This is a genomic window from Corynebacterium sp. NPDC104732, assembly GCF_055583565.1.
Genome location: NZ_JBVJNS010000011.1, coordinates 1 through 84432 on the forward strand (window position 1 = coordinate 1; position 84432 = coordinate 84432).

At 60.6% G+C, this 84432-nt stretch carries 81 protein-coding genes and 2 pseudogenes; 54 read left to right on the forward strand and 29 right to left on the reverse strand.

Translation table 11 applies throughout. The annotated features are described in order from the left end of the window. Positions 1–498: 498 nt before the first annotated feature. From ACZ6ZO_RS08825 to ACZ6ZO_RS08840, 4 genes are read right to left on the reverse strand one after another with little or no spacing between them, the layout of a single operon-like run. A complete protein-coding gene (locus ACZ6ZO_RS08825) occupies positions 499–789 on the reverse strand; it encodes an FAD-dependent oxidoreductase (protein WP_465291966.1) in 291 nt (96 codons plus the stop codon). Between the two features lie 2 nt (positions 790–791). Continuing rightward, positions 792–1925, reverse strand: coding sequence for an Mrp/NBP35 family ATP-binding protein (locus ACZ6ZO_RS08830; protein ID WP_465291968.1), 1134 nt, complete (start codon positions 1923–1925; stop codon positions 792–794). Positions 1926–1936: 11 nt separating this feature from the next. Beyond that, positions 1937–2533, reverse strand: coding sequence for a DUF1003 domain-containing protein (locus ACZ6ZO_RS08835; RefSeq protein WP_182386467.1), 597 nt, complete (start codon positions 2531–2533; stop codon positions 1937–1939). Next, positions 2526–3830: a magnesium transporter MgtE N-terminal domain-containing protein gene (locus tag ACZ6ZO_RS08840; protein ID WP_465291971.1), complete on the reverse strand. Its 1305-nt coding sequence runs from the start codon at positions 3828–3830 to the stop codon at positions 2526–2528. The genes ACZ6ZO_RS08835 and ACZ6ZO_RS08840 overlap by 8 nt, the downstream gene beginning before the upstream one ends. A 110-nt stretch (positions 3831–3940) precedes the next feature. On the opposite strand from ACZ6ZO_RS08840, the gene ACZ6ZO_RS08845 reads away from it, so the two are divergent. Beyond that, complete coding sequence (locus tag ACZ6ZO_RS08845; RefSeq protein WP_208769070.1) at positions 3941–4450, forward strand: YflT domain-containing protein; 510 nt, start codon at positions 3941–3943, stop codon at positions 4448–4450. On the opposite strand, the gene corA is transcribed toward ACZ6ZO_RS08845, so the two are convergent. Further along, positions 4447–5541, reverse strand: a complete 1095-nt coding sequence (gene corA / locus ACZ6ZO_RS08850; RefSeq protein ID WP_208769071.1) for a magnesium/cobalt transporter CorA — start codon at positions 5539–5541, stop codon at positions 4447–4449. The two genes, ACZ6ZO_RS08845 and corA, sit on opposite strands and share 4 nt — an antisense overlap. 137 nt (positions 5542–5678) lie before the next feature. On the opposite strand from corA, the gene ACZ6ZO_RS08855 reads away from it, so the two are divergent. Both ACZ6ZO_RS08855 and ACZ6ZO_RS08860 read left to right on the forward strand, forming a co-directional pair. Then, the gene (locus tag ACZ6ZO_RS08855; RefSeq protein ID WP_465291974.1) at positions 5679–6356 is read left to right on the forward strand and encodes a hypothetical protein; all 678 of its coding nucleotides are present in this window, start codon (positions 5679–5681) and stop codon (positions 6354–6356) included. Between the two features lie 11 nt (positions 6357–6367). After that, positions 6368–7753, forward strand: coding sequence for a DNA polymerase IV (locus ACZ6ZO_RS08860; RefSeq protein ID WP_465291976.1), 1386 nt, complete (start codon positions 6368–6370; stop codon positions 7751–7753). Here the strand turns inward: ACZ6ZO_RS08860 and ACZ6ZO_RS08865 are convergent. Beyond that, positions 7722–8651 (reverse strand): asparaginase, encoded by a 930-nt coding sequence (locus ACZ6ZO_RS08865; protein WP_182386462.1) that lies wholly within the window; start codon positions 8649–8651, stop codon positions 7722–7724. The two genes, ACZ6ZO_RS08860 and ACZ6ZO_RS08865, sit on opposite strands and share 32 nt — an antisense overlap. 136 nt (positions 8652–8787) lie before the next feature. Here ACZ6ZO_RS08865 and ACZ6ZO_RS08870 point away from each other — a divergent pair, with 136 nt between their 5' ends. Both ACZ6ZO_RS08870 and ACZ6ZO_RS08875 read left to right on the forward strand, forming a co-directional pair. Beyond that, positions 8788–9309, forward strand: coding sequence for a WKL family lipoprotein (locus ACZ6ZO_RS08870; RefSeq protein WP_232843301.1), 522 nt, complete (start codon positions 8788–8790; stop codon positions 9307–9309). Between the two features lie 168 nt (positions 9310–9477). After that, positions 9478–9681, forward strand: coding sequence for a YgaP family membrane protein (locus ACZ6ZO_RS08875; RefSeq protein WP_465291979.1), 204 nt, complete (start codon positions 9478–9480; stop codon positions 9679–9681). 133 nt (positions 9682–9814) lie between these two features. Here the strand turns inward: ACZ6ZO_RS08875 and ACZ6ZO_RS08880 are convergent, their stop codons facing one another. Both ACZ6ZO_RS08880 and ACZ6ZO_RS08885 read right to left on the reverse strand, forming a co-directional pair. After that, the gene (locus tag ACZ6ZO_RS08880) at positions 9815–11407 is read right to left on the reverse strand and encodes an ABC-F family ATP-binding cassette domain-containing protein (protein ID WP_465291981.1); all 1593 of its coding nucleotides are present in this window, start codon (positions 11405–11407) and stop codon (positions 9815–9817) included. A 77-nt stretch (positions 11408–11484) separates the two neighbouring features. Continuing rightward, the gene (locus tag ACZ6ZO_RS08885; RefSeq protein WP_465291983.1) at positions 11485–12390 is read right to left on the reverse strand and encodes a putative periplasmic lipoprotein; all 906 of its coding nucleotides are present in this window, start codon (positions 12388–12390) and stop codon (positions 11485–11487) included. A gap of 124 nt (positions 12391–12514) precedes the next feature. On the opposite strand from ACZ6ZO_RS08885, the gene lspA reads away from it, so the two are divergent. The 3 genes from lspA to ACZ6ZO_RS08900 are packed head-to-tail and all read left to right on the forward strand — an operon-like array spanning position 12515 to position 14368. After that, entirely contained in the window at positions 12515–12964 is a 450-nt protein-coding gene (gene lspA / locus ACZ6ZO_RS08890; RefSeq protein WP_182387274.1) for a signal peptidase II, read from the forward strand. Then, positions 12957–13880 carry an RluA family pseudouridine synthase gene (locus ACZ6ZO_RS08895; protein WP_182386458.1) on the forward strand — a complete coding sequence of 308 codons (924 nt, stop codon included), beginning with the start codon at positions 12957–12959 and terminating at the stop codon, positions 13878–13880. The genes lspA and ACZ6ZO_RS08895 overlap by 8 nt, the downstream gene beginning before the upstream one ends. Further along, positions 13877–14368: a hypothetical protein gene (locus ACZ6ZO_RS08900; RefSeq protein ID WP_182386457.1), complete on the forward strand. Its 492-nt coding sequence runs from the start codon at positions 13877–13879 to the stop codon at positions 14366–14368. Before ACZ6ZO_RS08895 ends, ACZ6ZO_RS08900 begins: the two co-directional genes overlap by 4 nt. 5 nt (positions 14369–14373) lie before the next feature. On the opposite strand, the gene rarD is transcribed toward ACZ6ZO_RS08900, so the two are convergent. Continuing rightward, positions 14374–15231, reverse strand: a complete 858-nt coding sequence (gene rarD / locus ACZ6ZO_RS08905; RefSeq protein ID WP_182386456.1) for an EamA family transporter RarD — start codon at positions 15229–15231, stop codon at positions 14374–14376. A 39-nt stretch (positions 15232–15270) separates the two neighbouring features. Then, positions 15271–15423 carry a hypothetical protein gene (locus ACZ6ZO_RS08910; protein WP_182386455.1) on the reverse strand — a complete coding sequence of 51 codons (153 nt, stop codon included), beginning with the start codon at positions 15421–15423 and terminating at the stop codon, positions 15271–15273. A 230-nt stretch (positions 15424–15653) separates the two neighbouring features. Here ACZ6ZO_RS08910 and dnaE point away from each other — a divergent pair, with 230 nt between their 5' ends. Both dnaE and ilvA read left to right on the forward strand, forming a co-directional pair. Beyond that, a complete protein-coding gene (gene dnaE / locus ACZ6ZO_RS08915; protein WP_465291987.1) occupies positions 15654–19211 on the forward strand; it encodes a DNA polymerase III subunit alpha in 3558 nt (1185 codons plus the stop codon). Between the two features lie 72 nt (positions 19212–19283). Further along, positions 19284–20588, forward strand: a complete 1305-nt coding sequence (ilvA, locus tag ACZ6ZO_RS08920; RefSeq protein WP_182386453.1) for a threonine ammonia-lyase IlvA — start codon at positions 19284–19286, stop codon at positions 20586–20588. On the opposite strand, the gene treZ is transcribed toward ilvA, so the two are convergent. Further along, a complete protein-coding gene (treZ, locus tag ACZ6ZO_RS08925) occupies positions 20581–22290 on the reverse strand; it encodes a malto-oligosyltrehalose trehalohydrolase (protein ID WP_465291989.1) in 1710 nt (569 codons plus the stop codon). The genes ilvA and treZ overlap by 8 nt on opposite strands. A gap of 53 nt (positions 22291–22343) precedes the next feature. On the opposite strand from treZ, the gene ACZ6ZO_RS08930 reads away from it, so the two are divergent. The 4 genes from ACZ6ZO_RS08930 to ACZ6ZO_RS08945 are packed head-to-tail and all read left to right on the forward strand — an operon-like array spanning position 22344 to position 24048. Next, positions 22344–22796: a GyrI-like domain-containing protein gene (locus ACZ6ZO_RS08930; protein WP_465291991.1), complete on the forward strand. Its 453-nt coding sequence runs from the start codon at positions 22344–22346 to the stop codon at positions 22794–22796. Then, positions 22789–23433, forward strand: coding sequence for a YigZ family protein (locus ACZ6ZO_RS08935; protein WP_465291993.1), 645 nt, complete (start codon positions 22789–22791; stop codon positions 23431–23433). The genes ACZ6ZO_RS08930 and ACZ6ZO_RS08935 overlap by 8 nt, the downstream gene beginning before the upstream one ends. A gap of 10 nt (positions 23434–23443) precedes the next feature. Then, entirely contained in the window at positions 23444–23677 is a 234-nt protein-coding gene (locus tag ACZ6ZO_RS08940) for a hypothetical protein (protein ID WP_465291995.1), read from the forward strand. A gap of 5 nt (positions 23678–23682) precedes the next feature. After that, the gene (locus ACZ6ZO_RS08945; RefSeq protein ID WP_343159592.1) at positions 23683–24048 is read left to right on the forward strand and encodes an RNA-binding S4 domain-containing protein; all 366 of its coding nucleotides are present in this window, start codon (positions 23683–23685) and stop codon (positions 24046–24048) included. A gap of 631 nt (positions 24049–24679) precedes the next feature. On the opposite strand, the gene ACZ6ZO_RS08950 is transcribed toward ACZ6ZO_RS08945, so the two are convergent. From ACZ6ZO_RS08950 to ACZ6ZO_RS08980, 7 genes are all read right to left on the reverse strand, one after another. Beyond that, positions 24680–24808 carry a hypothetical protein gene (locus ACZ6ZO_RS08950; RefSeq protein ID WP_256435297.1) on the reverse strand — a complete coding sequence of 43 codons (129 nt, stop codon included), beginning with the start codon at positions 24806–24808 and terminating at the stop codon, positions 24680–24682. 50 nt (positions 24809–24858) lie between these two features. Continuing rightward, positions 24859–25857, reverse strand: coding sequence for a GTP pyrophosphokinase (locus tag ACZ6ZO_RS08955; protein WP_182386448.1), 999 nt, complete (start codon positions 25855–25857; stop codon positions 24859–24861). A gap of 1 nt (position 25858) precedes the next feature. Beyond that, the gene (treY, locus tag ACZ6ZO_RS08960; RefSeq protein WP_465291998.1) at positions 25859–28267 is read right to left on the reverse strand and encodes a malto-oligosyltrehalose synthase; all 2409 of its coding nucleotides are present in this window, start codon (positions 28265–28267) and stop codon (positions 25859–25861) included. A 45-nt stretch (positions 28268–28312) separates the two neighbouring features. Continuing rightward, positions 28313–28951 carry a hypothetical protein gene (locus ACZ6ZO_RS08965; RefSeq protein ID WP_465292000.1) on the reverse strand — a complete coding sequence of 213 codons (639 nt, stop codon included), beginning with the start codon at positions 28949–28951 and terminating at the stop codon, positions 28313–28315. Positions 28952–29038: 87 nt separating this feature from the next. Next, positions 29039–30373, reverse strand: coding sequence for an exonuclease domain-containing protein (locus tag ACZ6ZO_RS08970; protein WP_465292002.1), 1335 nt, complete (start codon positions 30371–30373; stop codon positions 29039–29041). 47 nt (positions 30374–30420) lie between these two features. Next, positions 30421–32625, reverse strand: coding sequence for a glycogen debranching protein GlgX (gene glgX / locus ACZ6ZO_RS08975; protein WP_465292004.1), 2205 nt, complete (start codon positions 32623–32625; stop codon positions 30421–30423). A 14-nt stretch (positions 32626–32639) separates the two neighbouring features. Beyond that, positions 32640–33188 carry a TetR family transcriptional regulator gene (locus ACZ6ZO_RS08980; protein WP_465292006.1) on the reverse strand — a complete coding sequence of 183 codons (549 nt, stop codon included), beginning with the start codon at positions 33186–33188 and terminating at the stop codon, positions 32640–32642. Between the two features lie 146 nt (positions 33189–33334). Here ACZ6ZO_RS08980 and bioB point away from each other — a divergent pair, with 146 nt between their 5' ends. Genes bioB through nadC form a run of 5 tightly spaced genes read left to right on the forward strand, consistent with a single transcriptional unit; the run spans position 33335 to position 37167 of the window. After that, a complete protein-coding gene (gene bioB / locus ACZ6ZO_RS08985) occupies positions 33335–34342 on the forward strand; it encodes a biotin synthase BioB (RefSeq protein ID WP_182386442.1) in 1008 nt (335 codons plus the stop codon). A gap of 6 nt (positions 34343–34348) precedes the next feature. Further along, a complete protein-coding gene (bsaP, locus tag ACZ6ZO_RS08990) occupies positions 34349–34609 on the forward strand; it encodes a biotin synthase auxiliary protein BsaP (protein ID WP_182386441.1) in 261 nt (86 codons plus the stop codon). A 12-nt stretch (positions 34610–34621) separates the two neighbouring features. Further along, the gene (locus ACZ6ZO_RS08995; protein WP_465292009.1) at positions 34622–35209 is read left to right on the forward strand and encodes a hypothetical protein; all 588 of its coding nucleotides are present in this window, start codon (positions 34622–34624) and stop codon (positions 35207–35209) included. 33 nt (positions 35210–35242) lie between these two features. After that, positions 35243–36295 carry a quinolinate synthase NadA gene (gene nadA, locus ACZ6ZO_RS09000; protein ID WP_465292011.1) on the forward strand — a complete coding sequence of 351 codons (1053 nt, stop codon included), beginning with the start codon at positions 35243–35245 and terminating at the stop codon, positions 36293–36295. Further along, on the forward strand, positions 36295–37167 hold the full coding sequence (gene nadC, locus ACZ6ZO_RS09005; protein WP_465292013.1) for a carboxylating nicotinate-nucleotide diphosphorylase: 873 nt from the start codon (positions 36295–36297) through the stop codon (positions 37165–37167). The genes nadA and nadC overlap by 1 nt, the downstream gene beginning before the upstream one ends. A gap of 4 nt (positions 37168–37171) precedes the next feature. On the opposite strand, the gene ACZ6ZO_RS09010 is transcribed toward nadC, so the two are convergent. Continuing rightward, entirely contained in the window at positions 37172–38215 is a 1044-nt protein-coding gene (locus ACZ6ZO_RS09010) for a YbjN domain-containing protein (RefSeq protein ID WP_465292015.1), read from the reverse strand. 175 nt (positions 38216–38390) lie between these two features. Here ACZ6ZO_RS09010 and hisD point away from each other — a divergent pair, with 175 nt between their 5' ends. From hisD to ACZ6ZO_RS09090, 16 genes are all read left to right on the forward strand, one after another. Beyond that, the gene (gene hisD, locus ACZ6ZO_RS09015) at positions 38391–39695 is read left to right on the forward strand and encodes a histidinol dehydrogenase (RefSeq protein ID WP_465292017.1); all 1305 of its coding nucleotides are present in this window, start codon (positions 38391–38393) and stop codon (positions 39693–39695) included. Beyond that, positions 39695–40774 (forward strand): histidinol-phosphate transaminase, encoded by a 1080-nt coding sequence (locus ACZ6ZO_RS09020; RefSeq protein WP_465292019.1) that lies wholly within the window; start codon positions 39695–39697, stop codon positions 40772–40774. Before hisD ends, ACZ6ZO_RS09020 begins: the two co-directional genes overlap by 1 nt. Then, positions 40774–41370, forward strand: a complete 597-nt coding sequence (gene hisB, locus ACZ6ZO_RS09025) for an imidazoleglycerol-phosphate dehydratase HisB (protein WP_465292021.1) — start codon at positions 40774–40776, stop codon at positions 41368–41370. The genes ACZ6ZO_RS09020 and hisB overlap by 1 nt, the downstream gene beginning before the upstream one ends. A 3-nt stretch (positions 41371–41373) precedes the next feature. Next, a complete protein-coding gene (locus tag ACZ6ZO_RS09030) occupies positions 41374–41580 on the forward strand; it encodes a hypothetical protein (protein WP_208767245.1) in 207 nt (68 codons plus the stop codon). A gap of 60 nt (positions 41581–41640) precedes the next feature. Further along, entirely contained in the window at positions 41641–42945 is a 1305-nt protein-coding gene (locus ACZ6ZO_RS09035; RefSeq protein WP_465292079.1) for an MFS transporter, read from the forward strand. A gap of 23 nt (positions 42946–42968) precedes the next feature. Beyond that, on the forward strand, positions 42969–43601 hold the full coding sequence (gene hisH / locus ACZ6ZO_RS09040; RefSeq protein WP_208767246.1) for an imidazole glycerol phosphate synthase subunit HisH: 633 nt from the start codon (positions 42969–42971) through the stop codon (positions 43599–43601). A gap of 23 nt (positions 43602–43624) precedes the next feature. Beyond that, complete coding sequence (priA, locus tag ACZ6ZO_RS09045) at positions 43625–44362, forward strand: bifunctional 1-(5-phosphoribosyl)-5-((5-phosphoribosylamino)methylideneamino)imidazole-4-carboxamide isomerase/phosphoribosylanthranilate isomerase PriA (RefSeq protein ID WP_208767247.1); 738 nt, start codon at positions 43625–43627, stop codon at positions 44360–44362. Between the two features lie 11 nt (positions 44363–44373). After that, complete coding sequence (locus tag ACZ6ZO_RS09050) at positions 44374–45159, forward strand: inositol monophosphatase family protein (RefSeq protein WP_465292022.1); 786 nt, start codon at positions 44374–44376, stop codon at positions 45157–45159. 18 nt (positions 45160–45177) lie between these two features. After that, a complete protein-coding gene (gene hisF / locus ACZ6ZO_RS09055; protein WP_465292024.1) occupies positions 45178–45942 on the forward strand; it encodes an imidazole glycerol phosphate synthase subunit HisF in 765 nt (254 codons plus the stop codon). After that, the gene (hisI, locus tag ACZ6ZO_RS09060; protein WP_465292026.1) at positions 45939–46301 is read left to right on the forward strand and encodes a phosphoribosyl-AMP cyclohydrolase; all 363 of its coding nucleotides are present in this window, start codon (positions 45939–45941) and stop codon (positions 46299–46301) included. Before hisF ends, hisI begins: the two co-directional genes overlap by 4 nt. After that, a complete protein-coding gene (locus ACZ6ZO_RS09065) occupies positions 46289–46915 on the forward strand; it encodes a TIGR02234 family membrane protein (RefSeq protein WP_465292028.1) in 627 nt (208 codons plus the stop codon). Before hisI ends, ACZ6ZO_RS09065 begins: the two co-directional genes overlap by 13 nt. Positions 46916–46996: 81 nt before the next feature. Next, positions 46997–47806 (forward strand): indole-3-glycerol phosphate synthase TrpC, encoded by an 810-nt coding sequence (gene trpC / locus ACZ6ZO_RS09070; RefSeq protein WP_465292030.1) that lies wholly within the window; start codon positions 46997–46999, stop codon positions 47804–47806. 55 nt (positions 47807–47861) lie between these two features. Next, a complete protein-coding gene (lgt, locus tag ACZ6ZO_RS09075) occupies positions 47862–48722 on the forward strand; it encodes a prolipoprotein diacylglyceryl transferase (RefSeq protein WP_465292081.1) in 861 nt (286 codons plus the stop codon). Between the two features lie 33 nt (positions 48723–48755). Then, entirely contained in the window at positions 48756–50183 is a 1428-nt protein-coding gene (pyk, locus tag ACZ6ZO_RS09080; RefSeq protein ID WP_465292032.1) for a pyruvate kinase, read from the forward strand. A gap of 51 nt (positions 50184–50234) precedes the next feature. Continuing rightward, on the forward strand, positions 50235–52838 hold the full coding sequence (gene glgP, locus ACZ6ZO_RS09085; RefSeq protein WP_465292034.1) for an alpha-glucan family phosphorylase: 2604 nt from the start codon (positions 50235–50237) through the stop codon (positions 52836–52838). A 26-nt stretch (positions 52839–52864) separates the two neighbouring features. After that, a complete protein-coding gene (locus ACZ6ZO_RS09090) occupies positions 52865–53536 on the forward strand; it encodes a GntR family transcriptional regulator (RefSeq protein WP_465292036.1) in 672 nt (223 codons plus the stop codon). Here ACZ6ZO_RS09090 and ACZ6ZO_RS09095 read toward each other — a convergent pair. Both ACZ6ZO_RS09095 and ACZ6ZO_RS09100 read right to left on the reverse strand, forming a co-directional pair. After that, complete coding sequence (locus ACZ6ZO_RS09095; RefSeq protein ID WP_465292083.1) at positions 53517–54779, reverse strand: amidohydrolase; 1263 nt, start codon at positions 54777–54779, stop codon at positions 53517–53519. The two genes, ACZ6ZO_RS09090 and ACZ6ZO_RS09095, sit on opposite strands and share 20 nt — an antisense overlap. Before the next feature lie 13 nt (positions 54780–54792). After that, entirely contained in the window at positions 54793–56157 is a 1365-nt protein-coding gene (locus ACZ6ZO_RS09100) for a DUF4921 family protein (protein ID WP_465292038.1), read from the reverse strand. A 31-nt stretch (positions 56158–56188) separates the two neighbouring features. Between ACZ6ZO_RS09100 and ACZ6ZO_RS09105 the strand changes: the two genes are divergently transcribed. Beyond that, positions 56189–56542: a hypothetical protein gene (locus ACZ6ZO_RS09105; RefSeq protein WP_465292040.1), complete on the forward strand. Its 354-nt coding sequence runs from the start codon at positions 56189–56191 to the stop codon at positions 56540–56542. On the opposite strand, the gene ACZ6ZO_RS09110 is transcribed toward ACZ6ZO_RS09105, so the two are convergent. Next, positions 56529–57608 (reverse strand): glycerate kinase, encoded by a 1080-nt coding sequence (locus ACZ6ZO_RS09110; protein WP_465292042.1) that lies wholly within the window; start codon positions 57606–57608, stop codon positions 56529–56531. The genes ACZ6ZO_RS09105 and ACZ6ZO_RS09110 overlap by 14 nt on opposite strands. 358 nt (positions 57609–57966) lie before the next feature. Between ACZ6ZO_RS09110 and gdhA the strand changes: the two genes are divergently transcribed. Next, on the forward strand, positions 57967–59313 hold the full coding sequence (gene gdhA / locus ACZ6ZO_RS09115) for an NADP-specific glutamate dehydrogenase (protein WP_208767260.1): 1347 nt from the start codon (positions 57967–57969) through the stop codon (positions 59311–59313). Positions 59314–59365: 52 nt separating this feature from the next. Here the strand turns inward: gdhA and rbsD are convergent, their stop codons facing one another. The 6 genes from rbsD to ACZ6ZO_RS09145 are packed head-to-tail and all read right to left on the reverse strand — an operon-like array spanning position 59366 to position 65114. Continuing rightward, entirely contained in the window at positions 59366–59740 is a 375-nt protein-coding gene (gene rbsD, locus ACZ6ZO_RS09120; protein WP_465292045.1) for a D-ribose pyranase, read from the reverse strand. Between the two features lie 15 nt (positions 59741–59755). Further along, positions 59756–60640: a ribokinase gene (locus tag ACZ6ZO_RS09125; RefSeq protein WP_465292047.1), complete on the reverse strand. Its 885-nt coding sequence runs from the start codon at positions 60638–60640 to the stop codon at positions 59756–59758. After that, complete coding sequence (locus ACZ6ZO_RS09130; protein WP_465292049.1) at positions 60640–61563, reverse strand: D-ribose ABC transporter substrate-binding protein; 924 nt, start codon at positions 61561–61563, stop codon at positions 60640–60642. The genes ACZ6ZO_RS09125 and ACZ6ZO_RS09130 overlap by 1 nt, the downstream gene beginning before the upstream one ends. A 27-nt stretch (positions 61564–61590) precedes the next feature. After that, positions 61591–62556 (reverse strand): ABC transporter permease, encoded by a 966-nt coding sequence (locus tag ACZ6ZO_RS09135; RefSeq protein WP_465292051.1) that lies wholly within the window; start codon positions 62554–62556, stop codon positions 61591–61593. Further along, positions 62553–64088: a sugar ABC transporter ATP-binding protein gene (locus tag ACZ6ZO_RS09140; protein WP_465292053.1), complete on the reverse strand. Its 1536-nt coding sequence runs from the start codon at positions 64086–64088 to the stop codon at positions 62553–62555. The genes ACZ6ZO_RS09135 and ACZ6ZO_RS09140 overlap by 4 nt, the downstream gene beginning before the upstream one ends. A gap of 9 nt (positions 64089–64097) precedes the next feature. After that, positions 64098–65114 (reverse strand): LacI family DNA-binding transcriptional regulator, encoded by a 1017-nt coding sequence (locus ACZ6ZO_RS09145; protein WP_465292055.1) that lies wholly within the window; start codon positions 65112–65114, stop codon positions 64098–64100. A 201-nt stretch (positions 65115–65315) separates the two neighbouring features. On the opposite strand from ACZ6ZO_RS09145, the gene ACZ6ZO_RS09150 reads away from it, so the two are divergent. From ACZ6ZO_RS09150 to ACZ6ZO_RS09210, 13 genes and pseudogenes are all read left to right on the forward strand, one after another. Continuing rightward, positions 65316–66032 (forward strand): DivIVA domain-containing protein, encoded by a 717-nt coding sequence (locus ACZ6ZO_RS09150; protein ID WP_465292057.1) that lies wholly within the window; start codon positions 65316–65318, stop codon positions 66030–66032. A 53-nt stretch (positions 66033–66085) separates the two neighbouring features. Beyond that, positions 66086–66556 (forward strand): YceD family protein, encoded by a 471-nt coding sequence (locus ACZ6ZO_RS09155; protein ID WP_465292085.1) that lies wholly within the window; start codon positions 66086–66088, stop codon positions 66554–66556. Continuing rightward, positions 66553–67284, forward strand: a complete 732-nt coding sequence (gene rnc, locus ACZ6ZO_RS09160; protein ID WP_208767267.1) for a ribonuclease III — start codon at positions 66553–66555, stop codon at positions 67282–67284. The genes ACZ6ZO_RS09155 and rnc overlap by 4 nt, the downstream gene beginning before the upstream one ends. Beyond that, a complete protein-coding gene (gene mutM / locus ACZ6ZO_RS09165; RefSeq protein ID WP_465292059.1) occupies positions 67284–68117 on the forward strand; it encodes a bifunctional DNA-formamidopyrimidine glycosylase/DNA-(apurinic or apyrimidinic site) lyase in 834 nt (277 codons plus the stop codon). Before rnc ends, mutM begins: the two co-directional genes overlap by 1 nt. Before the next feature lie 792 nt (positions 68118–68909). After that, positions 68910–69047 (forward strand): annotated as a pseudogene (locus ACZ6ZO_RS09170) (zinc finger domain-containing protein); the annotation flags it as partial. 163 nt (positions 69048–69210) lie between these two features. Continuing rightward, entirely contained in the window at positions 69211–69465 is a 255-nt protein-coding gene (locus ACZ6ZO_RS09175; RefSeq protein WP_465292061.1) for a hypothetical protein, read from the forward strand. 60 nt (positions 69466–69525) lie between these two features. Beyond that, complete coding sequence (locus tag ACZ6ZO_RS09180) at positions 69526–69768, forward strand: type II toxin-antitoxin system Phd/YefM family antitoxin (RefSeq protein ID WP_208767269.1); 243 nt, start codon at positions 69526–69528, stop codon at positions 69766–69768. Positions 69769–69782: 14 nt separating this feature from the next. Further along, a complete protein-coding gene (locus ACZ6ZO_RS09185; protein ID WP_417924937.1) occupies positions 69783–70034 on the forward strand; it encodes a Txe/YoeB family addiction module toxin in 252 nt (83 codons plus the stop codon). 61 nt (positions 70035–70095) lie between these two features. After that, positions 70096–70233 (forward strand): annotated as a pseudogene (locus ACZ6ZO_RS09190) (zinc finger domain-containing protein); the annotation flags it as partial. A 109-nt stretch (positions 70234–70342) separates the two neighbouring features. Beyond that, positions 70343–71782, forward strand: coding sequence for an alanine/glycine:cation symporter family protein (locus tag ACZ6ZO_RS09195; RefSeq protein ID WP_465292064.1), 1440 nt, complete (start codon positions 70343–70345; stop codon positions 71780–71782). Next, entirely contained in the window at positions 71779–72045 is a 267-nt protein-coding gene (locus ACZ6ZO_RS09200) for an acylphosphatase (RefSeq protein WP_465292066.1), read from the forward strand. The genes ACZ6ZO_RS09195 and ACZ6ZO_RS09200 overlap by 4 nt, the downstream gene beginning before the upstream one ends. Before the next feature lie 523 nt (positions 72046–72568). Continuing rightward, positions 72569–76003 carry a chromosome segregation protein SMC gene (gene smc, locus ACZ6ZO_RS09205; RefSeq protein WP_465292068.1) on the forward strand — a complete coding sequence of 1145 codons (3435 nt, stop codon included), beginning with the start codon at positions 72569–72571 and terminating at the stop codon, positions 76001–76003. A gap of 24 nt (positions 76004–76027) precedes the next feature. Next, the gene (locus tag ACZ6ZO_RS09210) at positions 76028–79354 is read left to right on the forward strand and encodes a hypothetical protein (RefSeq protein ID WP_465292070.1); all 3327 of its coding nucleotides are present in this window, start codon (positions 76028–76030) and stop codon (positions 79352–79354) included. 43 nt (positions 79355–79397) lie between these two features. Here ACZ6ZO_RS09210 and ACZ6ZO_RS09215 read toward each other — a convergent pair whose 3' ends face one another. Then, the gene (locus tag ACZ6ZO_RS09215) at positions 79398–79790 is read right to left on the reverse strand and encodes an ArsR/SmtB family transcription factor (protein WP_182386404.1); all 393 of its coding nucleotides are present in this window, start codon (positions 79788–79790) and stop codon (positions 79398–79400) included. Between the two features lie 142 nt (positions 79791–79932). Between ACZ6ZO_RS09215 and ACZ6ZO_RS09220 the strand changes: the two genes are divergently transcribed. The 4 genes from ACZ6ZO_RS09220 (at position 79933) to ACZ6ZO_RS09235 (ending at position 84274) form a co-directional block, all read left to right on the forward strand. Then, positions 79933–80877, forward strand: coding sequence for a cation diffusion facilitator family transporter (locus tag ACZ6ZO_RS09220; protein ID WP_465292073.1), 945 nt, complete (start codon positions 79933–79935; stop codon positions 80875–80877). A gap of 48 nt (positions 80878–80925) precedes the next feature. Further along, a complete protein-coding gene (ftsY, locus tag ACZ6ZO_RS09225; RefSeq protein WP_465292075.1) occupies positions 80926–82524 on the forward strand; it encodes a signal recognition particle-docking protein FtsY in 1599 nt (532 codons plus the stop codon). A gap of 106 nt (positions 82525–82630) precedes the next feature. Continuing rightward, the gene (locus tag ACZ6ZO_RS09230) at positions 82631–83932 is read left to right on the forward strand and encodes an ammonium transporter (protein ID WP_465292077.1); all 1302 of its coding nucleotides are present in this window, start codon (positions 82631–82633) and stop codon (positions 83930–83932) included. 3 nt (positions 83933–83935) lie between these two features. Next, entirely contained in the window at positions 83936–84274 is a 339-nt protein-coding gene (locus ACZ6ZO_RS09235; protein ID WP_465292087.1) for a P-II family nitrogen regulator, read from the forward strand. Positions 84275–84432: the final 158 nt, after the last annotated feature.

Consider the following 84432-nt stretch of genomic DNA (forward strand, 5'->3'; position numbering starts at 1 on the left):
GCAACTCTCATCTTGTACCGGCCAGGACCCCTATATGTTGTGCCACCCCGAACCCCACCCCATGGTCAGCTACGCACTCTGAAACCGGAAGAGCCCGATATCCCCGAGGTCGGAAATCTTCGGTGACTCTTCCTCCGCTGAGGAAATATATCGGGAAGCGATGCTAAATAACTTTGCGCCGTCGTAGTCATCGGGGGGAAATCGAGGTGGCCGCAATGTACACCAGGTGACGTGAGCCTGGCCGAGGAGATCCGTCGCGATTTGGGCGCCGGAATTTCCCCCCACCCACAACCGCAACCCGTTGACCTCGGAATTCTGTTGCTGTGCGGTAATTGCGGGACTGGAGCTGCTTGCCGAGAAATAGTCGCTGACCTGGCACGCTGGGGACAAACGGCCGAGAGGCATTGCCGGTGGCATTGACGACGAATTTAGATTGAATCGATGTTCCAGTAGACAGCTGGGTTGTGAAGGGGCCGGATCCGCTGGTTCGCAGCGCAGTTACTGGTCTGCGAATGTCGAAGCCGTAGCGTAGCTCGTAAGCAGTGAAATAGGCCACGATCTGCTCCGGTGAGGATAAGAATCCGGCGGAAGATCGAGTCGCCAGCCCGGCAGCGAGGAGATCCGAGTAGGGGAGAATAGCCTCAACGACTCCCAGGTGCGGTTCCAGGAGCCACCGGGAAAGTGTGTGGCATCGACGAGGACGGTGTGCAGCCCAGATCGGCGGAGGTAATAGGCCGTGGCAAGTCCAGCCTGCCCAGCGCCAATAATCAGGACATCACACCGTTCCATGTCTACTTCGGAGTGACGCCCAACCCGAGTGTCTTACCTGCAATCGACTCGCGGCGCTTGTGCAGCGCATCTGCGATCTTGTTGATCGCCAGGGCCGTGGGGGACTCAGGGGCGGCGATGACAACGGGGGTGCCTTCATCGCCACCGGTGCGCAGCGCGGGATCCAGGGGAACCTCGCCCAGCAGCGGTACCGTGGTGCCCGTGAGCGTAGATAGCCGCTCAGCCACTCGGGAGCCGCCACCCTCACCGAATACCGACATGGTGGAACCATCTGGCAACACCATCGCGCCCATGTTTTCAATCACACCGGCCACCCGCTGGTGCGTTTGCAATGACGCCGTACCGGCCCGCTCTGCCACTTCCGCGGCGGCCGCCTGTGGCGTGGTGACCACGAGCAGCTCAGCGTTGGGCAGCAGCTGGCCGACGGCAATGGCAACGTCACCAGTTCCGGGAGGTAGATCCAGCAGCAGGATGTCCAGGTCTCCCCAGAACACGTCAGCCAAGAACTGCTGGATGGCGCGCTGCAGCATCGGACCACGCCACATCACTGGGGCGTTGCCCTCGGTGAAATGTGCAATCGAAATCATCTTCACGCCGTGCGCTTGCACCGGCATGATCATGTCATCAACCGCAGTCGGGCGTTCGTCGGTGCCGAACAGTCCGGGGATCGAGTGACCATAAATGTCGGCATCAACAATGCCGACCTTTAGCCCACGCTGGGAAAGCGCCACGGCAAGATTAGCCGTCATGGAGCTTTTGCCTACGCCGCCTTTTCCGGAGGCCACCGCGAATACTCGGGTGGTGGAGGACGGCTGGGCAAAAGGAATCTCCGGGGTATCAGCATGGCCGCGTAGTGATGTGCGCAGCTCACGGCGCTGTTCGTCGCTCATCACGTCAGTGGTGACGGTAACAGCTCCGACGCCCGGAATCTCCTTGATAGCGGCCTCGGCGCCAGCCACGATCGTGTTCTTCATCGGGCAACCAGCGATGGTGAGGTAGATCTCTGTGCGGACATCCGCACCATCGACCTCAACCGACTTCACCATGCCCAATTCTGTAATTGGCTTACCAATTTCAGGATCGTCCACGCGGGCCAGCGCGGTACGAACATCGGATTCAGAAATCTTGTGGTTCACGGTTAGCTATCCTACCGTGATTCGTCATCGTCCTTATCTGCCAGGTCGCCGTGGCGAGGCTCAGAAAACTCCGAACCCGTGTACTCCGAACCCTCGTGTTCCCGGGCGATGCGGGCTGCTGATTCGTCGTCAAGCTTTGCCTCAATACGCTCGAGGAGGGCGTGCACGTCTTCGAGCTCGCGGCGCAGGTAGTCGCGGGTGACATTGTCACCGAGTGCCAAACGCACGCTTGCTAGCTCCCGCGCCAGGAACTCCGTATCCGCCTTCGTTTCCTCCGCGCGTCGGCGATCCTCGGCCAGCACCAAGCGGTCCCGGTCCTCCTGACGGTTCTGTGCCAACAAAATCAGTGGCGCAGCGTAGGCAGCCTGCGTGGAAAACGCGAGGTTGAGCAGGATGAACGGGTACGGATCCCAGCTCCACCACCAGCCACCAACATTCAGGCCAATCCAAATAACAACAAAAACCGTCTGCCAAAACAGGTACTCACCCGTGCCGAAGAACCGGGCGACCTTTTCAGCGAAGGCGCCCACCGCGTCCGCATCGACACGGAACCGACTCTTGCGAGCAGCGATGGATGGAGTATCCAGGTAGGAACGCTTATCAGTCATGGGCACCTCCTACAGGGCTCTTAGGGCTGTCAGGTCGCAGTCCGGTCTCACGCCAATCTTCGGGGAGCATGTGGTCCAGCAGGTCATCCACTGCGACCGCGCCGAGCAGATGCTTGTCATCGTCCAGCACCGGGCCACACACCAGGTTGTACATAGCAAAGAACCGGGCTGCGGTCTCTTGGCTGTCATCTGCGTAGAGCGGCGGTAGATCCGGGTCGAGGATACCGCCGATCAGCGAGCTCGGGGGCTCACGCAGCAACTTCTGCAAGTGCACGCACCCCAAATATTTGCCCGTTGGGGTGGCTGTGGGCGGGCGAACCACAAAAATCAACGAACTCAAACTGGTGGGCAGCTCTGGATTTCGGGCCATCGCCAGCGTCTCCGCCACCGTGGTTTGCGGGGTGAGAATCAGCGGCTCGGGGGTCATGAGCGCGCCGACGGTGTCGGGGGAGAAGGTCATCAACCGTCGAACCGGCGCCGACTCCTCCGGATCCATCAGCTCGAGCAGGACGTCGGCTTTGGCGTCGGGAAGCTCTCCGAGCAGATCGGCGGCGTCGTCGGGGTCCATCTCCTCCAGCACGTCAGCGGCGCGTTCGATGTCTAGCGACTCAATGATTTCTGCCTGGTGATCGTCTGGCATTTCCTGGATGATGTCAGCCAGGCGTTCGTCGTCGAGTTCCTCAGCCACCTGATGGCGCTGCAACATGGACATTTCATGCATGACCGTAGCGATGTCGGCGGGGCGCATGTCATCGAATGAGGCGATGATCTCAGCCGTGGCGTCGGCATCACCAAAACCGCCGGCCGTCACGCCGAGGACGTGCGACCACGGCACCACATGCAGATCCGTGCGACGCCCAAACTTCGGGCGCTCGCCAAACACCGCGAGCCGGGAGATCACCCAGTCGCGGGTGCGGGTACGCTCCAATTCCACGTCAGCGATCTCCACAGGGCGGCCGTGTAGGTGCTCCAGCTCTGGATCGTTGACCTGAATCTTTGCGCCGATCAGGTCGTGCATCACCGTGGACTCGCCAGCGCGCGGTTTGAACTGGCGCATCGACACGGAGCCAGAAACCAGCGTGATGTCACTGGGATCAATATTGGCCACGCGGAGCATCGGCACGAAAATACGGCGCTTGTTGGTCAGCTCCACCACCAACCCAAGCGCGCGGGACAGCAGTGACGTAGGTCTGAGGCTTACCACGACATCGCGGACACGACCAATAGGTTCCGCGTCGGGACCACGGACAATCATGCCGTTGAGGCGACCGGCGTACACGCGAGTTGAGGTGCTCATAGGGTGCCATTGTACTAGTGCAGCAATCCTGCTGTATTCGGAGTGGGCGGGAACTAAACCGATGTGTGAGTCGTTGCGGATACAGAGGCTTTTTTAGAAAGTAGGTTCACATGGAATCGCAGCCGCGCCCGTTGCCCCAGCAAGATCCGCGCCCGTTGCCGTCAGGCTGGCCGGTTGGAAGTTTTCAGACGTATGTCGAAGCACAAGCGGCCGTGGACATGCTCTCGGACACGGGAGATTTTCCTGTCAGTGAACTCACCATTGTCGGTGTGAACTTGATGGAGGTCGAGCGAGTTATCGGCCGGCTGTCCTGGGGGCGCGTCCTGGCCGGTGGCGCCGCATCCGGAGCGTGGATGGGCGTGTTCTTCGGCCTGCTCATTGGCCTGTTTAGTGAAAACTGGATCAGCCCGCTGCTCGTCGGCGTCGTCATGGGGCTGGTTTTCGGGACGGTGTCCTCGGCCGTGTCTTACGCGAGCACGCAGGGGCGCCGTGATTTTTCCTCCAAGACCCAAATTGTGGCCGGGCGTTACGACGTCCTGTGCGACCCACACCACGCCCGCGCGGCCCGCGACATCATCGCCCGCGCGAACTTAGGAGGCAAGGTTTCTGGTGGGGCCTAAAGCCACTTGTTCTTTTTGAACAACAGCCACATCGCGACTACTGACAAGGCCATCACGCCCAGCACCACGTAGTAGCCATACTCCGTGTTGAGCTCTGGCATGTTCTGGAAGTTCATTCCGTAAATACCAGCGATCATGGTGGGCACCGCCGCCATGCCGACCAAGGCGGACAGGCGACGCATGTCGGCGTTTTGCTGCATAGAGATTTTCGCGACACCAGCGTTGATCAGCGAGGTGAGCCGCTCATCGTGGGAGGCGATCTGGTCCATCGCTGAAATCTCGTGGTCCAGGACGTCAATGAAATATTTGCTGATCTGGTCCGAAAGTAGGCCGTGCTGGTTAGCTGTCAGGGTGCGTAGTGCCGGGGCGAGCGGGTCGATCGCGTGGCGCATTTCCAGAATCTCGCGTTTGAGGCGGTAAATCTGTTCAATGTCGAAGCTGGAGTCGGGGGAGAATACCTCGTTTTCCAGGTCGTCGACGTCGATGGAGAGCAGCCGGGCGATCCGGATGTAGTCGTCGACCAGGACGTCGGAAATGAGCCACGCGACAGCGGAGGGACCAAGCGCACATTGCTCCGGGTCGCCTTCCAAGCGCTTTTTCAATCCTGTGATGGTCGATTTTTCGCCGTGGCGAATGGTGATGATGAAGTCACGGCCCACGATCATCTGCACTTCGCCGGTTTCAATGATTTCCCGGGCATCACTTACGATCGCGTCGTCGGTGTATTTAACGTTGCGGATAACGAAGAAGAACTGGTCGCCGTAGCGCTCCACCTTCGGACGCTGACGTGCGGAGACGACGTCCTCCACGATCAACTCGTGCACGTCGTATGCCTGTGAAATGAGCATCATCTGACGCTCGTCGGGCTCATACAGACCCAGCCACACGTACCCCTCACCAGTGCGTCGGACCTCTTCCAACGCTTCCCGGTAGTTGTAGGCGCCGCGCACAGGCCGACCGTCGCGGTAAATGACGCACCGCTCAATGGCCCGCTCGACGGGCACCCGGATCTTCGATCCCAGCGCGACCGTGGGGGAGGGGACAGGCACTTGAGCCTTAGGCCGCTTGGGCAGTGGAAAATTACCAGCCACGAGTTTCCCCTCCTAGATGTGATAACGCACTGAAAATAACAGCACAGACAATACAACCCTAAAGGTAGTTCGTCCAAGTGGGGCGGTCTACACTGATGGTGTTTCATTCATCGCGAGGAGAAGGTGGTTTCTGCAAGGTGCGTCGTATCTCAAACGTCCGCAAGCTGTGCGCGCTGCTGTGCGTTGCTGTCCTTTCGACGTCCTGCGCCCCAGAACCCCGTGGCAAGCTTCGCGAATCCGAAGCCAACGCGATCACCGTCTCCATCAACGACGACTGGTACCAGCAAGAAGTGCTGGGGGAGATGGTCACGGGTGCCTTTGTGCGCAGTGGTCGGGAGGCGTATCTAGAGGCCGAAAGCAACAGTAAAGAAAAACCGCGGATTTCCCGGGTACAGTCCGGCGAGGCTGACGTGGTGATCGGCTGCACCGGAGAGTTCCTGCACTATCTCAACCCGCAGCTTGCTCAGGAAATGTCAGAGAAATATGTAGCGGCAAAGAAGGCAGGCCTCGACCCCAACGATGGCACCTGGCGTGACAAGGTCTACCAGGCGATGGTCGGCTCCCTTCCGAATGCCCTCATGGCCACCGATCCTTCCAACGCCAAGGGCTGCGAAAACTACGATGGGCCGGAACTGCCCCAAAACCTGGTCCCAGTGTTTCGTGAGGTCGCGCTGACCCGCCAGGACCGGATCACCCTCAACACAGTCAGCGGTGGTATCACCACGGACGACCTGGAGCGCCTATATTCCGGTGACCACAGCCCGGCTGCCACCCGGGAACGCGTGGACGAACTGCTCAGCACGCTCACGTTTTAGGTAAGATTCCAATGGCTCAGCGCTGGGTGCTTCATATTGATATGGATGCGTTTTTCGCCTCCGTGGAGCAGCTCACCCGGCCGACGCTGCGGGGCCGTCCCGTGCTGGTCGGCGGGATCGACGGCCGCGGAGTTGTGGCCGGTGCCTCCTACGAAGCCCGCGCTTTCGGGGCAAAAAGCGCGATGCCCATGTATCAGGCCCGGGCGCTGGTGGGAGTTTCTGCGGTGACGGTGCGCCCACGGCATCAGGTCTATTCCGTCGTGTCGCGCCGGGTTTTTGACATCATCGCCCACGAAGCCGGGGTGGTGGAGCAACTGTCCATCGATGAAGGGTTTTTAGAACCTGCAGCACTGGTGGGGGCCGACAGTGAGCAGGTGCACGAGTGGGCGCAGCAGTTGCGCGCCACAATTAAACGTGAGGTCGGGCTGCCGGCGTCGATAGGCGCAGGCTCCGGGAAGCAATTCGCAAAGATTGGCTCCGGCCTGGCAAAACCCGATGGTGTGTTTGTGGTTCCGCGGGACCAGGAGCGCCACCTGTTGGGAGCGCTTCCTGTCCGAAAGCTGTGGGGGGTTGGCCCTGTTGCGGAAGCGAAGCTCGCCGCGGTGGGGGTGGCCACCATCGGCCAGTTCGCGGAGCTGCCGCAACGCGAGGTGGAAATCACGCTGGGAAAGAACGTGGGGGTGGCATTGTGGCAGCTTGCTCGCGGATACGATGACCGGCCCGTCGTCCCGCGCGCTGAGGCGAAACAAGTAAGCGCTGAACACACCTACCCGCGCGATTTGACCAGCACCGCTCAGGTCGATGAGGCGATCGAAAGGTCGGCGCGGGCCGCACACCGCAGGCTGCTTAACGACGGCCGTGCCGCCCGAACCATCACCGTGAAAACGAAACTCGCGAGCTTCGACACCGAGTCACGATCCATGACGCTTCCTTATGCCACCGACGAGTTCGCTACCTTGCACGCCAGCGCCCGTAAGCTCACCCGATACCCCGAAGAGGTCGGGCCGATCCGGCTCATCGGGGTGTCTTACTCCGGCCTCGAAACGGAACGCCAAGATGTGATGTTTCCGGAGCTGGACCAGAACATCGTTATCGACACCACCAGCGACTATGAGGTCGGAGTGCGGGCCACGACCACACCCGTCGTAGCCACTCCGGCGCAGGAAGTGACCTGGTACAGCACCCAGGATGTGTTCCACCCAGAATATGGGCACGGGTGGGTGCAAGGTTCCGGGCATGGGGTGGTGTCAGTGCGATTTGAAACCCGCACCACCGAACGAGGCGTCACCCGCAGCTTCGCCGTCGATGACCCCGATCTCGTGCCCGCCGACGCGCTTGACAGCCTGGACTGGGGAGACTGGCTCACTACATTATCGTCGCAAGATGACGCCCCGTAGCGATGGAGATCGCCAGCAAAATACGCGCCTGTGGGGAGCGGAAATAGGTTGTAGACAGGGCTCCCTTGGCTGCGAGAGATGCGCCACCGCCGACGCCGCCATAGCTCGGGAGGACATCGCCTCGTGGAACACGAGACGATAGGGCAACGGGGATTCCGGCCTCCAGGACGTCGATAAGCCCGTGCGCAAACTCCGTGCTGACATTGCCGGACCCCATCGCCTCGACCACGATGCCATCCACCTTCTTGTCCTTCAGGAAGTCCAAGACATCGCGGCCCGCACCCGGGTATGCCGTCACGATACGCACGTCAATGTCCGCGAGTGGAGCGACCGGCACCGGGTCAGGGCGGGTCGGTTCCTCAGGGCCGTTCGTGGCGAAGGCGAGCTCATCCGTGGTGTTCCACTTCGTCGCGCCGCGGGCGGGGAGAACCGCATGTCCGAAGACAATCAAGCAACCGATATCGCGGGCAGAGGCGTCGCTGGCAATGACGATCGACTCGAAAAGATTATTCGGGCCATCGGCCTCCGGGTGATCAAAAGGCTTCTGAGAACCCGTAAACACCACCGGGCGCGGATCCTTATGAAACGTATCCACTGCGACGGCCGTCTCCTCCATGGAATCTGTGCCGTGAGTCACCACAACGCCATCCACCGTCGGATCCTCTAGCGCAGCATGCACCGCGGCCACCACCTCATCGATATCCGCCAGCGTCATTGACGAGGAATCCAGTCGGGTTAGCTCTCGTACCTCAATCTGCATCGTGCCAGGAGCAAACCGCCCAGCAACCGGACGCACCAACTCCTCACCCGACACCGTAGGGAGCAACACGCCATTCTTATCCGTGGTGCACGCAATGGTTCCGCCAGTAGTAATAACGACAACACGAGATTCAGTCATGTAATAAGAATGACACAGCGAACCGACAGGCGTACACAAGCCCACGAACTTCAAGCACCAATGAGGTACATGTTATTATCGTCGACGCATTAGCAGTGAGACAGATCGTCCTACTGACAATCAACTTGACGAGGAGATGTCGTTGAAGTTTTCCACCACCATCGCCGCCGCGACGATGCTCACCGCAGCACTCGGCCTGACCGCCTGCTCTGGCGACGATCAACCGGCCAACACAAACGCGCCTGCGACCACTAAGGCAGCCCCAGCACAAGGCGCCGCAGCTCAGCAGCCAACTGCAGCCGACCTCAACGCTATCCTGGCCAAGGCCACGGACCCAGGGACACCGCTGGAAGAAAAAACCCAAACCGTGCAAAACGGTGAATCTGCCCCAGAACTTTTCGACACCATGGCAGCCTCCAAGGCAGAATCTGGCGCAGACTTCCAGGTAGTTGACCCAATTCTTCCTGGCTACACCCCAGATTCCGTTCTCGCGACCGTGAACTTCACCATCCCAGAACGCGAGCCACAAACCGCTGATAACGTCGAATTCATCTACGAAGGCGGCACCTGGAAGCTCTCCCAGTCCTGGGCATGCACGCTGATCAAGAACACCGTCCAGCCGGAGCAGGTTCCGGCTATGTGTGCAGCGCAGGGTTAAGGCCCCAGGGCGAAACCCCAAAAAATCGAGCGTACGGTTGGTATTTTTCAGGCGGGAAAAATCCCATCGGTACGCTGGATTTTGCCCAGCTCCTTCTCTCGCGGCACTTGATGTGACATCTAACTCTTTTTAGTTTGATGTCTATCGAAGTGGCCTAGAATTGGTTCCATGATTAAAAACGAAGGAACTGTTGACCGCGCACTTCGCGCCGTCATCGCACTTGTTGCAGCTGTTTGCGCCGCAGTCTTCACCCAGGGCGTCACCCAGATTGTTCTTTGGGTGGTGGCAGCCATCATGGCAATCACCGCAGTTATAGGTTTTTGCCCGCTGTACCGCATCATTGGTATCGATACCTGCAAGGTCAAGAGGTAGCTAGTCGGTAGCTGGGGCGACCAGGTGAAAAACCCGGGAAGTATTTCCCGGGTTTAGGGACATTGGGAAGCCGCAGACGTGATACTTTCCCCGAGATCCGGGAAATGCTTCCCGGGTTCCTCAAGAGGGAATACTATGAACCTTCCGAAAAATGCAGTCGCTTTTCCTGCCAGCGCGACCGCAGCCAGCGGTCATGGGTGGCGATGAGGCACACTCCTGGGTAATCGGAGAGCGCGGCTTCCAGATCCTCCGCGAGGGTCAACGCAATGTGGTTGGTGGGCTCGTCCAGGATGAGGATTTCTGGCGGGTCTGCGAGCACCATGCCGATGGCCACACGTCGCTGTTGCCCCAACGACAATTGGCGAAGTGGAGTGTTCATGTGGTCTTCCCCGAGCAAACCCAGGGCCACGAGATCCGGGCATAGTGATGCGGGGGTCGCTGCCATGGCGGGCCATTCGATGTCTTGGGGGAGATAGCCGATCCGGGCGTCGTCGTGAACGATGCGCTCGCCGTCGAAAGTGGGCAAACATCCGGCGACCAACTGCAGGAAGGTGGATTTTCCAGTTCCGTTTGGACCTTCCACGAGCAGTGACTGTCCGGCGAACAGCTCCACTGTCGTTGAAGCCAGGCGTCCCGGCACGCTCACGTTCCGTACACTCAACAATGGCTCGCTCGTTTCCATAGCGGAAGCAGCCTGCGTGAACTCAAAAGAGAGCCTGGGTGGTGGCGCCGGGATGGCGAAGCGATCCAACTCCTCCAATCGCGACCGCGCTGATTTGATGCGGTTGCCCACGGTTTTCGCAGCGCGGTCGGCGTAGAATTTCGCAGCCATCCGAAACTCGGACTTAGCCTCTGTCGAATGGAAAATGTCCCCTTCTGTCAGGCCAAGTTTGTTCGATAACTCCTCGCGCGTACGCTCTTGGGCGGCGTAATCGTGCTCCCAGCGTCGTCGAGCAGCAGTGCGCCAGGAGAGGTATTCGCTGAACGAACCGGTAAACAGCGCGGCCTGGCGGGTATCCTCCCCATAGCCACCCTCGGCGCCCAACGCGGGGTCGAGGTCAATGATGTCAGTCGCGCAATGATCGAGGAACCACCGGTCGTGGCTGGCGGCGATCACCGGCCCCGAAAAGGCGGTGAGCTCGGAGATCAGGAAATCAACTCCCGCATCGTCCAGGTGGTTGGTGGGCTCATCCAGCAACAAGCCATCCGACGGTCGGATCAGGAGCGCAGCCAGCGCGAAACGACGCCGCTGCCCGCCCGACATCTCGCCGATAGCAGTACCCAGGTCTACCGTCCCGAGCCCCAATCCGTCCAGCACCTGCGCAATGCGCGCATCCAGTGACCATAGTTGCGCTTGCTCGGCGCGGGCTAAGGCAAGGTCAAACTCATCGGCCACATCGCGGGTGGCCATCTCGGCGCTCAAGTCTTCGATATCCCGCTCGAGTTGGCGGACTTCGTCGACGGCGGCGTCGATAAGCAAGCGGGCGGGCGCGTGGTGGGGGAGTGACGTTTCCTGCTCAATAAATCCCACCCGCTCCGGGACCACGATCGTGCCTGCGTCGGGGTGCACGCCGGTGAGCAGCGACAGGAGCGTTGATTTACCGGCGCCGTTCTCGCCGATCAGGCCCGCGACTCGGCCGGGCGTGACGGTAAAGGAGACATCAGTCAGAACGCGGCGCTGCGGGTAAGAAAAGCTGACTCGATCGAAAGAGAAAAGTGAAGGCATGGTTGTTCCTAACAACGTCGAAGCGGGAATAAGGGCGCTGGTTGTATTAGGAAATTGCCATGCCTACAGATTGTAGCCTATGAAAACTTCGCACCGGAATTGAAGTCTTGGAAAACGCGGGTGGTTTTGCCATCTTCGCCGTACATCACGCGGGTATTCAAGGTGACTTCGCCGGCGGTAGGCAGAGGTTTGGAAAGATCAACGCGCAGCTTACCGACGCCACGAGACCGTGAACTTACCACTTTTAGTTCCGCGTTGTCGCCTAGCTCTGACACTGGAAGCGCACCGACCGCTGGGCGTTCAGCAGCAGTAAGGCTGAGCTCTGCTACACCGTCGCGCAGCGAATCCAAGGTGTACGTAGTCGTACGCAGCATTGTTGAATCGCCGGTGACGCGATTATCCACGGTCCACGTCGCGCCCGGAGCAATGGGTTCGGTGGGAAAGACGATCGGCTGTGCCAGGAGCTTCATCAAGTAGAGCTCAGCCAGCGATCTCCCCTGGTCGGTCGCCCCGGAAGGGGCGGCGAGTCGCACCGTATCCACTTGGCCGGAGGGCTTGGCTACCCAGCCGAGCTCAAAACCCTGTAAAGAAGCCACGTCGTTGGCGTAGGAGGGGTTTGAGTGCTCGGATTGTCCGAGCTTGAGCGTGATATCACGCGGGGACTGCTCGGATACCGTGGCGTCGAGCGACGTTGTGAAGGTGTCTGTGGTCAGGGTGTCAGGAGGGTCCTTCGGCAAGGTGTCGTCCTCTCCCGTACCCTGGTCAAAACCATCGGTGAAAGTGACGGTTACCTGCTGGGACGCTCCGGCATCCTGGTAGTTGATCACCGTCTGGGTGCCTTCTCCGGCGCTCACCAAGGTCACCTTGGGGGCGTCGATGTTCAGTGAGACTGCCTGCTCGTTAGTCTCCGGGGTAGGTTCTGCACCGCCGCTGCAAGCAGTGAGCATGATAGCTGCGACAGTGAGTGCGAGGATCCGTTTCATACCTGTTTAAGGTACTAGGTTTGTGCTGGCGAGACGTCACAGTGGTGGGGTGAATAGAAAAACTGTTGCGGAATAAGGAAAGATAGAGCGCGTGAGTGCACAAGGTAGGAGTTATGTTTCTCTGATGATGCAGATCGCCGTCGCCGCGGCGGTGGTGGACCAAGCATCCAAAAAATTAATGGTGACATGGCTGGAACCGGGGGTTCCGCAGCCTGTGATCGGCGACTGGTTCCGCTTCTACCTCCTGTTCAACCCAGGCGCCGCCTTCTCGATGGGCACCAGCTCCACCTGGCTGTTCACCACCATCCAGCTTGCTTTTGTGCTTGGCATTGCGTGGTACTCGCGTAAGGTCGACGAAAAATGGCAGGCGGTAGGCCTGGCTTTGATTGCCGGTGGCGCCTTGGGAAACCTCATCGACCGGTTGTTCCGCGAGCCCGGCTTCTATTTCGGGCACGTGGTGGATTTTATTTCCGTCGGTAGCTTTGCTGTCTTTAATATCGCCGATTCCTGCATCACCATCGGCGTGCTGTGTTTTGTTCTCGGTGTGATGCGTCAGGAGCGGGCTCATGCGTGAAACAAGGCAACTTCCTGTCCCTGAGGGGCTGGCGGGCATGCGTGTCGACGCCGCTCTCGCCAAACTCCTCGGCATTTCCCGCACCGTCGCCGCTGAACTGGCCACGGCCGGCGACGTGCTTGTCGACGGCCATCCCGTCGGAAAATCAGACCGGCTGACCGTGGATGCGTGGCTCGATGTCACTCTCCCCGAGCCAGAGCAGCCATTGGTGCCCAAAGAGGAGCTGGTTCCGGGGATGAATATTCTCTACTCGGATGACGACATTATTGCCGTCGATAAGCCAGTGGGCGTGGCAGCACACCCGACGGTCGGATGGGAGGGCCCCACGGTGGTCGGCGGGCTCGCCGCAGCAGGTTTCCGCATTTCCACCTCTGGCCCGCCGGAACGCAAAGGTATCGTGCAGCGCCTGGACGTGGGAACCTCGGGTGTCATGGTGGTAGCCGCCTCGGAGCGGGCGTACACAGTGCTGAAACGGGCGTTCCGTGACCGCACGGTAGACAAGACCTACCACGCGCTGGTGCAGGGCCATCCCGACCCACTGACAGGCACCATTGAAGCCCCGATCGGTAGGCATCCTTCCGCCGGCTGGCGTTTCGCCGTGACCACTGACGGCAAACCGTCGGTTACGCACTATGAGACGCTGGAGGCGTTCCGGGAAGCTACATTGCTGGACGTTCACTTGGAAACCGGGCGTACCCACCAGATTCGTGTGCATTTTTCTTCGCTGCACCACCCGTGCTGCGGCGACCCGATGTACGGTTCGGACCCGAAGCTCAATAAGCGGTTGGGGCTCACGCGACAGTGGCTGCACGCCGTGTCCCTGGGGTTCCATCACCCGGCTGACGGGCGCTACATGGTGGTGGAGTCTCCGTACCCAGCTGATTTACAACACGCTTTGGATGTGTTGCGGGCATGATTCGTCGCGGAGTCGCGGCGGTCTCCTGCATGATCATCGCCGGGGCATTGGTGTGGGCACAATTCACAGATCATTCCACCCCGCCGCGAAACAATAATGGTGATGTCGTCGGGATGGAGACCGGGGAAACCTTCCCGGAGTACCACTCGCGCGCTCAGGCGACCGTTGACAGCGCCACGGGGGATTGCTTTGCACTGGTCACCCTCGAACGCCCTGGTGACCTGGCTCCCCTCGATGCCATCTCAGTGCAGCGGCTCAGCGCCGCGGTGTACCGCGATAAACCGGCAGTGCCAGTGCCGGAGCCGATTGGTGGCGCGACGCGCAGTTCAGTGCTGCCCGCGCCAGAAAGCGTGGTCGCGGTGGTGGTGTACTCCGCAGCAGAGCAGCTGCGCGACGTAGCGAAGGCGCCAGGTATCGCGGTGGTAGAAGCATTGCCTGACGACGCCGCGTGGGGCCAATTCGGGATCCGGCCGGTGGCGGTGGAGTAAAACCGCTAGATCGTTTTGGCTTTTCGTTGAAGCCAAATATCGGTGAGGAACACCGCCACGGATACCCAAATGATGCAGAAGCCGATCAGGCGCATCATCGCGAGGTCTTCGTGCATCACAAACACCGCCCAGAGCATCTGCATCGTCGGGGTCATGTACTGCATCATGCCGATCGTCGACAGCGGGATCAGCTGCGCAGCCTTGGAAAATAGCAGCAGTGGGGTGGCGGTGATGATGCCGGAGGAAATCAGCAGGAGCATGTGGCTCGTTCCGTGCCCACCGAAAGTGGAAGTTCCCGTGATCACCAAGTATGCCAGGTAGCCAGCGGCGAAAGGGAAGAGGACGATGGTCTCCGCTGTCAGAGACGCCTCGGGGGAGAGCTGGATGCGCTTTTTGATGAGGCCATAGATGCCAAACGAGAACGCCAGCGTAAGTCCCAGTACTGGTGGCTGGCCGGACAAGGTGGCCAGTAGCAGCACTGCCAATGCGGCGATGGCCACGCTGATCTTTTGCAGCGGTCGCAGCCGCTCGCCCAGCACCAGCATGCCCAGCAGCACGTTGACCAGCGGGTTGATGAAATACCCCAGGGCTGCTTCGGCAACATGCCCAGAATTGACGGCGATAACGTAGGCGAGCCAGTTCACCGCGATGAACGCCGAGGCGAGCAGCACCTGGAACCACGTAGCGCGATCCGCGCGACGCAGCTCCCGGATAGTGCCACGGAAGACGATGAGGACGAGCATGAACGCGGCCGTCCACACCACGCGGTGCGCCAGAATCTCAACCGGCTCGGCTGGTTTGAGTAGCGGGAAAAAGGCGGCAAAACCGCCCCACATGAGATAAGCCAGCAACGCGTAGACCATGGGGAAGTATCTTAGCGTGCTGGCTGTGAGCGGGGGCAGTTAGCTGGCGATGCGGTAGCCGTCGTCGAGGAGGGCGTCCTCGATATCGTGACCGAAGCCAATTTCTGCGTGCATGTTCTGGCTGGTGGTAGTGAACTGGTACTCAGTGAAGAGGTTGGCGTTGCTTTCCAGTGGAGTGACGAAGCTGAGCATGAGTGGTCCTTGCAATGTTTCTAACCTAGTTCGGTCGTTGCATGCTGCTCCCGGGGACCGAACTTCAAACCCTACAGCCCATCTTAATAAAACGTTCAACAATTAACTATGCTTGTTTGGCGAGGTGAGACGTGTTTTTCGCTACCCTGAACCGGGATCGTGACCGGGGTAACGGAAGGGTTTTTCCTCCGGCTGTTATCTGCACCCCATTTTCAGTACACTCTCCAGCTATGGGCAATTCTTCGTTTGTACACCTGCATAATCACACCGAATATTCCATGCTCGATGGAATGGCGAAGATTGACATGCTGGCCGACGAAGTGATCCGCCAAGGTATGCCCGCAGTTGGCATCACGGACCACGGCAACATGTATGGCTCCGACGCGTTTTACCGCAAGATGACCGAAGTGGGCATCAAACCAATCATCGGCATTGAGGCCTACTTGGCCCCGGAATCCCGCTTCAACAAGCAACGCGTGCGCTGGGGCGAGCCACACCAAAAGTCCGATGACGTCTCCGCCTCCGGCGCCTACTTGCACCAAACGATGCTGGCGGAAAACGTAGAGGGCTTGCGTAACCTGTTCTATCTGTCCTCCATGGCCTCCTATGAAGGTCAGCTGGGCAAGTGGCCTCGTATGGACGCCGAGATCATTGCGGAGCGGGCCTCCGGCATTATCGCCACCACCGGCTGCCCCTCCGGTGACGTACAGACCCGTCTCCGCCTAGGCCAGTTCAATGAGGCGCTCGAAGCGGCCGCGATGTGGCAGGACATCTACGGCAAGGACAACTACTTCCTAGAACTCATGGACCACGGGCTGGACATTGAACACCGGGTCCGCAACGAGCTCCTGGAAATCGGCCGTAAGCTGGACTTGCCACCACTGGTGACCAACGACTGTCACTACGTCCTCGAATCCCAGGCGCAGGCTCACGAAGCAATGCTCTGCGTGCAAACGGGCAAGACGCTTCACGATGAAGACCGATTCAAGTTCGATGGAACCGGATACTTCATCAAGACCGCGGCGGAAATGCGCGCAACCTGGGATCACATGGTTCCCGGCGCCTGTGACAACACACTACTGATCGCCGAGCGCGTTGAAGATTACAGCGAGGTGTGGGCCGAACATCCACACGATCGCATGCCCATCGCAGACGTGCCAGAGGGGGAAACCCCCACCTCGTGGCTGTACAAAGAAGTGATGCGAGGCCTGCAGGACAGGTTCCCAGGAAAGGATGTCCCGCAGGAATACATCGACCGTGCGAAGTACGAGATCGACGTCATTGACATGAAGGGGTACCCTTCGTACTTCCTCATCGTGGCGGAGCTGATCAAGCACGCACGCTCCATCGGTATTCGCGTGGGGCCGGGCCGTGGATCGGCTGCCGGTGCGCTGGTGGCTTACGCCCTCACCATCACCAACATTGACCCGATCGAACACGACCTGCTGTTCGAGCGCTTCCTCAACCCAGAGCGCCCCTCCGCACCCGATATCGATATTGACTTCGACGATCGTCGGCGTGGCGAAATGATCCGCTATGCGGCGGAACGCTGGGGCGAGGACAAGATTGCCCAGGTGATCACCTTCGGCACCGTGAAAACCAAGCAGGCGTTGAAAGACTCCGCACGCGTCCAGTTTGGTCAAGCCGGCTACCAAATCGCCGACCGCATCACCAAGGCGCTGCCGCCGGCTATCATGGCGAAGGACATCCCGCTGTCCGGCATCATGGATCCGGAGCACCCGCGCTATGGCGAAGCTGGTGAGGTGCGTAACCTCATCGAAACTGATCCTGACGTGCGGAAAATCTATGACACCGCGCGAGGGCTGGAGGGCGTCGTCAGGCAGGCGGGTGTGCATGCCTGTGCCGTCATTATGGCGTCCGTGCCACTGCTCGACTGCATCCCGATGTGGAAACGCCAGCAGGACGGTGCGCTGATCACCGGCTGGCCATACCCCGCCTGTGAGGCCATCGGCCTGCTGAAAATGGACTTCCTGGGGCTGCGTAACCTCACCGTCATTGGCGACGCCCTGGAAAACATCAAACGAAACCGCGGCATTGACCTTGACTTGGAAGGCCTGACCACGGAGGACGAGGAAACCTACAAACTCCTCGCACGCGGCGACACCCTGGGCGTGTTCCAGCTCGATGGTGGTGGCATGCGCGAGCTCCTCAAGCGCATGGAACCCACGGGATTCGACGACATCGTCGCCGCACTGGCGCTTTACCGACCGGGTCCGATGGGTGTAAACGCACACCTGGATTACGCCGACCGAAAAAACGGTCGCCAGGAAATTAAACCGATTCACCCCGAGCTCGAGGAGCCACTCAAGGACATCCTGGGCGATACCTACGGCCTGATTGTGTATCAGGAGCAGATCATGCGTATCTCCCAAAAGGTAGCCAATTACACCGCTGGTCAAGCAGACGGCTTCCGAAAAGCCATGGGTAAGAAGAAACCCGAGGTGCTGGCGAAGGAATTCGTCACCTTTGAATCTGGTATGAAGTCCAACGGGTTCTCCTCCGAGGCGATCAAAGCGCTGTGGGACACCATCGAACCGTTCGCAGCCTACGCGTTTAACAAATCCCACGCGGCAGGTTACGGCCTGGTATCCTTCTGGACCGGCTACCTCAAGGCCAACTACACCGCGGAATACATGGCGGCGCTGCTTACCTCGGTTTCGGACAAGAAAGACAAGTCTGCGATCTACCTCGCTGACTGTCGCCACCTCGGCATCAAGGTGATGCCGCCGGACGTTAACGAATCCGTGCTCGACTTCGTCGCAGTCGGAGAGGACATCCGCTTCGGGCTCGGGGCGGTGCGCAATGTCGGTGAAGACGTCGTGGAGTCCATCGTGGCCTCCCGCGCAGAAAAAGGACACTTCCGAGACTTCTCGGACTACTTGGACAAGATCGATACGCTGCCGTGCAGCAAGCGCGTGACCGAATCTCTGATCAAGGCCGGTGCCTTCGATTCGCTCGGGCATCCGCGCAAAGGTCTCATGCTGGTGCACGAGGACGCGGTCGACTCTGTTATCGCGACTAAGAAGGCAGCCGACAAAGGTCAGTTCGACCTCTTCGCGGGCTTTGGTGGTGAAGAAGCAGAAGCAGAAAAGTTCTTTGCAGTGCAGGTGCCGGATGAGAACTGGGACCGCAAGCACGAACTCGCTCTCGAACGAGAGATGTTGGGGCTGTACGTGTCTGGCCACCCGCTGGACGGGTTTGACGAAGCACTGGCCGCCCAGACCGATACCGCACTGACCACCATTTTGGGTGGCGAGCTCCGCCACGGAACTGAGGTGGTGATTGGTGGAATTATTTCGGCCGTCGATAGGCGCTTTAGCAAGAAAGACGGCTCCCCATGGGCAATCGTCACCGTGGAAGACCACAATGGCGCCTCGGTGGAACTGCTGGTCTTCAATAAGGTCTACAGCCTTGTAGCCACGCAGCTGGTAGAGGACAACATCATCTTGGCTAAGGCGCACATCTCCATCCGCGATGATCGCATGAGCCTGTTTTGTGATGACCTGAAAGCCCCAGAACTTGGGCCTGGCAATGGATCCGGTCTGCCACTGAAACTGGTAATGCGCACTGACCAGTGCACGATGGAAAACATCGCCCGCCTCAAGGAGGTGTTGCTTTCCAACGCTGGCGAGTCCGACGTGTACCTCAAGCTGGTTGATGGAGAAAACTCCACCATGATGGTGCTCGGGGAGCACCTACGGGTGAATCGCACCGGAAGTCTGATGGGGGATCTGAAAGCCACGATGGGGCCGGGGATCCTGGGGTAGCAGACCACCACACCCGCATACTTGAGACACCCGTCTCACTATGCGGGCGAGGTGGCGGGGTAGAATAATGCCATGACCGATCACGCAACGCAGGAAAAACAGCCTTACCCAGCAGAAACAACCGCCATCCGTGCGGCAGACATTCAATTGGCACAGGCACGAATTTCCGCGGTGATCGCTCCCACACCGCTGCAATATTGCCCCCGCTTGTCTGAGGCGACCGGCGCCCAGATCTATCTCAAACGCGAAGACCTGCAAGACGTCCGCTCCTACAAAATCCGCGGTGCTTACAACAGCATCGTGCAGCTTGACGACAACCAACGTGCAGCCGGAATTGTCGCCGCCTCCGCGGGCAACCACGCCCAAGGCGTGGCCTACGCCTGCAACGCCCTCGGCATCAAGGGGCGCATCTATGTCCCAGAATCCACCCCCAAGCAAAAGCTCAGCCGCATCCTGGTCCACGGCAAGGACTCGGTGGAGCTGAAACTGGTGGGCGCGAACTTTGATGAAGCGTCTGCTGCAGCTCGCGAAGATGCAGCCGCGACCGGAGCCACTTTGGTAGAACCCTTTGACGCCCGGGACACCATCATCGGCCAGGGCACCGTCGCGGCCGAAATCCTCTCGCAGCTCACCGCGCTCGGCAAGCATGCCGACGCCGTGGTTGTCCCCGTGGGCGGTGGTGGACTGTTGGCCGGTGTCTTGTCCTACCTGCACGACATGTCCCCCCGCACCGCGGTTATCGGCGCTGAGCCAGCCACCGCAGCATCGATGCAAGCGGCCCTGGACAACAACGGGCCAGTGACACTCAAGGACATTGACCCGTTCGTAGATGGTGCCGCTGTCAAGCGGGTTGGGGATTTGAACTACCAGGTCGTCGATAAGCAGCGGTCCCGCCTGCACATGCTCGCTATCTCCGAGGGGGCGGTGTGCACCGAAATGCTGGACCTGTACCAAAACGAGGGGATCGTGGCGGAACCCGCTGGTGCGCTGTCCGTCGCGGGCCTGAAAGCGATGTCCTTCAGCCCCGGCGACGTTATCGTCTGCATCATCTCCGGTGGTAACAACGACGTGCTGCGCTACAACGAAGTGGTGGAACGCTCCCTGGTCCACCAGGGCCTGAAGCACTACTTCCTGGTGAACTTCCCGCAAGAACCAGGCCAACTGCGCCACTTCCTCAGCGAGGTACTGGGCCCGGAGGACGACATCACCCGCTTCGAATACCTCAAGCGCAACAACCGCGACACCGGCGCCGCGCTGGTCGGCATCCAGCTAGGTAAGGCGAGCGAGCTGCCGGCCCTCCTGGAGCGCATGGACGCCTCCAAGATTTACTGTCAGCAGCTGCGCCCAGGCACCCCCGAATACGATTTCCTTACCTAAGGATCGCAAAACCCCAACCGTCCAAGGTGGTGTCGGTCTCCGATACCACCGGGTCGGTAAAGGAGTAGACCAGCTCGCCTCCGAACGGGACGGTTACTGACTCAGCGGAGAAATTCGCCACGAAGCGCACATCGTCGTAGCCGAACATCACCCACTGATCGCCATATTCCACTTCCATGTGCTCCAAGTAGGGGCGAGCTAGGCGGAGTTCGTGGCGCAGCTGGAGGAGGTGTCGGTAAGCGGCGTGGATTTCTTGTTGCTCCTCGGTGAACTCCCAGTCGAGGCGGGAACGTTCGAAGGTTTCCGCTGCACCTGGATCTGGGACCTCGGACGGGTTCCAACCACTGCGCTTGAACTCGTTCATACGGCCCTGACGCGTAAGCCGCAGCAACTCTGGGTCCGAGTGGGAGACGAAGAAACAAAACGGCGTTGTTGCACCGAATTCTTCGCCCATAAACAGCATCGGAGTGAAGGGGGAGCAGTACACCACGGCTGCCTTGAGTACCTGCTGTGCTGGCGACAGATTCATCGACGGGCGATCACCCTGCGCCCGGTTGCCCACCTGATCGTGCGTGGTGGTGTAGGTAACGAACTTCGACGCCGGCACAATCGTGGTGTCCAGCCGGCGACCGTGGGTGCGGCCACGGAACGTGGAGAACGTCTCTGCGTGGTAAAACACATTTTTCAGCGTTTCAGCGAGCACTTCGGTGCTGCCGAAGTCTGCATAGTAGGCGTGTTGCTCACCAGAAACCAGGGTGTGCAGGGCGTGGTGGACATCGTCGATCCACTGGCCATCGAGCCCATAGCCACCGGCTTGCTGCGCTCCCACCAGGCGCGGATCGTTCTGATCTGACTCCGCGATCAGCACCCGCGGGATACCCGTGGTGGCTTCGACCTCGTTCTTCAAATACGTCATCTGCTCCAGCAGCGGAATGGCGCCCGGATCCCACAGTGCGTGCACCGCATCGAGCCGGATACCGTCCGCGTGGAATTCCTCGAACCACATCCGGACCGCGTCGAGGATGTAGGAACGCACCGCGTCGGAGCCGAAACCGTTAAGGTTAATCAGCTCGCCCCAGCCCGTGTTGCCACCTTGGGTGTATGGGCCAAACATCCCGGTGTAGTTGCCCTCCGGGCCGAAGTGATTGAACACGCAGTCCAAGATCACTGCTAATCCGGCGTTGTGCGCGGCATCAATCAGGCGTTTCAGTCCGCGCCGGCCACCGTAACCTTCGTGGACAGCGTGCCACTGCACTCCGTCATAACCCCAGTTGCGATCACCGGCGAAGGGTTGCACCGGCATCAGTTCGATTGTGGTGATGCCGAGGTCCTTGAGATAGTCCAGCTTGGAGATCACTCCGTCGAAGGTTCCCTCCGGGGTGAATGTTCCCACGTGGAGTTCGTAAATGACTTGGGATGGCAGAATACGGCCGGTCCAGGAGTGATCAGTCCATTCGTAGGACTCGTCACTGACTTGGGAAAGCCCGTGCACGCCGTCGGGTTGTTCGGTGGTGCGTGGGTCAGGGACCACGGGTGACCAGGCTTCGCCGTCGTAAAGCGAAAAGCCATAGCGTTGGCCGGGCACCTTCGTTACGTCGCAGGACCACCAGCCCTGCTGGGTGGCAAACATGTCGGTGGCGGTGCCATCGACGTGGACGCGGACTTTGGTGGCGTTGGGTGCCCAGACTTCAAAAACAGACATATTACCTAGGCTAACGATTTTTCGCGCTGCGAGCAGCCGGTAAGGTGAGCTGCATGTACCTCACCGACCCCCACCCGGATGACTTTTCGGTTTTCGACGTCGCCCCAGTGGCCACCGTCGTCGTCCGGCGGCGGGCGGTCAGTGGGGCACAGGTGCCGCAGCTTTACGACGCCGCATTGGCCCGCATCTCCGCCGCCACCAAATTCGGCGACGTCATTGCGCATGGGCCACCTTTTAGCCTCTTTCGAAGCCTCGGCGACACCATGGACGTAGACATCGGTGTGCCCGGCGTGCTCACCGCTGTCGACCCGAACCTCCTCGTTTCGGAACTTCCCGGAGGCACCCTCGCCCGGCTCAGCTACCGCGGGCCCCAGGAACAGTTGCCACTAGCATGGGCGGAATTCAGCGCCCGGATCGCGGGTCAGGGCCTTGCTACCATCGGCCCCACCTGGGAAAGCTACGTCGACCACCCTCACAGAACGGACCTTTATAGCGTTGTTGCCTAACACATATTCCCGCCCGGTGACCGACGAGGTCTTCACCAGCGAGCTTGAGATCAAACGCTCCAAATTCCTGGGATTCATCACCCGCGCCACCGACGAAGCTCAGGCCCGGGACTTTATCGCCACCCTCAAATCTCGCTACCCAGACGCCCGGCATCACTGCAGCGCTTTCATCTACCATGTTCCCGACGCGAACCCCATCGAACGCTCCAGCGACGATGGCGAACCCTCCGGCACCGCGGGCCTGCCCATGCTTGACGTGCTCCGAGGCAGCGGGCTTCGCGACATAGTGGCCGTGAGCGTCCGCTACTTCGGGGGCATCAAACTCGGGACCGGGGGACTCGTACGCGCCTACTCAGACTCCGTCACCCAGACCCTCGCCTCCGTGAGAACTGTGGAACGAGCGCTGCGGGAGCTCTACCTCTTCTCCGTCGGCCATGATGTTGCCGGACGCCTCGACGCCGAGCTTCGCGGCCGGGGTTTCACCGTGGTAGATACCGCCTATGGCGCGCGCGTCGACTTCACCGTCGGCGTCGAACCAGGGCAGCGCCCGCTTCTCGACGCCTTCCTCGCCGAAGCAACCCACGGCGGAATCGCCTCGAAACTGATCGGCACCGAGTGGATTGAAGCACACTGCTAGAGTTAGTGCCATGACGATGCAACGCTACCCACGAAACCCCATCGAACAACGCAAGATGGCCGTGCGCAAATACAGTCGCAACGGCGTCATCGCTGTCACCTCTGGCCTCGCCGGTGGCACCGCGCTGTGGCTGCTGGCAGGAGCTGAAGCATTCCTCGTTCTCGGGCTCATCGTCGCCGTGGTCGGTGGTTTTGTGAACTACCGGCGCGTGCAGAAGATCGTCAACCACCGCGACGAATACTAAAACCCGTGTCATCCGCGCGCATTGACGCCTGGATTTGGGCAGTACGCATCGTCAAGACCCGCACAGCCGCGGCAGAAGCCTGCAAAGCCGGGCACGTCAAACTCAATGGAGTCGCGGTGAAACCCTCACAAACCGTGAGCCCGGGCGATCGCGTCCGAGTATGGGTGGACCACCGCCAATACGACGTGGAAGTTGTAGAAACCCTGCGTAAACGAGTCGGAGCACCCCTCGCGCGCGCAGCCTACATCGACCACTCACCACCACCGCCACCAAAAGAAATCATCGCATCGATCCCACGCCGAGACCGAGGGGCAGGGCGACCAACAAAACGAGAGCGTCGCGAGATCGACCGGCTCATGGGGCGTAGTTAGTAGTTTAGGGACGCGGAAATTTAGCGTACCGATGGGATTTTTCATGCGTGGATCGTCCCATCCGTACGCTCGATTTCGGGTGTTGCTGGGAGGGATCAAGCCTCTGGCCCACCACCCACATAGCATGACGCCTTCTTAGGGGTGCGGGGTTAAGTAGCACAATGTGTGTCTGGTCGGGGGTGCCGTTGGTCTTGCTTTTGGCCTGGTAGGTGGGCCCGGAGATAGGCACTCTTTTTGTTCCCTAGCTGCTTTTTCGCCGGCAGCGGATTGTTGTTTCTCGATGGTGTGTTGGTAGCGAGTCAGGAAAGTGTTCCCGGTGTGCCATCTCAACGTATGCGGGGCATCGGGGCCGGTTGGTAGAGAACGGTTGGTGGAGAATTCGAGAGGAAGTAGCGCCAAACCTAAACGTAGGTTGTTTTCCACTTGAACTCTCTACCAACTGTTGTAGACCTCTGGTGGTGTCGTTCCACCTGAGAATCGCGGCACCGGTCTTAGTCACCAGGTGCGACATTGAACAAGGGTTGTGCGGTTCTAAAAACTTTAGCGTGGAATCTAGACCGATTTAATCAGGTGTGCGCAGCCCAGGGCGCCGAAAGAAAAGCCGAAAGAAAAAAGGGGCCAGCTGGTATCGCTACATGTTCAGTCCCCAATGAGGTGGCGGGAAGTTAATGCCAAACTCGCGGAAGAAGTTAGCGATGGAAAGTGCCCATACGTGAATGAAGTCCGCGATCTGCGGGAATTGGTGCAGGAACGAGCCCATGCGAAGCACTCCTTGATTGTTGTAGCGGTGTTCGTTTCTTCCAACCTATCTTATTTTCCTACGATGCCGGCTTTAGTCATGGCCGCCAATCGCTTTTTTAGTCGTGCTTCGCGTTGCGCGGGGTGGTGTCCAGACGCATGTGTGCGTTCGATGTGCAGGGGGCCGAAGCGACGCAGCAGCAGGTCGTCGATAATGCGCACCTGCCCGGGGACGAATGGGTAGTTCAGGGCGGACTCCACTGCGTTGATGTCGGAGTCATCGAGGAGGTCGCGCAGCTCGCGGACAGTAGTGATGCCGTTGACCGCCAGGATCTCCTCCAACCAGCTGTAGTAGTCGGAGCGGGATCGTGGGAAGCGGTTGCCCACGAGCATGGCCAGCACCCCCGGCAACGTTTCCGCGGTGAGGTCAACCTCATCGGAAGCCAAGGGGGCCTCTCCCTGGATGCGGGCGATCTGGTCGAATTGTTGGTCGGCGAGTTCGATCAGCCCTGCTGCCAGGGTGAAGGCGCGGTCGATGCGGGGGTCGTGAGCATCAGCGCCCTTGTAGCGGATGTCGTGCTCGAACTCCGCCCACGCGTGCTGGAGCACCGTGCGCACCTGCACCTCAAAAGTGACACCGTGATACGCCGCCAGATAATCCGACGTGTCGGGTACCTGCACAATCAAGTGGTGGGAACCGTAGCCGAACCCGCCGGAGATGCGGGTCTCCGCCGTCTTATCCACACTTTTGAGGACCGTGAACTGTTTGCCCAGCACATCCAGCACCACCGGAATATCCGCGGAAAAATAGGTGGTGATGCGGATACCGACGATGTCTTTGATGTCTGTCCACGGGGAGGGGTAGCGGAAGGAACCGTCGTCCAGACGCTGCATTGCCTTTGATTTGAGTGAGCGCCACGTCTTGACCCGGGCGGCGACGCGGTCGAAGGACACGCCCGCATCAACGAGGATTTCTTCGATGGCGCCCCGAAAATCGCTCGCCAGGGAGGGGTTGGCCCGGAGCCACTCGTGGTAAGTAGCTCCGAGAGTCGCGATCCGCTTGTTGCTCATGTTATGAACGTACCAACAGGGCGGTGGGGGTGATGTCGAGGAGTTCCGCAACCGGCACCTCACCCGAATAGCTCCGCCCCGTGAGCTGCTCCTGCCACTGGCCTTCCGGCAGCGTGAGGGTCGTGTCCGCCCAGCCGCCGCCACGCTCCAACTGGATTGGCTTGCGGGTAGCCACAGCAATCACGCGCAGATCGCGCTGCGACGTACCGCGCGCCATGGCCACCAGGTGCGACTCCATCGACCCCACGGCATACACCGCCTGGTAATCGCCCCCCACGAAGCTTTCTGGATGGTTCTGACGCGTCTGCAGCGCCGCGTGAACCACGGCTAGCTTCGTTAGGTCGTCGTCCCCAGAGTGTTCCGCGGTGAGCGGGCCCGACTCCTGCAACATCGCCAGCTTCTGGCTCCGGGAGGTGTAGTCCACGAACTGGCGGTTATCCGGATCCACCAGCGTATCGAGGAAAAATTCGTTGCCCTGGTAAATGTCAGGCACGCCGGCGCCGATGAGCTGCAGCATCTTTCGTCCCAGCGAGATGGAGACAGAGGCTGGGGCGATAGTCTCCACGAAGGCGCTGAGGTGCGCCGTAGCCGGGCCGTCAAACAGCGCGTCAATCCAGTGCGAGATGGCCTCTTCAAAGGACGCGTCAGGTTCCGTCCACGTGGTGTGTACACCAGCCTCACGAATCGCCTTCAACGCGTACGCCTGGAAGCGCTCCCGCAGCGAATCCGACGGTGTGCCTTCCGCAGGCCACACACCGATCAGGTTCTGAAGCAGGAAATGGCCGGTGGCGCCGTCCGGCGGCGGGGTGATGGCAGTGATCTTGTTGACGCATTCCGCGAACTCGCTCGGCACCTCAGAGATTTCGATGATTCGGCTGCGGACATCTTCGCCACGCTTCGTATCGTGAGTGGACAGCGTCGTCATGGTGCGTGGCCACAGCAGCGAACGTTCGTTTTGCACCATGTGGAACTCCGCTGCCGAGACACCGAAGCGACCCGGAGCGCCACCCACTTCCTGGAGCGCGACCAGGCGGGATGCGCGGTAGAACATTTTGTCTTCCACGCCTTTAGCCATGACGGCGCCACAGACCTGTGCGAAGCGGGTGGCGGCTTCGCCGTCGACAAGCAGTGCAGCGGCGATGATGTCGAGGGCATCGCGGCGGGATGGGAAGCGTTGCACCATCTCGGCGATCACGGTGGCAGTGACGCGGGACAGGGAGATGTAGTCGGCGCGGTACACCGGCATGAAGGCGACGAGCTCGACGATGGTGTCGATGAGCTGCTCGTCGGAGACGTGTGGGCCTGCGGTGGAGAAGTTGTCGCGGCGCATGGCCCGCGCTAATCGACGCACTTCCGCCCCCAACTCGCTCTCGGCCACCTCCCGTTTCAGGGAGTGCTCGTTAGCGACGAGAGAGGCCTGATCCCACGGGGAACCGGTGTGCTGCATAGCCAGCATAGACAGGGTGTCCACGCCCTCGCGGGCGACGAAGACACCGTCGAACTCGCGAAGAGCATCGTAACCTGTGGTGCCGTCGACGCTGAGGCGGGGATCCAGCGGTTCTTCCACGCCGAGGATCTTTTCGATGATCAGCCAACGATCAGGGCCAATGACCTCTCGTAGGCGGGTGATGTACCCGAAGGGGTTGGCTAGACCGTCAGGGTGATCCACGCGGACACCGTCGATCAGATCCAGCGCTACCAGCTCGCGGAGCACCTGGTGGGTGTGTTCGAAAACGAGTGGGTCTTCCTGCCGCAAGCCCGCCAGGCCGTTCACAGAGAAGAAGCGACGGTAGCCGATGACTCCGTCACGCCAATACATCAGACGGTAGGACTGCTGCTCGTAGACCTCGCGTGGGTCGTCGCCCTCCGTACCAGGCCGGACCGGGAAGATGTGGTCAAAGTAACGCAGGACCTGTTGGTCCTCGTACGTATCAAGGGTGAGCTTGTCTTCATCTCCGGCAGAACCCAACACCGGGAGGCCAAGTTTTCCTCCGGCGCCGTTGTCCTCATGCCAATCAATGTCAAAGAAGTGCTCGTATTGGGAATCCTTGCCGTTGCGCAGCACATCCCACCACCACGGGTTGAGTTCTGGCTGAGCGATGCCCACGTGGTTTGGAACGATATCGATGATCACACCCATCCCCAAGGAATGGGCCTTTTCCGCCAGGGCAGTAAAGCCCTCCATGCCACCGAACTCCGGGTTGATGGTGGTTGGATCGGTGACGTCGTATGAGTGGTTAGACTCCGGGAGCGCGGTCAGAATCGGGGACAGGTAGACGTGGGACACCCCGAGCTGATTGAGGTAATCCAGCTGCGCCGTGGCCTCCGCGAAGCTGAACGCCCGCCCTGATTCGTCAGCCTTGGGGCCGCGCAGTTGAAAGCGGTAGGTGGCAGTAATGGGGCGTCGCATAGTGCTAACTCACTTCTCCTGAAATAGTCGTGTACCGCATTAAGTCTAGGGAGAAATACGTGCCCGCGCCGATTGTTCCACCGCCACAGTCACGCGCGGTTCCTTCGCTGGCTCCTCATCCCACAGCCCAAGCGTGACCGGAAAGCCCTGGTGAAATGACAAATCTGTAAAGGAATAGTCGGAGTCCACAGTCACACCCAGGCTGTGCAGTGTCGGGGCTAGTTCCGCACTGAGCACAGGGCCACATGTGGCGACCACACAGTCCTCGGATAGACAGTGAAACACCGCGTCTGTCGTGCCAAAGACTTGGCACGCTGCCGCATGCAGTCGGGTAAACAACAACGGGTGGCCGAGCCACTCCGACGCGGTCCCGGCTTTGGGGCGGATCTGAATGGTACGTGGCAGTCGCGGATCATGGAGATGCCGGACCAAAAAGCTGCAACCGAAATCATCGCTTGCGGCGTCGAGAAGCCGACGTGCGGTGGCATTCCATGCCGTGAGCGTCGTGAGGCCGTGCGCGGATAATTCGCCATGGCCGAGTGGCCGCCCGCCCTGGTGTAGCACTGTGCGGATGTCTTCCGACAGCGCGACCGTCGCGGGAGCTGCGGAAAAACCAGAGCAGCCGAGCGTGGCGAGGTCAAGGTCTGTGGTGCGGCGCAATCCTAACGAAAGTTCGAGTGTCACTTAAACCCCCAATTAAGCGAAAAACTGTCTCACTTATATAGACTGCCACACCCGGCTAAAAGGTTCCATTGGAGGAAGAAAAAATTTTTAAAACGGGGGTTGTTCATTGAGCCCCAGCGCCTCATAAAGCCGGTCCCGATCCCACAACGAGATCTCCTGCCCCTGAGCCATCAGCTCCTCGGCACGCTTTTGCTTGGATGTGACTGTCGCCCACGGTCCGCACACCACGATGGTGGTTTTCTTTGTCACATTCTTGCCTACGGAGCCACCACGCTCGGCGATCCTATCCCACAAATCACCCTTCTCAAACGGGGCAAAATCACCGGTCAACGTGACATTCTGGCCGAAGAGCGGGCCAGCAGGATCGGCATCGGGATTCGGGTCTGGAATCACCTCCGGGGTGGCCACTCGGGCCCACGGCGCCGACCTACCTGTGTCCCGGGGACGAGGCGTGGCATCCGAAACTGGAGACTCCTTGGTCTCCGGAGCCAGCCCCAACTTGGTACGCTGCACGGCAACACCTGCGCCACTACGATCCCGCAGCACCGGGTACACCCGGTGTGGTTCCAGCAGCCCCATGGTGAAGCCACGGCTAAAACACATGTCCACGAAACTTCCAGTGAAGCCATCGCGCCGGGCCAGCGCCACCGCGATACCACCGCACGCAGCAGCGTCCGCGGTTGCGTCATGGTGCTTGGTCAGCTCAACCCCCAGGCCACTGGCAACGGTGGGCAGGCGGTTGTTGTCAAAACCTAACTGCGCAGCTCGCGCCATCAGCAGAGTACAACCGAACACAAATCGAGGTGGGGTGATGCCACAGGCCATGCTCGCGCGGGAGAGCGCAGTGAAATCGAACTGGGCGTTGTGCGCCACCATCGGCAGCTCGCCTACAAAGTCGGTGAGCTCAGTCAGCCGTTGGGGGAAAGCCGGAGCGGACTCCACATCAGTTTGCGTTATGCCGTGGATGGCAACATTGTCGGGATCGAAGTGCTCGAGCCCTGGTGGCGGGGAGACGAACCAAGACACCGAGTCGGTGGGGAGGCCGTCCTGGAAGCGCACCGCGCCGATCTGGCAGATGGAACCCCAGTCCGCATTCGCGGTTTCGACATCGAAGGCGACGAAGTTCAACCCAGGGACGGAACCCGAGGACGGGATCGTCTCGCCGGATAACGCCGCCTCCACGGCTGCACAGAACTCCTGGGCGTTCGAGGCCTGACCAGGGCTGAAGGTGACGTCGATTCCCACCCCGAGCAACGTCACCCGACCCCCGAGCACGCTGGTGGGGGCCACCACTTCAGTGCCAGTGACCTCGGCGAGCGAGATGCTGCGCGACTGAAACTGCAATGCAGTGAGCAGCGGAGAATAGTGCACATCCACACTGGTAGGGGTGACATTGAGGTGGGCACCGTGCGCTGCGATCACTGCTTCATCACTTTCGAGTTGAGCCGGCCAAGAGGACTACAGTGAGTCTACTTGGCTGCGTCAGCTTCCGGAGAAACTGGCTCCTCTGCTTCCACCGGCTCCGGTGGGGTCATTTGCTTCAGCAGCATGACACTGCGGCCGGGAACCACCAGGTGTCCTGAGGCTTGGTAGATCTCTTCATCAGCCGGGATACCGGTCTTATCGGTGGTATCGATCTGCAGTTTCCAGCTTCCGCCCAAGGCAGAATTCGGCAGGGTGAAATCGATGTCCTCGTGGTAGGCGTTGAAGCACAGCAAGTAGGAATCGTCGGTGACACGTTGGCCACGCTCGTCCGGTTCCGCGATGGCGTTTCCGTTGAGGTACACCATGATAGATTTGCCGGAGGTAAAACCCCAGTCGTCCTGCGTCATCAGACGCCCTTCAGGGGTGAGCCATGCGATGTCGCGCTCCGGCATGTTATCGCCAAGCGGGCCACCGGCGAGGAAGCGACGACGGCGGAACACTGGGTGGTCGCGGCGGATTTCCAGCAGACGTTTGGTGAACGCCACCAGGTCTGCATTTTCTTCCACCTGGTCCCAGTTGATCCACGACAGCTCGGAATCCTGACAGTAGACGTTGTTGTTGCCCTGCTGGGTGCGGCCCATTTCGTCGCCGTGGGCGATCATCGGGGTGCCCTGTGAGAGCAGCAACGTGGTGAGGAAGTTGCGGCGCTGCTGGGCGCGCAACTGCTGGATCTCCGGATCGTCGGTGGGGCCCTCCACGCCACAGTTCCAGGATCGGTTGTGGGATTCGCCGTCGCGCCCGTCCTCACCGTTGGCCATGTTGTGCTTCTCGTTGTAGCTGACCAGGTCATTGAGGGTGAAGCCGTCGTGGGCGGTAACAAAGTTAATGGACGCGGTTGGTCGACGACCATTGTTGGCGTAGAGGTCCGACGAGCCGGTCAGTCGGGAAGCAAACTCGCCCAGGGTGGCAGGTTCACCGCGCCAGAAATCGCGCATGGTGTCACGGTACTTACCGTTCCACTCGGTCCACAGCGGTGGGAAGTTACCCACCTGGTAGCCGCCCTCGCCAATGTCCCACGGCTCTGCGATCAGCTTGACCTGGGACACGATCGGATCCTGCTGCACGAGGTCGAAGAACGCCGAGAGGCGGTCAACGTCGTGGAGTTCACGAGCCAGGGTAGAGGCGAGGTCGAAGCGGAAACCGTCGACGTGCATCTCAGAGACCCAGTAGCGCAAGGAGTCCATGATCAGCTGCAAGGAGTGCGGGTGGCGCACGTTCAGCGAGTTACCAGTGCCGGTGTAGTCCATGTAGTGGCGCTTGTCGGAGTCCACCAGGCGGTAGTAGGCAGCGTTATCGATGCCGCGGAACGCGATGGTGGGGCCCATGTGGTTGCCCTCGGCGGTGTGGTTGTACACCACGTCCAGGATCACTTCGATGCCTGCTTCGTGGAAGGCGCGCACCATACCCTTGAATTCGGACACGGCGCCGCCAGGCTTGGTGGCCGCTGCGTAGTCCTGGTGCGGTGCGAAGAACCCGAAGGTGTTGTACCCCCAGTAGTTGCGCAGCCCCAGCTCGCGCAGGCGATCGTCCTGCAGGAACTGGTGCACCGGCATGAGCTCGATGGCGGTCACCCCCAGGTCCTTGAGGTAGTTGATGATGGCCGGGTGCGCCAAACCAGCGTAGGTGCCGCGCAGCTGCTCCGGGACGTCCGGGTGCGTCATGGTCATGCCCTTGACGTGTGCCTCGTAGATCACGGTCTCGTGGTACGGGGTCTTGGGGGAGCGGTCATTGGCCCAGTCGAAGAAGGGGTTAATCACCACAGAGCGCATGGTGTGGTGCAGGCTGTCTTCGGTGTTGCGGGCGTTCGGATCATCAGGGTTGGTGATGTCGTAGCTAAACAGCGAGGGGTGGCCGTCGAACTTGCCGTCGAAGGCCTTAGCGTACGGGTCTACCAGAAGTTTTGTTGGGTCGCAGCGGTGGCCGTTTGCTGGGTCGTACGGGCCATACACGCGGTAGCCGTAGCGTTGGCCTGGCTGGACGCCTGGCAGGTAGCAGTGCCAAATGTGGGCGTCGACTTCTTCGAGTTCGATGCGTTCTTCGTTCTGCTCACGGTCAATGAGGCAGAGTTCGACCTTCTCTGCGATATCGGAAAAGAGGGCGAAGTTGGTGCCGGCGCCGTCGTAGGTAGAGCCAAGCGGGTATGCGTCTCCCGGCCAGATCTGTCGGACATTGCCATTTTGTTGAGTCATGCTCAACACCTTACTTAACGTTGCACCGAAACTCCGGACATGATGAGCGACAGGCCGTCAGTAAAATCACGCGCCGACTGCGCAGCGGGCACCCCTGGGCGGTCCAGCGCGGCATCCATCTGCTGGCGCGACTGCTCATGCAACGTGGCTCCGACGGTAAAGTTCAGGAGCGTGCCCGCCGCCACCCGTGCCCGCTCGGAGGAAGCGTTTTCGGTGGTGAGGGCGTCGATAAGCGCAGCAATGATGCGCTCAGTGATGTCACCGACGGGCAAGGCGGCACCGACCACCTCAGCGCCGTCGCGGTGCCGAATCATGGCTGCGCGGAGCACCTCGCACAGCTCGGAGGCGCTGTGCTTGCCGACGGCGATAGCCTCCCATACGGGTGAAAGAATCTCCTCTGCGATGGCTTCGATCAGCGACTGCTTATTAGGGATATGCCAGTAGAGCGCGCCGGGCACCACCTCGAGGTGTTTTGCGAGTCGGCGCATGGTCATGTCCGCCAGCCCGTAGGAATCGAGGATGTCAATGGCTGCGCTAATGATGCTCTCTCGGGTTAACTGCACGACCTCCACAATAGAACTCGCGCGACAAAAAGTGTTGTTACCCCCTTTCTTTTGAACGGCGTTTAAGGTGCGGTGTAGTGTGAGCCTATACACAACAAGCCCGCACGATGTGCTGACCAACGTGATTGTAAGGAACGTGACCTACCATGACCACCGTCCAGAATGACATCCTTGACCTTGCCCGCGAAAAGGTTCTCGAGCGAGGCGAAGGCCTGAACAAGGAAGAAACCCTCGCGGTACTCCAGCTGGACGACGATCGCATCCCTGAACTGCTGGAACTGGCGCACGAAGTCCGCCTGAAGTGGTGTGGTGAAGAAGTGGAGATGGAAGGCATCATCTCCCTAAAAACCGGTGGCTGCCCAGAAGATTGCCACTTCTGCTCCCAGTCCGGCCTGTTCGACTCTCCAGTGCGCTCCGCATGGCTTGACATCCCTGCCCTCGTGGACGCTGCCAAGCAGACCGCCAAGACCGGCGCCACCGAGTTCTGCATCGTCGCGGCTGTCAAGGGGCCGGACGAGAACCTGATGCAGCAGCTGGAAAACGCCGTCGCAGCGATCAAGTCCGAAGTGGATATTGAGGTCGCAGCCTCCATCGGCATCCTGACCCAGGAGCAGGTCGACCGCCTGGCCAAGGCCGGCGTCCACCGCTACAACCACAACCTGGAAACCGCCCGGTCCTTCTTCCCGAACGTGGTCACCACCCACAGCTGGGAATCACGCCGCGAAACCCTCGACATGGTGGCCAAAGCAGGTATGGAAGTGTGCTCCGGTGGCATCCTCGGCATGGGGGAAACCCTGGAACAGCGAGCCGAGTTTGCGCAGGACCTGGCAGAACTGAACCCTACCGAAGTGCCTATGAACTTCCTTGATCCGCGCCCAGGCACCCCATTCGCTGACCGGGAAGTCATGCCGGCCCAGGACGCCCTCCGCGCGATCGGCGCCTTCCGCCTGGCGCTGCCTAAGACCATCCTGCGCTTTGCCGGTGGCCGTGAGCTCACCCTGGGTGACCTCGGTGTCGAGCAAGGTCTGCTCGGTGGCATCAACGCCATCATCGTTGGCAACTACCTCACCACCTTGGGGCGCCCGCAGGAGCAGGACCTGGACATGATGGGCAAGCTGCGCCTGCCGATCAAGGCTCTGAACGCTACCGTCTAACCGCAGATGAAAACTCCCGAAAGCACTGAGCTGTTGGAAGCGCTGCTCACCGGGGCAGCGCCGATCTACCATCCCAACACTGGCGAGAAAATCCCAGAGGACGGGGAGCTGACAGTCACTCTGTCACCGAGCGCCCGCGCTGGCTTGGAAGCGCCACGCTACTGCCAAATCTGCGGGCGCCGGATCGTCGTGCAGATCCGCCCCGATGGCTGGGACGCCATTTGCTCCCGCCATGGCGCTGTCGATTCGAAATACCTGGAACGCTAAACTCTGTAGTTCATGACTATGACCGCTCCTGGCGCCGATCACCCCAACACACTGCGACCACGGCTTATTCCTGGTGTTGTGGGGGCTTACGCCGAGGTACTGCTCATCAGCTTGCTCGCCTTTGGGCTTAGTGGGCTTGCCTGGGGTGCCTGGCGCCCGGCGGTCTCTGGCGTGATTACTGACAGCGGGGGAGTAGAGGTCACCGATCCCGATCTACTCAATGCGAACATAGAGTTTCATACCTTCGGCGTCATGGTGGTGTGCTTCGTCATCCTGGGGATCATTCTCGGCTGCTACGCGTGGCTGCGACACCAGGACTACGCCGGTATCGGCATGATGCTGTGGGGTGCCGTCACGATGGTCCTCGGCTCCCTCACCTTCTATCTCGCCGGGACAAAACTCGCCTTGCTGAAAGTAGGTACCCCCGCGGAGGACGAGTTACAGGTAGGTGCGCACATCGACTATCTGCCCTCGGTGGGGATCGCTAATGCCGTGCTCGTGGCGCCTTTCGTCTTTGTCTTGATGATGTGGCTTCTTGCGGTATTCAGCAGCTACCCCCACCAAGAACACGACGCTAAGCGTGCTAATCTTTCTAGTTAATTTTAGTTCAAAACAACATAAGGGGCATGCACCTTGTCTGCACTAAGCCAACTTGGTCCGATCGAATCTCCACTTCGCGCATCGGTAGTGAGCACCCCGGAAGGGTATGCCGGGATCGAGGCCTCGGATGAATGGCGTCGGGAAGTTGCCCGCCTCAAGCAGGAACGCCGCGCGGTAATCCTCGCCCACAACTACCAGCTCCCGGAGATCCAAGACATCGCCGACTTCACAGGCGATTCCCTGGCCCTGTCGCGCATTGCAGCGGAAACGAACGCAGACGTGATCGTGTTCTGTGGCGTGCACTTTATGGCGGAAACCGCGAAGATCCTGTCCCCGGACAAAACTGTCCTTATCCCGGACGAGGAAGCAGGGTGTTCGCTCGCGGACTCCATCACCGCGGAGCAGCTGCAGGAATGGAAAGATGAGCACCCGGACGCCGTGGTCGTTTCTTACGTCAACACCACCGCGGCGGTAAAGGCGCTGACTGACGTGTGCTGCACCTCGTCCAACGCGGTCGACGTGGTGGCATCCATCGACCCGGACACCGAAATCCTGTTCTGCCCGGATCAGTTCTTGGGCGCCCACGTGATCCGGGAAACCGGCCGGGACAATGTGCGTACCTGGGCGGGGGAATGCCACGTGCACGCGGGGATTAGCTCCCGGCAGTTGGAGGAGGCGGCGGTGTCGAATCCGGCCGCTGAGCTGTTCATTCACCCTGAGTGCGGGTGTGCGAACTCCGCGATCTACCTGGCGGGCGAGGGCACGATCGAAAAAGAACGAGTGCACATGCTGTCCACTGGCGATATGCTCACCAGCGCCCGTGAGGTGTCCGGCGGTTCCACCGTGTTGGTGGCCACGGAGCTGGGTATGTTGCATCAGCTGCACAAGGCAGCCCCAGAGGTGAACTTCCAGCCGGTCAACGAGCGCGCCGAATGCGGTTACATGAAGCGCATCACCCCCGCAGCGCTGCTCAAGTGCCTGGCCGACGGCACCGACGAGGTGACCGTCCCGGCCGATGCGGCCGACAAGGCCCGCGCCAGCGTCGCGCGCATGATCACGATTGGAAAGCCAGGTGACGGCGAATAATGTCTGATTTTGGCCCTGACCTTGCTTTTGACCTTGCCGACGCCCGCGCCGTCATCCGCGTCGCACTCGACGAGGACCTCGCTTACGGACCGGACATCACCACCCGCGCCACCGTCGGCGAGACGCAGCGCGCCACCGCGAAAATTGTCAGCCGCGCGCACGGCACCGTCGCCGGGCTCGCGCTTATCGACGCCGTCCTCTCCGAAGTCAGCACCACCGAAGATTACCGCGTGGAACTGCACCTTTCCGACGGCGATCGCGTGGAGCCAGGTACCGCAGTGGCCACGATTGAATGCCCGACCCGTACTCTCCTCACCGCTGAGCGCACGATGCTCAACCTGCTGACGCACCTCGGTGGGGTAGCCACGGCCACCGCGGAGTGGGTGGACGCTGTCGCCGGGACTGGCGCGAAAATTCGTGACTCCCGCAAGACGTTGCCGATGATGCGGAAACTACAAAAATACGCAGTCCGGGCCGGCGGTGGCGAAAACCACCGCATGGGGCTGGGGGATCGCGCGATGATCAAAGACAACCACGTGGTGGCTGCCGGGTCCGTGGTGGAAGCGCTGCGTTGCGTTCGTCTGGACTACCCAGACGTGTGGTGCGAGGTAGAAGTAGATAATCTCGCGCAGTTGGATGAAATTTTGACAGAGTCCCCTGATGAGGTGTTGCTGGACAACTTTGATCTGTGGGAGGTGCAGATTGCTGTGCAGCGTCGTAATGCACTATCGCCGTCGACGTTGCTGGAAGCCTCTGGTGGCCTGCGGTTGGAACACGCGGCCGACTACGCCAAGTGCGGAGTGGATTTCCTGGCGGTCGGTTCGCTGACGCACTCGGTTCGCGCCTTGGACCTGGGGCTCGACTTCGAATAACGCCCTACTGGTCCGGCCAGTGCACAGGCGAGTGGCCGCTGATGTCCATACTGAGGGAATCAATTGCCCTGAGGATTTCCTGGGTGTAGGTGGTGATGACCTCGTCTAACTGTTCGCTGGACATACCGTGCGTGATGGGCAGCGCTGCCTCGACGCGGAGCTGGAGCGCCTGCTCCTCGGTCACCCACAGGGCCCGGGTGAGCGAGGGGGCGTTATTCCAGTCGTTGGCGATGAGGAAGGCCTTGAGTAGGTCTGCTTCCGGGACGAAGCAATCCCAGTGTCCTCGCATAAGTAGGGAGGGGCCGTTGTCGATAAAGACCGCCATGAGGATGTTGTTGATTCCGGTGACAATGAAATCCTCATGCTTTTCCATGTTGGTGATGCCCCGGGTGGCCCACGTGTCGGCGATGCGATCGATGGTGATGCGGGAGAGCTCATCGTCAAACATTGCCGGCTGCTCGGAAGAATCGAGGAACAGATTCAGCGCGGTGTGCTCGTCCATTTCTCGGCCGGGATCGCCGTCAAGGTTGCGCGGGCGAAACAGCGGAGCGCGCAGCGCTTTGTCGTCTTCATAGGTGCGTGCGAAGTCATTGAGCCCAGAGACGACGTCCGGACCGAGGTGGTCCGCGAGCGCATTAACGGCCATGTCCGTGACATCGCAGCTACGGTAGATAAAGTCGGTGAGTTGCTCGAAGCTGAGGCCCGCACCGACGGGCATGAAGGCGCTGAAGGCCACCGACAGGTCACCTTCGTCAGTCACCCGAAAAGACGCCGTGGGATTGATACGCTCGCTATTCCAGTTGTCGATGAACTCTGAGACATCGCGGAGCAGGCCCATGCTGATATCGCGTCGTACCTGGGCGAAAGACACCAGCGCAGGTCGTGGGTGCGCAGTGAACGTGAAGAGCTGGCGGTGTAAATCCCAGGGCAACAGCAGACGGTCCGCGCCTTCAATGAAATTCAGTCCAACCTCAGTTGCGGCCTCGGCCAGGGTGGCGATGGTGGGAAACATGAGGATCTTTCCGCGATCCTCCGCTGCGATGCCCACTTGTTTCCTCCTCTCCCCGCACTTTGTATAGTTTTCATCAGAGTGAAAACTATTTCTTGGTGGTGTCTGCTAGCCCTGAAATGGGCAAGAATATCAAGAGTTTAAGGGATGACCCGTCCAAACACCTAGAATAAACACCGATTCCATCCATTTGCCAAGGAGGCTAGAACCAAAGATGCTCAATACCATTGACGTGCGCGGACAACAGGCCAGCATGAGCGTATTGCGCCGGACACTTCCGCGCGGGCAGATGGATGTGGATGCAGTGCTCACCACGGTACAGCCCATCGTCGCCGATGTGAAGGACCGCGGTGCGGCAGCTGCACTGGAATACGGACTCAAGTTCGACGGTATCGCTCCAGAATCGGTAACGGTGCCACGGGACGTCGTTAAGCAGGCTGCGGACAACCTCGACCCCGCCATCAAACAGGCCTTGACAACTGCCATCGAGCGGGTACGCACCGTGCACGCAGCGCAGAAGCCGAGTGGCAGCACCGTCACTCTGGCGGACGGCGCCGTCGTGCGGGAGGAATTCTTGCCGGTGCAGCGCGTGGGCCTGTACGTTCCGGGTGGCAAGGCGGTGTACCCAAGCTCGGTGATCATGAATGTGGTGCCGGCGCAGGAGGCCGGTGTGGAGACCCTCGTGGTGGCCTCCCCGCCGCAGCAGGAGTTCGGGGGCTGGCCGCACCCCACCATCCTGGCGGCCTGCGAGCTGCTTGGAGTGGAGGAAGTATGGGCCGTCGGCGGGGCGCAAGCCGTGGCGTTGCTGGCGTACGGTGATGCGGACCTCGAACCGGTGGACATGATCACCGGGCCGGGCAACATCTTCGTTACGGCAGCCAAGCGCCTGGTGCGCGGCGTCGTCGGGATTGACGCCGAGGCAGGTCCTACGGAAATCGCGGTCGTCGCGGATGAGACAGCCAACCCGGTGTACGTGGCCTATGACCTGATCTCCCAGGCCGAGCACGATGTCATGGCAGCGTCGGTGCTGATCACCCCGTCGGTGGAGTTCGCACAGGCGGTGGATAAGGAAATCGAGGCGCGCTACGGAGTGACCCTCAACGCCGACCGCGTCGCCCAGGCGCTCAAGGGGCAGCAGTCGGGCATCGTGCTTGTCGACGACCTGGACCACGCCATCCACGTTGCCAACGCCTACGGCGCCGAGCACCTGGAAATCCACACCAAGGACGACGCCTACGTTGCTGGAAAGATCAGGAACGCTGGCGCGGTGTTCGTCGGGGAATACGCCCCGGTGCCTCTCGGTGACTATGCGGCCGGCTCCAACCACGTGCTGCCCACCTCCGGCTCCGCTGCGTATGCTTCCGGGCTGTCCACCCATACCTTCCTCAAAGCCATGCACTTTGTGGAATACACCAAGGAAGGACTCGCCGGGATCGGCGATACCGTCATCACCCTCGCCGACGCCGAGCGCCTGCCCGCTCACGGCGAAGCAATCAAGGCACGTCTGGAGAACAACTAATGGCTCTATCTGATCTTCCACTGCGCGAAGAACTGCGCGGTAAGTCTGCCTACGGCGCGCCTCAACTCAGCGTCGACGTCAGGCTCAACACCAACGAAAATCCCTACTCGCCATCGCAGGCGCTCATCGACGACCTGGTCGCCGAAGTAGCCAAGCTCGCCGCTGAGCTCAACCGCTACCCAGAGCGCGACGCAGTGGACTTGCGCGCCGCGCTGGCAGACTACGTCACGGAACAGACCGGCGTCGCAGTGACCAAGGACAATTTGTGGGCTGCCAATGGGTCTAACGAGGTCCTGCAGCAGCTCCTGCAAGCTTTCGCTGGCCCCGGCCGCAGCGCGATGGGCTTTACCCCGAGCTACTCCATGCACCCAATCCTGGCGCAGGGCACCTACACCGAGTTCATCGCGGTGCCCCGAGGCGCCGACTTCCGGATTGACATGGACGTGGCCCTCGCCGCGATCGAGCAGCACCAGCCGGACGTCGTGTTCGTGACCACCCCCAACAATCCGACCGGCGATGTGACGTCCCTGGCGGACATCGAACAAATCCTGCAGGCAGCTCCGGGGATTGTCATCATCGATGAGGCCTACGGCGAATTCTCCCCGTCGCCGTCAGCCACCACATTGCTGGTGAAGTACCCAAACAAACTCGTCGTTTCCCGCACCATGAGCAAGGCCTTCGACTTTGCCGGAGGGCGCCTGGGCTACTTCGTCGCGGACCCGGCGTTCATCGAAGCTGTCATGCTGGTGCGGTTGCCGTACCACCTGTCCACGCTGTCTCAGGCAGCGGCGATTGTTGCGCTGCGGCATCGGAAAGACACCCTCGCGACCGTCGCGAAGCTGGCTGCCGAACGCGACCGCGTCGTCGCAGGCCTTACCGACGCCGGCTACCAGGTGGTGCCGAGCGAATCGAATTTCGTGTTCTTCGGGCCGTTTGAGGATCAGCAGCAATCCTGGCAACAATTCCTGGACCGTGGCGTGCTGATCCGCGACGTCGGCGTTGCCGGGCACTTGCGGGCTACCATCGGATTGCCAGCAGAAAACGACGCCCTGCTCAGTGCCGCGAAGGAGATCATCTAATGCGCATCGGAACCGCTTCCCGAACCACCTCCGAGTCCGACATCCAGGTGGAGATCAACCTAGATGGGTCGGGCCAGGTGGATATCGACACCGGGGTGCCCTTCTTCGATCACATGCTCACCGCCTTCGGCGTGCACGGTTCTTTTGATCTCAAGGTTCACGCCAAGGGGGACACTCACATCGACGCGCACCACACCGTGGAGGACACCGCCATCGTGCTGGGACAGGCGCTGCTGGACGCCATCGGGGACAAGAAAGGCATCCGACGCTTCGGCTCCGCGATGCTCCCGATGGACGAGACCCTGTGCGAGGCGATCGTCGATATCTCCGGTCGCCCTTACTTCGTGATCACCGGCGAGCCGGAGCACATGGTGCACCAGGTCATCGGTGGGCACTATGCCACAGTGATCAACGAGCACTTCTTTGAAACGTTGGCCTTTAATTCCCGGATCACGCTGCACGTTCGCTGCCACTATGGGCGGGACCCGCACCACATCACGGAAGCGGAATACAAGGCCGTGGCTCGTGCCCTGCGCGCGGCTGTGGAACACGACCCACGAATGACCGGGATCCCTTCCACCAAGGGTGCGCTGTAGCAGATGACAGAACTTGTTACAGTAGCTAAGAGTGCTTCCGAACCGCGCTACGCGCTGGTGTACGTGTTATTCATCATCGCTGGCCTCCTCGTTGGCGGGGCGTGGTCTGCTTATAAGGCCGAGAATCGGACAGCGACATTCGGATTGGCGATCTGCGCTGCGATCGCCCTGGCCGCCGCATTATTGTGGCTGATTGGAGAAATGACCTAAGTGGTACTGAAGGCTTCGAACCGTCGGCTCACCCGAGAGGAACTGGAACAGCTTCCCAGCATGTGGCGTAGCCCCGGGTTCTTAGCCACCATCATCGCGGTGGGGGCGGCCTTCGGTAGCTGGTCGCTATTGCTCCCCGTCGTACCACTGGCTGTCATTCAGTCCGGCGGTTCAGATGCCTTCGCTGGTGCCACCACCGGTGTGTTCATGGCGGCGACCGTCCTGACCCAGGTGGTCACGCCGCGACTCTGTCGGCGCTTCGGCTACATTCCCGTGATGAGCGTGTCCGCGTTCCTGTTGGGCGTTCCCGCTGTGGGATACCTGCTGGGAATGCAGATGCTGCCGGTGCTGCTGATCTCCGCTATCCGGGGCGTCGGGTTCGGTGCGCTGACCGTGGCCGAATCGGCGCTGATCGCGGAACTTGTCCCATTGCGCTTCCTGGGGAAAGCCTCCGGAACTCTTGGCTTGGCGGTGGGCACCTCGGAGCTGCTGTTTTTGCCCATGGGCCTGTACCTGGCGGAAAACATTAGCTTTGAACTGGTGTACGTGCTGGGAGCCGCCGTGGCGCTGGTCGCCGCGGTGTGCTGCTTGCTTATTCCGAACATTGCGCCCGATGTGCCGGACGAGGCGGAAGCCGCTGCGGATACCACCACTGCTGAACCTGCGCGCCGGAGCGTGGCGACGTGGAAGCTGGTGACCGTCCCTGCGATCGGTATTTTTGTCGCTGCCATGGGCTTCGGTACGGTGTCCACCTTCTTGCCAGCCGCGGTACGGGAAGCTGACGCGGTGAACGGTGCGTTGTTCGCGGGCGTGGTGCTCTCCATCGTGGGCGGAGCCCAGATGGTGTTCCGATACCTGGCAGGCGTCGTGGCTGACCGACGCGGCGACGCTGGTGCCACGATGGCCCCGGCGCTGCTGATTGGCGCGTTGGGCCTGGCTATCATGGCAATGACGGTGGCCAACCACTGGTCCGTGTGGCTGCTGTTTTTGGCGGCGGTGCTGTACGGCGGCGGGTTCGGTGCCGCCCAGAACGAAGCGTTGCTCACCATGTTTACCCGCCTGCCACGCAGCCGGGTATCCGAGGCCTCCGCGCTGTGGAACATTTCCTTCGACTCCGGCACCGGTGTCGGTTCGTTCGCGCTTGGTTTCGTTGCGGCGTCGTTCGCCTACTCGGGAGCCTTCGCAGCGGCCGCCGGAATTATGGCCTTTGGCCTGCTGGCAACAGTACTGGATACCTACCTGGGTAAGCACCGCGTGACGGACTACGACAATATCAAGACCCGCCTGCGTCGCGTGCCGAGTGTGAAGCGTCTGCCACTTCCTGGCAGGCACACCTCCAGGGGTAAGGCGAAGAAGACGAAGTAACCCTACTGGCTACAATGTTCCGCATGAAGAACATTGCCCTGCTCGATTACGGCTCCGGAAACATTCGCTCTGCACAACGTGCACTGGAACATGTTGGGGCCCGGGTGACCGTCACCTCTGATCCCACGACGGTGTTGGAAGCCGATGGGCTGCTGGTCCCCGGTGTCGGCGCCTTTGATGCGTGCATGCGGGGCTTACGGGCAGTGCACGGGCCACGCCTCATCGGCGAGCGTCTGGCGGGTGGCCGACCGGTCATGGGGATCTGCGTGGGCATGCAGATCCTGTTTGACACGGGCATTGAGCACGGGGTGACCTCGCAGGGCTGTGGTGAGTGGCCTGGGAGCGTCGAAAAGCTGCAGGCTAAGGTGTTGCCGCACATGGGATGGAACACAGTGGAGGCACCGGAAGATTCCGAGATGTTCGCCGGGATTACCCCTGAGGACCGGTTCTACTTCGTCCACTCCTACGGAGTGCGCTCCTGGGAACTGACCGGCGATGGGCTCACCACCGCCCCGAAAGTTGCCTGGTCAACGCACGAGAATGACCGGTTCGTGGCAGCGGTGGACAACGGCGCGCTGTGGGCCACCCAGTTCCATCCAGAAAAATCCGGTGACGTGGGGCTGAAGTTGCTCCGCAACTGGGTGCAAAGCCTGTAAGCAAACGGGATAGAATTTAACGCATGACTTTTACACTTCTCCCAGCAGTAGACGTTGTTAATGGCCAGGCGGTTCGCCTGCACCAAGGTGAAGCCGGTAGCGAAACGGTCTACGGAACTCCGCTTGAGTCCGCATTGATGTGGCAAGAACAGGGCGCCGAGTGGCTGCACTTTGTGGATTTAGATGCGGCCTTTGGACGCGGTTCCAACCATGAAATGATGGCGGAAGTAGTCGGTCGTCTTGATATCAACGTCGAGCTCACGGGTGGTATCCGGGATGATGCGTCGCTCGAGCGTGCGCTGGGAACGGGTGCGCGCCGCGTCAATATTGGTACGGCGGCGTTGGAGAAGCCGGAGTGGTGTGCTGAGGTCATTAAGAAGTACGGCGACCGGGTGGCGATCGGCCTGGACGTACGCGAAGTAGATGGCGAGTGGCGTGCCAAGGGCAACGGTTGGGTCTCCGATGGCGGGGACATGTGGGAGGTCCTCGAACGCCTCACCGCGCAGGGCTGCTCCCGGTTCGTGGTGACGGACGTATCGAAAGACGGCACCCTGACCGGCCCGAACATTGAGCTGCTGCGCGACGTGGCCGCCGCCACCGACGCGCCCGTCGTGGCCTCCGGTGGAATTAGCGTGCTTGACGACGTCATCTCCCTTGCGCAGTACGTGGATGAGGGAATCGATTCGGCCATTATTGGCAAAGCCCTGTACGAAGGCCGATTCACCTTGCCCGAAGCCTTGGCGGCGGTGGCAGCTAAGTAGGGGCTGGGCCAATGGACGCGCGCATGCTGCTGGCGATAGCCGAGGCAGTGGTCGACGACTGCGAACAGGTATTCCTGGCGGGGCTCGGTACGGCGGAACGGGTTTCCAAAGGAGCCCACGATTTCGCCACCACCGCGGACCTGAAGATCGAGTTCATGCTCCGCCAGCAACTCACGGCGCTCACCGGGATCCCGGTGTACGGCGAAGAGGGTGGCGGCAGTTTAGATGACCCTGCCGTGTGGGTGGTGGACCCGATCGACGGGACATCCAACTACGCGGCCGGCAACCCGATGTGCGCGATCCTGGTGAGCCTGTTGTATGAAGGGGAGCCGATCGTGGCGCTGTGCTCCATGCCGACCGTCGGCAAGCGTCTCACCGCGTACGCGGGATCTCCATTGCTGCTCAATGGTCAGCCTCAGCCGCCGATCACGGAGCCAGACAAGGACGTTGCTCAGATTGGCTTTGGGTCATTGATCGCGAGCAAACAACACGGCTTCCACAGCAAGTTGCGTCACGAACTGCTGGGGATCCTCGCAGATGACTACACCCGACTGCGGGTAACCGGATCGGTGGGGATCGACCTGGCCTTCACCGCACTGGGGATTTTCGCTGCCACCGTGACATTTAGCCCGTTTCCCTGGGACAACGCTGCGGGAGTGCTTCTGGTTCGTGCCGCAGGGGGTGAGGTCACAGACCTAGAAGGTGGCCAGTGGTTCATTGGTTCCAGTGGGGTAGTGGCTGGCACCCCGGCCACCCATCAAGAGATTTTGGGTACCATCAACCAGATTATGGATTAGCTGACGAGGGAGTGACTGATGTCCGTGGCAGTGCGCGTTATCGCCTGTTTGGATGTGGATGCCGGCCGAGTGGTCAAGGGAGTTAATTTCGACAACCTGCGTGATGCCGGTGATCCGGTAGAACTGGCAGCTCGTTATGGCCAAGAGGGGATTGACGAACTGACCTTCTTGGACGTGAGCGCCTCGAAGCAGGGCCGTGGCACCATGCTGGATGTGGTACGCAGGACCGCTGACCAGGTGTTTATTCCGCTCACCGTCGGTGGTGGCGTGCGCAGCGAAGACGATGTGGACGAGTTGCTGCGCGCTGGCGCGGACAAGGTCAGCATCAACACCTCCGCGATTAACCGCCCGGATCTCATTTCTGAGTTGTCGCAGCGGTTCGGCGCGCAGTGCATCGTGCTCAGCGTCGATGCGCGACGCGCAGCTGATCAGCCAAGCGGTTTTGAGGTCACCACTCACGGCGGGACTAAGTCCGCTGGCCTCGATGCCATCGAATGGGCGCGCCGGGGAGCCGAACTCGGAGCCGGGGAAATTCTGCTCAACTCCATGGACGGCGACGGCACCCAAGATGGTTTTGACATTGAACTGATCACGAAGGTTCGGGAAGCCGTGGACATTCCGGTGATCGCCTCCGGCGGCGCCGGCCGGGCAGAGCACTTCCCACCAGCAGTGGAAGCAGGCGCCGATGCGGTGCTAGCTGCCTCGGTGTTCCACTTCGGGACCGTCGCGGTGTCTGAGGTTAAGGATGCTCTCGTTGAGGCAGGGCTTGAGGTGCGACGATGAGCGATCCCGCAAGGTTCGACCTGGATCCGAAGCTAGCAGTGAAGCTTAAATTCAACGACGCCGGCCTAATCCCCGTGATCGTGCAGGCCGAGGGAACCAAGGAAGTGCTGATGATGGCGTGGATGGATGATCACGCCTTGGCGCACTCGCTGGCTACCCGGAAGGGCACCTACTTTTCCCGATCCCGGAACGAGTACTGGATCAAGGGCATGACTTCCGGCCACGTCCAGGAAGTAGTGAGCATCGCCGCCGACTGCGATGGGGACACGCTGCTCATGGTGGTACGCCAGACAGGGGCGGCCTGCCACACTGGAACTCGCACCTGCTTCGACGATAGGGAGCTGCCATGCGCGCATTAGCTACAGCGCTGCTCGCACTCTCGGCGGTAGTGATCTGGATCGGTTCCCGCCTCACCTGGCTGCGGGTGGACATTTTCGACGACAAATCCGGCGCCGCCCAGCACGATTTAGTGGGAGCGGTGTGGTCTACGGAAATGACGGCTATCGCGCTGGTGCTACTCGCCGCTGTCGTCGCGATTTTGGTACTACGGCGCCTCGCACGCCGAATCGTCGCCGGGATCGCCGCGCTAGCAGCGGCTGCTGCCAGCTGGAAACCGCTCGACCTTGTCCTCTACGGCGCAGACCCCATGCGAGTGAAAGACCTGCTCACCAGTGGCGCTGCATCGCAACGGCAATCAGATCCTGTCACGGTCACGCAATGGGCCACGGTGGAAAACATCCAGGTGATGAACACTGGACCGTTGCTCGCCCTCGCCGGCTGCGCAGTGGGTTTGCTCGCTGGAATTTTGCTTGTGATGTGCCCGGGCGTCGATAAGGCGCGGCGTAACGCCTATGAAACCCGTCAGGCGCGAGAGGCGAAACTTGCCGACGACCTAGCCGCCGATCCGGACTCGCCACGGCTGATGTGGGATGCCCTCGATGCAGATGTGGATCCCACTGATAAAGACACGTGATTTTTCTCTCCTTAGTGTGAGCGACTAGCCTTAAGAACCGTGCACCAAAGTTGTCGCGGTTTTGCAGACGGAGGTCGACCAGTGACGTCCGTTCTTGAGCAGATCATTCAAGGCGTCGTGGAGGATGTGGCCTCCCGAGAAGCCAAGGTGCCATTCCAAGACATCAAAGCGATGTCGCGAGAGGTCACCCCGCCACGCAACGCACTCGAAGCGTTGCAGCAGCCCGGCTGTGGCGTGATCGCTGAGATTAAGCGCGCGTCCCCGTGCCAAGGCCAGATCGCTCGCATCGACCACCCCGCGGAGCTCGCGCAGCAGTTTGAAGCCGGTGGCGCTCGCATGATTGGCTGCCAAACGGAACGACGCCGTTTCATGGGTTCCTTGGAGGACCTCGCCGCCGTGAAAACTGCCGTGTCGGTACCGGTGATGAGCAAAGACTTCATCGTTGACCCGTACCAGATCCATGAGGCCCGCTACTACGGGGCGGACATGGTGCCGCTCATCGTGTCCGCGCTCGACCAGGCCCGGTTGGAATCCCTGCTGGATCGAATCGAATCACTGGGAATGACGGCGCTCGCCGAAGTCCACACCCCTGAGGACGCATCCCGCGCGATCCAAGCCGGCGCCAAGGTAGTGGGTGTGAACGCCCGAAACCTGCATTCGATGACGATGAACCCGAGCGCCTTTGGGGAGATTGCGCCGGGACTGCCTCGAGACACCATCCGGATTGCGCTGTCTGGGGTGCGCGATGCGAAGGATTTGCGTCGTTATGCCAGCGCGGGCGCGGACGCCGTCGTCATCGGTGAATCCCTCGTCACCGCGCCGGAACCAATGACGTTGGTGCGCACCATGGTGGCGGTGGGGCAGCACCCGGCAACCCCGACGGCCCGGTAACAACGTGGGGTAGTGGCAGCGAAGTTTTTCGTTGTAGGGCACACTTGTATGCGTGATGAACCTCGCTTACATTCCATCACCGCCTCAGGGCGTGTGGTATCTCGCCGGAATCCCCATTCGTGCCTACGCGCTGTGCATCGTCGCGGGCATCCTCGTTGCTGTGTGGCTCACCAAGCGTCGGTACGTGGCGCGAGGCGGTAACGCTGATGTGGTGATGGATGCTGCGTTGGTAGCGGTCCCCGCGGGTATTGTAGGTGGACGGCTCTACCACGTCATTACTGACAACGACCAGTACTTCTGCGAGTCCTGCAACCCGATTGACGCCCTGAAAATCACCAACGGTGGCCTGGGGATTTGGGGTGCGGTAGCGCTTGGTGTGCTCATGGTCTGGGTGATGATGAAGGTAAAGGGCCTGCCCATCGCCCCGCTTGCCGACGCCGCAGCCCCCGGAATCATTTTGGCGCAAGCAATCGGGCGCCTTGGAAACTACTTCAACCAGGAACTCTACGGCGCAGAAACCACGGTGCCGTGGGGGCTCAAGATCTTCTACCGAGTCAATGAAAATGGGGAGCTAGCACCGCTGACGGGGCATTCGACGGGTGAAGTTATCGCCATTGTGCATCCCACGTTTTTGTACGAAATGATCTGGAATGTGCTGGTGTGCGTGCTCCTGCTGTGGGCTGACAAAAAATTCAACCTCGATCGCGGTAGGGTGTTTTGGCTCTATGTCGCCGGATACACGTTGGGGAGGTTCTGGATCGAACTGATGCGCACCGATCACGCGACGTTGATCTACGGCCTGCGAGTTAACACCATCACCTCCACTGTGCTGTTCATCATCTCCGTGGCATGTGTGATGTGGCTCAGTAAGAATCGCACGAAGGACAATCCGTCACGCGAAGCGCAGATTCTGTAGCAGCTAGGCCTCACAAGGACTAGGGTGGGGTGCGTGACTAGACGAACAAAGATTGTATGTACGCTCGGTCCAGCAGTCGCTTCCAAGGAAGGCATCCTCGGGTTGGCGCAGGCTGGAATGGACGTTGCGCGAATGAATTTCTCGCACGGCGATCATGCTGATCATGAACAAAACTATCGATGGGTCCGTGAGGCCACGGACGAAACCGGCCACGCCATCGGCGTGTTGGCTGACCTACAGGGCCCAAAGATTCGCCTCGGGCGCTTCACCACCGGCGCCACCGTCTGGGAGACCGGAGAGACCATTCGCATCACCGTCGATGATGTCGAGGGCACCCACGATCGCGTCTCCACCACCTACAAAGAGCTGGCCAAAGATGCTAAGCCAGGCGACCGCCTCCTGGTAGACGACGGCAAGGTCGGCCTCGTGTGCGTTGCTGTGGAAGGCAATGACGTGGTCTGCGAAGTGGTCGAAGGCGGCCCGGTGTCTAACAACAAGGGCGTGTCCCTGCCGGGCATGAACATTTCCGTGCCTGCGCTGTCAGAAAAGGATGTTAAGGACCTTCGCTTCGCCCTGCGCCTCGGCGTGGACTTCATCGCGCTATCCTTCGTGCGTTCCCCTGCGGACATCGAGCTAGTCCACAAGGTGATGGATGAGGAAGGCCGACGCGTTCCGGTCATCGCCAAGCTGGAAAAGCCAGAGGCCGTGGAAGCATTGGAATCCATCGTGCTCGCATTCGATGCCATCATGGTGGCTCGTGGTGACCTCGGCGTGGAAGTGCCACTCGAGGACGTTCCGGGAGTGCAGAAGCGTGCTATCCAGATCGCGCGCGAGAACGCCAAGCCAGTGATCGTTGCTACTCAGATGCTGGACTCCATGATTGAGAACTCCCGACCTACTCGTGCGGAGGCTTCGGACGTCGCTAATGCCGTGCTCGACGGCGCAGACGCCGTCATGCTCTCCGGTGAGACATCGGTGGGGCGCGACCCGCAGCACGTGGTGCGCACCATGTCCCGTATCGTCTCCGCTGCGGAAGCCAACGGCATGACGCCACCTCTGACGCACATCCCACGCACCAAGCGTGGCGTGCTGTCCTACTCTGCGCGTGACATTGCCGAGCGCCTCAACGCGAAGGCACTGGTGGCTTTCACCACCTCCGGTGACACCGCTAAGCGACTAGCCCGCCTGCACAGTCGGCTGCCACTGCTGGTGTTCACCCCACGGCCTGAGGTGCGGTCCCAGCTGGCGCTGACTTGGGGTGCGCAGACCTTCCTCTGCCCGAAGGTATCTAGCACGGACCAGATGATGTTCGAGGTGGACAAGGCCCTTCTCAACATGGAGGAATACAACGAGGGCGACGTCATGGTCGTGGTGGCGGGTACCCCTCCAGGAGAGCCAGGAAACACAAACATGATCCATGTTCACATGCTGGGGGAAGATGTAACCGAGATCAAGTATTAATATTCACCCGTTCAAGTCGCGAAATGGGCGCTTTATGGCAGAGTTGGAAGGGTGAAACCTTCCAACTCTGTATCCGTTGTCCAAAGTGTCCCAGCGGCTCTTGCACCACTGTGGCGCCTCGCAATGAATCTGCGGTGGTCGTGGCGCCGCGAAACCCGTGATCTCTTCCGTGAGATCGATCCCGAAAAGTGGAGCGACTTCGACGAAAACCCACGCCGCATGCTGATGGAAGCATCGGCTGATCGGCTGCGTGAATTGGCTGCCGATCCGCAGTACGTCGCGAAGATCCAGTCAGAAGAAGAAGATCTCAACAACTACTTGCAGTCTTCCTTCTGGTACCAAAACACCCACGCACAGCACCAGGTTGCTGATCAGGCGACAGTAGGGGAGAGCGACCTCGGACCAGCCGATCCGATCGCTGCCTACTTCTCCATGGAATTCGGTATCCACCCTTCGCTTCCGATCTACTCCGGTGGCTTGGGTGTGTTGTCCGGCGATCACATGAAGTCTGCCTCTGACCTTGGCGTGCCACTGATCGGCGTCGGCCTGCTGTACTCCTACGGCTACTTCACCCAGTCGCTCTCCGGCGACGGATGGCAGGAAGAGCACTACGAATACCACGACCCTCACCTGCTACCTGTCGAGCCTGTGCTCGATGAAAAGGGGAACCAGCTCAAGGTGACAGTGGCATTCCCTGAGGGCCGCGACATCGTGATCGCCCTCTGGGTCGCAGCCGTGGGCCGTATCCCGCTGCTGCTGCTGGACACGAACATCCCAGACAACCCGCCAGAGATGCAGGACGTTACCGACCGCCTCTACGGCGGTGACAGCGAGCACCGCGTGCGCCAGGAAATGGTCCTGGGCGTCGGTGGTGTCCGCGCCGTCAACGCATTCTGTGACTCCCGTGGCCTCGCCCGCCCACGCGTGGCACACCTCAACGAGGGCCACGCTGGCTTCCTCGGCCTGGAGCGGATCCGCGAACGCATGCAGGAGGGCCTGTCCTTTGACGCTGCACTGGCTCAGGTTCGCGCAGCAAGCATCTTCACCACCCACACCCCAGTTCCAGCTGGCATTGATCGCTTCGACATGAACCTGGTGCGCCGCTACCTGGGCGAAGGCCTGCCAGAGGACAAGCGCGTGGTGCCAGGTGTGCCACTGGATCGCTGCCTGGACCTAGGCGCAGAAGCAGACCCACACCGCTTCAACATGGCACACATGGGCTTGCGACTTGCGCAGCATGCCAACGGCGTCGCGAAGCTGCACGGCGACGTGTCCCGTCACATGTTCGCCTCCCTGTACCCAGGCTACGAGCCTGCCGAAGTCCCGATCGGTTCTGTGACCAACGGCGTGCACCTGCCAACCTGGACCAAGCCGGAGATGCGTTCCATCATCGAGCGTCTGTCTGATGGGCAGGATCTGGCCGTTGCTGATGAATGGACCAACGCCGACGCCGTCTCTGACGAGGAACTGTGGCAGACCCGTAACAAGCTGCGCGCAGACCTCGTGGGTGTTGCCCGTAAGGCAATGAAGCAGTCCGGTCTGAAACGTGGCCAATACGAAGCCCAGCTGAACTGGACCAACCGCGTGCTGGATCCGAACGTTCTCACCGTCGGTTTCGCGCGCCGCGTGTCTACCTACAAGCGTCTGACTCTGATGCTGAAGAACCCAGAGCGACTGCGCTCCATCCTCCTCAACGAAGAGCGCCCAGTGCAGTTCGTCATCGCCGGTAAGGCGCACCCACACGACATGGGTGGCAAGAAGTTCATGCAGGAAATCGTGCGCTTCGCGGATGAAGCTGGCCTGCGCGATCGCTTCCTGTTCCTACCGGACTACGACATCGGACTCGCTGGCTACCTGGTCTCCGGCTCGGACATCTGGTTGAACAACCCAGTGCGTCCGCAGGAAGCCTCCGGTACTTCCGGTATGAAGGCCGTGATGAACGGCTGCCTGACCCTGTCCATCTCTGACGGCTGGTGGGACGAGATGCCTCAAGAAGGCTACGGTTGGACCATCCCTACCGTTGAAACCGACGACCAGATGTTCCGCGACCAGCTGGAAGCAGAAGCACTGTACGACCTGCTTGAACACGAGATCGTGCCGATGTTCTACGACCGTGACGAGGACGGCCTGCCACGCGAGTGGCTGAGCATGATCCGTCGCTCCATGACGGAACTGTCGCCGAAGGTGAGCTGCACCCGCATGGTCCGTGATTACACGGAGCAGTACTACCGTCCCGCTAACCACGGTGCTCGCCTGGTGCTTCGCGATAACGACGCCGCCCAGCAGTTCGTGAACTGGAAGGAGCGTGTGTACCAGGCCTGGCCAAACATCCGCCTGGAGGACCTCAAGATCGCGAACGCCACGAACTCAGAGCGTGCCGTCACCTCCGGTGAACCGGCCCACATCTCCGTGGATGTGGACCTGGGCATGCTCACCGACAGTGACGTAGAGGTCCAGGCGGTGACCGGCCGGACGGATCGGGATGGCAACATCGTTGATCCTGTGATCACACCGATGGTCGATAACGGCGAGGGCCGCTACTGGGCAGAGCTGCCCATTCACGAACCGGGTAATCTCGGTTACACTGTGCGTGTAGTTCCACAGCACCAGTTGCTTCCGAGCCCAGCAGAACTTGGGTTGATCAAGTTCTACTAAATCGACATTCAAGGTAGGTGGGGCATATGAGCCCGTTGCAGGTCAGCAGGCCTCTTATGCCCCTCACTCAGGCGCAATACGCATACAACGAGCTGCGTAGCGCAATCACCACGGGGCAGCTTCCCGGCGGTGCCCACATTGTTCAGTCGGAGTGGGCAGCTCGCCTCGATGTGTCTATCACCCCGATTCGGGAAGCTATCCGCCGGTTGGAACAGGACGGGTTGGCGCGTTCGGAGGCCCATAAGGGCACCACGGTCAACCCGTTTAGCATTGATCGGGCAGCGGAGATTGTGTCCCTGCGTAAGGCCCTTGATCCGATGCAGTTCCGTCGCGTGGCTGAGAGCTCGCCTTCGAGGGCTGCCCACGCGGCGGAGCTGTACGCGAAAATGCAGGAGCTAAACGATCCTGTTCAGTTCTCTGACCTTGACCTGGAGTTTCACCGAGTGGTCATGGGGATTGATGAATCCTGGACAGCGCGGCTGACTCAGACACTTATCGTGGCGTCGTCCCCCTATGTGGCGGTGGCGCTCGCGCACAATCCCCGCCTGCTAGAGAAAGAAAACGAGCACCACGCTCAGTTCGTCGCAGCGCTGAAAGCTGGCGACGTGGAAGGCCTGGTCGAGCTGAACGAGCAGCATGTGTCCCAGGTCTTCCACGCGCTACAGGACGTGGACCTGCCTAGCGTGCTAGGTAACTAAGCACCGCGGTGCACGCCGCCCGGGTTGCCGCGGTCACCGTTGGCGTGAAGTCCGGCAGGAAGGTGCTCATGTGGTTGCTTGGGATGTCTTCTACTACCCGGTTTGCCGCTACAGCTGCCTCCCACTGTGGGCGTGGGGTAGCGCCGACCATCCAGTACAGGTAGGGCGCCCCGAAGGCGCGTGGCACCTGGGAGAAATCCTCGGAAGCGGTCCAGGGGGAGCCGTCGAGGGAGTCTGCTCCGAATACGGCGTCGAACTGGGGGCGGACCTTGGCGAACACCTCGGGGGAGTTATCCGTTAGCGGGGCATGATCGGTGTATTCGAAGATTGGGTCTTGTAGGCACCCGGAGGCAGCACATTCAGCTCGTACCACTCGCTCGATGGCCTGGTACAGGTGGTGTTTGACTTCGTCGCTGTAGGTGCGGCAGTTTAGCACCAGGTCTGCGGTGGCGGGGATGGTGTTGTTGGAGTTTCCGGAGGACAGCGTTCCGACGGTCACCACCGCGAATTCGGACGGAGGAACCTCACGACCCACGATGCCCTGCAGCCTGACGACGACCATTGCCGCGACGAACGTCGGGTCAATGGAAAGGTGTGGCATGGACCCGTGTGAGGAGCGCCCGAAAATCCGAATCCGAATAGTGTCGGCAGCGGCGAGTGCCGGCCCGGACATGGACATCACCGTTCCGGCGGCGCCAGGGCCGATATGCTGGCCGAACACCACGTCTGGTTGCGGCATGAGGTGGGCAAGTCCGTCGTTGACCATCGCGAGTGCCCCGGCTCCGTTTTCTTCGGAAGGTTGGAACAAGGCTACGAAGGTGCCACGCCAGTGGTCGCGGTGGTCGTCGAGAATTGCGCAGGCGCCGAGCAGGGCAGTGGTGTGCATGTCGTGGCCACAGGCGTGCATTAGCTTGGTGCGGATACCTTGCGGGGTGATGCCTTCAGCGACAGAAGCGAATTCAACCCCGGTGGCTTCCTCGACGGGGAGGGCGTCGAAGTCGGCGCGCATCACCGCCGTAGGGCCCTCGCCGTTGCGGAAGATTGCGATAATGCCATAGCCCCCGATGCTGTCCACAACGTCGCAGTTGAAGTCCGCGAGCTTGGTTTTGATCTGCGCCGCGGTGCGCTGCTCCTGCATGGACAGTTCCGGGTGGGAATGGAGATCGCGGTAGAACTCGCCTTGCCATTCGAGGTCGGTGGTGGCAGTGGCGAGCAGTGTGGAGATGTCTGTCACGTGGGTTATCCGTCCTTTCCGGTTAGTTTGTTACTACTGTAGCGGGCGTCACATTGAGGACGGGGTTATACCGCAAGCTATTTCGTGCGACGTTGGCCTCGGTGGCGATGCGGATGGTGGGCGCGATGCGTCCTTCGTCCCGCAGTCGGTAGAGTCCCTGCACCATCCGATCCCTAATATTCTGCGGGGACAGCGTGTTGAGATAAATCTTGGTTCCGCCTTCGAAACCGGCCAAGTTGGACACGCGCCATTTGATCATTACGCGCCACGGCATGGGGATATCCAGGTCAATAGGCTTGTGATGCCACTCCTCATTGCACGGCACTTCCGGGCCGGTGGCAGCATGAATCGCGTGCATGAGGTCGCTCATCGCATCCTGTTCATCCGCCGACTGCAACCAGGGTTCCGGGATTGCGGACTTGGAGTAGATCTCCACGGTGGGGTAGCGGTGCCCGAAACCAGCGAACGCGACTGCGTGATCGTTTTCGGCGATGATGAGGTTGTGGTAGTTGGCGTAGTCCACAGCCCACTCGTTGTACATATTCGGGTTGGCGCGCAGTCGGCTGATTTCTTCTTCCGCGTGGACGCCCCGCTCATCGATCGCCACCAGCTGTTTATGCAGGTGATCGAAGGAAGCGCCGGCCGGCTTCAGCCAGTTTTGAAACACCGCCACATAAGGCACGTAGCGGTTGCGGGCGTAGAGGTCTGCGATAGCTTCGGTGGTAAAGCGAATCAGCGCCCGGTGTTCGTCCACGCTGAGCGTGCCTGACGACGCCAACTGGTTGTCATGCGTGGCCCCGTCAACGAAGTGGCGCCGTCCAATAATCAAGTCATGGCCACCGCCGAAGTATCCGCCCGCCTTCCCGAGGAGCTCTTCCTGCGTCATCGTGTCCAGCACTTCAGCGGGAGTGCCGGCTGCCTTCAGCCTCGTGCGGACGATCGAGAGGACGTGCTCCCGGCCTTGCTCATCTGCGAGATATTCCTGCATGTGGGCGGCGACGTCGGCGTCCATCTCAAAACCGTAGTTTTCCCGCCAGTAGTCGTAGGAGACGATCTCAAACAGGTTGGGGACGCGACGGAACTCCGCGGTGGTCTGGTGGAGCTGCGCCGGCAAAACGCCGGGGCGACTGAACCACACGTCGACATCTCTCACCATCCGTGATTTTTCCGGTGGGGTGCTGAGCAGGTTGTCGCTGCAGAACGCGCACGCACGGGTGTGATCTTCTGGCGCGAGCTCGCGGGGATCCGCCACCGGAGTGGAAAGTGGCCGGTTCCCGCGCCCCGGCACGGTCCACACTTCCGTACCGGTAAGGGGATTGACCTGCTTCAAGGTCCCATCGGCCATAGTGATCAGGGGAGTTGGGCGGTGATGTAACGGTGTGCTCATACCTATCCAGCGTATTAGCTACGCTGTGTTTATGCCTGAAATAATTTTCGATGCCCTGGTGCCCACTTCCCACGTCCCGCGGTTGCAGGCCCGGTTTGAGCAGCTGGCCGCAGCCATGAACGTGAGCGTCACGTCGGAAGGGGTCGTGCAGGTTGACCCCGAGGTGGAACGTCAACTCCGCGAGCAGGTGGACGGGGACTCCTCGGAGTTTCACATGCAGCGGTTCGTCATTCACGCAGCGAGCAACCTTAACCAGACGGCGATGACGTTCGCTCGGCTGCTTACCCCGCATGCGGACCTACCGCAGGAGCCCGTGGCGTTGGAAAACGAGGAGGCATTCGAGGTAGCTGCTGACTACCCGTGGACGGTGGTTATTCAGCCTTAAGGTACTCCGCGATGCGGCGGCCGGCGTCGGCAAGCTGCGTGGTGATGCCCGCATCAATCAGCTCGATGGTGTGTACTCCCTCAGGGGCGCCACTGACCTTGCCTGCCACAACGATCGCCGGGGTGTCGGCCGCGGCAGCGCGATCGAGCACCATACCCGTCACTTTCCCGGAGAGCGACTGAGAATCGAAAGAGCCTTCGCCGGTGATGACGAGGTCGGCGTCGGCAAGCTGCTCATCCAGCCCCATCGACGCCGCGACGACCTGCGCGCCGGGCAGCAACGTGATGGCGGCTTCGGTTCCGTGCAGCATGGTCGATAGCCACGTGAGGGCGATGGGGGTGCCGCCGGCCGCGCCGAACCCGGGGCGTGCTGGGTCGATGCCGCAGCGGTCGCACAGGGTAGCCAATGCAGCATCGAGCTTCTCGACGTCCGTTGCACTGGCGCCCTTTTGCGGACCGAACACCGCTGCTGCGCCATCGGGGCCGGTAGCAGGGGAGTCCACGTCCGCGAGCAGGACCCATTCCACTGAGGCTGCTGGAATGTTGAGCTGGGCGGTATCGAAGTGGTCGAAGTCCAGGAGGGCGGCGCCGCCTTGGCGGAGGGGGTGGCCGTATTTATTCATGGGGCTGGCGCCAAGGGCCACGAGGATGCCTGTTCCGCCATCAACGGTTGCGCTGCCGCCGAGTCCTAACGTGATGCGGCGTGCGCCTCGGGATACCGCGTCGGCGATGAGCACACCGGTGCCATAGGTATCTCCGGTGGTGGGGACGGGGTGGTCTGCGACGGCGGGAAGCCCGGAGGCAGCGGCGATGTCGATGAAGGCCTCGGGGTAGTCCTCGTTGTAGACGTAGGTGGCTTCGGTGAGGCGTCCCGCGGCGTCGGTGGTGGGTAGCGTGATGGGGGTTCCGGCGAAGCAGGCAGCCGTGCCTTCGCCACCATCCGCAAGGGGAACAGTGGTGATGTTGGCGTCCGGGAATTCTTGGGCAATGGCGGTGGCGAGTTGCTCGGCTACCTGGTGCGCGGTGGCGGTTCCCTTAAAGGAGTCCGGGGCAATTAGAATCTTCATGGCTGTATATTTCTCACTTTATTGTATATTTGCAGGCTTAGTTTTATTCACCGGCCGTCCTGTTTTGTTGAGCAAAACCACTCACTATTTGAGATGGTCAGCGCCGTTTTTTAAGAAAAGCCAGGTAGTTGAAAATGTGACTCCCGTCTCAAATGTATGGTTTTTGGTGGATGGGACTCCTCGAGGGGTGAATGGATTAAGCATATTCTGATAAAGTTTCCACCGTCACATTGTATAGGGAAGTAATTCACTTGCAGGTGGTCGTTTTATCCGAACTACATCGTTTTCATACCTGTCGCAGACGCATTGGGTTAATGCGGACAGGTACTTAAGATGTAACTTTTGAAAGGAATGCAGCATGTCGTCTATCGAGGCACAGGTCTCCGACTACTACAACAAGCTTTTGCTGCGCAACGCGGGCGAGCCTGAGTTTCACCAGGCTGTAGCCGAAGTACTCGACTCCCTCAAGATTGTGCTGGAAAAGGATCCTCACTACGCGGACTACGGTCTCATTCAGCGTCTCTGCGAGCCAGAGCGCCAGCTGATGTTCCGTGTCCCATGGGTTGATGACAAGGGTGAAGTTCAGGTCAACCGTGGCTTCCGAGTTCAGTTCAACTCTGCAATTGGCCCCTACAAGGGTGGCTTGCGGTTCCACCCATCCGTGAACCTTGGCATCGTGAAGTTCCTCGGCTTTGAGCAGATCTTCAAGAACTCCCTGACCGGCCTTCCTATCGGTGGCGGTAAGGGCGGTTCCGACTTCGATCCTAAGGGCAAGTCCGACGCCGAGATCATGCGTTTTTGCCAGTCCTTCATGACGGAGCTGTACCGCCACGTGGGCGAGTACCGCGACGTCCCAGCCGGCGACATTGGCGTCGGCGGCCGTGAAATCGGCTACCTCTTCGGCCAGTACCGTCGTCTTGCTAACCAACACGAGTCCGGCGTCCTTACCGGCAAGGGCCTGACCTGGGGTGGATCCCTGGTCCGTACCGAAGCCACCGGCTACGGCCTGGTGTACTTCACCAAGGAAATGATGGCAGCACACGGCGCCTCCCTCGAAGGCTCCAAGGTCATCGTCTCCGGTTCCGGCAACGTGGCTATCTACGCCATCCAAAAGGCGCAGGAGCTCGGCGCTACTGTCATCGCCTTCTCCGACTCCTCCGGCTGGGTAGAGACCCCGAACGGCGTCGATGTTGCCAAGCTCAAGGAGATCAAGGAAGTTCGACGCGAGCGCGTCTCCGCCTACGTCAACGAGGTCCCTGACGCTAAGCTGCACACCGAGGGCTCCATCTGGTCCCTGCCATGTGACGTTGCCCTGCCATGTGCTACTCAGAACGAGCTCGGTGGCAAGGACGCAACCATGCTGGCCGATAACGGTTGTGAGTTCGTGGCCGAAGGCGCGAACATGCCTTCCACTGCAGCGGCCATCGAGGTATACCGCAAGCGCGGTATCCACTTTGGCCCAGGTAAGGCTGCTAACGCCGGTGGCGTGGCTACCTCCGCACTGGAAATGCAGCAGAACGCATCCCGTGACTCCTGGAGCTTTGAGTACACCGATCAGCGTCTGCATGAGATCATGTCTGGCATCTTCAAGAACTGTGCGAAGACCGCTGCCGAGTACGGCCACGAGGGTGACTACGTTATCGGCGCTAACATCGCTGGTTTCAAGAAGGTCGCTGACGCCATGCTCGCACAGGGTGTTATCTAACCACTAGTACGAATAAACCCGCTTTCCTTATAACAGGAGAGCGGGTTTAGTGTTAGAAAGCTACGCCTGAAGTGAAGATGACATTGGCAAACGGAGTGGTTTCTCCGGTGCGAATGACAAACTTTACGTCTGCGATCCGCGCTTTGAGCTCCTCATGTGACACTTCCTGGATAGCTGGACCTGTGATGAACTCGCGGACCGAGTCTGGGGTTGTGTCCGCGATGGTGGCTTCCTGGATCACCACCTCCTCCAGCACCGCTCGAACCACAGAGTCGAACGAGGGGACACCGAAAACCAACGCGAGGTCGATGACCTCAACCTCATCAGGGATGGGCAGGCCACAATCCGCGATAGCAAAGGTGTCTGTGTGCCCAAGTCGGTTGATCGCAGCGGCTAGTTCGGCATTGAGAATTCCTGCTTTACGCATGACTTATCACCTTCCTCAGGGTAGTTCATCGTGCACGGAAGGATATGAGGGCTGAGCGCCACGTCGGCAAGCAGCATACGCCCCGACGCGTGCCGCGTGCGTCGCCGCCTCCTCGAGGTCATCGCCAGCCAACAACCGCGCGGCCAGCGCACCCGTGAACGCATCGCCTGCGCCAGTGGTGTCGACTGCCTCAATAATCGGAGTAGGAATCTCGCGCAGGCCATTTACCGTGCCAACGAGCGCACCCTTCGCCCCTAACGTGAGAACAACCGAGGTAAACCCCACGTCAAGCAGGGCCTGCACGCTTTCCGACGCCGTCCCCGCCGATACCCCGAACTGCTCGAGAACCAGCCCCGCCTCGTGCTCGTTGACCACCAGCGGATCGGCGCGCAGCAGCTGCTCGTGAGGAACGTCCACCACGGGGGCCAGGTTCACCACCACGCGACCGTCGAACCCCTGCACCGCAGCGGCAAAGCCATCCGCGGGGATTTCGCCTTGCAACAGCAGCATGTCGCCGGGAAGGTCAATCGAGGACACGTAAGACTTTGTGACCGTGGCGTTCGCACCGGGCACCACCACGATGGTGTTCTCGCCATCCGCGGACACCGTGATCACCGCGAGCCCGGTGCTCACATCGGGCACCGTGGAGATGTGGGTATCGTCAACACCGGCCTGGCGAAGCAGCGACAGAGCAGGGGAGGCGTAGGCATCATCACCGACCGCGCCCACGAAGGCGACGTTGGCGCCCTGTAACGCAGCGGCGACTGCTTGGTTTGCACCCTTGCCACCGGGAAGGACCTCGCCACCACTGCCCAACAGGGTCTCCCCAGGGGTGGGGTGGCGATCCACGTGAACAAACAGGTCGGCGTTAATAGAACCAACCACGCAGAGGATATTCATTACTTGAACTCAGCAACGTTCGTGGCGTCGACGGTGACAACCTCAACGGGGATTTCCTTCTCGGCGGTCTTGCCGTCCAGCAGTGCTTTCGCCTGCTCCACGGCCTTCGCACCCAGTTCCGCTGGCTGCTGAGCGATGGTGCCGGTGAGCGTGCCCTTCTTCACGGCGGCGACGCCGTCAGCCGTGCCGTCGAAGCCGAAGACCTTCACATCCTTCCCGGCTTTTGCGCCGAGGGCTTCGATTGCGCCGAGCGCCATCTCATCGTTCTCTGCGAAGATTGCCTTCACGTTTGGATGAGCCTGGAGCAGGTTCGTGGTCACGTTCAGACCTTCGGTGCGGTCGAAGTTGGCCGTTTGCTTAGCCACCACCTTGATGTTCGGGAACGCGGCGATGCCCTGCTCAAAGCCCTTGCCGCGGTCGCGGGAAGCGGAGGAACCCGCGATACCTTGCAGCACAAGCACCTCGCCTTCCTCACCGATCGACTTAGCCAGTGCCTCGGCGGCCTGCTTGCCACCGGCGATGTTGTCGGAGGCAATGTAGGACGCAATCTCGCCTTCATTAGAGGAGCGGTCCACAGCGATCACCGGGATCTTCGCGTTGTTGAGGGACTTGACAGCAGGGCCTACGGCATCGGAGTCAGTCGGATTCACGATCACCACGCCAGCGCCGGAGGTTTCAGCGTTCTTCAGCTGATCGGCCTGGGTGGAGGCGTCATCGGAGGCGTCCTGGATGCTGAGCTTGACGCCCAGTTCATCGGCTTTGTGCTGCGCACCATCACGCAGTTCCACGAAGAACGGGTTGGACTGGGTGGACAACGCCAAGGTGACGGATTCAGCGCCACCCTCACCGCGGTTGCAGGCAGTGACAGACAAGCTCAAAGCCAGGACGGAAGCGATGGCGAGGGTTTTTCGTGCGAGAGACATGAGAGGGAGTCCTTATCTTTTAGGAGGTTAGTTGGCAGTTTTGTTTCGGATGACGTCGAACCCGACCGCGAGAGCGATCACCAGGCCGATGACGATCTGCTGCCAGAAGGAGGAGACATTGAGGAGGTTCAGACCATTGCGGATCACCGCAAGGAGCATGGCGCCGACGAGAGTTCCCGTAGCTTTGCCGGAGCCACCGGCCAATGACGCGCCACCAATGACGACGGCTGCGATAGCATCCAGCTCATAGCCAGCGCCGGCCTGGGGCTGCGCCGACGACAGGCGGCCAGCCATCACCAAACCAGCCAAGCTGGCGAACAAACCGGACAAGGCAAACACGGTGATTTGGATCTTCTTCACCGGCAGGCCGGAGAGCCGAGCTGCTTCCAAGTTGCCGCCAATCGCGTACATGGACCGACCCAGCACCGTGCGTTCCAGGATGAACCAGCACACCAGGCCAGCGATGACCATCATCACGATCGGAACAGGTACGCCAGCGACGGTGGAACCCAGGAAGTTCACCTCATCAGCGGTGGCCATAGGGGAGCCCTGGGAGATCACCAAGGTTGCGCCACGCGCGATCGACATCATTGCCAAGGTGGCGATGAATGACGGGATCTTGCCAAAGGCCGTGGCGCAGCCACAGATCGAACCGGCGAGGACACCGATCAACAGTCCGATCACCAGCGTGAGCCAACCAGGCAGCCCCACCTCGGTGAAGAAGGAGGCGGACACCGTGGCGCCCAGGGCCGCCACGGACCCCACCGAGAGGTCGATGCCAGCGGTAATGATGACGAACGTCATGCCGAAGGCGAGGATCGCCACCGTCGCAGCTTGGATGCCGATGTTGACGAAGTTATTTACGGTAAGGAAGTGTGGCGTAGCAATGAACAGGGCAATGCACAGCGCGATGAGGCCAACAAGAGCACCGTTGTCCATCATCCAGTTGATGGCCCGGCGTGATGCTGGTGTACGAGTAGTTGCGGTGGTCATGAGGAAAGCTCCTGTTGTGGATCAGCGTCGGGGCGAACAGCACTGGTGAGGTTGGCAACCGCCAACGTCATCACGTCATCTTGGGACGCGGTGGGCGGTAATTCTCCGGCGATCTTCCCACCGGACATGACGAGGATGCGATCGGACATACCGAGCACCTCAGGCAGATCAGAAGAGACCATCAACACGGCACCACCAGCAGCAGTTACCTTGTTGATGATGTTGTAAATCTCCACTTTCGCGCCCACATCTACGCCACGGGTCGGCTCATCAAGCAGCAACACTTTCGAACCTGCCAGAACCCAGCGGCCAAACACCGCTTTCTGCTGATTGCCGCCAGATAGATCCCGAATGGGCTGGTGAATAGAGGCCATGCGGATACGTAACTTCTCAGCCACCGTCGAGGCGCGCTTCGTTTGCCCGGACCGATCAGCAATCCCTAGGCGACTAGTGGAGCGCAGCGTGGCGAGCCCCAAGTTCTCCCCAACGGTGGCATCCAGGACCAGGCCCTGGCCCTTGCGGTCTTCTGGCACGTGACCGATACCAGCATTGATCGCCGTCGCCACGTCACCGAGTTTGAGGGGATGGCCGTCGATAAGCACACTGCCCGAGTCCACCTTGTCCGCGCCTGCGATAGCTCGCACCACCTCGGTGCGTCCTGCGCCCACCAAACCGGCAAGCCCCACCACCTCACCGGCGTGAACAGTGAAGCTGACATCGCTGAACTTGCCTTCAGACGACAGACCACTGACGTGCAGCAGTGGCGCGCCGGGCTCCTGAGGTTCGTGCGGGTACTGGTCGTCGATGTCGCGGCCAACCATGAGGCGGACCAGCTCGTTTTCCGGGGTGTCGGCGGGGACCTCTGCGACGAAGTTGCCGTCACGCAGCACGGAAATCGTGTCAGCGATGCGGGCGAGCTCATCCAGGTGGTGGGAGATGAACACCATCGCCACGCCTTTGTCCCGCAGCTGATCCACCACGCTGAAAAGCTGGTCGACCTCTTTGCCAGTGAGAGCTGCGGTGGGCTCATCGAGGATAAGGATGCGGGCGTTCATGGACAGCGCTTTGGCAATCTCCACCAGCTGCTGGCGGGCGATGCCCAGGTCACCCACCGGGGTATCAAGGTCAACGTCCAGGCCAATCATTCGCAGCGCTGCTTTTGCCTCAGCCCGGAGGTGCTTGAAATTCACCAATCCGAAGCGTGAGGGCGTGCGCCCGAGCAGGATGTTTTCGGCCACCGACATCGTGGGCACCAGGTTGAGCTCCTGGTGAATCGTGGCGATGCCGAGGTCCTCCGCGGACTTAGTGGTGGGCAGATGCACTTCCTTGTCATCCACAATGATGCGTCCGGAATCTGGCTGGTACACGCTAGCCATCATCTTGATCAGTGTGGACTTGCCAGCGCCGTTCTCCCCGAGGAGAGCCTGTACTTGACCAGGGCGCACATCCAGGCTGACGCCATTGATCACGGTCACCGGCCCGAAGGACTTTGAGATGTTTTCAAGTCGCATGATGGGTGCTGGTTGTGGCATGTGGAGAATTCACCTCCTGGTGGTTGTGGGTGGCGTGCAGCGTGTCGACGCCCGGGAAATGTAAGTCGTGTCCAAAACAACAGCCTGGTCAGGCGGATCGGCGCCTCCGATAAGGCGCACGAGCCCGTCGTAGGCATGCTCTGACATGGCGACAACGTTTTGGTCGATCACCGAAATTGGCGCTGGTTGCAAGGACATATAGACCAGATCGTCGAATCCGACGAAGGCTAGGTCAGTGCCAATGTTGATGCCGTGTTGGTAGCAGTAGTCCAGCGCTCCGAAGGTCATCATGGAATCTCCGGCGATCAGCGCGGTGATACCACGGTGGAGGAGAGCTTGCGCGCCGTCCCAGCCCTTTTTGACGTCGTAGCCGCCACGGAAAATGAAGTCGTTACTGGTCCCGGTGTGTGCGCAGATCTGCTCGAAAGCGGCTAGGCGCTGCGCGCCCGTGGAGGTTTCCACTGGCCCGGAAAGATAACCGATCCTGGTGTGGCCCCGCGCTGTCAGTTCAGCGACGGCCGCCGTGATACCGGGCAGGGCCTGCGACGCGTAGCTGGGAAGTGGAGTGCCGGGCAGTTCGCGGTCGATGAGTACGACCGGGGTGCCTGCGCGGTGGATGTTCATGAGCAGCGACTTGGAATTTTCGCTTGGGACGACGATCATGCCGTCCACCCGCATTTGTGACATGGAATAAATCGCTTGCTTGAGCTGTTCCGGGTCCTCGTTGCTGGTGGTGATGAGGGTGGTGTGGCCGTTGGCGGCGGCGCGTTCCTGGATGGTCGCGGCCATGGTGGCGAAGTAGGGGTTGGTGAGCGACGGGATGGTAAGCCCGATGATGTTGGTGCGGGCGCTGCGTAGGCCCCGGGCTTGCACGTTGGGCTGGTAGTTGAGCTCTCGGGCCACCTGTTGCACGCGCGACCGGGTTTTCTCAGAGATGGATGTTTTTCCTGCCAAAGCGCGGGAGGCCGTGGAGATGGACACGCCGGCAGCTTCGGCGACATCTTTCAGGTTCGCGGGGGTGTTCATGGCGGGTCCTTGACGGCGGCTATGCAAACGTTTGCGTAACGGAATAAGGTCAATCTAAAAGCAGATGGGTGGTTATGTCAAGTGTTCTGGGTCACTTTTTGCTGTGATTGTGTGTCAAGACCTGGCGTGGGTCACATTTTCCACCCGAACACGCACGGCAGAACCACCCGCTAGCCAAAACCCCAAGTAAGCTGGGGAACCATGTACCGCGTATTCGAAGCTTTGGATGAAATGGTTCAGACCGTCGAGCAGGCCTACGGCGTGCCCATGACGGCGAATTGCATGGTGCCACGCAATGACATGCTGGCGCTTCTCGACGACCTCCGCAACGCACTCCCTGTCGAAATTGATGACGCGCAGGATGTGCTTGACCAAAAAGACGAGATTATTCGCGGTGCCGAAGAACGTGCCGCTGAAATTGTGGGCGACGCAGACGCTGAGGCCACTGACCTCATCTCTCGTGCCCGCCACGACTCCGACACCATGCTCGGCGACGCCGAAAACCGCGCTCACGCGATGGTGTCCAAGGCTCAGGATGACGCGGATCGGATCGTGGAAGATGCCCGTCGCGACGCCACCGCCCTGGTCGATCGCGCCACCGCGGAAGCTGAGCGCCTGGACAAGCAGGCGCGGGAATCTTACGATCGCGCGGTCGAAGAAGGGCTCGCCGAGCAGCACCGCCTGGTCTCCGAGGCCGAGGTCGTGCGCCGTGCGAACGAGGAGGCCCACCGCGTCGTCGATGCGGCGCATGCGGACTCCAACCGCCTCCGCCAGGAATGCGATATGTACGTCGACGGCAAACTCGCAGAATTTGAAGAGTCCCTTAGCGCCACGCTGCGCGCCGTCTCCCGTGACCGCACCGCAATTCGTCGCGGTGCGGGAGCTACCGGATCCGCACCGCGCCGAGAGGAGCACTAGTGGCCACCTCACCGTTTCAATTCAACGTGGCGACGCTCGTCCGCGGAGCCACGATGCCGGAACACCGCACCCAAACCGGGCCATCCCCGCAGCGCATCGGCGCCGAAATGATCGCGATTGCCGAAGGGGAAGACGTGGTGGTCGACGCCACCCTCACACCGCTGGGGGAGGGGATCATGGTGGATGCCGTCGTCAAGGCTCCGCTGACCGGACAGTGCGTCCGCTGCCTGAATCCCCTCGCGCCCACGCAGGAATTCCACATCAACGAAGTGTTCGCGGTGTCCGCCGACTTCATCCAAAGTGATGAGTCTGACGAAGACGATGTGCCAATGGTGGAAGGCGACCAGATTGACCTGCTGCAAAGCATCATCGACGCCGCCGGCCTAGAGTTGCCATTCAACCCGGTGTGCGAGTATTTTGACCTCCAGTGCGGGGCCGAGGATGTCCCCGCCCCGGATGGAATTTCGGGTGAAGAAGACGACCGCCCAGACCCTCGCTGGGCTGGACTGGAGAAGTTTAAGTGAGCCGCAAAAAGGGGCGTCTAACCGGGCAAGAAGCCCTCGACGCCGCGTTCAACGCCGTGGACCACGCGCCACTGCTGGAGAAATTGGGCATTGAGCTTGCCGACGAACACCTGCGCCTAGCCCTCACCCACCGTTCGTTCGCGAACGAAAATGGCATGCTGCCGAACAATGAGCGTCTCGAATTCCTCGGCGACGCCGTCCTCGGCTTGTCCGTGGCGACGCAGCTGTACCACCAGTACCCGGATCGGCCGGAATCGGACATCTCTAAGATGCGCGCCTCGATCGTGAGCCGGTACGGCCTCGCGGACATCGCCCGAGAAATCGGCCTCGGCCAGCACATCCTGCTGGGCAAGGGGGAGGATTCCACCGACGGCCGCGAAAAGGATTCAATCCTGGCGGACACGACCGAAGCCCTGCTCGGCGCGCTGTACATCCAACATGGCTTCGAACCTGCCCGTGACGTGGTGCTACGCCTGTTCAAGCACAAGATCGATACCGCGTCCGCCGTCGGCCTGCACCAGGACTGGAAGACCACGCTGCAGGAAAAGGTCGCCGAGAAACGCCTGCCGGCGCCAGTGTACGAGTCCGAAGCGACCGGCCCGGAACACGAGCAGATCTTCACTTCCCACGTGCTCATCAACGGCGAGCGCAAGGGTACCGGCACGGGCACGAACAAAAAGCTCGCCGAACAACAAGCTGCTCACCAGGCGTTCCTCGCGATCCGCTAATGCCGGAGCTGCCAGAAGTAGAGGTGGTGCGGCGGGGTCTGTTGGACCACGTCGTTGGCACACGCTTGACGACGGTCGAAGTGCTGCATCCCCGGACGGCGCGCCGCCAGATCGGCGGTGGCGTCGAACTCTCAGCCCGGCTCAGTGGTGCGCGGGTCACGGGCGTCGATAGGCGTGGCAAATACCTCTGGCTGGTGCTTGACTCCGGCGCCTTGCTTGTTCACCTAGGGATGAGCGGGCAGATACTCATCAAATCTGCTGGCGCCAACCCGCATCCGCACTTGCGGGCACGAGCAATATTGGATTCCGGTAATGAGCTGTGGTTCGTTGACCAGCGCACCTTCGGATACTGGCACATCGGCGAGTTAGTGGATGGGGTGCCGGAATTGGTGACCCATGTGGCACCTGACCTGCTGGAACCGGCATTTTCCATGTCCAAGACTGTCGCGCGGATTCGTGCTAAGCGGTCGGGGATCAAGCGGGTGTTGCTGGATCAGACGGTCGTTTCAGGCATCGGCAATATCTACGCCGATGAAATGCTGTGGCAAGCCCAGATACACGGTGAAGTATTAGCGTCCTCGTTGTCCGATGAAGAGGTCACGCGATTGCTCGTCGCCGGTATCGATGTGATGCAGCGGGCCCTGGCGCAGGGCGGCACCTCCTTTGATTCCTTGTATATCAATGTCAACGGGCAGTCGGGCTATTTCTCCCGCTCGCTCAATGCGTACGGGCAGCAGGGGAAGCCGTGCCCGCGCTGCGGGACGCTGATGGTGCGGGAGCAGTTCGCGAACCGAGGATCGCACTTTTGCCCGAAGTGCCAGCGATTGCGCTGAGGGGTTATAGCTAGTCAATCGGATTTTTGCTGTTTGTAAGCTCTACTGAACTGCCGATGGAAGGGTGAACTGACTGCGAACTGCGTAGTTTCTTATTTCCTAGGGGTGAACGCCATGCATGCCGCCTACACGGTGCGGCTGCTCTTGGGTGCTGCCGTGCCCTTTTCGATCTAGCTGCTGTTTTGTCCTTAGACGGGCTTTGGATCGCTTACCCAAGTCATTAATTCTGTTTTTTATGACTGACTAAGGAACTTATCGTGCATATTGCACAGCTTCTCACCGCATTCGACACTCAAGTTCGGCTTGATCCGGGCCCGTGCGAACGAGGCATTGAGGCGCGGGATCGAGCTACTTCAGGTTGACGCGACTGAAGATAGTCGCCCGATTCTGGAATCGCTTGGCTTGACCTGCGTGGGGAAGACCACGCCATACCGCCATGGCTAGGTGAACGAAGCGGGCAGCGTTGGAGTGGCTCAGCTAGTGGTCGGCGCCGCCCCAGCGAACTTCCTTGATTTGGTCGCAGAATGGCATTATCAGTAAGCAACGGATTCATCCACTCCGTTCAGTCCGACTGGATCACAAGGGCATGGCAGATTCCTCATCGCGTATTTTGGATCCTGAAGACCCCGGAACGATCACTGGTTCGCCATATCGCCGGGGTTTCGTCTTGTGTCCGGTTTCCCCCAAGCATGACAGCCTAGGAGACGGATCTGACACTTTCCTGCGCGATCCGCGGCCCAGCGTTCGGCAATGTCCGGCATTGGCGCACGCCAATGTCGGAATGTCGAGTAGTCAGGCTACTTCGATCGCTCGCTCGATGCCTACGGCCGTGAAGGTCTACCCTGCAAGCGATGTGGTGCGCCGATGCGACGGATCCAGTTCACCAACCGGAGCTCGACGTTCTGCCCGAGGTGCCAGAAACTCCGTTGATCGCTTGAAGTCCGTTATGGGAGGATTCGGGCATGGTGTCTTTCGGTGATCTCCTTGCTCGGGAGCGTTCTGTAGTCAATCCTCGGGAGCTGTCTCCGTCGGCGTCATGCGGAACGGTCGGCGCTGCGTTAGAGACAGAGTCCGGTGATGTCTTCTTGGGTGTGTGCGTGGACATGTCGTCCTCAGTGGGGTTCTGCGCCGAGCATGCCGCTGCCGACGCGATGCTCAGGCTGGGCACAATGTCGTGGTGCGCATGGTGGCAGTGAGCCGACGAGGGCCAGTCCTTGCGCCGTGTGGACGCTGCCGTGAGTTCATCTCGCAACTCTCACCGAAGAACCTGGACGCTGAGGTGTTTGTCAACGAGACGGAGGTCGTGCGGTTGCGCGAGTTGCTGCCACATCGGTGGCCTTCCGACTGATCCGGAGACTGACTGTGCGCATGTATTGAGGCGGCGTACGTCATCGCGTACGCTTGATGTATGACTTCGATTCCCGCAACCACCGCGCGTGCGAACCTGTACCGTCTGATCGATCAGGTCAACGACGAGTCCGAGCCGCTAACCATCACCGGCCAACGGGGCAATGCCGTGCTGGTGGGGGAGGATGACTGGCGTGCGATCCAGGAGACGCTGTTCCTCGAGTCGATCCCCGGGATGACCGCCTCCATTCGTGAGGCTCGTGCGGAGGGCTTCGAGGCTGCGTCGAACGAGTTGCCGTGGTAGCTGGTCCGTGGCGGGTGGTCTACTCGCGCCAAACCCAGAAGGATGCCAGGAAATTGGCAGCAGCAGGGCTGAAGCCCAAGGCGTCGGCGCTGCTGGAACTGATTGCTGAGGATCCCTTTGCTGCTCCGCCCAGGTTCGAGAAGCTCGTCGGTGATCTGTCCGGTTGCTATTCGCGGCGCATTAACATCCAGCACCGTCTGGTCTATGAGGTCTTTCCTGATGAGCGCGTCGTTCACGTCCTGAGGATGTACACCCACTACGAGTGATCGAGGAGTCCGGTACGGTCTGGCACTCTTCGGTGCAGGTGAATGTCAGAAAGTCAAGTAGTCGGGCTATTTCTCCCGCTCGCTCAATGCTTACGGGCAGCAGGGGAGGCCGTGCCCGCGCTGTGGGACGTTGATGGTGCGGGAGCAGTTCGCGAACCGAGGATCACACTTTTGCCCGATGTGCCAGCGGTTACGCTGAGCGGTGCAACGAGACATGTGTTACCTGCCGAGTCGCATAAGGTAACAGGCGGGAAGAATTTCGGGGCTCGAGTTATTAAGTATCGTTAAATTCCAGTTACTCTACCTTTATGGAAAACCTCCTTACATACGTTGAGGCGTTCAATGAACAGTACTGGAAGTTCATGATCGTCCTCCTAGTTGGCGCAGGCCTGTGGTTCTGCATCACCACGATTGTGGTTCAAATCCGCTATGTCCCTGACATGTTCAAAGCGGTCGCAGAAAAGCCCTCGGATATCTCGGATGGTCAAAAGGGCATTTCCGCGTTTAAGGCATTTACGATCTCCGCGGCATCCCGCGTCGGCACCGGCAATGTGGCCGGTGTTGCCGTCGCCATCGCTGCCGGTGGTCCAGGCGCCGTGTTCTGGATGTGGATGCTCGCTGTGATCGGCGGCGCAACATCGTTCGTGGAATCCACGTTGGCGCAGGCGTTCAAGGTGCGGGACAAGTCGTCGTACCGCGGCGGCCCTGCGTACTACATCACCAAGGTGTGGAACCTGAAGTGGCTGGCCACCTTGTTCGTCTTTATGATCACCGTCACCTACGGTTTCGTGTTTAATGCGGTGCAGTCGAATTCTATTTCTTCTGCGATGGTGACGTCCTTTGACGCTGATCCGAGGAAGATCAAGTTGATCGTCGGTGGGGTGTTGGCGCTGTTAACTGCTGCCATTATTTTCGGTGGTGTGCAGCGTATCGCGAACGTCACGCAGGTGGTGGTGCCGGCGATGGCGACGATGTACATCGCGGTCGGCATCATCGTTCTCGCGCTGAATGCGGACAAGATCCCTGGCATGGTGGTGTCCATTTGGGAGCATGCGTTCGGTATTCGTGAGTTCGCGGGTGCAACCCTTGGCACCGTGATTATGAAGGGCGTCCAGCGTGGTCTGTTCTCTAACGAGGCTGGTATGGGTTCCGTCCCGAACGCTGCCGCCACCGCGTCGGTGTCTCACCCTGTGAAGCAGGGCCTGATTCAGACCTTGGGCGTGTACTTTGACACCATCGTGGTGTGCTCTATCACCGCGTTCATCATCCTGCTGGCCCGCGGCGACATTGATGAAGGGCTCGAAGGCATGGAGATGACGCAGAACGCGCTGGCCTCCAACGTGGGCGCGTGGGGTATCCACTTCCTGACCGTGGTGATCGTATTCCTGGCGTTCTCCTCCGTGATCGGTAACTACTACTACGGCGAGAGCAACATCGAGTTCATCACCCAGTCCAAGGCTGTTCTGGCAATTTACCGAGCTTTGGTAGCCCTATGTGTATTCGGCGGCGCGCTTGGTTCCGTGCCACTGGTGTGGGCGTTGGCCGACACCTTCTCCGGTCTGATGGCTACCGTGAACCTGCTGGCTATCATCCCGATGGGTGGCATTGCGGTGGCGCTGCTGAAGAACTTCGCTGAGCAGCGCGCCCGTGGCGAAAACCCAGTGTTCCACCGCGATGATGTCAAGGGCATCCGTGGCTGGGAAGGCATGGAATGCTGGGATGGCTCTGACCCGATCACCCGCCGATGAACCGCCTCACCGCGTTCGTCCATGGCCACGTCCAAGGCGTGGGGTTCCGTTGGCACACCCGCGCCAAAGCGCTGGAACTCGGCCTCACCGGCAGCGCCACCAACCTCGTCGATGGCCGGGTGTGCGTCGTCGCCGAAGGACCTGCTGCAGCCTGCGAATCTCTGCTCGCCTGGCTACGCAGCGGGACGACGCCCGGTTCCGTCACCACCGTCGTTGAGCAGTGGTCGGATCCCCGGGGCCTCTCAGGGTTTGAGGTGCGCTAGTTTTCGGCTTGTAGCCAGGTGAAGCGTGTGGGGTTTGCCCTCGGGGCTAAATTCTGCGCCATGGTGGTGGCCCTTGCGGTGTGATTGTGAAGATAGGTCCCGATAACAGTGGCGATGGAATTAAAGACTTACGTCGAGAAGTAACAGGTTGGTCAATAGGCATAGCTGTAAGGCTTTCTCCCGGTGTGGGCACCGGGCTTAGCGCCGCGTAAATCCTTCCAAGAAAACGTCCGCAGTCCCAACCATGGCCCCGACATTACGCCCCCGAGATTGCCCTAAAAACGCTTCGATGAGCCCGAACTTCGGGAGGGTAATGTCGGGGCCAATGCACAAACAACCAGGCATACCCCAGTGTGGCGGCACACCCCTTCTAGGAGGCGGGCAATGGCGACCCCGAAACCAAATTCCGTGCAGCCACTCCCAGGATTCAATTCCCTGGCGTGGGAAACTGCGATTCTCATGTGCCCCTCCTAGTCGAAAACTTAGCCACAGGTTGGCTGATGTCGGGTGTTATCATCGCAAGGTGCACCTTAAATCGCTGACTCTCAAAGGATTCAAGTCTTTTGCCTCGTCAACGACCCTAAAATTTGAACCTGGGATCTGTGCGGTGGTGGGGCCGAACGGTTCGGGTAAATCCAACGTGGTGGATGCGCTGGCGTGGGTGATGGGGGAGCACTCCGCGAAGACCCTGCGTGGCGGGAAGATGGAAGATGTCATCTTCGCGGGTGCAGGGGATCGGAAACCCTTGGGTCGCGCGGAAGTGACCCTGACCATCGATAACTCCGATGGGGCGCTGCCGATTGACTTCACGGAAGTGTCAGTCACGCGTCGGATGTTCCGCGACGGTGCCAGCGAATACGAAATCAACGGTGCGAAGGCGCGCCTGATGGATGTGCAGGAACTGCTGTCCGATTCTGGTATCGGCAGGGAAATGCACGTGATCGTGGGACAGGGGCGACTGGCTCAAATCTTGGAGTCCAAGCCGGAAGAGCGACGCGCTTTCATTGAAGAGGCCGCGGGCGTGCTCAAGCACCGGCGTCGGAAAGAAAAAGCGCAGCGCAAGCTGGTTAACATGCAGGCGAACCTGGATCGCCTGACGGACCTTACCGGCGAGTTGAAGAGGCAGCTCAAGCCGCTGGCTCGCCAGGCCGAAACCGCCCAAAAGGCGGCCACCGTGCAGGCAGAAGTGAGGGATGCAAGGCTGCGCATCGCCGGCGCTAACTTGGTCGAACTACAAGAAAAGCTCTCGAATGTCGACCAGCAGACCAGGATCCTCGCCGAGCAGGTCGAAGACCTGACCGAGCGCCTGGAAGAAGCCACCGCCACCACCGTGGAACTTGAAGCGATGCTGGAGCGCGCCACCAAAGAATCAGACGCTGCACAACAGCTGTGGTTTCAGCTGTCCGCGCTCGCTGAGCGCGTGTCCGCTACGGTCCGCATCGCCGCTGATCGTGCCACAGCCAGCCCTGACATCCCTTACAACGGCCCAGACGCCGATGACCTGGAACGACGTGCCGACCAGGCCGAACAACAGCAAGCCGAACTCGACCAGGCCGTTGAGATCGCCCGCGAACGCCTCGAATCCATCCGCGAGCAAGTCGAGGAACACGAAGACGCACTGAAACAAGCAGACCAGGAACACCTGGCGCGAGTCCGGGCTATCGCAGACCGCCGGGAAGGGGTCGTCAGGCTGCTTGCCGCAGAAGAATCCCACCGAGCGCAGGTGACAGCAAGCAAAGCCGAAGCCGAGCGTCTGGAAGAGGAACTCGAACTCACGCTTGAGCGCGCACACACAGCAACCAGCGAGCACGCCACTCTGCTCGAGGACATCGAACGGCTCACCGCAGAGCGTGCTCCCCTGGAGGACAAGCACACCCGTGCTGCTGCCGAGGCTGGCGCCGCTGAATCCCGCCTCGAACAACTGCGTACTCAGCAGCGGGACTTGGAACGCGCAGTTTCCCGGTGGGAATCCCGCATCGACACGCTCAAACAGACCTCCCCAAAACACGCCGTTCAACTGGATGATTGGCACCCCATTACTGATTTCATTACCCCGCACAAGGGCATGGAAAAAGCGCTGTCCGCGGCACTGGGCGCCACCGCCGAAGCTCTTAGTGGCGACAATGTGGCCCAAGCTCTGGAACGTATCGACGCGGAACACATCTCCCGCACAGTACTCATCGAAGCATCCACCGCCACCGAGTGGCGCATGGACGCGCAACTGCCGAAAGGCGCCTCGTGGTTGTTGGATCACGTGGACGTCGATAAGCGTTATGCACGGCCACTGACCCGGCTGCTTGCCGACGTCGTCCTCACCGACGCCGCCACCGCCCCCGCCGTCATCGAACACGACCCCCGGCTGCGCGCTGTCACTCCGGACGGCACCCTGCGTGGCGAAGGCTGGGTCGCAGTGGGCTCTGGCACCCTGGCCGTGGAAACCGCCGCCCACATCGCTGAAGCTGCCGACGAACTCGCCCGCGCCCAAGCCGACCTCGCCGACATCGCCGGCACCCTCCAAGGCGCCATCCAGGCTGCGGAAGAAGCTCGCATCGACGCCGCCGGCGCCAAGTCTGCCCTCCGCGAACACGATACCCACCTCGAATCCCTCGCCCGCGATGCCGAACGCCTCGCTAAACAAGCCCTGGCCAGCACAAACGAACACGAACGCATGGCAGCCCGCGTCCAACAAGCCGAGCTGCGCGCCATTGAAGCACAACAACAACTCGACGAGACCCTCGACCGCCTCGCCCGCGTCGAGGACCAGGAGGAAGAAGAACCCTCCACCGAAGAGCGCGACGCAGCCCAAGCCGCCCTTGCCCAGGTCAAAGCCATGGACATGGAAGCCCGCCTGTCGCTACGCACCGCCGAGGAACGCGCTGGACAGTCCCGCGGCCGGGCCGACCAGCTCCGCCGCCAAGCAACCCATGAACGCCAAGCCAAGGCCCGCCACGAACAGGCTATGGCCTCCCGCCGAGCTGCTAGGGAACTTGCCAAGGCAGTGGAGCGCAACGCGCTGCTCATCCAAGATCGCGTGGCGGATGCGCTCACCAATGCAGAACAAGAGCGCGCCCGCACAGCCTCGACCAAGTCCACAGTGAGTGCCGAGCTGGGCAAAGCAAAGGACGAGGTGCGGGAACTCCAGCAGCAGCTGAACAAGCTCAGCGATTCCAAGCACGCCTCGGATATCGCGCGGTCCCAGGCCCAGGTGCGCATTGAGGAAGCGCAGACCCAAGCGGAAAGCCAACTGGGAGTCCCCGTTGCGGTGCTGCTCAGCGACTATGCCCCGGATGATGACTTTGACAAGGGCGCGGAGTTAGCGCGCCTGAAAAAGGCTGAAAAAGCGCTGGCCTCGTTGGGTAAGGTCAACCCGCTGGCGCTGGAGGAATTCAAGGCGCTGGAGGAACGCTACGAGTATCTGGCTGGTCAGCTCGCCGATGTGGAGAAGGCGCGCGCCGATCTGAATGGCGTGATCGAGGACGTCGACGCCCAAATCCTGCAGCTGTTCACTGACGCGTGGCATGACGTGGAGCGCGAATTCCCGGCTGTGTTCGCCACCCTCTTTCCCGGTGGTCAGGGCCGGTTGGTGCTCACGGAGCCGGAGGACATGCTGACCACGGGTATTGAAGTGGAGGCGCGCCCGCCAGGCAAGAAGGTCAAGCGCCTGACCTTACTGTCGGGCGGTGAGAAGTCGCTTACGGCGCTAGCGATGCTCGTTGCCATTTTCAAGGCGCGCCCGAGCCCGTTCTACGTCATGGACGAGGTGGAAGCAGCGCTGGACGACACCAACCTGCGTCGCCTCATCGCACTGTTTGAAAAACTGCGGGAAACATCACAGCTCATCGTGATTACCCACCAAAAACCCACCATGGACGTGGCAAATGTGCTGTACGGGGTTACCATGCGAGGAGACGGCGTCACCCGGGTCATCAGCCAGCGGATGAGTCCTGCTAAAAATTAAGGGTTACCAACGAAAGGAAGAACATTGAGCGGCGGCCAACCGATTGCAGATTTGCAGGATTCTCTACTGGGGTGGGCATCCCAGACGGAACTGGAGCTCGCCCAAACCCTCGCCGATATTTCCTTCTTCCCAGACTCTGGGCTGTCCCGCGACGAGCTGCAGCGCATCGAGCGGTTCTTCGGCACCTTCGTGCGCCGTCAGCTGTCCGCTGGCGCCGATTTTGCCGCGCTTATCGACGTCATGCCCGCCCTCACCACCACCACACTGATTAAGCGTGCCTCCCGAATGGTGGAACGCGGACAGTTCTTTGTCGAATACTGTGCCGGCCTCGAGTTGGACGCAGCGCTTGCCGACGTCCCCGCAGCGAAAGTGTTCGAGCTGCTGGACAAGACTGGCCTATTCGTTGGCTCCGAGGATCCTGTCCTCGCACTGGAATTGCACACCGGTGTGACCAGCGCCAAGATCCCTGATGTGCTCGAAGCCATGGATGGGGACTTTGACCCCGCTGAGCTCGATATTCCGCTGAGCCAGTTCCACGACAAGCTCTTCCAGGACATCGCTGCGGTACGCGCGTTTTCCCTCGAACACCCGAAATCGTGGCTCGACCGAGACCGTTCCCATTTGGAGCTCGCGCCCCTGGTGAATGACTCAGTGGTGGAGGAGCTGAAGGAACGTCCCGCCGGTACCGAGAACCGTCGTATGGCGGTCGGTGTGGCCACTCGTGAGTTGCGGCCCCGCGTGATCCTCGATGCTGCCCGCAGGAAAGTGTGCCTACGCCTGCCAGAGCAGCACGTGGGTGAAGGAACGGAGATCGTGTGGCGGGTGTCTATGGAGGGCACGACCCGGATTTTCCGGACCGGACGCCCGTGGGGCGACACCTCGCCCTTCACCGAGGCCTTGGATATCACCCTCGATAGGCCACTGCGTGAGCTGACCGTGGTGGACTCCACCAACAACATCACCTGGACGGTCCCAGTGGTGGACTCTGAGGACCCCATGTTGGTGTTCAGCCCCAAGGGCCACGATATCTCCGGGAAAAAGACGCTTCACTACGCAGCCCTGTCTGTCGTGGCGCCTGCGGATGCCGAGCTGGTAGACGTGGTGACGTCCAAGGCGCTTCCAGAGGTAGAGACTTTTGCCATTGAGGGCTGGGACTCCTGGATCTGCCGGGTGCTGGATACCTCCGCGGCGGATTCCATCCAGTTGGTGCGCCCGAATCAGCAGATCTCTCCGGTGCGGCCGGTACGTGCGATTAATCCGCGCCAGCGGGTGACCTTCCGGGATCCGTCCGAACCGGTAGACAATGTGCGCACGGCTTCGGGTCTGCAGGTGCATAGCGCCAGTTTGATCGCTGATTTTCCGCCTACGCTCTCTGGTGCGGATGAGACCTGGTATCTGTCTATTTCCTCGTTCGGTGGCGCCGGTGCTGCGGGTGAGGAAGTGGCTCAGGAAGAGCCCCTGGAGGTGCCGGCTGAGGGCGGTAGCTTTGACATTTTCGACCCCGAGGCCTACGACGATCCGTGGGTGGGAGAGTACCTGGTGCGACTGCGCGGCCCACGCAACGAGTCGTTCCGCCACGAGTACGCCATCGTGGAGGGCATGGCCGCTTCTACCGATTTCGTCGGTCTGGTGCGTTCTGTGCGTATTCCGGCTGCTGGTGGCCTCAGTGAGGCCGTGCTCTTGGTGAAGCCGACCTTTAAGCCATTCGAGATCACCCCTGCCGAGATTTCTGTGGCGCCCGATGCTGCCGAGGCGACCTTCGCCATCACCACGGAGGTGGGGGATCAACTTCCGTTGCGGTTTACTCCGCCGCGACTGCAGTTTGAGCTTCCGCTCGTCGGTAAGCCAGCGGTGTGGCGTACGACGCGTATTGCGTGCCGTGCCGCCGACCTTGACCCCACCCGGCCGATCCGTATCCGCGCAGGTAAGGGCCTGGGGCGGCCGACGATCTCGCTGCGTAACCAGCACGGCGCCCCGGTGCGTACGGTGAAGATGACCTCTTCCGACGAGACCACCTACGAGGCCCTCCTGCCCGCCACCACCATGATGAGCGGCCGCCTCGAACTGGAATGGACCGACCCGCGCAGTAAGAAACGCGCCTCTGTTAACCTCGCCGATATCACCGCCACGCCGACGTTCACCACGCTCACCCTCGACGGCACGCAGCTGCTTGTCGACGGCGATGGGCTCGCAGCCTGGATCTGGCTGGCATCCGCACCGTGGGTTCCCGCGCAATCGCTGACCCTGGATCGCACCACTGAACTACCGGCCGAGCTGGTGGGGGCTGGCGACCTCATTGTGGACGTGCACACCAACGATCCGTTCAATATCCTGCGCGCCCCTTATGCGCCTACCGACGCAGCAATCCGGTTGGAACAAGAAGGCTCTTATGCCGACCCAGACCCGGCGTTCGCCCAACTCTCCGCGTTCCTTGCCGGCGAGGTAGACGTGGCGCCAGAAGATCCGCGCCTCATGCCAGTGCTGTGGGACTACCTGTCATCGTGGAAGGACGAGCACAGCGATAGGGAAGCAGTGCTCACCGCGCTGCGCTCCAACCCGAGCGCCGCGCTCGACGCGCTGTCCGGATCTCTCGTTGCAGCGGAGAAACAGCCGGGCCGTATCATTTCCTCCGGGCTGATCTTGGGGCCGTTCTCCTCTTCCAATTCCGCTGGCGCGCATCGCTCCCCGTGGATCGGCGCGCTGGAACTGATGGGGCAGCTGCCCGCACTGATCGAAAACGAAAAGCCGGTGCGTCCGCTGGTCAAAGAACTTGAGGCGCTGGCCGGAAAACGGCTGGTAGAGGCGCTCTCCACCGGCCGCGACAATACCTTGGACACCGCGTGCATTGATCGTTCCACTGTCCAGCTGGCGATGATGGATGAGGCTCAGCAGCAGGCGTTGCTCGGGGTTCTTTTCTCCCAGGGAGATATTGTCCCAGGCGCCATCATGGATGATTCTTCCCGACTGCTGGCAGTCATGGAGGCGTTCCACAAGCGGGCCACGCTCATCGAACTCATCGACGAGCAGCTCGTTCAAGCGATGGTGAGCACCTTGCGTGCGCTCAAGGGAGCCAGCAAGGCTGTGTACGCTTCCGCTCGCGTCCGCTTCGACAAGCTCGACGGCGTGGACACCGACGCCCGCGAAAATCACTGGGCTCTCGTGCCAGTGGCCTCGATGGTGTTCGCTCTCGCGGCGCGCATGCATGCCCATGGACTCATGGGCAAACCGAAGCTGCTGCTCAAGGCCGCTGCCGAATGGGCCGAGCTTGCGGAAGTGGTGCCGGAGCTGGTTACCGGTGACCTCGTCGCCGCTGAGGCAATGGTGCTGGCAGTGAAGTACCCAGGGATGTAGTCGAATGGGTTTTGCTTAGCTGCTTTTCGGGGGCAGTGGGCCGCTAGTCCTCGTGGGCTGCGTGCCAGTTCTTAACCCGCATTGCGTCCCGGTATGAGTGGGGGCCATTACCAGCGACGTCACCAGCGACGTGCTCGGCGTGAGAGAGCCCCTCACTCAGCAACAGCTCCAAGTGTTCGTCCTTGGCAGAGTAGAACATGAAGGTGCCTTCCCTACGGAAGTTCACCAGCTGCGCGGTCTTGAGTTTGGCCAGATGCTGGCTCACCACCGATGGGGTGACCTCCAAAGTCTCGGCCAGCTGATTGACGTTGAATTCGCCCTGCAACAGCAGCCAGATGATGCGGATACGGGTTGGGTCACTCAAAATGCGGAAAGACTCTGCAGCGAGGTTAGCGTGCATGAGGTCGGGGGCGTGGATCGTATCCTTTTTGTGCATGGAATTACTATAACGCCGGTATTAAAGGGCGATCCAAAATCAAGCGTACGTTTGGGATTTTTCGGGGCTGAAAAGTCCCATCGGTACGCTAAATCCCAAGCAACTACTTGCATATCTGCATAGGTGCGCAGATACTTAAAGAATGTATAAGCACCATGACCACGGTCTGTGGCACAGCGTGAAACATGCGATCGTGCCGCATTCGCACGATCACGCGCATATGATCAGCGATTCTGCCGAAGCCTCCAGAATTGCGATGCGGGCGGCCTGGATTAGCCTCGCAGGTATGGCTGTGACGGCTGCTCTTCAGATTGTCATCGTGGCTATCAGTGGTTCGGTCGGGCTGTTCGCCGACACGATCCACAACCTCGGCCACCTCGTCACCACCATTCCGTTAATTATTGCGTTGCGGTTGGCGCGCCGGGCTCCGTCGAAAAGCTTCACCTTTGGCCTGCGGCGCGCGGAGGACTTGGTGGGCCTGTTTATTGGCCTGGTCATTGCAGCATCTGCCGGGATGATTTTTGTTGACGTCATCGACGCCATGCGCCACCCACGCGACATGACCAACATCGGATGGGTGCTGGCCGCCGCGATCATCGGTGCGCTCGGCAACGAACTTGTCGCGCAATATCGCATCCGGGCGGGACGGAAAGTCGGCTCCGCCGCGCTCATCGCCGAGGGGCAGCATGCGCGCGCCGACGCACTGACCTCCCTCGCCGTGGTTATCGGCGCGGTAGGGGCGATGTTCGGGCACGGCCGGATCGACGCCATCGTGGGCCTCTTCATCGGGGTGATGGTGGTTGGCGTGCTGGTCAGCTCCATGAAGAGCGTGCTCAGCAGGCTTCTCGACGGCGTAGACCCACATCTCATCGACACCGCCACCCACGTGGCCTCAGACCAACAAGGCATCCTTCGAGTATCGGGTGTGCGAGCCCGCTGGCTCGGGCACGAGCTGGTTATGGATGTGCTGGCGGAAATGGAATCTGGGGTGAGCGTCGAGAAGCTGCGTCATATGCAAACCGAACTTTCGCAGCGCATGAAGAGCAAAATCCCTCGCCTAGAAGAGCTTCGATTGCTGCCCGCCTAGGGGTATTCGAGTGGCAGGAGGCGCTGGGTTACTGCCAATATGGAAGCCATGAATATTACCTCTCTCCTCATTGGCGCCCTCGTCGTCCTACTCCTGCTCGTTGTGCTGCTGGTCGTGCTCGGCAACAAACGGAAAAAAGACAAGACTGTTTCCTTTACTAAGGAGGAACAGCCGAAGGAGCTGACCCGCGAGGAAAAGAGCGGTAATTACACCGCTGCCGGCGGGTTTAACTTCGCCCCGGCAAAAGAGCCAGAGCTTCTCGACGGCCAGGAACTCAAACCCGCGGAACCCGCAGCGCCGGAGCCTGTTGAGACTGTCGCGCCCGTTGCGCCAGAACCCGTTGTGGAACCCGTTGCGGAACCTGAGGTGGTCGAGGAACCTGTCGCGCAGGAACCCGCTGCGGAACCTGAGGTGGCACCTGTTGTGGAACCGGAAACCACGGTGACCCAAGAACCAGTTGAAGAGCCTGAGGTTATTGCGGAACCTGTCGCGGATACCCCGATTGCCCAGGAAGTGGCAGAGGAACTGGCGGTGGAACCAGCGGTAGCACCTGCTGAGGAACCTGCTCAAGAACCTGTTGAGCCTTCCGAACCGGAAGTCGTTGCAGAAGCCGAGGAGGCAGCTGAAGCGGCAGCGGTCACCGCTGATGCTGCAGAGGCTGCCCTGGAGCAGACCCCGGTTCCAGAAACAGAGCCGGAACCTGCACCCGCCCCTGCGGAAGAGATCGAGCCTGCCGCTGGCCGTCTGGGTAAGCTGCGTGGCAAGCTGGCGAAGTCCAACAACTTCCTGGGCCAATCGGTTCTGGGCATGCTCACCGCTGGTGACCTGGATGAGGACGCATGGGAGGAGATCGAGGATCAGCTGATTATGGCTGACCTGGGTACCGCGACCACTATGACGGTGGTGGAGTCCCTGCGGGAGAAGATCGCCGAGCGCGGTGTGAACTCCGAAGACGAGGCTCGCGGAATGTTGCGTGAGACGCTGATTGAGGTGGGCAAGCCGGAACTGGATCGCTCGATCAAGGCGATGCCGTATGAGGGCAAGCCGGCCGTCGTGTTGGTGGTGGGCGTGAACGGTACCGGTAAGACCACCACGACCGGCAAGCTCGCTCGTGTGCTGGTGTCCATGGGGCACAAGGTGCTGCTGGGAGCAGCGGATACGTTCCGTGCTGCGGCGGCTGATCAGTTGGAGACGTGGGGCCGTCGGGTGGGCGCCCAGACCGTGCGTGGTGCAGAAGGTGCTGACCCAGCATCCGTCGCATTCGATGCGGTGGCTAAGGGCGTCGAAACGCAAGCCGATGTGGTGTTGATCGACACCGCAGGTCGCCTCCACACCTCCGTCGGCCTGATGGACCAGCTGGGTAAGGTCAAGCGCGTGGTCGAGAAGAAGGCGAAGGTAGACGAGGTCCTGCTCGTTCTCGACGCCACCGTCGGCCAGAACGGCCTCATGCAAGCCCGTACGTTCCGCGACGTCGTGGACATCACCGGCGTAGTGCTGACCAAGCTGGATGGCACGGCCAAGGGTGGCATCGTGTTCCAGGTCCAGGAAGAACTCGGGGTCCCGGTCAAGCTGGTTGGCCTCGGCGAAGGCGCAGATCACCTTGCACCGTTCGAGGTGGAAAGCTTCGTGGACGCTCTGCTCGCCTAACCACAACAGTGTGAATAAAACTTCCAACTGGCGATCCAGACGGGTTTAGGCTGTTTCACATAGGGCTAATGATGGGCCCCTGATGAGATGAAAGAAGGCCCGTCATATGGATACGGAAATGTTTGCCAACATAAGTTGGATGTTGGTCTCGACAGCGCTGGTGTTACTCATGACACCGGCGCTTGCGCTGTTTTATGGGGGAATGTCCCGCCAAAAGTCCGTGCTGAACATGATGATGATGTCGTTCGGCTCGCTGGGCGTCGTCACCGTTATATACGTGTTGTGGGGCTGGTCGATGTCCTACGGCACACAGGACATTGCAGGGTTGTTTTCCAACCCGTTCGAGTTCTTTGGGCTACGTGGTTCGATCGGTACGGCCGACGCCCCGGTGATCTCCACGTTTGGATACCCGACCGTAATTGAAGTGGGGTACCAGCTCACCTTCGCGGTTATCGCCTGTGCGCTTATCTCAGGAGCGTTGGCGGACCGTGTGAAGTTCGGGACTTGGCTGGCCTTCACAGCACTGTGGTCGACGTTCGTCTATTTCCCGCTCGCCCACATGATTTGGGGCGGGGGAGTACTCTCCGAGCACGCACACTCGGTAGCCGCCTGGATGTTCGGGGCCGAGGACGGCGAAGCCAAAGTACCACCAGTGGATTTCGCCGGTGGCACCGCCATCCACATCTCCGCTGGCACGGCTGCGCTCCTGCTGGCAATACTCGTCGGTAAGCGGCATACCTTTATGCGTTCCGCGCACCGCCCGCACAACCTCCCCTTCGTGATGCTCGGCGCGGCGCTGCTGTGGTTCGGCTGGTTCGGCTTCAACGGCGGTTCGGCGCACGAGGCGGGGTGGTCCGCGGGGTTGGCCACGCTCAACACCACCGCCGCAGCCGCCGCAGGCATTCTCGGGTGGCTACTCGCCGAAAAGCTTCGCGACGGCCATGCCACCTCACTCGGTGCCGCTTCCGGCGTCGTCGCGGGACTGGTGGCTATTACGCCTGCTGCCGGAGTGCTCACCCCGGTCACCTCCCTAATCCTGGGATTTTTCGGTGGGGTCCTGGCGGCCTTCGGCGTGGCACTGAAATACCGCTTCAAATTCGACGACTCACTCGATGTAGTCGGCGTCCACCTGGTCGCAGGAGTGTGGGGCACCGTCGGACTGGCGCTGTTCGCGCACGGAAACGGGATCTTCACCGGCGATGTTTCCTATGGTTTCAAGCTGCTCATCGTGCAAACAGTGGTGGCAGCGGTGACGATGCTCTATACCGGAGTGATGACCGCTGTGATTGGGTTCACGCTGGAGAAGACCCTGGGTTGGCGCGTCGACCGCGCGGTAGAGCACGGCGGCATCGACGCGCACGTTCACGGTGAAACCGCCTACGATGCACTCGGAATGGAAGGAAAATAAATGATCAAGCTAGTAAACGCCGTCATCCAGCCGTTCATGCTTGACGACGTGCGCGCTGCCCTCAGCGAGCTCGGAATTCACGGTATGACGGTAACCGAAGTGCAAGGATTCGGCGCGCAGAAAGCTAAGCAAGAGGTCTACCGCGGGGCGAACTACAACCCCGAGTTCGTCAGCAAGTCGAAAATAGAGATCCTGGTGCACGCAGAAGCTGCGGAAAAAGTCATCGAAGCTATTATTGCCTCCGCCCGCACTGGGAAAGTAGGAGACGGGAAAATCTGGGTCACCCCCGTGGAAGAAGCCGTTCGAGTGCGCACTGGGGAGCGGGGGGATGAAGCGCTCTAGCGGTTTTCCAGGCTGAACGCGAGACCTGGAATTCGAGAGTCGGAGTAGAACTAGCGCTATTTGGGGACTGCGGACTTTTTGTTGGAGGGTCTGCGTGGCTGAGCCCGGCGTGTGTTGCCGGGAGGAAGCTGCTTGTTATGCCTGTCAGTAGGACTGTT

Coding starts and splice junctions, on each gene's coding strand:
- ACZ6ZO_RS08825 (WP_465291966.1), bottom strand. CDS start 789: ATGGAACGGTGTGATGTCCTGATTATTGGCGCTGGGCAGGCTGGACTT.
- ACZ6ZO_RS08835 (WP_182386467.1), bottom strand. CDS start 2,533: ATGACTGATAAGCGTTCCTACCTGGATACTCCATCCATCGCTGCTCGC.
- ACZ6ZO_RS08840 (WP_465291971.1), bottom strand. CDS start 3,830: ATGAGCACCTCAACTCGCGTGTACGCCGGTCGCCTCAACGGCATGATT.
- ACZ6ZO_RS08845 (WP_208769070.1), top strand. CDS start 3,941: ATGGAATCGCAGCCGCGCCCGTTGCCCCAGCAAGATCCGCGCCCGTTG.
- ACZ6ZO_RS08860 (WP_465291976.1), top strand. CDS start 6,368: ATGGCTCAGCGCTGGGTGCTTCATATTGATATGGATGCGTTTTTCGCC.
- ACZ6ZO_RS08865 (WP_182386462.1), bottom strand. CDS start 8,651: ATGACTGAATCTCGTGTTGTCGTTATTACTACTGGCGGAACCATTGCG.
- ACZ6ZO_RS08870 (WP_232843301.1), top strand. CDS start 8,788: ATGTCGTTGAAGTTTTCCACCACCATCGCCGCCGCGACGATGCTCACC.
- ACZ6ZO_RS08875 (WP_465291979.1), top strand. CDS start 9,478: ATGATTAAAAACGAAGGAACTGTTGACCGCGCACTTCGCGCCGTCATC.
- ACZ6ZO_RS08880 (WP_465291981.1), bottom strand. CDS start 11,407: ATGCCTTCACTTTTCTCTTTCGATCGAGTCAGCTTTTCTTACCCGCAG.
- ACZ6ZO_RS08885 (WP_465291983.1), bottom strand. CDS start 12,390: ATGAAACGGATCCTCGCACTCACTGTCGCAGCTATCATGCTCACTGCT.
- lspA (WP_182387274.1), top strand. CDS start 12,515: ATGATGCAGATCGCCGTCGCCGCGGCGGTGGTGGACCAAGCATCCAAA.
- ACZ6ZO_RS08895 (WP_182386458.1), top strand. CDS start 12,957: ATGCGTGAAACAAGGCAACTTCCTGTCCCTGAGGGGCTGGCGGGCATG.
- ACZ6ZO_RS08900 (WP_182386457.1), top strand. CDS start 13,877: ATGATTCGTCGCGGAGTCGCGGCGGTCTCCTGCATGATCATCGCCGGG.
- rarD (WP_182386456.1), bottom strand. CDS start 15,231: ATGGTCTACGCGTTGCTGGCTTATCTCATGTGGGGCGGTTTTGCCGCC.
- ACZ6ZO_RS08910 (WP_182386455.1), bottom strand. CDS start 15,423: ATGCTCAGCTTCGTCACTCCACTGGAAAGCAACGCCAACCTCTTCACT.
- dnaE (WP_465291987.1), top strand. CDS start 15,654: ATGGGCAATTCTTCGTTTGTACACCTGCATAATCACACCGAATATTCC.
- ilvA (WP_182386453.1), top strand. CDS start 19,284: ATGACCGATCACGCAACGCAGGAAAAACAGCCTTACCCAGCAGAAACA.
- treZ (WP_465291989.1), bottom strand. CDS start 22,290: ATGTCTGTTTTTGAAGTCTGGGCACCCAACGCCACCAAAGTCCGCGTC.
- ACZ6ZO_RS08930 (WP_465291991.1), top strand. CDS start 22,344: ATGTACCTCACCGACCCCCACCCGGATGACTTTTCGGTTTTCGACGTC.
- ACZ6ZO_RS08940 (WP_465291995.1), top strand. CDS start 23,444: ATGACGATGCAACGCTACCCACGAAACCCCATCGAACAACGCAAGATG.
- ACZ6ZO_RS08950 (WP_256435297.1), bottom strand. CDS start 24,808: ATGGGCTCGTTCCTGCACCAATTCCCGCAGATCGCGGACTTCATTCAC.
- ACZ6ZO_RS08955 (WP_182386448.1), bottom strand. CDS start 25,857: ATGAGCAACAAGCGGATCGCGACTCTCGGAGCTACTTACCACGAGTGG.
- treY (WP_465291998.1), bottom strand. CDS start 28,267: ATGCGACGCCCCATTACTGCCACCTACCGCTTTCAACTGCGCGGCCCC.
- glgX (WP_465292004.1), bottom strand. CDS start 32,625: ATGACTCAACAAAATGGCAATGTCCGACAGATCTGGCCGGGAGACGCA.
- bioB (WP_182386442.1), top strand. CDS start 33,335: ATGACCACCGTCCAGAATGACATCCTTGACCTTGCCCGCGAAAAGGTT.
- bsaP (WP_182386441.1), top strand. CDS start 34,349: ATGAAAACTCCCGAAAGCACTGAGCTGTTGGAAGCGCTGCTCACCGGG.
- ACZ6ZO_RS08995 (WP_465292009.1), top strand. CDS start 34,622: ATGACTATGACCGCTCCTGGCGCCGATCACCCCAACACACTGCGACCA.
- nadC (WP_465292013.1), top strand. CDS start 36,295: ATGTCTGATTTTGGCCCTGACCTTGCTTTTGACCTTGCCGACGCCCGC.
- hisD (WP_465292017.1), top strand. CDS start 38,391: ATGCTCAATACCATTGACGTGCGCGGACAACAGGCCAGCATGAGCGTA.
- ACZ6ZO_RS09020 (WP_465292019.1), top strand. CDS start 39,695: ATGGCTCTATCTGATCTTCCACTGCGCGAAGAACTGCGCGGTAAGTCT.
- hisB (WP_465292021.1), top strand. CDS start 40,774: ATGCGCATCGGAACCGCTTCCCGAACCACCTCCGAGTCCGACATCCAG.
- ACZ6ZO_RS09030 (WP_208767245.1), top strand. CDS start 41,374: ATGACAGAACTTGTTACAGTAGCTAAGAGTGCTTCCGAACCGCGCTAC.
- ACZ6ZO_RS09035 (WP_465292079.1), top strand. CDS start 41,641: ATGTGGCGTAGCCCCGGGTTCTTAGCCACCATCATCGCGGTGGGGGCG.
- hisH (WP_208767246.1), top strand. CDS start 42,969: ATGAAGAACATTGCCCTGCTCGATTACGGCTCCGGAAACATTCGCTCT.
- priA (WP_208767247.1), top strand. CDS start 43,625: ATGACTTTTACACTTCTCCCAGCAGTAGACGTTGTTAATGGCCAGGCG.
- ACZ6ZO_RS09050 (WP_465292022.1), top strand. CDS start 44,374: ATGGACGCGCGCATGCTGCTGGCGATAGCCGAGGCAGTGGTCGACGAC.
- hisF (WP_465292024.1), top strand. CDS start 45,178: ATGTCCGTGGCAGTGCGCGTTATCGCCTGTTTGGATGTGGATGCCGGC.
- hisI (WP_465292026.1), top strand. CDS start 45,939: ATGAGCGATCCCGCAAGGTTCGACCTGGATCCGAAGCTAGCAGTGAAG.
- ACZ6ZO_RS09065 (WP_465292028.1), top strand. CDS start 46,289: ATGCGCGCATTAGCTACAGCGCTGCTCGCACTCTCGGCGGTAGTGATC.
- lgt (WP_465292081.1), top strand. CDS start 47,862: ATGAACCTCGCTTACATTCCATCACCGCCTCAGGGCGTGTGGTATCTC.
- ACZ6ZO_RS09090 (WP_465292036.1), top strand. CDS start 52,865: ATGAGCCCGTTGCAGGTCAGCAGGCCTCTTATGCCCCTCACTCAGGCG.
- ACZ6ZO_RS09100 (WP_465292038.1), bottom strand. CDS start 56,157: ATGAGCACACCGTTACATCACCGCCCAACTCCCCTGATCACTATGGCC.
- ACZ6ZO_RS09105 (WP_465292040.1), top strand. CDS start 56,189: ATGCCTGAAATAATTTTCGATGCCCTGGTGCCCACTTCCCACGTCCCG.
- ACZ6ZO_RS09110 (WP_465292042.1), bottom strand. CDS start 57,608: ATGAAGATTCTAATTGCCCCGGACTCCTTTAAGGGAACCGCCACCGCG.
- gdhA (WP_208767260.1), top strand. CDS start 57,967: ATGTCGTCTATCGAGGCACAGGTCTCCGACTACTACAACAAGCTTTTG.
- rbsD (WP_465292045.1), bottom strand. CDS start 59,740: ATGCGTAAAGCAGGAATTCTCAATGCCGAACTAGCCGCTGCGATCAAC.
- ACZ6ZO_RS09125 (WP_465292047.1), bottom strand. CDS start 60,640: ATGAATATCCTCTGCGTGGTTGGTTCTATTAACGCCGACCTGTTTGTT.
- ACZ6ZO_RS09130 (WP_465292049.1), bottom strand. CDS start 61,563: ATGTCTCTCGCACGAAAAACCCTCGCCATCGCTTCCGTCCTGGCTTTG.
- ACZ6ZO_RS09135 (WP_465292051.1), bottom strand. CDS start 62,556: ATGACCACCGCAACTACTCGTACACCAGCATCACGCCGGGCCATCAAC.
- ACZ6ZO_RS09140 (WP_465292053.1), bottom strand. CDS start 64,088: ATGCCACAACCAGCACCCATCATGCGACTTGAAAACATCTCAAAGTCC.
- ACZ6ZO_RS09145 (WP_465292055.1), bottom strand. CDS start 65,114: ATGAACACCCCCGCGAACCTGAAAGATGTCGCCGAAGCTGCCGGCGTG.
- ACZ6ZO_RS09150 (WP_465292057.1), top strand. CDS start 65,316: ATGTACCGCGTATTCGAAGCTTTGGATGAAATGGTTCAGACCGTCGAG.
- ACZ6ZO_RS09155 (WP_465292085.1), top strand. CDS start 66,086: ATGCCGGAACACCGCACCCAAACCGGGCCATCCCCGCAGCGCATCGGC.
- mutM (WP_465292059.1), top strand. CDS start 67,284: ATGCCGGAGCTGCCAGAAGTAGAGGTGGTGCGGCGGGGTCTGTTGGAC.
- ACZ6ZO_RS09180 (WP_208767269.1), top strand. CDS start 69,526: ATGACTTCGATTCCCGCAACCACCGCGCGTGCGAACCTGTACCGTCTG.
- ACZ6ZO_RS09195 (WP_465292064.1), top strand. CDS start 70,343: ATGGAAAACCTCCTTACATACGTTGAGGCGTTCAATGAACAGTACTGG.
- ACZ6ZO_RS09200 (WP_465292066.1), top strand. CDS start 71,779: ATGAACCGCCTCACCGCGTTCGTCCATGGCCACGTCCAAGGCGTGGGG.
- ACZ6ZO_RS09215 (WP_182386404.1), bottom strand. CDS start 79,790: ATGCACAAAAAGGATACGATCCACGCCCCCGACCTCATGCACGCTAAC.
- ACZ6ZO_RS09220 (WP_465292073.1), top strand. CDS start 79,933: ATGTATAAGCACCATGACCACGGTCTGTGGCACAGCGTGAAACATGCG.
- ftsY (WP_465292075.1), top strand. CDS start 80,926: ATGAATATTACCTCTCTCCTCATTGGCGCCCTCGTCGTCCTACTCCTG.
- ACZ6ZO_RS09230 (WP_465292077.1), top strand. CDS start 82,631: ATGGATACGGAAATGTTTGCCAACATAAGTTGGATGTTGGTCTCGACA.